Below are 108588 nucleotides of genomic sequence, written 5' to 3'. Positions count from 1 at the left end.
ACGTCGCCGAGACGATGGCCCGCTACGGGCGGCTCACCCTGTCCAAGCACCCCACCCACGGGCTGGTGCTCACCAGCACCGACCGGCCCGTGCTGGAGGAGATCCTCCGGTCCAAGCGGATCATCCCGCTCGTCGGTGCCCGGATCGACGCGGACAGCGTCGTGGTGCACCCCTCCGAGCGCGGGCAGATCAAGCAGACCCTGCTCAAGCTCGGCTGGCCGGCGGAGGACCTCGCCGGGTACGTCGACGGCGAGGCGCACCCCATCGAGCTCGCCGAGGACGGCTGGCAGCTGCGCCCGTACCAGCGGCAGGCCGTGGACGGCTTCTGGCACGGCGGCTCCGGCGTGGTCGTGCTGCCCTGCGGCGCCGGCAAGACCCTGGTCGGCGCGGGCGCCATGGCCGAGGCCAAGGCGACCACGCTGATCCTGGTGACGAACACCGTCTCGGCCCGCCAGTGGAAGCACGAGCTGGTCAAGCGGACCTCGCTGACCGAGGACGAGATCGGCGAGTACAGCGGCACCCGGAAGGAGATCCGTCCGGTCACCATCGCCACCTACCAGGTGCTGACCACGAAGCGGAAGGGCATCTACCCGCACCTGGAGCTGTTCGACTCCCGGGACTGGGGCCTGATCGTCTACGACGAGGTGCACCTGCTGCCCGCGCCGGTCTTCAAGTTCACCGCCGACCTCCAGGCCCGCCGGCGGCTCGGCCTGACCGCCACCCTGGTCCGTGAGGACGGCCGCGAGTCCGACGTGTTCTCCCTGATCGGGCCGAAGCGTTTCGACGCGCCCTGGAAGGAGATCGAGGCACAGGGCTACATCGCGCCCGCGGACTGCGTCGAGGTCCGGGTGAACCTCACCGAGAGCGAGCGCCTCGCCTACGCGACCGCCGAAACCGAGGAGAAGTACCGCTTCTGCGCCACCACCGCGACCAAGCGGAAGGTCACGGAAGCACTCGTCCGCAAGCACCGGGGCGAGCAGACGCTGGTCATCGGCCAGTACATCGACCAGCTCGACGAGCTGGGCGAGCACCTGGACGCGCCCGTGATCAAGGGCGAGACCTCCAACGCCCAGCGCGAGAAGCTCTTCGACGCCTTCCGCCAGGGCGAGATCAGCGTCCTGGTGGTGTCCAAGGTGGCGAACTTCTCCATCGACCTGCCGGAAGCGACCGTGGCCATCCAGGTCTCCGGAACCTTCGGCTCCCGCCAGGAGGAGGCCCAGCGTCTGGGCCGGGTCCTCCGTCCGAAGGCGGACGGCCACGAGGCGCGCTTCTACTCGGTGGTCGCCCGGGACACCATCGACCAGGACTTCGCCGCGCACCGCCAGCGCTTCCTGGCCGAACAGGGCTACGCCTACCGGATCATGGACGCGGACGAGGTCCTCAAGGGCGACTGACCGACGGACCCAGGGGCCGCCGGCGTCATCTGCGTATGACGCCGGCCTCCTCGCCGTATTCGCCCAGAAGGGCGACGCTGAACGCGCTCGCGGTGAAGACCTTCGCCGCGCGCAGCAGGCTGCCGAGACGGTGCTTGGGGTGGGATTCGGAAAGGGCGGTGGCGCCGCTCGGGCGGGCGCCCTGGTTCGGGGTGAGAGTTGCGGTGCTCATGAATCCATGGTGCGCCGCCGACCCGCGCCGCACATCGGTCCTCAGAGCCAATCTCCGCCCCCCTGTGTCCCTCCCAGGTCTGACGTCCTGCGGTACTACACCCGTACGGTCCCCTAGGGGTCGGCCGGGAAATCCGTTCGCGCCGCACCGCCCTCCTGACTAGAATCTCCGCTCTTGCCCGCCTCCTCCGCCGCCATCACCGGGGAGTGCTGCCGTCCGGTCGGAACCGGACGGCCGAACGACCGAACGCGCACGTCCAGGAGCAGGAGAGCAGGAGGCAGTCCGTGCCCGCGCACGTCCCCGACACCGTCACCGACGCCGAGACCGAAGCCGAGACCGGGGCCGAAACCGTCCCCGACGCCGGCCCCCGCCCCGACGCCGAAGCCGTCCCGGACGCCGGCCCCCACCCCGACGCCGAAGCCGTCCCGGACGCCGGCCCCCACCCCGACGCCGAAGCCGTCCCGGACGCCGGCCCCCTCGCCCGCGAACGCGCCCACCTCGCCGCCTCCCGCGCCGCGCTCCGCGCCATGCGCGAGGACGTCGAAGCCCTCGACATCCGCGACGTCACGGCGAACTGGGTCAACGCCATCGTCCTCCAGGCCCAGATCGACGACCGCATCAAGGCCCTGGCCGACCTCGCCCACACCCCCCTCTTCTTCGGCCGCCTGGACTACCTCCACGCCCCCGGCGCCGACCTCGCGGAGGGCGCCGAGGGGGAGCAGTTCTACATCGGCCGCCGCCACGTCCACGACGGCGACGGCGACCCCATGGTGATCGACTGGCGCGCCCCCGTCTCCCAGCCCTTCTACCGGGCCTCCAAGAAGGATCCGCAGGACGTCGCCCTCCGCCGCCGCTTCGGCTACACCGGCGGCGACCTCACCGCCTACGAGGACGAGCACCTCTCCGACCCCGCCGAGGCGGCCGCCGTCTCCAAGCTGCTCCAGCAGGAGATCGAACGCCCCCGCGTCGGCCCCATGCGCGACATCGTGGCCACCATCCAGCCCGAGCAGGACGAGATCGTCCGCTCCGGCCTGTCCGGCTCCGTCTGCGTGCAGGGCGGCCCCGGCACCGGGAAGACGGCCGTCGGCCTGCACCGGGTCGCCTACCTCCTCTACGCCCACCGCGAGCGCCTCGCCCGCACCGGCACCCTGGTCATCGGGCCGAACCGGTCCTTCCTCCACTACATCGAGCAGGTCCTCCCCGCCCTCGGCGAGCTGGAGGTCAAGCAGGCCACCGTGGACGACCTGGTGGCCCGCGAGGACGCCCCGGTCCGCGCCGCCGACCCCGCCGCGACCGCGGTCGTCAAGGGCGACGCCAAGATGGCCGAGGTGCTGCGTCGCGCCGTCCGCTCGCACGTCTCCGCGCCCGCCGAGGCCCTGATGGTGGTCCGCGGTTCGCGCCGCTGGCGCGTCCCGGCGTACGAGCTGGAGGAGATCGTCACCGAGCTGCGCGAACGCGACATCCGCTACGGCGCCGCCCGCGACGCCCTCCCGCAGCGCATCGCCCACGCCGTGCTCGTCCGGATGGAGCAGGCCGGCGAGGCCCCGGACGACCGGGTCCAGGACGCGGTGGCCCGCAACGCCGCCGTGAAGGCCGCCGTCAAGCAGATCTGGCCGGCCGTGGACCCGGCCAAGCTGGTGCTGCGGCTGCTCTCCGACCCCGGCTTCCTCGCCGAGCACGCCGAAGGGCTCCTCACGGCCGACGAGCAGCAGCTGCTGCTCTGGCCGAAGCCGTTCCGCAGCGTGAAGTCCGCCAAGTGGTCCCCGGCCGACCTGGTCCTCATCGACGAGGCGGCCGACCTGGTCGAACGCACCCCCTCCCTCGGTCACGTCGTGCTCGACGAGGCCCAGGACCTGTCCCCCATGCAGTACCGGGCGGTGGGCCGCCGCTGCACCACCGGCTCGGCGACCGTCCTCGGCGACCTCGCCCAGGGCACCACCCCCTGGGCCACCCGCAGCTGGACCGAGGCGCTCACCCACCTCGGCAAGCCGGAGGCGGTGCTGGAGGAGCTCACCGCGGGCTTCCGCGTGCCGCGCGAGGTGATCGCGTACGCCTCCCGCCTGCTCCCCGCGATCTCCCCGGGCCTGACCGCGGTCTCCTCGGTCCGCGAGACGCCCGGCTCGCTGGCGGTGACACCGGTGGCGGACCCGGAGGAGCTCACTCCGGCGGTGGTGGCGGCCTGCCGCGCGGCGCTCGCGCACGAGGGCTCGATCGGCCTGATCGCCGCCGACGCGCGCATCCCCGTGTTGGCCGGGGCACTGCTGGCGGCCGGCCTGCCGTACCTCTCGCCCGGCGAGGAGACCACCGCCGAGTCCCGGCTGACCCTGGTGCCGGCCTCGCTGGCCAAGGGCCTGGAGTACGACTACGTGGTCCTGGACGAGCCGGCCGCTGTGGTCGACGGCGAACCCGACGAACGGACCGGCCTGCGCCGCCTCTACGTCTGCCTGACCCGGGCCGTGTCCGGCCTGACGGCGGTGCACGCGACGCCGCTGCCCGCGGCACTGGCCGCCTGAGCGGAACCCCTCCCCGTACGCGGGCCCGGCCTGATCAGAAGGCCACGGCCGGGTGGCGGGTCCGGCGGCGGGCCGGGCGGTCCGCCGTGACCAGCCAGGACGTACTGAGCAGGCGGACCGTGCCGTCGGGCCCCGCGTGGCCGGCGAGGTGGTCGGTGAGCGCCTCGCGGGCCCGGGCCCGGGCGGTCCCTTCGGCCTGCCCCATGAGGTGCCGGCCGGGGCCGGTGGCCAGGAGGAAGTCCGCCGCGTCGGCGGCGTCCCGGCCCCAGGTGCCGTACGCCGTCACCTCGTCGACCGCGATGCCCGTGTAGCCGGCGGCGGTGAGTAGGGCGCGGACGCGGTCGGGGTCGGCCAGCGAGAACATGCCGGGCCCGTCGCCCGGGGAGGCGAAGCCGCCCACCGGCAGGATGCCGTCCAGGGAGGCCATGGCCGTCACCCAGCCGTTGTCCCCGGGGGCGGCGGGACAGACGAAGGCGAGGCGGCCGCCGGGACGGAGGGCGCGCCCGACGTTGCCGAACGCCGCCTCGGGGTCTCCGTAGAACATCACGCCGTAACGGCTGACGGCCGCGTCGAACGCCGCCGCCCCGAAGGCGTGCACCTGGGCGTCGGCCCGGAGGAAGGACACGTTCGCCGGTCCTCCGGCGGCCGCACGGGCCCGCGCCTCGGCGAGCATGGGGCCCGAGAGGTCCACGCCCAGGGCGTGGCCGCCGGGGGCGCGGCGGGCGGCGAGGCGCGTGGTGTGGCCGGCGCCGCAGCCGAGGTCGAGGGTGCGGCGGTCGCCGGTGACGGCGGCGGCGGTCAGCAGGGGCTCGTCGAAGCCCCCGTTGACGGCGTTCCAGCGGTCCTGGTTGCGGGCCCAGTGGGTGCCTTCGGGGCCGTTCCACGCGGTCGCCTGCTCGGTGTTGACGATCTCCGGCACAGAAGCCTCCTCGACGGACTGACTGACGGACGGACGGACGGATGAGCGGACGAGAGAATGGGCATGCGCCCAAACCTCTGCGCACCACAGTATGGGCAAGCGCCCATACTGTGAAGGCCGATTACCATCCAGGCCGTAGGGCAGCGGAGTACGACGAAGCAGTACGCGGCGCAGTACGGCAACGCAGTACGGCAACGCAGTACGGCGGCGGAGAGGACGGCAGGACATGTCACCGCGTGGAGTGGCGACCCCCGACGTGCGGGAGCGCCTGTTCGCGGCCGCGGAGCGCGTGGTCGAGAGGGACGGGCCGGGCGCGCTGACCAGCCGCGCCGTCACCACCGAGGCGGGCTGCGCCAAGGGCCTGCTGCACACGCACTTCGCGGGCTTCGACGAATTCGTGGCCGAGCTCGTCCTCGACCGGTTCGCGCGCACCGCACGGCGGGCCGGCGCCCTGTCCGGGCTCGCCGGACGGGGGACGGTCGCCGGGAACCTGGACGCCGTCGTCCTCGCCCTGTTCGACTCCGGCGGTCCCGCCCTGTCGGGCCTCGCCATGGCCCGCCCGGCCGCCTCCCTCCGCGTCCGCGAGGCGTTCCGGGCCGGTGCGCCCGGCTTCGCGGCGATCGAGGAGGCCGTCGCCGACTACCTCCGCGCCGAACGCGAGACCGGCCGGGTGCCGCGCCGCGTCGACCCCGGGACGGCCGCCCTCGCCCTCGTCGGCACCTGCCACCACCTGCTGATGACCTCATGGCCGGGCACGCCCGACCCCCGGCCCGCCGTACGCCGGCTCGTCGCCCAGCTCGTGGACGAGCAGGACGGCACGCAGGACGCCGAGCAAGGCGGCGAGCAGGACGCCGCGCAAGACGACGCGCAGGACGGCGTACGCGGCAGCTAGCCGGCCCGCACGCCCTCGGCGGCCACCGCCCCGCGCGAGCCGGTGACGACCCGGGAGACACCGCCCCGGTCCAGCCGCATCGCGGCGACCACGAGGCCGATGGCCGTCAGGGTCATGGCCGCGCCCGCCCAGGCCGTCGCGGCGAAGCCCAGGTCCGCGTCGATCACCGTGCCGCCCAGCCACGGCCCGCCCGTGTTGCCCAGGTTGAAGGCGGCCGTGGTGGTCGCTCCGGCCAGCGTCGGCGCCGCACCGGCCACGTTGAACATCCGGGCGTTCAGCGCCGGAGCGGTGAAGAAGGCGGAGACCCCGAGCAGGAAGGACAGGCCGACCGCGGCCACCGCGGCCGAGGCGAACAGGGCCAGTGCCGTCAGGAAGACGGTGGAGGCCACGATGCCCCAGATCATCACGCCGAACAGATGGGCGTCGGCGACCCGCCCGCCGACGGTGGTGCCGATCAGCGCGCCCACCCCGAACAGCGCCAGGACCCACGGCACCCATCCGGACCCCAGTCCCGCCACGTCCGTGAGCAGCGGCGCCAGGTAGCTGAAGGCGCAGAACACGCCGCCGGCCGCCAGCGCGGTGACGCCGATGGCCAGCCAGACCTGCTTGTCGCGGTAGATGCCCAGCTCACGGCCGAGGCTCGGCCGGGTCTCGGGCAGCGGGATCCTCGGGACCCGGAGCAGGATGCCGACCAGGGCGACCGCGGAGGCCGCCCCGACCGCCCAGAACGCCGAACGCCAGCCCAGGTGCTCGCCGAGGAAGGCTCCGGCCGGGACGCCCAGCACGTTGGCGATGGACAGGCCGCCGATCATCACGGCCATGGCGCGCGCCCGGGAGTCGACCGGGACCATGGCGATGGCCACGGCCGCGCCGACCGCCCAGAACCCGGCGCAGGCCAGGGCCGCGACCACCCGCGAGGCGAAGAGCAGCTCGTACGAGGGCGCCAGGGCGCCCGCGACCTGGCCCAGCCCGAAGAGGGTGATCAGGGCGATGAGGGTGGTCCGGCGGGGCAGCCGGAGGGTGGCCACGGCCAGCAGCGGCGCGCCGACGACCATGCCGATGGCGAACGCGGATATGAGCAGGCCCGCCTGCGGGATGGTGACGCCCATGTCCTCGGCGATGGGCGGCAGCAGCCCCGAGAGCATGAATTCGCTCGTGCCGAGCGCGAAGACGGACAGGCCGAGGACGTAGACGGCCACGGGCATTCGGGTGCGTTCGGCGTTTGTGGGCATGAAGGGGATCAACCCCGCCGAAGCCCGCCGCATTCCCGCAGGGGATCAGGGCTCGGTCGCCACGGGATCAGGGCTCGATCAGCGTGGCCAGCTCCGCCGCCAGGTTGCGGCGTGCCGCCGCCTCCCAGCGGGCGGTCCCGTACGGCGTACGGAACAGCCGGGGCAGGTCCAGCAGCTGCCGCAGCACGGCCGCCCGGCCCGCCCGGAAGGCGTCCTCCGGCACGAAGGAGTACTCGTCGCGCACGGCGGCCACGTACGCCGCGTACGCGTCCGGGCCCCCGGCCAGCACCGCCAGGTCGGCGTCGCACAGCACCTCGCCGTTGGTGTCGCCGGGCGCCGGGTGATGGGTGACGGTGAGCCGGACCAGCCGGGCCACCTCGGCGGTCCGCTCCGCGTCGACGCCGAGCTCGGACAGGGCCCGCTCGGCGAGGACGGCGCTGCGCTCCTCGTTCTCGGACCGGTCCGGCCGGTACACCGCGTCGTGGAACCAGGCGGCGAGGCGTACGGCGTGCACGTCGGCGGCGTGCCCGGCCAGCACGTCGACGTGCGCGAGCACCGCGGCGAGGTGGACGGTGGTGTGGTACCGCCGCTGCGGCTCCGCCCAGGCGGCGAGCAGGCGGCTGGCGTAGGGCGCGGGGTCGCGCAGGGCGCCGGCCGCGGTGGCGGTGTCGTTCCAGGCGGCTGCCAGCTCCCGCTCCAGCTGCGCGATGTCGGTGTGCATGCGGTCATTGTGCTGTGCCGGTGTGGTCTCCCTGTGGGGGTGGCGTGATTGTGCTGGTGAAGCGTGGCGGGAGCCCCGTACCCTGGAGATTGGACTAGACCTGTTGTCCCTACTTCGAAGGACGGGATCAGATGAGCAACCGAGCAGTCCTGGAGGTGATCGCCCTCGACGTGGAGGACGCGGTCGCGGCCCGGGCCGGTGGAGCCGACCGGCTGGAACTGGTCACGGACATGGCTGCGGACGGGCTCACTCCGTCACGTGCGACCTTCGCGGCGATCCGCGCCGCCGTCGACATCCCGCTGCGCGTGATGCTCCGCCTGTCCGACGGATTCGCCGCAGGTGACGAGGCCGCCGTGGCCGCGCTCGCCGCCGAGGCGCGGGCCCTGCGCGCGGAGGGCGCCGACCAGTTCGTGCTCGGCTTCCTCGACCCGGACGGCGCCCCGGACCTGGCCGCCGTCGAGGAGCTCCTCGCGGAACTGCACGGCTGCCGCTGGACCTTCCACCGGGCCATCGACCGGTGCGCCGACCGCGGCCGGCTCCGCAAGGCCCTCGCCGACCTGCCCGGCCTGGACACCTACCTGACCGCGGGCTCCGCGAAGGGCGTGACCGAGGGCCTGCCCGTCCTGCTCGCGGAAGCGGCACGCACCGGCGAACCCGGCTACCAGGCGCAGATCATGGTCGGCGGCGGCCTCACCCTGGAACACCTCCCGGTGCTCCTGGACGCCGGCATCGACGCCTTCCACATCGGCGGCGCGGCCCGCCCGCACGGCTGGTCCGGCCCGGTCTCCGCGTCCGCGGTCGAGGAGTGGCGCAAGGCCCTGGCGTAGCGGCGGCGGCCGTCGCCGTTACGGGGTCAGCGTGGACAGCTCCAGCTCGACGCCGAAGGGGACCGGCCGCTTCAGCACGTCACGGAAGATCCCGGCGGCACCGTACGCACCGGCCGGTGCATCCAGCTCGTAGACGTGAACCACGGGGGAGCCCTGCTCCTCCCGCACCCACCAGTAGTGCGGGATGCCGGCCTCCGCGTACTTGCGCAGCTTGACCGTGGTGTCCCGGTGGGCGGAGTCGGGAGAGGCGACCTCCACCACGAGCAGGACTTCTTCCGGGGCGAACCAGGTGCGGTCGGGGTCGTACGCGGCGGTCGTCGCCAGCACGTCCGGCTCAAGGCGGTTGCGCCGGTCGAGCGTCACCGTCATCTCCCGCGCGATCTCGACACCCGGAAGCTCCTGCGCCCCGAGCCCGAGGGTGAGCGCGGTGACGACGTGGCTGTGCCACCACCTCTGGGGAGTCCTGAAGACGAAAGAGCCGTCGATCAGCTCGGTATGCCGTGGAGCTTCCGGGAGGTGGTCCAGGTCCTCGGCGTACCAACCCTCCGCGCGCGGTGGGTACATCCAGTCGGGCAGGGAAGCCATGGCGCCCACCGTAGCGCCGTGGCGGCGGAATGCGGGCCGTACGCTCAGGGAGCCGGGCGGCCCTTCGGGCGCCGCAGGCCCGCCTCCGTCAGGCGCCGGACGAGCTCCTTGCTTCCGATCTCGACCGCCCCCGCCGCCACCGCGTCCGCGTAGCGGTGCGACGGCACGTCGTAGTGGTCCCGCTCGAACGCCTTCGGCGGGCAGCCGATGCCCGCCGCGAAGGCGTGCAGCTCCTCGTACGAGACGTCGCTGACCAGGTGCGACCACATGCGGCCGTGGCCCGGCCAGGTCGGCGGGTCGATGTAGACCGTCACTCGGAGAACCGCCCGAAGCCGCCCATCACCGGGCCCAGCGCGCCCACCGACGCCACCTTCACGCCCGCCTTCCCGCACACCCAGTGCGGATCCGGACCCAACTCCGGCTCCACGTCGAGCGCGTGCGGATCCCCGTGGGAGCAGACCGGGCAGAGCGGCCAGCGGCCGTACTTCTCCAGCAGGGCGTCCTGCACGTCCTGGGCGACCAGCCCGGGAAGGTAGTCGACGCCCTCGGGCCACTGCTCCACCCACCACCGGCGGTGCACCACCGAGTCCTCGACCAGGGAGACGACGTCGGCCTCGGCGACCTCGCCCGCGACGAGATCGGCGAGCACGAGAGCGCGGGCGGCATGAAGCGCCTGTTCCAGGGGGGTCGCGTGGTCCATGTGGCCATTTTGACCCCTACCTCCTCCCAATGGGGGATTCCCGGCGCACAAACCCCGCCCGCACGACAACCGCCCGGCAGGCCCACCCGCCGCCGTGGCCCCGCGCTGTCACCATGACCGGACAGTACGTCCACGACCGGACGGTACGTCGCCGGCCGCGTCCACGACCGTGTCCGAGGTATCCCGAGCCGAGCCACGAGGAGCCAACCCCGATGAACGGCACCCCCGGCGCCCCCGGCGCCCCCGCGTACGCCGAACTCCGCGCCCGGCTCGACACCCTCACCACCGAGGCGTTCCGCCCCGAACTCGCCGGGATCGACCGCCTCCCCACCCTCGACATCGCGCGCGCCATGAACACCGAGGACGCCGCCGTCCCCGCCGCCGTGGCCGCCGAACTCCCGAAGATCGCCGCCGCCGTCGACGCCGTCGCCGCCCGCATGGCCCGCGGCGGCCGCCTCGTCTACGCGGGCGCCGGTACGGCCGGACGCCTCGGCGTGCTCGACGCCAGCGAATGCCCGCCCACCTTCAACACCGACCCGGCCGACGTGGTCGGGCTGATCGCGGGCGGCCCGGCCGCCATGTCCACCGCCGTCGAGGGCGCCGAGGACTCCGCGGAGCTCGCCGCCGCCGACCTCACCGCACTCGGGCTCACCGCCGAGGACACCGTGGTCGGCATCTCCGCCTCCGGCCGCACCCCGTACGCGGTCGGCGCCGTCGAGTTCGCCCGTACGCGCGGTGCGCTGACGGTCGGCCTGTCCTGCAACGCCGGCTCCGCGCTCGCCGCGGCCGCCGAGCACGGCATCGAGGTGGTCACCGGACCGGAACTCCTCACCGGCTCCACCCGGTTGAAGGCCGGCACCGCTCAGAAGCTGGTGCTCAACATGCTGTCGACGATCACGATGATCCGGCTGGGCAAGACCTACGGGAACCTGATGGTCGACGTCCGGGCCACCAACGACAAGCTGCGCGCCCGCTCCCGCCGCATCGTCGCCCTCGCGACGGACGCCCCGGACGAGGAGATCGAGGCCGCCCTGACCGCCACCGGCGGCGAGGTCAAGCCCGCCATCCTCGTCGTCCTCGGCGGCGTCGACGCGCAGACCGCCGCCGACCTCCTCACCACCACCGCCGGCCACCTCCGCCCCGCCCTCACCCTGGCCCTGTCCGCAACCCGCTGACTGCCCCCGGTGTGGGCAGGCGTTCCGCCCCCGGTGTGGGCAGGCGCTCCGCCCCCGGTGTGGGCAGGCGTTCCGCAGGGCGGAACGGGTGGGCACACCGGAACACCCCGCTCAACAGCCTTACCCCGCCCGGCGGAGCCCCGCTCCGCACCACCCCCGCCCACAGCAAGGCACGCCCATGGCCGACACCCCCCACCGCGCCACAGCCGAAGCCCTCCTCCCCCTCCTCGGCGGCGCAGCCAACATCACCGCCGTCGCCCACTGCATGACCCGCCTCCGCATCACCCTCCACGACCGCTCCCTCGTCCGGGACGAAGCCCTCAGGGCCCTCCCCGCCGTCCTGGGCGTCGTGGAGGACGACACGTACCAGGTCGTCCTCGGCCCCGGCACCGTCGCCCGCGTGACCCCCGAGTTCGAAGCCCTCGTCGCCGAAGCCCGTGCCGCCGACGACACCCCCCACCAGGCGACCGCAGAGCAACTCGCCGACCGCGGCGCCGCGCTGAAGGCGGCCCGGAAGGCCCGCAACGCCACCCCCCTCAAACTCCTCCTCCGCCGCATCGCCAACGTCTTCGTCCCCCTGATCCCCGCCCTCATCGGCTGCGGCATCATCGCCGGCCTGAACGGCGTACTCGCCAACTCCGGCCTGCTCCCCGACGTCGTCCCCGCCCTCGCCGCGATCGCCTCCGGCTTCATGTCCCTGATCGCCGTCTTCGTCGGCTACAACACGGCGAAGGAGTTCGGCGGCACCCCGGTCCTCGGCGGCGCCGTCGCCGCCGTGATCGTCTTCCCGGGCGTCGCCAAGATCACCGCCTTCGGCCTCTCCCTCTCCCCCGGCCAGGGCGGGGTCCTCGGCGCACTCGCGGCCGCCCTGCTCGCCGTCCGCGTCGAGAAGTGGTGCCGACGACGGGTCCCCGAAGCCCTGGACGTCCTCCTCACCCCCACCCTCACCGTGCTGGTCTCCGGCCTGGTCACCCTCTTCGGCCTGATGTACGTCGCCGGCGAGGTCTCCACCGCCATCGGCACCGCCGCCGACCGGCTCCTCTCCACCGGCGGCGCCCTCGCCGGCCTGGTCCTCGGCGGCCTCTTCCTCCCCCTGGTGATGCTCGGGCTCCACCAGGCCCTGATCCCCATCCACACCACCCTGATCGAGCAGCAGGGCCACACCGTCCTGCTGCCGATCCTCGCCATGGCGGGCGCCGGCCAGGTGGGCGCGGCCGTGGCCATCTGGTTCCGCCTCCCCCACCACGGCTCCATCCGCAGCACGATCAAGTCCGCCCTCCCGGCGGGCTTCCTCGGCATCGGCGAACCGCTCATCTACGGCGTCTCGCTCCCCCTCGGCCGCCCCTTCGTCACGGCCTGCGCGGGCGGCGCGGCGGGCGGCGCGTTCATCGGCCTCTTCCACCAGCTCGGCGCGCCCTTCGGCGCCACCGCCATCGGCCCGTCCGGCTGGGCCCTGTTCCCCCTGCTGGACGGCACCGCGGGCCCGGTGACCACCGTCGCGATCTACGCGGGCGGCCTCCTGACCGGCTACCTGGTGGGCTTCCTCGCCACGTACTTCTTCGGTTTCACGAACGAGGCACTCACCGAACTCAACACACTCGACACACTCGACACGCCCGACTCGCCGGACACGCCCGACACGGCCGAGGCGCCCGCCGTCCCCTCCGCCGAGGGAACGGCGAGCCCCGCCGCGAACCGCGTCGACGCCTAGGGAACGGTGCAGACGGCGTAGGCGTACGCCGAGGCCTCGGCGGTGGAGGTGTTCTTCACCCCGATCACCCAGCCCGTGTTGTCCGGGGCCGAGTCGGTGATGAAGGTGAGCGTGCTGCTGGTCCGCCCGCCTCCCCCGGTGGGCACCCAGCCCGACGGGCAGTCCGTCCTGACGTACGCGAAGCCACCGGCCGGGATGGCCACGGTGGGACCCCAGTAATAGGGGTGCGGGCTCAGCGTCGCCGCGTTGCCCGAACCCCCGGGCCAGGCCGGCTTGGGCGGGTCGTCCAGCGCGGTCGCGGTGGTCGCACCGGTGAGGAGGAGTACGGCGGCGGCCGTGGCGGCCAGGGCGAGGGGGCGGATGGGCTTCATGCCTGCCTTCCTTGGAGCGGACGGTGTCCGGGACAGCCGTGGACTTCCCCGCCCCCGCACGCTGACCCGCCCGCTCACTCGTCCGGCTCAGGAAGAAACGTCTGTGCGCCTCTCGAATGGGTGACCCCACGCCCTCACAGGGCCGGGTGCGGACTTGGCTGCGTCCTCTCGTGCAGTACGGCGGCCAGCCTGAGCGCCGTGTCCAGATTGCAGCGCCCCAATTCGACCAGCGGCAGCCCGTACGAGCCCGCCGCCGAGACCGGCTCCACCCCCAGCGACGGGAACACCACACCCACCCCGTCCAGCGCACCCTTCAGCTGCGCCACGGCCTCCTCGGCCGCCTGGACCCGCTCCCTCGGCGTGAGTACCACGACCTACCACCTCTCGACTCTGCGTATCCGGCTTCCGCACACAGCGTGGCGATCCGCTCGCTAGCCTTTCAAGGACGGCCACTCAACAACCGCAGATGTTGGCCCGGGAGTTGCCATGGCAAGCAAGAACCTGGATCCTTCCTCCTCACCACGCGCCCTGCTCGGCTCCGAGCTGCGCGTCGCCCGCGAACGCGCCGGGAAGAGCCAGGCCGAACTCGGTGAACCGCTCTTCGTCAGCGGCTCGTTCATCGGCCAGCTCGAAGCCGGGACCCGCCGGATGCACCTCGAACTCGCCCGCCAGATCGACGACATCCTCGACACGGGCGGCTTCTTCGCCCGCAACTGCGGCGCCGCCGCGAAGTCCAAGTACCCGGACCACTTCGCCGCTGCCGCTGAGGCGGAAGCCTTGGCGAAGGCGATCCGCGAGTACGCGCCGCTGATCATCCCGGGGCTGCTCCAGACGGAGGCGTACGCGCGGGAGGTGTTCCGGGCGTACCAGCCGACGGCTCCGGAACAGGTGATCGACGAACTGGTCGAGCACCGTCTGGCACGATCTGCGCTGCTCGCCGATCCAACAACACCCCTGTTTTGGTGCGTGTTCGGAGAGTCGGTGCTTCGCTGTCAGGTAGGCGGTCCCACAGTCATGACCGAGGCACTGGGGCATATTGCCGACCTGGGCAGGTCGCACCGGATCATCGTGCAGGTGCTTCCGTTCGGTGCGGGCGCCCATGCCGCCATGGGCGGTTCACTCCAGCTGATGTCCTTCGACGATGCTCCCCCGCTCGCCTACGTCCAAGGCAACGGAACGGGCCAGCTGTTCGATGATCCGACCACCGTATCCCGCCACTCCCTGACCTACGATCTCCTCACGGCCGGTGCGCTGCCCCCCGCGCAATCGCTGGCCTTGATCGAGTCCGTGGTGGAGGGGTACGAGCATGACGCACAAGCCTGAGTACGACCTGTCGACTGCCACGTGGCACAAGTCCAGCTACAGCGACGGCAGCGGAGGAAGCTGCGTCGAGATGGCGACTTGGCGTAAGTCAACGCACAGCGGCGGCGACGGCGGCGACTGCCTCGAAGTCGCCGACGGTCACCCCGGCATCGTCCCCGTCCGCGACTCCAAGCAGCCCGACGGTCCGCACCTGACCTTCCGCACGGCCGCCTGGTCCGCCTTCGTCACCAGCCTCTGACCGGACGTACCGAAGGCCGGCGACCCCTCGCCGTCGGCCTTGGTCGGCAGCGCCCGTCAGTGCGGGAAGTGCCGCGTGTCGAGCTTCAGCCCGAACGGCTTGGGGAGTACCAACTCGTCGCCGAACGCCACCCGGTCGGCATGCCTGTAGGCGCCGTTCTGCGGTTCGGTGAACAGCGTGGCCGTGGGGCCGTGTGCGTCGAACCGGTCGATGAGCAGGTACACGGGGACGGGTGCGCGGGCATGGGCCCAGAGCTTCTTCTTGCGGTCGTCCTCGGCATTTCCCTTGGAGGTGATCTCGACGACGAGCAAAGCCTCGGCTGCATCGACGGGATCGCTGACCTCCGCCTCCACCTCTTCGACCACCTCCGAGGAGACGACCACCAGGTCCGGCATGTACAGCTTGTCGAGGGCGGCGATGTGGATGCCCAGCGTCTGGTAGATCTCCCAGTGCGGGGGCAGCACGCCGTACAAGGCACGCTGAACACGTGCGGCGATCCCGTTGTGGTGGCGGTGGGGCGGCGGTACCAAGTGGATCTGTCCTCTGTCGATCTCGGCGCGCCAGCCCTCCGGCACGTCCAGCTCGCGCCAGCTCTGCAGCAGGTACTCCCACGTACGGCCGCCGGATTCACGGCCGGGCTCGACCATGGCAGCGGTCATCGCGGGTCCCCTCTCCTGTGGCCCATGGGGCGAGCGTGGATCGACGGTCTGGCGGCGCGGGGCCGCCCGCTTCAGCGTCCCACGATCGGGGGGCGCGTGCAGCCGACCCGGCCGAGCGCGGCGAGGGAGGAGGCGTACGCCTCGGCCTCGGCGTTGCCGCGCAGCCAGCCGGCGTTGACGTCGGTGTCGACGGTGCCGGGGGCGACGGAGTTGACGGTGATCCCGCGCGGGCCGAGGGCCTTGGCGAGGTTGAGGGTGAGGGTGTCGAGGGCGCCCTTGGTGGGGCCGTACGCGATCGCATCCGGCATGGCGATACGGGACGCGCCGCTGGAGACGTTGACGATGCGACCGCCGTCGCGGAGACGCTCCAGCCCTTCCTGCACGACGAAGAACGGAGCCCGGACGTTGATTCTCTAAGGATCTCTACAGAAATAAGTACCACGGGTCCCCTTCCCTATCGATCACTACAGAGTCCGCGGCAGGTACGCCAAAGCGGCCCGACCAGAGGCCGGGCCGGTGAGCGCGCAGGCTCAGGCGAGGGCGGTGGCCAGCAGGGCGAAGGCGGCGATGATGACGGCGACGCGGACGTAGTGGAGGCGCTCCCAGCGGGCCAGCTGCTGCTTCCAGTCGGCGGGCCGGTTCTCGGGGGTCCACGTCTTGTTCCGGTTGTTGATCGGGACGAGCAGCAGAACCGACATGACCACACTGAGGAGCAGGAGCGCGCCGGCGGTGACGACGAGGCCCGCGCCACGGTGATGCCACCCGGCGACGGCCCAGATGCCGACGAGGACGAGCGAGCCGATGTACCAGACCGGCATCACGGCGCCGAGCATCCGGCCCCCGTGGGCGTGACCGAGCTGACGGCTGTCCTCCGGGAGCGCGTTGAGGATCCGGTTCATGACGAAGGCGACGGCGAACTCCACCCCCACCATCACGCCGACGACCACGGTGGTGACGACCTCAAGTGCGTTGAGCATGACGATCCCCTCGACATCTAGTGGCGCTAGCTGATGAGGCAACGCTAGCTCTACTGCCGCTCTCTTGTCTAGCAGTGCTAGGATCGGATCATGTCGGTACAGGAACGCAAGCAACGGGAACGGGCTGAGCGTGAGCGCCTCATCGTGGCGACGGCCCGTGAACTCGCCGAGCAGCAGGGCTGGGACGCGGTCACCACCCGCCGACTCGCCGAACGCATCGAATACAGCCAGCCCGTCCTCTACAGCCACTTCCGCGGCAAGCGCGAGATCATCGGCGCCGTCGCACTCCAGGGCTCCACGGAGATGGCCGCGGCGGTGCGGGCCGCGACCGCCGCGGCGGACGGCCCGCGCGAGCGGGTCGCCGCCCTCGCGCGCGCCTACCTCGATTTCGCCGAACGCAACCCGGCGGTCTACGACGCCATCTTCCAGCTCGACGGAGGTCTGGCGTACGCACGGGAAGACACCCCGGAGCCGCTCAAGGACGCTTTCGCCGCGCTGCTGGAATGCCTCGGCGAGGTCGCCGGGGACGGCGTCGAACCGGGGCTGTTCACCGAGACGTTCTGGGCGTCCCTGCACGGGGTGGCGACCCTGACCCGTTCGGGACGGCTGCCGGCGGAGCACACTGAGCGGAGGGTGGAGCTGCTGGTGGACCGGCTCCCCCTGGCCTGACGCACCATCCCCGCCGGGCGGTCGAGGCCGGCGTGCTTCGGCGGGGAGACCCGGTCAGCGGCCGCGGGCCGCCGTGATGAAGGCGCGGATCAGGGCGGGGGACTTCACGCCGCGCTCGCTCTCCACTCCGCTGGAGACGTCCACGCCCCAGGCGCCGGTGGTCTCGACGGCCTCGCGGACGTTGCCGGGGTTGAGGCCGCCGGCCAGGACCCAGTGGCCCTCGGGGGCGGTGAAGTCGGACGCGCCCCAGTTCCACGGCTTGCCGGAGCCCGGGTCGGGGGCGTCGATCAGCAGCAGGTCCTCGCCGTACTCGCCGGCCTTGCCGACGCGCTCGGCGGTGGCGCGGAGCAGGGTCCGGCCCTCGGCGCGCAGCACCTCGTAGTACTCGGGGCCCTCGTCGCCGTGCAGCTGGACGGCGCGGACGCCGCTCTCCTCGGTGAGCCGGCGGACCTCCTCGACGGGCTGCTTGCGGAAGACCCCGACGGTCAGCACCCGCTCCGGGACCCGCTCGACCAGCCGGCGCACGGTCGCGGTGTCGATCGTCCGGGGGCCGCCCGGCGCGAAGACGAACCCGACGGCGTCGGCCCCGGCCTCGACGGCGGTGTCGACGTCCAGCTCGGTCTTCAGCCCGCAGATCTTGACGAAGAGGGGGGTGCGCTCGCTCATACCCCGAGTCAACCAGGCCCCACCCCGCCCCTGCACCCCCCGTCTCACAATGCGCCAGGTCCACCCGGCTCCCCCGCCCGTCAGCTACGGCACGGACCCGGGTGGGGCGACCCATTCCACGCGCTGCCCGGTAACGGCCGCGATGGTGTCGTAGTCGGCGTCGTAATGCAGCACGGTCGCGCCGTGGCGTTCCGCCGTGGCCGCGATCAGCAGATCTGCCACAGAGGCGGCACGATGGTGGCCCCTCTGTGCCAGCAATGCCTGGACCTCGACAGAGCGGGATCCGATCTCGTCGGTGAGCGGCAGCCACTCGAAGCCCAGCCGGGCGGAACGGGCACGCGCATGGTCCTCGGCGTTCCGCGCGCTGTAGAGGACCTCCAAGTCGACTACGGCACAGGTGGCAATCAGTCCGCGCTCGATCAGTGGAAGCAGCCGTGACCGCACTTCAGGGTGCTTGAAGCGCGCCCAGGCGCTCTTGTCGACCAGGTAACGGGTCACCGCCAGGCCTCCCCCATCACCGCGGGGTTCCCCAGGTCGTCGAGCGCGCCTTCCTCCAGCATCTCCACGAAGCGGCGCCGGCGGGCAGCCGCAACGAACTCCGCCAGCGCGCCGTTGATCGTGGCCCGTTTCGTCGTGGTGCCCAGAATCTCGGCGGCCTCCGCGAGCAGTGCATCATCCAGATCGACCATGGTGCGCGACATCGGGACCTCCAGGCATACGAATCGAGCGATTCCTTATGCCCAAAATAGAGGAAGGCGCCCGCCCGGACACCCGGAAATGCCCGGGAACGCCCGAGGGCGGTATCCCCGGATTGGGGATACCGCCCTCGGTCAGGAACGGCTGATCGGGCCCGGAGGCGTCGATCAGAAGTCCATGTCACCGCCCGGCATGCCGCCCGGAGCGGCGGCGGCCTTCTCCGGCTTGTCGGCGATGACGGCCTCGGTGGTCAGGAACAGGGCCGCGATGGAGGCCGCGTTCTGCAGCGCGGAACGGGTCACCTTGGCCGGGTCGATGATGCCCTCGGCGATCAGGTCGACGTACTCGCCGGTGGCGGCGTTCAGGCCGTGGCCCGGGGTCAGGTTGCGGACCTTCTCCACCACGACGCCGCCCTCGAGGCCGGCGTTCTCGGCGATCTGCTTCAGCGGGGCCTGCAGGGCCAGCTTGACGGCAGCGGCACCGGTGGCCTCGTCACCGTCGAGCTCCAGCTTCTCGAAGACCGAGGAGGCCTGCAGCAGGGCCACGCCACCACCGGCGACGATGCCCTCCTCGACGGCCGCCTTCGCGTTGCGAACGGCGTCCTCGATGCGGTGCTTGCGCTCCTTGAGCTCGACCTCGGTCGCGGCACCGGCCTTGATGACGGCGACGCCACCGGCGAGCTTCGCCAGGCGCTCCTGCAGCTTCTCGCGGTCGTAGTCCGAGTCGGAGTTCTCGATCTCGGCGCGGATCTGGTTGACGCGACCGGCAACCTGGTCGCTGTCACCGGCACCGTCGACGATCGTGGTCTCGTCCTTGGTGATGACGACCTTGCGGGCGCGGCCGAGCAGGTCCAGGCCCGCGTTCTCCAGCTTGAGGCCGACCTCCTCGGAGATGACCGTGCCGCCGGTGAGGATGGCGATGTCGCCGAGCATGGCCTTGCGGCGGTCACCGAAGCCCGGGGCCTTGACCGCGACGGAGCGGAAGGTGCCGCGGATCTTGTTGACGACCAGGGTCGACAGGGCCTCGCCCTCGACGTCCTCGGCGATGATCAGCAGCGGCTTGCCGGACTGCATGACCTTCTCCAGCAGCGGAAGGAGGTCCTTCACATTGCTGACCTTGGAGTTGACGATGAGGATGTAGGGGTCCTCCAGCGCCGCCTCCATGCGCTCCATGTCGGTCGCGAAGTACGCCGAGATGTAGCCCTTGTCGAAGCGCATGCCCTCGGTGAGCTCGAGCTCCAGACCGAAGGTGTTGGACTCCTCGACGGTGATGACGCCTTCCTTGCCGACCTTGTCCATGGCCTCGGCGATGAGCTCGCCGATCTGGGTGTCGGCGGCGGAGATGGAGGCCGTGGAAGCGATCTGCTCCTTGGTCTCGACATCCTTCGCCTGCTCCAGCAGGGCGCCGGAGACGGCCTCGACGGCCTTCTCGATGCCGCGCTTGAGGGCCATCGGGTTGGCGCCGGCGGCCACGTTGCGCAGGCCCTCGCGGACCAGGGCCTGGGCCAGAACGGTCGCGGTGGTCGTACCGTCGCCGGCGACGTCGTCCGTCTTCTTGGCGACTTCCTTGACCAGCTCGGCGCCGATCTTCTCGTACGGGTCCTCCAGCTCGATCTCCTTGGCGATGGACACACCATCGTTGGTGATCGTGGGAGCGCCCCACTTCTTCTCAAGGACGACGTTGCGGCCCTTGGGGCCAAGGGTGACCTTGACGGCGTCGGCGAGCTGGTTCATGCCACGCTCAAGACCGCGCCGGGCCTCCTCGTCGAACGCGATGATCTTGGCCATGTGAAGTGGTCCTCCCGGACTGGGGTGGATTGCCTTCGGACCGTGTGGCGCCCGCGACGGACGGCCTGCCTGCCCGGCGGTTCCTTCCCGCCGGCCCTGCGGGCCTCACCGACCCGGTCCTCGTCTTTATCACTCTCACCCGGAGAGTGCTAACGCCAATGATTAGCACTCGACCCCCACGAGTGCAAGCGAGTCCGGCGACCTCCGGACAACGCGGCGACAACCCGGCGAGAAGGTGCAGGTGAGCGGGCCGGCGAGGACCGGGAGGGGCCGGCGGACACGCGAGGGGCCCGCATCCCTGTCCGGGATGCGGGCCCCTCGGGGTACGCCTTCGGTGGTCGAACGCCGTTGGATCAGACCTGCGCGAGCTTGACCATGTCGGCCTGCGGGCCCTTCTGGCCCTGCGAGATCTCGAATTCGACCCGCTGACCCTCTTCAAGGGTGCGGTACCCGTCCATCTGGATGGCGCTGTAGTGGACGAACACATCCGCACCACCGTCGACCGCGATGAAGCCGTAGCCCTTCTCCGCGTTGAACCACTTGACGGTGCCCTGAGCCATGTCTAACTCCCCTATTACTGGCCCTTGCGCAGGAACGCACTTCGCGGTCCCGGGTCAGAACTTGCGTTGGAACGCGTCGACCGCGGCTGAATGTATCTGCACCGGAGCTGTCTGCAACAGGTCATTCCGACGAGAAATCCGGACATGATGAAAGGTCGAAATAGCCGGAAAATTTGGCATTCTCTCGGGCAACACGGACCGGACAGAACGCGCCAAAGCCCCATATCGCACACGCACATTGGCCCGATGTCGACCATGGAGGCGCCCGTTCATATGCAGCGGGCAAGAACAGCGGAGGGGGCTTCCCCAACTCTACCGCGCCCAACCAAGCAGAATTGCCCCCTCCGCTTTTGCGGAAGGGGCAATTCAGGGTTGCGCGTGTCAGCTACCGAAGAGTCGGCGAAAGGCAATGCCGAAGCCCGTGCGGAAGGCCGTACGGAAGGTCAGCAACCGCCCGCGACGGCCGGAATGATGGAGACGCCGGCACCGTCGGGCGTCGCCGTCTGCAGCCCGCCCTCGAAGCGCACGTCGTCGTCGTTGACGTAGACGTTCACGAAACGGCGCAGCTTGCCCTGGTCGTCCAGGACGCGCGCGGCGATACCCGGGTGGCTCTGCTCCAGGGAGTCGATGACCTCGGCGAGGGTCGCGCCCTCGGCGGGAACCTCGGCCCGGCCGCCGGTGTAGGTGCGCAGGATGGTGGGGATGCGGACGTTGACGCTCATGGCGACACTGCCTTTCCGGTAGTGCGTAGGGGGTGGTCAGGCCAGGCCGGCGGTGCGGAACGCGTCCAGGCTGGGGCGGATGACGGCGGTCTGGCCGGTGTCCCCGGCGACCGCGTCGAGAGTCTTGAGGCCGTCACCGGTGTTGAGGATGACGGTGGTCAGCGTGGGGTCGATCTGCCCGTTCTCGATGAGCTTCTTCGTCACGCCGACGGTCACGCCGCCCGCGGTCTCGGCGAAGATGCCCTCGGTCTGCGCGAGCAGCTTGATGGCCTCGACGACCTGGTCGTCGTTGACGTCCTCCACGTAGCCGCCGGTGCGGCGGGCGATGTCGAGCACGTACGGGCCGTCGGCCGGGTTGCCGATCGCCAGGGACTTGGCGATGGTCTTCGGCTTCTGCGGGCGGACCACGTCGTGACCGGCCTTGAAGGCGGTGGAGACGGGCGAGCAGCCCTCGGCCTGGGCACCGAAGATCTTGTACGGCCTGTCCTCGACCAGACCCAGCTTGATGAGCTCCTGCAGACCCTTGTCGATCTTGGTGAGCTGCGAGCCGGAGGCGATCGGGATCACGATCTGGTCGGGCAGCTGCCAGCCGAGCTGCTCGCAGATCTCGTACGCCAGGGTCTTCGAACCCTCGCCGTAGTACGGGCGCAGGTTGACGTTGACGAAGCCCCAGCCCTCGCCCAGCGGGTCGCCGATGAGCTCGGAGCAGAAGCGGTTGACGTCGTCGTAGTTGCCCTCGATGCCGACCAGGTCGCCGCCGTACACCGCGGCCATGACGACCTTGCCCTGCTCCAGGTCGTGCGGGATGAACACGCAGGACCGGAAGCCGGAACGGGCGGCCGCGGCGCCGACGGCGCCGGCCAGGTTGCCGGTGGAGGAGCAGGACAGGGTGGTGAACCCGAAGGCGCGGGCGGCCTCGACGGCGATCGCCACGACGCGGTCCTTGAAGGAGTGCGTCGGGTTGCCGGAGTCGTCCTTGACGTAGAGCTTGCCGGTGACGCCCAGCTCCTTGGCCAGGTTCTCGGCGTCCACGAGCTTGGTGAAGCCCGGGTTCAGGTTCGGCTTCTCCGCCACATCGGCCGGGACCGGCAGCAGCGGGGCGTAGCGCCAGATGTTGTTGGGGCCGGCCTCGATCGCGGCACGCAGGGCCTCGGGGTCACCGGCGGGCAGGTCGTAGGCAACCTCGAGCGGGCCGAAGCACTCGACGCACGCGAAGATGGGACCGAGCTCGAAGCGGGTGCCGCACTCACGACAGGAAAGCGCGGCGGCGGGTCCGAGATCGACAGAGGTGGCAACAGTCTGTGCAGCCATGATGGCGAGGCCCTTTCTCCTCATCTTCCTCGTGGCGCACTTCGCCACGAGACGGATTTGGCACCTTCCCTAGCCGGGGACCTCGCTGCGTGACGCAGTCGCGAGAACCGACTGGAGGGTTGCCGGGGCTTCAACGGGCCGTTTCCCTCTGCCCCTCTGGATGAGCGGTATGGCTCCGGGCCGCGCGCTCTATGGCGCACCCGGGCGTTTGTCTGCGCGGCACCCCCGGCATGCGAGGGTCCGACGCGTTGTTCAAGACTGTAACCGAAGGTGCGGGTGGCTGAGACAGCTGTCCGAACCGCGAGATGGATCACGTTTGGGGAGTACCGGAGTGCTGCAAGAGGTGGAGCGCTGGCTGGCAGACCGCTCCTGGTCCGCCGACGACAGGCCGCTCGACCAGCTGTTTTCCGCCAAGCGGGCAGCCGGGACGACGGTCAGCGTGGTGCTGCCCGCACTCGACGAGGAGGCGACCGTCGGGGAGATCGTCGAGGTGATCCGGCGCGACCTGATCGACGGACGGCCCGTCCCGCTGGTGGACGAACTGGTGGTGGTCGACTCGGGTTCGACCGACCGGACCGCCGAGGTCGCCGCCAAGGCCGGCGCCCGGGTGGTGCACCGGGACGAGGTCCTGCCCCGGATACCCGCGCTGCCCGGCAAGGGCGAGGTGCTGTGGCGCTCGCTGCTGGCCACCACCGGTGACGTCGTCTGCTTCGTCGACGCCGACCTGCGCGACTTCTCCTCCGTCTTCGTCTCCGGGATCGTCGGCCCGCTGCTGACCGACCCGGGCATCCAGTTCGTCAAGGCGATGTACGACCGCCCGCTCGGCACCGCCGGTCCCGGAGCGGGTGACGCCGGTCCCGGAGCGGGTGACGGCCGTCCCGGCGGGGCCGAGCAGGGCGGCCGGGTGACCGAGCTGGTGGCCCGCCCCCTGCTCAACCTGCACTGGCCGCAGCTGGCGGGATTCGTACAGCCGCTGGGCGGCGAGTACGCGGTCCGCCGGTCCCTGCTGGAACGCCTCCCCTTCCCGGTCGGCTACGGCGTGGAGCTCGGGCTCCTCGTCGACGCGCTGCACACGGCCGGCCTGGACGCCCTCGCCCAGGTCGACGTGGGCGTCCGGCTCCACCGCCACCAGGACGGCCGCGCGCTGGGCCGGATGGCCGCCGCGATCTACCGCACCGCCCAGGTGCGGCTCTCCCGCGGCCATCTGGTCCGGCCCGCCCTGACCCAGTTCGAACGCGGCCCGGACGGCTTCGTGCCGCACACCTACCCGGTGGACACCGAGGAGCGGCCCCCGATGGCGGAGATCGAGGAGTACGCGTCCCGCCGCGTCGCGTGACGGCGGCCACATCACCCGCAACCCGGCGCAACGGACGTTTGAGCGACCCCGGGCCGGGCTAGGTTCGCCGCATGTCTTCCCCGCTGCTCGTCGCCGCGAACCGCGGCCCGCTCTCGTACGACCTCTCCGCGGACGGCACCCTCGGCGCCCGGCGCGGCGGGGGCGGTCTGGTCTCCGGCCTGTCGGCCGCGCTCGACGGGCAGCCGGACGCGCTGTGGATCTGCGCGGCCCTGAGCGAGGGCGACCGCGAGGCGGTCCGCCGGGGCGTGTCCGAACCGGGCGTCCGCATGCTGGCCATCGACCCGGACGTCTACCACGACGCGTACAACGGCATCTCGAACTCGGTGCTGTGGTTCACCCACCACGGGCTGTACGACGTCCCGCACGAGCCGGTCTTCGACGCGGAGTTCCGGCGCCGCTGGGAGTCGTACCGGACGTACAACCGGGCGTTCGCGGAGGCGCTGGCGGCGGAGGCCGACGGGGGCGCGGCGGTGCTGGTGCAGGACTACCAGCTGTCGCTGGTCCCGGGCATGCTCCGGGAGCTCCGCCCCGACCTGCGGATCTCCCACTTCACGCACACGCCGTGGGCGACCTCCGACGAGATGCGGATGCTCCCCGAGGACATCCGCGAGGAACTGCTGTGGGGCCTGCTCGGCGCCGACGAGCTGGGATTCCACACCGGCGTGTGGGTGTCCGCGTTCGTCAACAGCGCGCAGATCGACAGCGCGACCGGGGTGGCGTGGGGGCTTTCGCCCACCGGGGACCCCTGGCGCGGGGTCGACCACCGCCGGTACCCGGGCCCGCGGCGCAGCACCCGGGCGGCCGCGTACCCGCTGGGGGTGGACGGCGAGGAGCTGCGGCAGCTGGCCCACCGGCCGGAGGTGGACGACAGGCTGGCCGCACTGCGCGCGGAGGTCGGCGACCGGAAGACCATCGTCCGGGTGGACCGCACCGAGCTGTCCAAGAACATCCTCCGCGGCCTGCTCGCCTACCGGGAACTGCTGGCCACGCACCCGGAGTGGCACGACCGGGTGGTGCACCTGGCCTCGGCCTACCCCTCCCGGCAGGACCTGGCGGTCTACCGGGACTACACGGCGGCGGTGTCCCGGCTGGCCGGGGAGATCAACGCGGAGTTCGGCACGGCGGACTGGCGGCCCGTCCTGGTCTCGGTGCAGGACGACTTCGCACGGTCGCTGGCGGCGTACCGGATGGCCGACGTCGCGCTGATCAACCCGCTCCGGGACGGCATGAACCTGGTCGCCAAGGAGATCCCGGTGGTCTCGGAGCAGGGGTGCGCGCTGGTGCTGTCCAAGGGTGCGGGCGCGTACATGGAGCTGCGCGAGGACGCGCTGGGGGTGAACCCGTTCGACGTCTCGGAGACGGCACGGGCCCTGCACGAGGCGCTGTCCATGCCGGCCGGCGAGCGCGCCGAGCGCACGAAGCGACTCGCCGCGGCGGCGACGGCGCTTCCTCCCGCGGCATGGTTCCGCGCCCAGCTGGACGCGTTGCGCGAGGCGCAGTCGTAGCCGGTCCCGGCCGGACGGCCGGACGGCCGTGCCGTCAGGCGATGGCGTGGGCGAGGGACGCGAGGAAGGCGGCGACCTCGGCGGGGCCGGACAGGACCAGGTCGGCGCGGGCGGCGAGTTCGGGGACTTCCGCCGAGCCGCTGCAGACGAGCAGGCCGGGGCGGCCGTCGGCGCGCCGCTTCTCCACCGCGGCGTACGCGGCGAGGTCGCCCAGGTCGTCGCCCGCGTAGACGACGGCCTCCGCGTCGACCTCGGCGAGGTATTCGGTCAGGGCGACGCCCTTGTCCGTACCCGGCGGCCGGAGCTCCAGGACGGCGCGGCCGGGCTCGACCATCAGGCCGTGCTTGCGCGCCAGCTCGTCGAGGGGTTCGCGGAGGGCCGCGAAGGCGGCGGACGGGTCCTCGGTGCGGCGGGTGTGGACGGCCAGGGCCCGGCCCTTCTCCTCGATCCAGGTGCCCTGCCAGGCGCCGATGGAGTCGAGGTAGCCGGGCAGCTCGGCGCGTACGGCGGCCACGCCGGGGTGCTCGGCGGGGGTCTGCACGTTGCCGCTGACCGCGTCCCAGCGCTCCGCCCCGTAGTGGCCGAGCACCACGAGGTGTTCCAGGCCGGGTGCCCCGGCGAAGCCGCCGTAGCGGACGGCGACCCCGGCCGGGCGGCCGGTGATCACCGCGACGGAGGCGACCTTCGGGGCCAGCTGCGACAGTGCCGGGAGGGCGCCGGGGTGGGCGCGGGCCTGGTCGGGGTCGGGAACGATGTCGGCGAGGGTGCCGTCGAAGTCGAGGGCGACGACTGATCTGCGGGGTGCGCGGAGGAGGGCGTCCAGGCCCTCGCGTCCGGCGGCGGTGACGGGCATCGGCAGGTCGTGCGGCGGCTGGCTGCGGCTCCCCATGCGGTCGACCCTACCGGGGGGCGATGGGCTCCGCCCGGGGTTCGCCGGGATGCGGTTCGCCTCCGCGCGGAGCGGGCCTCGGCTGGGCAGGGTCCGGGCTGGGGCCGGACCGGAGTGCGGGGAGGCTCGCGCGCCCGCGCGGGACCGGGGTCCCGGTGTGCCCACCTCCCCCAGACTCCGTCCGGGGGGACCCCCACCCCCACGTTCTCGACTTCGCTCGAACAGGGGGGACCCCCATCGCCCTGCGGGACGGCTGCCCACACCGGCCGGGACGGCTGCCCACACCGGGTGGGTTCAGCGGCGGGCTCGGCGGGCGTCGCGGATGCGGCGGAGGCGGTTGACGGTCGCCGGGGCGTGGGCGAGGGCACGCGGGTCGTCCATGAGGGCGTTCAGCAGCTGGTAGTACCGGACCGGGGTCATGCCGAGGCCCTCGCGTATCGCCCGCTCCTTCGCGCCCGGACCGGGCCAGCTGCGGCCCTCGTACGCGAGCACGGCGGCTTCGCGTTCCGAGAGGGGCTGCCGGTCGTCGGTGGTCATACCGTCCAACATATCGCCGGGCGCCGACACCCGGACGGCCCTGCCGGCGGGGCCGTCCGCAGGGCCGCCGGCAGCGCCGGCGGGCCCGTCAGCGGTCCCGTCAGCGGGTGCCGTCCGCCCCCCGGGCCTTGGCCGCGAGGTCCTCCAGGGTCTTGGCCGGGGAGTCGGGGGCGGGCCGCAGGGCGGAGCCGATGCTCTGCTTGACGTCCTCGCTCACCGCCGCCCAGGACTTCTTGTTCACCGGGTACAGGCGGGCGGTGGGCAGGGCGGGCAGGAAGGTGCGCAGCCGCCGGCTGTTGTCACCGGTGCCGCGTTCCATGGCGCGGTAGCCGCTGTTGGTGGCGGGCAGCAGACCGTAGGTCTCGGTGAAGCGGGTGACGTTCTCGGCCGTGAACAGGTGGTCCAGGAACTTGCCGGCCTCCTTGCGGTGGCCGTTGCGGAAGGCCATGACCCAGTCCGCGACGCCCATGGTGGAGTGCGGCTCGCCGTCCACGGTGGGCATCGGCACCATGCCGTAGTCCAGGCCCTTCGCCTCGGCCTGCTTCATCAGGGCGGGGTGCCCGTTGAGCATGCCGGCCTGGCCGTCGGTGAAGGCGTCGAAGGCGGCCTGCCGGTCCAGCTTGCCCGGCTCGACGGGCCCGGTCAGGCCCTGCCCGTAGAGCTCGTCGCGGAGCCATTCGAAGGTGCGGACGTTGGCCGTGGAGTCGATGGCGTACCGCTCCTCGGTGTCGGTGTAGCCGCCTCCGCCGGCGAGCAGCCACAGCATGGTCTCGGCCTGGGCCTCCTCGCGGCCGAGCGGCAGCGCGAAGGGGGTCTTCACGCCCTTCGCCTTGAGCTTCTTCGCGGCCGCCGCCAGGTCCGCCCAGGTCTTGGGCTGCCACCCGGCACCGCCGGCCTTGGCGGAGTCGGCCTTGGCGGTGATGCCGGCGTCGGCGAAGAGCTTCTTGTTGTAGAAGAGCAGCCGCGTGCTGGCCACGAACGGCAGGCCGTACTGGACCTTGTCGATCATGCCGGCCTCGGCGAGCGGGCCGAGGAAGTCCGCCTCGGTGCGGACGGAGAGCAGTTCGTCGGCGCGGTAGAGCTTGCCGTCGGCCGCGTAGTCGGCGTAGGCGCCGATCTGGGCGATGTCCGGGGCGTGGCCGGCCTTGACCATCTCGGCGACCTTGGCGTCCACCTGCGACCAGGAGTAGACGGAGACCTCGACCTTGACGTTCGGGTTGGCCTTCTCGAAGTCCGTGGCGAGGGTCTTCCAGTAGGCGGCGGAGGAATTCTGCGGACTGTCTCCGTAGTCGGCCGCCACGACCCGGAGGGTCACCTCGTTGTCCCCGCTGGAGCCGAGGGCTCCGCAGCCCGCCGTCAGCGTCATGGTCAGGATCAGCGCGGCAGCAGCCGCTGCCGCCTTTCGGTAACGGCCCTGCACAGCTCTCGTTCCACCCCGGGTTGTCCGTACGATGAACATAAGGTCTACACCACTTTGGCCGTTCAGCCACAACCGGAGCGTTCCTTTTGTATGGCCGCTCAACAAACCCCCTCAATGGACTAGACCTTTCCCCTTCCGGCACGCGAGACTGTCCAACGTGAAACCCGTGAAACACGTCATCGCCCTCGATGTGGGCGGCACCGGGATGAAGGCCGCCCTCGTCGCCGAGGACGGCTCCCTGCTCCACGAGGCGCGCCGCGCGACCGGCCGCGACCGGGGCCCCGACGCCGTCGTCGAGTCGATCCTCGGATTCGCCGCCGACCTGCGCACCGTGGGCGCCGAGCGGTTCGGCACGCCCGCCTCGGCGGCCGGCGTCGCCGTGCCCGGCATCGTCGACTCCGACCTCGGAATCGCCGTCTACGCCGCCAACCTCGGCTGGCGCGACGTCCCCCTGCGCGCCCTGCTGAGCGAGCGCCTCGGCGGAACGGCCGGCATCCCGGTCGCCCTCGGCCACGACGTGCGCACCGGGGGCCTCGCCGAAGGCCGCATCGGGGCCGGCCGGGACGCCGACCGCTTCCTCTTCGTGCCGCTCGGCACCGGCATCGCCGGCGCCATCGGCATCGACGGCCGCATCGAGTCCGGCGCCCACGGGTACGCCGGCGAGATCGGCCACATCGTGGTCCGCCCCGGCGGCCCCGAATGCGGCTGCGGCCAGCGCGGCTGCCTGGAGACCCTGGCCTCCGCCGCCGCCGTCTCCCGGGCCTGGGCGGCCGCCTCCGGCGCCCCCGGCGCGGACGCCGCCGACTGCGCGGAGGCCGTAGCCGCCGGCGACCCGGCGGCCGTACGGGTCTGGCAGACCGCCGTCGACGCCCTCGCCGACGGCCTGGTCACCGCCCTCACCCTGCTGGACCCGCGGACGCTGATCATCGGCGGCGGGCTCGCCGAGGCCGGCGAAACCTTGTTCACACCGCTACGGACGGCCGTCAAGGAACGCGTGACGTTCCAGCGGCTCCCCCACATCGTGCCGGCGGCCCTCGGGGACACCGCCGGATGCCTGGGCGCAGGGCTGCTCGCCTGGGACCTACTCGCCACGGAGGTACCTGCCTGATGTCCGGAAGCGCACACAGCACCGTTCTCTCCGGCGCCACGGTGGTACTGCCCACCGGGACCGTCGCGAACGGCCGGGTCATCGTCACCGGCGACCGGATCGCCGGCAGCGCACCCGAGGGCGCCGCGCTCGTCGACCTCTCCGGCCACTGGCTCGTCCCCGGCTTCGTGGACATGCACAACCACGGCGGCGGCGGCGCCTCCTTCACCTCCGGCACCGCCGAGGACGTCCTGCGGGGCGTCCGCACGCACCGCGAGCACGGCACCACCACCCTGGTCGCCTCCACCGTCACCGGCGACCTCGACGAACTCGCCCGCCGGGCCGGACTGCTGGCCGAGCTGACCCAGCAGGGCGACATCGCCGGCATCCACTTCGAGGGCCCGTTCATCAACCCCTGCCGCAAGGGCGCGCACAAGGAGTCCCTGCTCCGCGACCCCGACCCGGCCGAGGTCCGCAAACTGGTCGACGCCGCGCACGGAGCCGCCCGGATGGTCACCCTCGCCACCGAACTCCCCGGCGGCCTGGACTCCGTACGCCTCCTCGCCGAACACGGCGTGATCGCCGCGATCGGACACACCGACTCCACCTACGAGCAGACCCGGCAGGCCATCGACGCCGGCGCCACCGTCGCCACCCACCTCTACAACGCCATGCCGGGCCTCGCCCACCGCGAACCCGGACCGATCGCGGCGCTCCTGGAGGACGAGCGGGTCACCGTCGAGCTCATCAACGACGGCACCCACCTGCACCCGGCCGCCCTGGAACTGGCCTTCCACCACGCGGGCGCGCACCGCGTCGCGCTGATCACCGACGCGATGGACGCCGCCGGGTTCGGCGACGGCACCTACCACCTCGGACCGCTGGAGGTCGAGGTCAAGGACGGCGTGGCCCGCCTGGTCGAAGGCGGCTCCATCGCCGGCTCCACCCTCACCCTGGACACCGCCTTCCAACGGTCCGTCACCGTCGACCGGCTGCCCGTGGAATCGGTGGTCCAGGCGATCTCCGCGAACCCGGCCCGGCTCCTCGGCCTCTACGACCGGGTGGGCTCGCTGGAACCCGGCAAGTACGCCGACCTGGTCGTGCTGGACGCCGAATTCGCGCTGAAGGGCGTCATGCGGCGCGGCGAATGGATCGTCAGCCCCGTCGGCTGAGCGGGTAGTCGGCGAATCCGGCCGGGCCGGGGGGTGGGCGGACCGCACCCCGGTTTGGCATGATCCCGGCACCGGGCGAACCGAGCCGTGGCGCGAGCGCCGCCGCCGGCGCGCCCTGACGAGCCGACCGCCCGGGGGGTGCCGATGATCCTGACCGTCACGCTGAACACCGCACTGGACCTGACGTACCGGGTGCCGCGCCTGGCGCCGCACTCCTCGCACCGGGTCTCGGAGGTCCGCGAACGGCCCGGCGGCAAGGGCCTGAACGTGGCCCGGGTGCTGGCCGCCCTGGGACACGAGGTGACGGTCACCGGCTTCGCGGGCGGCCCCGTCGGCGAAGCGCTGCGCGCCGCGCTGGACGGCGGCCTCGACGGCCTCGTCCGGGACGCCCTGGTCCGCTGCGCCGGGAACACCCGGCGGACGGTGGCCGTGGTGGACTCCGCCTCCGGGGACACCACCCAGTTCAACGAACCCGGCCCGCTGATCTCGGCCGCCGAGTGGTCGGGCTTCCTCACCCGCTACGACGAGCTCCTCCGGGGCGCCGACGCGGTCGCGCTGTGCGGCAGCCTGCCGCCCGGCGTCCCCGTCGGCGCCTACGCGGTCCTGGTCCGGCAGGCCCGCGCGGCCGGGGTCCCGGTGCTGCTGGACACCAGCGGCGAGGCGCTGCGCCGGGGCGTCGCCGCCCGCCCGGACCTGATCAAGCCGAACACCGCCGAACTGGCGGAGCTGACGGGCGCCCGCGACCCCTACCCGGCCGCCCTGGCGGCCCGGCGCCGCGGCGCCCACGCGGTGGTCGCCTCGCTCGGCCCCGGCGGCCTCCTGGCGGCCACTCCGGAGGGCACCTGGCAGGCGGCCCCGCCGCGCGCCCTGGCGGGCAACCCCACGGGCGCGGGCGACTCGGCGGTCGCGGGGCTGCTGTCGGGGCTGGCGGAGCGCCTGGACTGGCCGGAGCGCCTGGCCCGGGCGGTGGCCCTGTCGGCGGCGACCGTCGCGGCCCCGGTGGCGGGAGAGTTCGACCCCCGCACCTACGAACGGGTGCGGGGGTCGGTGGAAGTGACCACGGGTCAGCCGGCCGGCCGCTGACGCCGGCCGGCGGTTGGCGCCGCCGGACCGTTGACGCCCGTCAACGGCCCGGCGCCGGTCAGCCGTTGGTGCCGGTCAGCCAGAACTGGTCGATGTTGGCGTTGCACTTGTTGCCGGCCTCGCAGGACAGCTTGATGGTGTTGCTGCCCTCCTTGAGCTCCACCTGGCCCCAGGTGGTCTGCCAGCCCTTCTCCCAGTCGCCCTGCGGCTGCTTGGAGAAGTTGTTCAGCCGGACCGGCGCCGAGTTGGGCGTGCCGTTGATCGTCAGCGTGCCGTTGGCGTCCTCGCCCGGGATGCCGTACCGGATGTAGAAGCGGTACTTGCCGGCCTTGGGCAGGTCCAGCGTCCAGGTCACGGCCGCGCCGACCTGGTTGAACCCGCCGACGTACTGCCCGCTCGCGGACTTCGCGCCCGGCACCGTGCCCTGCAGCCCGGCGCCGCCGGAGATGGCCATGCCGGGGCCGCCCGCGTCCCCCTTGGGCAGCTTGGCCGCGGGCTTCTCCGACGCACTGGCCTCGGGGCTCGGCGTGTTCGACTGCGGCGGGGCCGACGGGGTCTGGCCGCCGGTGCCCGCGGTGGTCTGCGGGCCGGACGTGTCGTCCTTCTTGTCGTCCAGGTTGCCGAAGGCCAGTGCCGCGCCGATGCCGATGACCACCGCACCGACCACCGCGATCGCGGCGATCAGCAGGCCGCGCCGGCTGGAACCGCCACCGCCGCCGTGCGTGGCGATCGTCTGCGTCTGGTGCTGCGGGGGCTGCTGCTGCGGGGGCACGCCGTAGCCGCCGGCGGCCATGGGCTCGGTCGCGCCGTAGTGCGGCTGGGGCTGCGGCGGGACGCCGCCGCGCTGGCCGCCGTACGTCCTCTCGCCGACCGTGCGCACCTGGTTGTACGAGGTGCGGGGCACTCCCGGCTGCGGGCCGGCCTGACCACCGGCCGACGGACCGGGGTAGCCGTACCCACCGCCCGGCGGCGGGGTGGCTCCGGCAGCCTGGCCGTCCGCGTAGAGGTAGCCGAACGGATCCTCGTCCTCGGGCTTGTTCGCGGGCGTGGTCATCGCGGGTCACTCCTTTCGACCCACGGGAGCCTACCCCGAACACGTGCACCCACGGGCTCCGGATGCACTCAGCCGGCCCGTCGATGTGCCTTGGAACGCGACCTTTTCTCGATGTACATGCGCTGGTCGGCAGAGCGCAGCACTTCCTCCGCGGACATTCCGCAGCTGGCCCAGCCGATGCCGAAACTCGCGCCCACCCGTACGGCGCGGCCGTCGACCCGGATCGGCGGGATGATCGCGTTGCGCAGCCGGACGGCGAGGTCGGCGGCGTCGGCGGCACCGAGGCCGTCGGCGAGGACGACGAATTCGTCACCACCCAGCCGGGCGACGGTGTCACCGTCCCTGACGCCCGTCGTGAGCCGCCGCGCCACCTCGATGAGGACCGCGTCCCCGGTGTGGTGGCCGAAGCGGTCGTTGATCGATTTGAAGCCGTCCAGGTCGCAGAAGAGCACGGCCAGGCCCTTGGTGCCGTCGTCCACGTCGGCGGAGGGTGCCACGGCGTGGACGTGGTGGTCGTACGGCCCGCCGCCGTGGCCGGGGGCCCCGGGCTCCCGGGGCTGCGCCTGGGCCTGTGCCTGGGCCGGGGTGAGGGTGGGTGGGAACTCGAAGGGGTCGGCGTAGCCGTCGCCCCGGTACCCCTCCCCCGGGTGCGTCTCCGTCCGGTACCCGTCCGCCGGGTACGCATCCGGTGGGTACGCGCCCGGTGGGTACGCATCCGTTGGGTAGGAGTCCGGCGGGTACGAGTCCGGCGGGGGGTACGGCTCCGTCTGGTACCCGCTCCCCTGGTAGCCGTTCGCCTGGTAGCCGTTCCCCTGGTACCCGTCGCCGGGGTGGCCGTCGGGCTGGAAGCCGTGCTCGCCGGTGTCGGGCCGGGGCGGGCGGCCCTCGAAGGCCGCGTCGAGCGCCTCCACGGCTCCGTTCCGCACGGATTGTGGCCGGCGACACAGCCGTGAGGCGAGCCGGGCGCGCAGTTCGGCGCTGTTGGGGAGGCCGGTCAGCGAGTCGTGGCTGGCCCGGTGGGCGAGCTGCAGCTCGTGCCGCTTGCGCTCCTCGATGTCCTCGACGTGCGTCAGCAGGAAACGCGGACCGTCGGCGGCGTCGGCGACCACCGAGTTGCGGAGCGAGACCCAGACGTAGGAGCCGTCGCGGCGGCCCAGCCGGAGCTCGGCGCGCCCGCCCTCGGCGGAGGTCCGCAGCAGGGTCCCGATGTCCTCGGGGTGGACCAGGTCGGAGAAGGAGTAGCGGCGCAGCACGGACGCGGGGCGGGCGAGCAGCCGGCACAGCGCGTCGTTGGTGCGCAGCAGCCGGCCGTGCTGGTCGCCGCCCATCTCGGCGATGGCCATGCCGCTGGGCGCGTACTCGAAGGCCTGCCGGAACGACTCTTCGCTGGCGCGGAGCGCCTGCTGTTCGCGCTCCAGCCGGACCAGGGCGCGCTGCATGTTCGCGCGGAGCCTGGCGTTGCTGATCGCGATGGCGGCCTGGAACGCGTACATCTGCAGGGCTTCGCGCCCCCATGCGCCGGGGCGGCGCCCGTTGCGCGGACGGTCGACCGAGATGACTCCCAGCAGCTCGCCGCCGGACGCGTACATGGGCGCGTAGAGCCGGTCCTCGGGGTGCCATTCGTCGTGGAAGCGCGGTTCGGGGCCCTCGGTGTGCCATTGCGGGACGTCGTCCTCGAACAGGACCCAGCCCTCGGTGTGCGGGATGAAGCGCAGGCCGTCCCAGCACTCGCCCATCGCGAGCCGGCGGTCCCAGGAGGCGCGGGAGCCGACGCGGCCGGTGATCAGGGCTTCGGCGGCGGGGTCCCCGGCGAACGCGGCGACGACCAGATCACCGTCGGGGCGGACGAGGTTGACACAGGCGAGTTCGTAGCCGAGGCCGACGACGATGCCGTCCACGACGGTCTGCAGGGTGTCCGCCAGGCTCCGAGCCGTGTTGAGCTCGGCCACCACCTGATGGAGCTGCCGCAGGGTCGCAAGGCGGACGTACGGCTCCGACTCGGTCTCCATTGCTCGCTCTCCCCGAGACCTCGACAGCAACTCCAGGTTCGTCATCGGCGTTTCGTTGCGGTGTCCCGTCCACTGAATCACAGTGAGCTGTGCGGCAGGTACACAGGGTCAACAAATCTTGCTCTCTGTGACTCAAGTCACATGGTATGAAAAGAAGGCCGCCTCATGGGCGGGTCACCACCGGAGCCCGGACCGTGTCCTTCGGCCTAGGTCTCGCACTCCGACCTTGGTCCCCCCACGGGTCCGCCCGGGGCCCGATGCGGGGCGCGGGAGCCCGAGACTAGCGTTCCGGACGTGCCGAACACGAGAGCTGAGACGCGAGCCGAAACCCTTCATGCTGAAGGCGTGAGCGAAGACGAGTTCCGCGCCGCCATGTCACGGCTGGCCGCGGGTGTGGTGCTGGTGACCGCACAGGAGCCGCCGTTCGGCGAGGACGTCGGCATGACCGCGACGGCCTTCATGTCCGTGTCCCTGGATCCGCCGCTGGTGCTGGTGAGCGTGCGCGAGGGATCCCGGATGGACGACCTGCTGGACGAACAGCCGCTGTGGGCGGTGTCGGTGCTGGCGGAGCACCAGCGGCAGGTGGCGGGCCGGTTCTCGATGAAGAACCGGATCAGCGACCGGCTGCTGTTCGCCGATCTCCCGTACGTGCGCGGGGAACTGAGCGGGGCTCCGCTGATCGGCGGCGCCCTGGCCACCCTGGAGTGCCGTACGGAGTCCAGGACCGCGGCCGGGGACCACACCCTGGTGGTGGGACGGGTGCTGAGCGCGTCCGTACCGCCGGGCGAGGCCGGGCCGCTGGCGTACTTCCGGGGGCGGTACCGGCAGCTGGGGGCGTAACGCACGGCACCGGGAGAGGAAACGGTCCGGCGGCCGGTGGCCGACGCTCCGGCTACCAGTCGCGGCCGGCTCGGCCCCGCTTGGTCTCGGCGCGCGCCTTCTTCTCGCGCAGGCGACGCTCGTTGATGCCCCGCGGGATCTTCGTGGCCCGGCGCGCCTTCGGCGGCGGCGCGGTGGCCTCGGCCAGCAGCGAGGCGAGACGGACCAGCGCCATCTCCCGGTTGCGCAGCTGTGAGCGGTGCTCCGAAGCGCGAACGGTGAGCACACCGTCCACCAGCCTCGGGGCCAGCCGCTCCAGCGCACGCTGCTTCCAGACCTCCGGCAGGGCGGAGGTGGCGGCGACGTCGAAGAGCAGCTCCGCCTTCGAGTCGGAGGTGTTCACGTGTTGCCCGCCGGGCCCCGAGGAACGCGAGAAGCGCCACCGGAGCTCGGCCTCGGGCACCACGACCGAACCGCGGATGACATAGGGACCAGGCATGCCCTCATGGTCGCGCCCGCGCACGGCCCCCGTCACCCCCATTTCGCCGGACGTTCCGACGGCCACTCGCCCGGCTGGAACCTTCACCTCCCCTCCCTGCGTTATGACAGTCAGCGATAGCTTGGCCACACCGGCCCCGAGGCCGGTCCCGAGGTCATGGTTCGAAGAAAGGGACATCCGATGGCGGTAAGCCTGTCCAAGGGCGGCAACGTCTCGCTCACGAAGGAGGCACCGGGCCTCAGCGCGGTCACGGTCGGCCTCGGCTGGGACGTCCGTACGACGACCGGTGTGGACTTCGACCTGGACGCGTCGGCCATCGCGGTGAACGCGATGGGCAAGGTCGTCTCCGACGGCCACTTCGTCTTCTTCAACAACAAGTCCACCCCGGACCAGACCATCGTCCACACCGGTGACAACCGGACCGGCGAGGGCTCCGGCGACGACGAGTCGATCAGCGTCAACCTGGCCGGCCTGTCCCCCGAGATCGACAAGATCGTCTTCCCGGTCTCCATCTACGACGCCGAATCCCGCAGCCAGAACTTCGGCCAGGTGCGCAACGCGTACATCCGCGTGGTCAACCAGGCCGGTGGCGCCGAGATCGCCCGCTACGACCTCTCGGAGGACGCGGCGACGGAGACCGCCATGGTCTTCGGCGAGCTCTACCGCAACGGCGCCGAGTGGAAGTTCCGCGCGGTCGGCCAGGGCTACGCCTCCGGCCTGACGGGCATCGCCCAGGACTTCGGCGTCAACGTCTGACAGGCGCCGACGGCCGACCCGGGCCGGTATGCGCCCCGGGTCGGCACCCGATCCACCAGCCGGGCACAGTGGCGGACTCCCCTTCTCAGCCGTCCGGGGAGGGGCCTCCGCCACCGAGTGCCCGGAGCGGGGCGCAAGGCGCGGGCTGCGGGCTGCGGGCTGCGGGGTCAAGGTGCGGGGCGCAAGGCCGGGCAACCGGAACCGCTCACCCCTTGGGCTTGTCCGCCCCGTACAGCCAGTTCTGCCACACCTGCTCGTCGAGGTCCTTGCCGGTCCGCTGCTCGGTGTAGGCGACGAAGTCCGCGGTGCTCGCGTTGCCGTGCCGGTGCTCCGCCGTCCAGCCGCGCACGAGGTCGAAGAACTTCCGGTCCCCGACCTCCTGCCGGATGCGGTGCAGCACCATCGCGCCCCGGTAGTACACGGGGTCGTCGGAAATCGCCTTCGCCGACGGAGGATTGGCGGGCGGGAAGGCACCCCAGTCCGCGTCCGCGGACGGATCGGCCTTCGTGTCGCCCTTCAGGAACGCCCGGAAGTGCTCCTCGGCGGTGAGCCCGCCGTGGTCCTCCGACCAGAGCCACTCCGCGTACGTCGCGAAGCCCTCGTTGAGCCACATGTCCTTCCAGGACTTCGGCGACACCGAGTTCCCGAACCACTGGTGCGCCATCTCGTGCACCACCAGGTCATCGGTCGGCGCGCCCGGATAGACCGGCCGAGTCTGCGTCTCCAGCGCGTACCCGAGGGTGTCCTCCGCCTCCACGACGGCACCCGCGGCGTCGAACGGATAGGCGCCGAACCGCCGGCTCCCCCAGTCCACGATCTCCGGGATCCTGCCCAGCGCCTCGGCGCTCGCCGCGGCCTCCTCCGGCGCGACGGCGTTGTACACCGGGATCCCGGACGCGGTCCTGCCGGTGGTGACGCGGTACTTCCCGATGGCGGCGATCGCCAGATAGCCGGCCATCGGCTGCGCGCTCCGCCAGCGGAACGCGGAGGTGCCGTTCTTCTCGGTCCGGGACTCCAGCCGCCCGTTGGACACCGCCTCGTACCCCTTGGGGACGGTCAGCGTGATGTCGTAGGTGGCCTTGTCGCTCGGGTGGTGGTTCCCGGGGAACCAGGCCATCGACCCGACCGGCTCGCCGACCGCCACGGCCCCGTCCCCGGTCGGGATCCAGCCCTCCGCGGACCCGTCCGGGTCGTTCACCGTCCTCGGCTTGCCCGAGTACGTGACGACCGTACGGAACTCCTGGCCCTTCTTCAGGTCCTCGGCCGGGCGGACGGTCAGCTCCTGGCCGGTCCGGTTGAACCGGGCGGACGCGTCCTGGACCTTCACGTCCTCCACGTCGAGCCCGGACAGGTCGAGGTTGAAGGAGCTCAGCCCCTGCGTGGCCCGGGCCGTGATGACGGCGGTGCCGGACAGCCGGCCGCTGTCGGGCCGGTAGTCGATCGCCAGGTCGTAGTGGCTGACGTCGTACCCGCCGTTCCCCGCCTTCGGGAAGAACGGGTCCCGGAGCCCGGCAGCACCGGGCCGCCCCTGCACCGTGCTCCCGGTACACCCCGTGGTGAGGGCGAGGAGAGCTGCGGTGACGGGGGCGGCGGCCCGGAAGAACGTGCGGTTGTCCACCACTTGATACTAGGACGTGCGGCGGCCCACGACGCTCAGTGATCCGGTCAGTCGTTGAGCGACTCCACACCGGCCTTCGCGTACTTCTCGTCCAGGTCGCCGCTCGGGGCGCCGGCGACACCGACGGCCGCGATCGGGGCGCCGTTCAGCTGCACCGGGGCGCCGCCGCCGAGGAAGAGCGTGCCGGGGATGTCCTTCAGGTTCGGGGTCTGGGCGAGCCGGCCCGCGAGCACGGAGGTCGGGGCGTTCCAGGACACGGCGGTGTACGCCTTGCGCTGGGCGGACTCGAACGACTGCGGGCCCGCGCCGTCACCGCGCAGGGTGACGATCGTGTTGCCGTTCCGGTCGACGACGGCGACGGTGACGCGCTGGTTCTCCTTCTGCGCGGCCTTCAGGGCGGCCTGCGCGGCCTTCGTCGCGGCATCGACGGTCAGGTGCGTGCTGGTGGTGAAGTTGTCGTTGTCGCTCTTCTTGGCCGCAGCGGCGGGCTTGGCGGCGGGAGCGGCGCTGGCACTGACGGCACCGAAGGTGCCGGCGCCGATCGCGACGGCGAGGGCGGCACCGGTGAGGACGCGGGTACGGGTGTTCATGCGGATGCTCCTTGGCGTGTGGGCGGGTCGCGCTGCGGGTACTCGCCGGCCGCGCTGCGGGGCCGGTGTCCTTCCGCACCACCCATGCTGGTCCCGCACCGGGCCCCACCCCGTCCCCGGACCGGCTCGGCCCACGACCCGAACCGGTTGACCCCGGGGTCAACCGATCGGCTGATGCGGGGGGCCGTCCAGGGGGAGTTTCCTGGTCAGAGGGTGCGCCCCGAAGCGTGCGCCGAGCACTGCGAGCGGGCGTACGGACGGGGCGCACCCTGCATCCGGGCTCTGGCTTGGCGCCGGGCGCGTGGCGCCGGGCGCCTGACGCAGGGCGCGTGACGCCAGGCGCCACGCGTCGCCCGGCGCCTTGCTGCCCGCCCACCGGTCGCGGGCGGGTCCGGTCCCGTCACGGTCGGCCGTAGGGCGGCCTCGCCCGAAGCCCGCTTCCCCGGAGCCCGACCTGGCCCGGAGGCCATCGCCGTGGCCCGGAGGCCATCGCCGTTCCGCGAAGTCGCGGCACGATGGACGTACCAGCTGACCCGAAAGGACCGCCGTGACCGCAGGTCGATCCAGCACAAGCGGCTCCGGCAGAAGCACCGGCCGGGTCCCCGGCCGCGGCCCGAGTGCCGCCACCCGCTCCCACACCCGCACCCGCGCCCTCGCCGCGGTCATGCACGCCGCCTTCTTCCTGCTGCTCACCGCGTCGGTGACCCGCTTCCTCCTGCGCCACCCCGGCGAACCCCGCACCCCCTGGGTCATCGCGCTGAGCATCACCCTGGCCCTGCTCTACGTCCTCGGCCCGGCCGTGGGCCGCACCGGCACCCCACCCGCCCCGGGCCCGGCCGGCACACCCGGCACGGCCCGGGGTACCGCCCGGGATGCGGCCCGGAGCCTCGGCCCCGCCCGCCGTCTGCTGTGGCTCGGCCTCGTCATCGCCGTCTGGGTCGTCCTCGTCCTCCTCGCCCCCAGCTTCGCCTGGTGCGCCGTCCCGCTCTTCTACACCGCCCTCCGCACCCTCCCGCCCCGCGCCGCCGTGGCCATCGTCGGCCTGCTCACCGCCCTGGTCGTGGCCGCGAACCTGCGCCTGGCCACCGGCCCCTTCGACCCCAACCTGCTGCTCGCCCCGCCCGCCGTCGCCGCCCTCGCGGCCGCGGTCTTCATCCACATGGAACGCCAGGCAGCCGATCAGCAGGCACTCATCGACGACCTGATCCGCACGCGCCGCGAACTGGCCGCCACCGAGCGCCGCGAGGGCACCCTCGCCGAACGGCAGCGGCTCTCCATGGAGATCCACGACACGCTGGCCCAGCACCTCTCCAGCCAGCAGATGCTGCTCCAGGCCGCCGACCGCACCTGGGACGCCGACCCGGGCACCGCCCGTGCCCACGTCCGCACCGCCAACGAGATCGCCGCCCGCGGCCTCGCCGCGGCCCGCCGGCTGGTCTCCGACCTCGCCCCGCCCGAACTGGACAACGGCGCGGGGCTCCCCGATGCCCTGCGCGGGCTCGACGCCGGTCCGGACATCACCGTCCGCTTCCATCTGGAGGGCACTCCGGTGCAGCTGCCCGACCGCACCCAGTCCGCCCTGCTGCGCATCGCCCAGGGCGCGCTGGCGAACGTACGGGAGCATTCCGGTGCCCGCACGGCCGCGCTGACGCTGAGCTTCCTGGGCGATCAGGTGGTCCTGGACGTCGCCGACGACGGCCGGGGGTTCACGGGGTCCCGTGCGGAGGGTCCCGGAGGTTCCGGGGACCTCGTCGGTCCCGACGGGAGGGACCGTACGGACCGCGGCCACGGCCTGCCCGCCATGCACGCCCGGGTGCGCGGGCTGGGTGGCACCCTCACCATCGAATCCGTCCCCGGCGAGGGAACGGTCCTCTCCGCCGCGCTGCCCCTGGAGCCCGCCCCATGAGCACCTCCCGTACGCCCCGTACGCCCACCACGATCCTGCTCTGCGACGACCACGTGGTCGTCCGGGCCGGGCTGCTCGCCCTCCTCGGCAGCGAACCCGACATCGAGGTGCTGGGCGAGGCCGGCAGCGGCGAGGAGGCGGTCGCACTGGCCGCCAAACTGCACCCCGACGTGGTCCTGATGGACCTCCAGCTCGGGGAGGGGATCGACGGGGTGGAGGCCACCCGCCGGCTCACCGCACTGCCCCGGCCGCCGCACGTACTGGTCCTGACGACGTACGACACGGACGCCGACATCACCCGCGCCATCGGGGCGGGGGCGACCGGGTACATGCTGAAGGCGGAACGCCCGGAAGAGCTCTTCGCGGCGATCCACTCCGCCGCCGAGGGCCGTACGACCCTCTCCCCGCCGGTCGCCAGCCGCGTGATGGCCCACATGCGGGGCTCGCGCCCCACCTTGACGGAACGTGAGCTGGACATCCTGGGCCAGCTCGCACACGGCCTCGGCAACCGCGAGATCGCCCGCGCCCTCTTCATCAGCGAGGCCACGGTCAAGACCCACCTGGGCCGCATCTACGACAAACTTGGCGTGGACACACGCGCGGGCGCGGTGGCGGTGGCCAAGGAGCGGAGGCTGCTGCCGTAGGCGCGGGGATACGGCGCCACTGCGGCGGCCCGCTACTCACCCCAGCCCCACCGGGCCCGGGCGGGGGTTGCCCACCCGCCACCCGGCACGGTGTCGCCGGGCTGCCGGACGACGCGGTGAGGCGGGTCGGGGCAGCGACCGGACTCCTGCCGGACGGAACCGGCCGGCGAGCGGGGTGGCGGCGCAGGCGTGACACCATCGGTCGCATGCTCGACATCGGCTACTCCCTCTCCCGCCGCTTCCCGGACCCGCCGCAGACCGACTACCGCACCGCGGACGTCCACACGCTGCGCCACGACCTGTTCTGCGGGGACGTCTACCTCGCCGACACCGAACAGGACCGGGAGCTGTCCACAGCCTGGGGATGGGTGCCGGTACTTGACTTCGCCTGGGCGCTCTGCGACATCGTCGAGCAGCTCGACCAGGACCCCCGGGGCAGCCGGTCGTCGAGCAGCCGGTACGCCGAGCTCGACTTCACCGAGTCCACGGACCGGATGCTGTTCGAGCGCCGGTTCGGGTGGGTGGACGTCGAGGCCGACTGGATGCCCGCCGAAGAGGCCCCGCTGACCTTCGGCCACAAGCTGCTGCGCCGCGAGGCCCGCGACTTCCTGCACGACCTGATCGCCGATCTCGTCGACATGCACGAAGGGCTCGCCGACAACCCGGCCATCTGGAGCCTGCAGTCCCGGTTCCCCCGCGTCCCTGCCTGACCGCCGCGGGCGCTAGCTCGTCGGTTCCACCCGGATGCCCAGCTCGGCGGCCAGCGCCGGTGCCAGGTCCAACAGCTGTGGCGGGCTGATCACCGCACCCGACAGGCGGTCCAGGCCGCGTACGACGTCCAGTTCGACCGCGCCCCGCAGGTCCACCTCGGCCAGCCGCGCCCCGGAGAAGTCCGCCCCGCGCAGCACGCAGTCCCGGAACTCCACCCGCTCCAGTTCCGCGCCCCCGAAGTCCGGTTCGGCCAGCACCACGCCCTCGAACACCACGTCCGTCAGCCGGGCTCCCCGCAGGTTCAGGTAGTCGATCTTGCCGCCGCGGACCAGGACGCGCTCCAGCACGGCACCGTGCGCCTGGATCCCGCCCAGCCGGGCCTCGATCAGCTCCACGTCCCGGAGACCGGCCCCCGCCAGGTCCGTGCCCACGCCGCGCACCCGTTCCAGAACGCAGTCCGTGAAGCGGGCGCTCCGCAGGTGCGTCTCGGCCAGGGCGCAGTCGGCCAGCCGGCAGTCCAGGAACCGGGCCCCCGTCCCGTCCTGCCCGTCCAGCTCCAGCCCCGCGAACTCCAGGCCGTCGTAGTCGCCCTCCGGCTCCAGACCGCCGCCCCCGTACGGCTCCAGTTCCGGCAGGTGGATGGTCGGCCGTGTCGCTGTGCGTCGTGCTGTCGGTCTTGCCTTTCGCGCCATTCCCCCATGCTGGACCACGCCTCTGACATCCGTCCGGCAGGTGCTTGCCGCTCAGGCCGTGCCCAGGGCCGTCAGTGGCGCGTCCGTCAGGCGGTAGACGGACCACTCGTCCTGCGGGCGCGCACCCAGTGATTCGTAGAAGTCGATCGCCGGGGCGTTCCAGTTCAGCACCGACCACTCCAGGCGCTGGTAGCCCCGCTCCACGCAGGTCCGGGCCAGCTCCGCCAACAGGGCCTTGCCGTGGCCGCCGCCCCGCGCCGAGGGGCGCACGTACAGGTCCTCCAGGTAGATGCCGTGCACCCCGCGCCAGGTCGAGAAGTTCAGGAACCAGATCGCGTACCCGACCACCTCGCCCGCGTCCGTCTCGGCGATGTGCGCGAACGCCGCGGGCCGCTCCCCGAACAGCGCCTCGCGCAGCTGCTCCTCGTCGGCGCGCACTTCGTGCAGGGCCTTCTCGTACTCCGCGAGCTCGCGGATCATGGCGTGGATGGCGGGAACGTCGGCTTCGGTCGCAGTCCTGATCATGTACGCAGCCTAGGACGGCCGGATGGTCAGACGGTCAGACGGCCCTTCCGTTCTTTCGTCTTCCCGTCCTCTTGTCCGCCGGTCCTCTTGTCCGCCGGTCCGGCTGCCCCCTGTCCCCTGCCCCCTGCCGCCCGCGGGCTCCCTCAGCGGCCCAGGAGACGTTCCGCCGCCGTGCGCTGTTGCGGGTCCAGGGAGCGTTCGCCGTCCTCCACGTCCCACAGCGCGTTCTGCACCAGCCGTCCCAGCGTCCAGCAGCGCGCGCGGTCCCGGTCCAGCCCCATGACCTCCGTCATCAGGTCGAAGCGCCACCGCACGTCGTCCGCGTCGAACAGGTTCCCCAGGGCCGGCCACAGCTCGAAGGCCGGGTCCCCGGCGAGCGGCTTCGGGTCGATCGCCAGCCACGGCTCGCGGGCGCCGGCCAGGACGTTGTCGAAGTGGAGGTCCCAGTGCAGGAGCCGGTCCCCGGGCTCCCCCGCGACCTCCGCCAGGGCGGCCGCGCAGTCCCGGAGCAGGTTCCGGTCCCGGTCATCCGCCAGGCGTGCGGCCGCCTCCGGTACGGCCGCCAGCAGGTCCGCGGCCATGTCGCCCAGGCGCCGCAGGCCCGGTGGCGCCGGTACGGACGTCAGGCGGGCCAGCAGCTCCGCGATCACCCGCACCGCCCGCCGGGGGTCCGCCCCCGCGACCGCCGAGAGCGGGCGGTTCTCGTCGAGGCGTTCCAGCAACAGCGTCCCGGTCTCCGGGTCGTGCCGCAGCAGCCGTACGCAGCCGTGCCCGTCCCAGGCGCGCAGCGCGACCGGCTCGCCCGCCGTCTCCTCGTCCACCGCCTGCAGCTTCAGCACGGCCGGCGTGCCGTCGGCACGGTCCACCGGGAGCACCAGCGCGGCCACGCCGTGCATCGCCGGACCCGACCGGCGCAGCCGCCAGCGGTCCAGGAACTCCGCCGTGCGGCGGGGCAGCGCCTCGATGAAGGCCCGGCCGGCCTCCCCGTTCCATTCCAGCTGTGATTCGACCAGAGCCGGAGGGATGTCCACCATTTCCACCATGCGCCGACGCTAGCCGTCGCGCGGGCGCCGTCCGTTTCCCGCGCCGTCCGGCTGCCGCGCAGCTGCCGGCCGGCTGCCGGGCGACTGCCGGGCGGCCACCGAACATTCGTCCCGGACCTGGACACGCATCCGGAACGCGGTGTAGCAACTCCCCCATGACCAGCGCGAGCGCGACGATCAACGGTGGAATCTCCTTCTGGTACGCGACCCACGGCACCCCGCCGCCCCGCGCACCCCTCACCTCCGACGCCACCGCCGACGTCGTCATCGTCGGCGGCGGATACACCGGTCTGTGGACGGCGTACTACCTCAAGCAGGCCGCCCCCTTCCTCCGGGTCACCGTGCTGGAACGGAAGTTCTGCGGCTACGGGGCCTCCGGCCGCAACGGCGGCTGGCTCTACAACGGCATCGCCGGCCGCGACCGCTACGCCGCACTCCACGGCCGGGACGCCGCCGTGCGGCTCCAGCAGGCCATGAACGACACCGTCACCGAGGTCATCGACGTCGCGGGGAAGGAGTCGATCGACGCCGACATCCACCGGGGCGGCGTCCTGGAGGTGGCCCGCACCCCCGCCCAGCTGGCCCGTCTCAAAGCCTTCCACGAGGCGGAGGCCGGGTTCGGCGAGACCGACCGGGTGCTGCTCGGCGCCACGGAGACCCGGGCCCGCATCGACATCGCCGACGCCGTCGGCTCCTCCTGGACCCCCCACGGCGCCCGGATCCACCCCGCCAAACTGGTCACCGGCCTCGCCGATGCCTGCGAACGGCTCGGCGTCACCATCCACGAGTCCACGCCGGTCACCGAGATCGCCCCGAAGCGCGCCGTCACCCCGTACGGAACCGTCCGCGCGCCCTACGTCCTGCGCTGCACCGAAGGCTTCACCGCCGGGCTGAAGGGCCAGAAGCGGTCGTGGCTCCCCATGAACTCCTCCATGATCGTCACCGCCCCGCTCCCCCCGGAGACCTGGGAACGGATCGGCTGGGACTGCCGCGCCACCCTCGGCGACATGGCCCACGCCTACATGTACGCCCAGCGCACCGCCGACGACCGCATCGCCATCGGCGGCCGGGGCGTCCCCTACCGCTTCGGCTCCCGCACCGACAACGACGGCCGTACGCAGCCGGAGACCATCACCGCGCTCACCCGGCTCCTCACCGGGTTCTTCCCCCTGCTGACCGGCGTGGAGATCACCCACGCCTGGTCCGGCGTACTCGGCGTCCCCCGCGACTGGTGCGCCACCGTCACCCTCGACCGCACCACCGGCCTCGGCTGGGCCGGCGGCTACGTCGGCTCCGGCGTCGCCACCGCCAACCTCGCCGCCCGCACCCTCCGCGACCTGGTCCAGCAGGACTCCGGCCAGGCCGGACCCACCGACCTGACCACCCTCCCCTGGGTCAACCACCGCGTCCGCCGCTGGGAACCCGAACCCCTGCGCTGGCTCGGCGTACACGCCCTCTACGCCGCCTACCGCGAGGCCGACCGCCGCGAAGGCATCCACCAGAGCGCGTCCACCGCACCCCTGGCACGGCTCGCCGACCGGATCTCCGGCCGCCACTAGGGCCCGTCAGCCCGTGGCCCGGCGGGCCGCGTTCGCCTGCCACTCCCGGCCGATCGAGCGCACCAGCGCCGGGTACACCCCCAGGTACCGGAAGGGCTTGATGCCGAGCATGTAGAGGGAGCCGAGGCGGCCGTTGGGCTTCACCAGGACGGCCATCTGGCCGCGGTGGCCGCCGTTCCCGTCGGGGACCCAGCCGATGTGCAGCACCCCGTGCATGGTCTTGTTGGCGCACTCGGCGGCCCACTCGTCGTGCGTCTCGAAGACCGAGGTGAAGGGCGCCGAGCCGAGGTCGGGCCCCCGCGGTCCCTCGCGCAGGTCGTCCGGCAGCCGGTCGCGCAGCGACGCCACGCGGCCGCCGATGCCCGAGCCGGGCTCGTCCCAGCCGAGCAGCGCTCCCAGCTTCCAGCGCACCGCGAAGAGGAAGCGGCCCACCGGGTTGCCGCCGTCCGGGCCGCCCTTGCCGTCGGCCATCTGCCGGACCAGGTGGTGCAGGTCGTCCGGACCTCCCGGCGTCGGCAGCGCCCACACGTCCTCCAGCCTGAAGTCGCCGGCGACCTCGTGGATCCGCCAGGGCCTGGACGTGTGGTCGGTTGGGGCAAGGCGCAGATCGCTCATCACGGACCCCTGTCTATACGGTGGCGTATAGATCGAGCATAGACCGATCCATACGGCGCCGTATACTTCGATTTCCGGGACAGGTGATCCGGGACAGGTGAGGGGAGACGCGGCATGGGCGCGATCCGTACGCCGCGGGCCACGTGGATCGAGCAGGGACTGCGGGCGCTCGCCGCCGGCGGACCCGAGGCCGTCCGCGTGGAGGTGCTCGCCCAGGAACTGGGAGTCAGCAAGGGCGGTTTCTACGGCTACTTCCGCAACCGGGCCGCCCTGCTGGAGGAGATGCTCGACACCTGGGAACGCGGGGTCACCGAGGACGTCATCGAGCAGATCGAGCGCGACGGGGGCGACGCCCGCGAGCGGCTCGGACGTCTCTTCGACTTCGTGGGGTCCGCCGACACCCCCGTGACCGGCCCCGGGGTCGAGCTCGCCATCCGCGACTGGGCCCGGCGCGACGAAGCGGTCGCACACCGCCTCCGGCGCGCCGACAACCGGCGCATGGACTATCTCCGGGAGCTCTACGGGGCCTTCTGCCCCGACGAGGGCGATGTCGAGGCCCGGTGCCTGATCACCTTCTCCCTCCGCATCGGCGACCACCTCATCGCGGCCGACAACGGCCCCCGCAGCCGTACGGAAGTCCTCGCCGCAGTCAGGAACCGGCTGTTCGACTAGCCGGGCCGGGACCGGTGGGACCGGCCTGGCAGCGCCCCCGCTCCTCCCCGAACTCCAGCCCCTCGATCACCCGCGCCGTCGCCACCGCCGGCAACACCAGCCGCCACATCCCCTCCACCCGCCGCGGCAGGTCCACCCGGCCCGACTCCACGTGCGAATGCATCTGCGCCCCCGCACACGCATCGACCACCAGCCGCGCCAGCGCCTCCACGTCCACCGAGCGCCGCAGCTCCCGCCGCCTCACCGCCAGCCGGAAATCCCCCGACAGGACCTCGGTCCACAGCCGGTGCACGTTCTCCCCCGGCTCGATGAACCGGTCCGCCTCCAGCACCAGCCGCGCCCCCGCGAACAGCAACGCGTCCGTCAACAGCCGGTACGCCCAAGTGAGCGTCAGGTCGACGGCGTGCTGCAGCCCCTCCGAGGGCAACGGCGGACTCACCAGCTCCGGCTGCGCACGCACGATCTCCCGGGCCAGGGCCTCCTTGGACGGGAAGTGGAAGTACATCGCCCCCAGCGTCATCCCCGCCCGGTCGGCGATCCGCGTCACGCTCGCCCCGGCGAACCCCTCCTCGCCGAAGACCTCGGCCCCCGCCTGGATGAGCGCCGCCCTCGTCCGCAGGGCGCGGTCCTGCTTCACGGTCCGCGGCACGGATCCCACCTCTCTCGGCACCTCGACGGAGAACAAAAGTACCGCTCGATTTTTTTCCGGCCGGTCCACCCGACACCACGTTCACGCACCGGCAACAGCAGCCCGGCCCCGCCACCACCCCACTCGACTCGCGCCCGGCCGCCACCCGGCGCGAGCCATGGCCGTGGGGCACACCCCCTGGCGGGTGCGCCCTTCCCGTCGAGCCGTTCGGCCGGGCCAGAGGAGGGCCGGTGAACCCGTGCCATCAAGCGCGGTCTCGACGGCTACACCCGTCGACGAAGGGCAGAGCTGCGAACCGGGGACAACGCCTGATCCGCAGCTCCGGCCGGATCGGCGCACAACCCGCAGGCCGGCTGCCGGACTCTGCCGACACCGACCTGACGGCCGGCCGGCCGGCCATGGTCATGCGAAAGGGCCGGCGCCGGGGAAACACGCCCCTGCGCCGGCCCTTCGCGTCGAGCCCCCTGTCGGGTTCGAACCGACGACCCCCGCTTTACAAGAGCGGTGCTCTGGCCAGCTGAGCTAAGGAGGCGTAACCGCCCTCACTCTACACAGCAGCCGATTCCCCGAGCCATCAGATTGACCACGGGTGCTGACAAGAAGCGAACCGCCGGGTAGCGTCACCGGGAAGTCCGTCATGGACTAGACCAACAACACTCCTTTACTCGGATCGTCCGGCACGTTCCTGCCGGTGAAGGGATGCATCACCATGGCTTCTGTCACCTTCGACAAGGCGACCCGGCTGTACCCCGGCGGCGACAAGCCCGCCGTCGACGCGCTCGACCTGCAGATCGAGGACGGCGAGTTCCTCGTCCTCGTCGGCCCCTCCGGCTGCGGCAAGTCCACCTCGCTCCGGATGCTCGCCGGCCTGGAGGACGTCAACGGCGGAGCGATCCGCATCGGCGACCGCGACGTCACCCACCTGCCGCCCAAGGACCGGGACATCGCGATGGTGTTCCAGAACTACGCGCTCTACCCGCACATGACCGTCGCCGACAACATGGGCTTCGCCCTGAAGATCGCCGGCGTGGACAAGGCCACCATCCGCCGGAAGGTGGAAGAGGCCGCGAAGATGCTGGACCTCACCCAGTACCTCGACCGGAAGCCGAAGGCGCTGTCCGGCGGCCAGCGCCAGCGCGTGGCGATGGGCCGCGCCATCGTCCGCAAGCCGCAGGTCTTCCTCATGGACGAGCCGCTGTCCAACCTGGACGCCAAGCTCCGCGTGTCCACCCGTACGCAGATCGCCGCCCTGCAGCGCGACCTGGCGATCACCACCGTCTACGTCACCCACGACCAGGTCGAGGCCATGACCATGGGCGACCGGGTGGCGGTCCTCAAGGACGGTCTGCTCCAGCAGGTCGACACCCCGCGGAACATGTACGACCGCCCGGCGAACCTGTTCGTCGCCGGCTTCATCGGCTCGCCCGCCATGAACCTGGTCGAGGTGCCCCTCACCGACGGCGGCGTGAAGTTCGGCGACTCCGTCATCCCCGTCTCCCGGGAAGCGCTCTCCACCGCCGCCGACGCGGGCGACCGCACGGTCACCGTCGGCGTGCGCCCCGAGCACTTCGACATCAGTGACGAGGGCGGCCTGACGATGACCGTGAACGTGGTCGAGGAGCTCGGCGCCGACGGCTACGTCTACGGCACGGCGCAGGTCGGCGGGAAGGCCCAGGACCTGGTGGTCCGCGTGGGCGGCCGGCAGGTGCCGGAGAAGGGCTCGAAGCTGCACGTGGTGCCGCGCGGCGGCGAGACCCACGTGTTCTCGACCTCCTCGGGCGAGCGCCTCTCCGACTGACGGGGGAACCCGTCGGGTACGTGGCGGAGGCGCTCGGATCCGTCCGGGCGCCTCCGGCCGTTCCGGGGGACAGGTCGTCGGAGTCCACTGCAGACCGGACCTTTTCGAGCGGTGTGCGTCAACACGGGATTCGAAAAACCACGTCGAACCGTCCCTCGACAGGGTGACTGAATGTCGCCAAATCCTCACCGAGCGCTACTCTCGCCCTCGTGACCCACACCGCCCGCCGTATCGGCCGTTCCCTCGCCCTCGTCCTGCCCGTCGTCCTGGTCCTGTCCGGGACCCTCGCGGTCACCATGGTTCCCTGGGCCGACAACTCCCCGTCCCAGATCCTCACCGCCTCCGCCGAGGACGTCTCCGTCCCCGCGAAGCCGCTCGCGGCGCAGGAGGTGCTGCGCGACAAGCTCCTCGGGGAGCTGCAGCAGGGTGCGCAGCCGGGCGAGGTCCTGACCCACCTCCAGCAGGCGGTCGACAAGCGGCCCTCACTGGCGGACCACTGCGTGGGCATCGCGCGCGCGCTGGGCCGGGCGGCCGTCGAGAAGTACGGGCCCACGAAGGCCCAGTCGTACTCCCGCCCCGTGTGCGACACCTCGTACGCGGCAGGTGTCGCGTCCTCCGTCCAGTAGTGACCGGCAGCGGCCTGCATAGGCTGCCGTCATGACGGAACCTTCCGACGCTCTTTCCGGCGCCGTCTCCGGCGCCTCCCGCTCCGCGGCCGCGCACCCGGCCACGCCCCGCCAGGCCGTCGTCCTGGCGGGCGGCCAGGGTTCGCGGCTGCGCCCGTATACGGACGACCGTCCCAAGCCGATGGTGGAGATCCCCGGCACGGGGATGCCGATCATCGGGCACCAGCTTGCCTGGCTGGCGTCCGAGGGCGTCACCGACGTGGTGATCTCCTGCGGTCATCTCGCGGAGGTGCTCCAGGAGTGGCTGGAGCGGGCGGACCTGCCGCTGCGGGTGGCCACGGTGGTGGAGAAGGAGCCGCTGGGCCGGGGCGGCGGGCTGAAGTTCGCCGCCGCCCGGCTGCCGCACCCGGGTGAGGCCTGGTACGCGACCAACGGGGACATCTGGACCCGGTTCTCGCTGCGGGAGATGGCGGAGTTCCACACCGAGCGGGCGGCGACCGCCACGCTGGCGCTGGCCCGGCCGCGCATCCCGTGGGGCGTGGTGGAGACCAACGAGTTCGGGCAGATCCTCGACTTCATCGAGGCCCCTCCCTCGCCGTACCTCATCAATGCCGGCGTGTACGTCTTTTCGGGTGAATTCGCTTCCCTGCTGCCGGATTTCGGGGATCACGAGCGGACGACGTTCCCGCACCTGGCGCGAGAGCGCCGGCTGGCCGGCTTTCCGCTGCCCCAGGGGGCGTACTGGCGGGCCATCGACACGGCGAAGGACCTGACCGAGGCGGCACGGGAACTGGCGGCGCAGGCGCGCCCCTGAGCCCGCGGGCCGCGCCCTGAGCCCGCGGGCAGTCGGGCGGACACGTAGATGCGCAGTCACGCAGATGCGCAGGCACACGGAAGAGGGGCCCGGCGCATGGTGCGCGCCGGGCCCCTCCTGTGTGCCGGGCCTGCCCTGCCCGCCGTCAGCCGAGGAGGCTGCCGACCAGGCCGGGCTTGCGGGTCGTGGGGGTGTCCGAGCCGCCGCCGCTGCCGCCCGTGCTGCCGCCGCCGCTGCCGCCGCTGCCGGAGGACGAGGAGGACGGCCGCTGCTGGGTGGTCGACTGGCGGGGGCTCTGCGAGCGGGGGGTCTGCTTGCCGGTGGCGCCCCGGGTGGCCGAGGGCGATCCGGACGAGGAGGTGCCGCCGGTGCCCGTGGTGGCCTTGGCGCCCGTTCCGGGGGTGGTGCGGCCGGACTTGGTGGGCTGTGAGGGCTTCACCGAGGGGTTGGTGTGGGAGGGGGCCTGCCGGGCGGGGGTGCGGGAGGTACCGGGTTCCTGCGGGAGCGGGGAGCCGGGGAGGTAGTTGCTCGGGGCGTCGCCGGGGCCCGGGACGGTGACGACGGTGCTGGAGCGGACGGCGCTGCCGAGCAGGGAGCCGACGAGCAGGGTGAGGCCGACGACCACGGAGGCCACGACGGTTCCGCGGCGGAGGACCCGGCGGCGGAGCTGCCAGACCTCGGAGCGCGGGCCGAGGGTCCGCCACGCCTCGCCGGAGATGCGGGCGTCGAGGGAGTAGACGGGAGCGCCGGCGATGACCAGGGGGCTCCAGGCGGCCAGGTAGATGATGTCGGGGGCGTCGTAGGCGGGAACGGTCTTCCAGCTGACGGTCATGAGCAGCGCGGCCGACAGCAGTGCGCCGAAGCAGGCGGCGAAGCGCTGCCACAGGCCGAAGACGGTGAGTACGCCGACGATGACCTGGAGGAAGGCGACGGTGAGGCCGGCGCCGACGGGGTGGGAGAGCGCGAAGTCGCGGAGCGGCTCGGCGAGGGCCCAGGGGTGCAGGGTGTGCAGCCAGGTCACCATGGAGCCGCGTTCGCCGCCGTCGAAGTAGACGGGGTCGCAGAGCTTGCCCATGCCGGCGTAGATGGAGATGAATCCGAGGAAGACGCGCAGCGGGAGCAGGACGACGCCGAGGTTCATCCGGCGGTCGGGGTAGTACGAGGCGTTGCCGGGGCGGCCTTCGCCCTGGGGGCGGCGGATGTCGGCGACGGGCTCGTCGGGGGTGCCGTAGCCGGTTCCGGCCCGGTGGGACGGGTCGCGTACGGCGGACAGCGGGCGGGTTTCGAAGGCGTCGGCGTCGCTGTCGGCGGTGCCGACGTAGCTGCGCTGGCCGATGACGGTCGGTGTGGGGAGGGTGTCCTCGGAGAGGTCCCGGTCGAGGTCGACTCGGGGGATCACCTGGGTGGCCCCGCCGTCGAACGCGTCGCGGCCGCGGCCGGCTTCGCGTACGGCCTGGAGCAGCCCGCCGGTGGCGGCCGCGGCGTCGCCGCCGGGGCCGGCCTTGCCGCTCCACACCACGGGGGCCCGGCGGGGGCGGCGGCCTGCGGCGGCTGCGGCGACGGCCGCGCCGAGTGCGGGGACGCGGGCCGGGCCGGCGGGCAGGGAGCCGGACTTGGGACGCGCGCTCGGGCTCGGTGCGAGCCGCACGCGGAAGCTGGCGTGGTTGACGATGACCTGTGCGGGGTCGCACGGCACCTTGACCATGCTCAGCGCGGGCTGGTCGTCGAACCTGGGCGTTCTTGTGTCCACACTCATCTAACCGAGTGATCAATGTTTAGGACACTGCCTTGACATCACGGATCTGTCCGAGACCCGTCAAGGCGCCACATTTCGGCCATCGGGGTGACCCGCCGCGGGACGGACGCACGGCGGGTGGATGCACGGCGGGTGGATGCACGGCGGGACGGGGCGGGGTGATCCCGCTCCGTCCCGCCGGGGTGCTCAGGCGCGGCGGCGGGCCGCTTCGTAGAGGACCACGCCGGCCGCGACACCGGCGTTGAGGGATTCGGCGCCGCCCGGCATCGGGATGCGCACGAGGAAGTCGCAGGTCTCGCCGACGAGCCGGCCGAGTCCCTTGCCCTCGGAGCCGACGACGATCACGACGGGGCCGCCGAGCGCCTCCAGGTCCTGGACCTCGTGCTCGCCTTCGGCGGCGAGGCCGACGACGGTGATGCCGGCCTTCTTGTAGTCCTGGAGGGCGCGGGTCAGGTTGGTGACGCGGGCGACCGGGGTGCGGGCGGCGGTGCCCGCCGAGGTCTTCCAGGCGCCGGCGGTCATGCCGGCCGCGCGGCGCTCGGGGATGACCACGCCGTGGCCGCCGAAGGCGGAGACGGAGCGGACGATGGCGCCGAGGTTGCGCGGGTCGGTGACGCCGTCCAGGGCGACGATGAGCGGGTCCTGGCCCTCGTCGTAGGCCTCGGCGGTGAGGTCCTCCGGGTGGGCGTACTCGTACGGCGGGACCTGCAGGACGAGGCCCTGGTGGTTGAGGCCGCCGGTCATGCGGTCCAGCTCGGGCCGCGGCGCCTCCATCAGGTTGATGTTGCCGCGGTCCTGGGCGAGCGCGAGGGCCTCGCGGACCCGCTCGTCGTTGTCGATGAACTGCTGGACGTAGAGGGTGGTGGCGGGCACGCCGTCGCGCAGGGCCTCGAAGACCGGGTTGCGGCCGACGACCATCTCGCTGGTGCCCTTGGGGCCGCCGCGGCGCGGGGCGGGGCGGCGCTTGGCCGCCTGCCGGGCCTTGGCGTTGGAGATGCGGAAGGCCTTGTGGCCCTTGCGGTCCTCGGCCTTGGGCGTGGGGCCCTTGCCCTCCAGGCCCTTGCGCCGCTGGCCACCGCTGCCGACCGTCGCGCCCTTCTTGTTGGACGTGCGGCGGTTCCTGCGCTGGCTGTTCCCGGCCATGACCTCTACCTGTTTCGTTGGCAATGCAATACGTACGTATGAAGAGTGTGCCGCCCGGAGCGCCGGGCGGCCACCAATCCCGGCTGCCCGGGGCTCACCGGCTGTCCGGGGCTCAGCGCGTGCCGAGGCTCCACCGCGGCCCGGTGGGGCCGTCCTCGATGGCCAGCCCGGACTGCTGCAGCTGGTCGCGGATGGCGTCGGCGGTGGCCCAGTCCTTGCGGGCCCGAGCGGACTCGCGCTGTTCCAGGACCATGCGGACCAGGCTGTCCACGACGCCGTGGAGGTCCTCGCCGCGGTCGGTCTCGCCGGCCCACTGCGGGTCCAGGGGGTCCAGGCCGAGGACACCGAGCATGGCCCGGACCTCGGAGAGCCGGGCGATGGCGCTGTCCTTGTCGTCGGCGGCCAGGGCGCTGTTGCCCTGCCGGACCGTGGTGTGGACGATGGCGAGCGCCTGGGGGACGCCGAGGTCGTCGTCCATGGCCTCGGCGAACGCGAGCGGCACCTCGGCGGCGGGCTCGACCGGCCCGCCCGCCTTCTCCACCACCCGCTGGACGAAGCCCTCGATGCGGGCGAAGGCCGATTCGGCCTCGCGCAGCGCCTCTTCGCTGTACTCGATCATCGACCGGTAGTGCGGGGTGCCCAGGTAGTACCGGAGGACGATGGGGCGCCAGTTCTTGACCATCTCGGAGACGAGCACCGAGTTGCCGAGGGACTTGGACATCTTCTCGCCGGACATGGTGACCCAGGCGTTGTGCACCCAGTACGAGGCGAAGTCGTCGCCGAAGGCCTTGGCCTGGGCGATCTCGTTCTCGTGGTGCGGGAAGATCAGGTCGAGGCCGCCGCCGTGGATGTCGAAGGCGGTGCCCAGGTACTTGTGCGCCATGGCGGAGCACTCCAGGTGCCAGCCGGGGCGGCCGCGGCCCCACGGGGTCTCCCAGGAGGGCTCGCCGGGCTTGGTGGCCTTCCACATGGCGAAGTCGCGGGGGTCTCGCTTGCCGGTCTCGCCCTCGCCGGACGGCTGGAGCAGGTTGTCCAGTTCCTGGTTGGAGAGCCCCAGGTAGCCCGGGAAGGAGCGCACGTCGAAGTAGACGTTGCCGTCGGCCTCGTAGGCGTGGCCGCGCTCGATCAGGCCGCGCATCATCTCGACCATCTCGGTGACGTGTCCGGTGGCGCGCGGCTCGTAGGTGGGCGGCTCGCAACCGAGGGCGGCGTAGCCGTCGTTGAAGGCGCGCTCGTTCTCGTAGCCGATGGACCACCAGGGGCGGCCCTGCTCGCCGGACTTGATGATGATCTTGTCGTCGATGTCCGTGACGTTCCGGACGAAGGTGACGTCGTAGCCGCGGTACTCGAACCAGCGGCGCATGATGTCGAAGTTCAGGCCGGAGCGGATGTGCCCGATGTGCGGGGCGGCCTGCACGGTCGCACCACAGAGGTAGATCGAGACGCAGCCCGGCACGAGCGGGGTGAAGTCGCGGATCTGCCGGGCGCTGGTGTCGTACAGGCGAATAGTCACGGCATCCAGGGTAGTGCCCGTGAGCCAGTGCCCCGCGACCCTGTGGAAAGGGGCGCGGGGCCGGTGTCGGCGGGTGCCGCGGCCCGGGCCGGGCCGGTGCGGGCCCTCAGCCCCGGTCGGTGCGGTACACCAGCGCGGTGGCGATGGCGGCCAGACCCTCGGCGCGGCCGGTGAGCCCGAGGCCGTCGGTGGTGGTGCCGGAGACCGAGACGGGCGCGCCGGCCGCGGCCCCGAGCGCCTTCTGGGCCTCGTCCCGCCGCTTGCCGACCTTCGGCCGTACGCCGATGACCTGCACGGCCACGTTCCCGATCTCGAATCCGGCGGCGCGGACGATACGGGCGGCCTCGGCGAGCAGGGTGACTCCGGAGGCGCCGGACCATTCGGGGCGGTCGGTGCCGAAGTGGGCGCCGAGGTCGCCGAGGCCGGCCGCGGAGAAGAGGGCGTCGCAGGCGGCGTGGGCGGCGACGTCTCCGTCGGAGTGGCCGGCCAGTCCGTACTCCTCGCCTTCCCAGAGGAGGCCGGCGCACCACAGCTCGCGGCCCCGTTCGAAGGCGTGCACGTCGGTTCCGATGCCGACGAGGGGCAGCGGCACGGCGGGGGCGGTGGGATCAGTAGGCATCGGTGGCCCTCCTGCGGGCGAGTACGGCTTCGGCGAGTACGAGGTCCAGCGGGCGGGTCACCTTGAAGGCTTCCTCGTGGCCGGGGACCAGGACCACGGGGACGCCGAGCTTTTCCACCATTCCGGCGTCGTCGGTGGCGCCCTCGCCGTTGACGGCGATGGTCTCGTGCGCCCGGACCAGGGTGGCCCGGTCGAAGCCCTGGGGGGTCTGGACGGCGCGCAGCCGGGACCGCTCGGGGGTGGCGACGACGGGCTCGGCCTCGCCGGGCCCGCCCGGCTCGACCTCCTTGACGGTGTCGGAGAGCGGCATCGCGGGGACGACGGCGGGCGCGCCGTCGCGGACGGCCTCGACGACGGTGTCCACGGTGTCGACGGGGACCAGCGGGCGGGCGGCGTCGTGGATGAGGACGGCGGTGATGTCGTCCGGGAGGGCGTCGAGGCCGGCCCGGACGGACTCCTGGCGGGTGTCGCCGCCGGGGACGACCAGGACATCGGTGCGCTCGGGCAGGGCGTGCTCGTCGAGCAGGTTCCTGACCTCGCCGGCGCCGTCGGGCGGGGCGACGACGACCACGAGGGAGACGGCCCGCGAGCGGGCCATCGCGCGGACGGCGTGGATCAGCATGGGCGTGCCGCCGAGCGTGCGCAGGGCTTTGGGTGCGCCGGGGCCCAGCCGGACGCCGCGGCCCGCGGCGGGGATGACGGCGGCGGTGCGGTGGGCGCGCGCGGGAGTCGCGGGGCGCGAATCGTCAGACATCGTTGCTCCGGGCAGAGACATCGGTCGGCGGCCAGGTTTGTGGCTTCGGCCGACATGGGTATGGCCTGAAGCGTGCCGGGTGCGATGCCCTCGCCCCTTCCGTGACGACCGGTCGAGCCGGCTGCCCGGACCCGGCACGCCAGAGGTGCAAGGTGTAGCCAGACGTACGTGTACGTGTGCGTATGAGTGTGTGCGTGGTGCGTGCGCGGGTGTTGCCGTGCGTTCGCGCGGTTGCGGTGCGTGTGCAGGCTGTGGTGCGTGTGCAGGCTGTGGTGCGTATGCCGGGCCTTCGCCTGCACAGGGCTTTGCGTGTGCAGGGCTTTGCGTGTGCAGGGCTTTTGCGTGTGCAGCCGGACATGCCGCAGCGCCCGGCAACGGGCCCTCTCGAAAATGAGAGGCGCCGTCATCGGGCACCGCGGCACACTGTGTCAAGCGGTCCGTGCTGTTCGCGTCAGGACGCGAGGACCTCGTCGAGGAGGGCCTCGGCCTTGTCCTCGTTGGTGTTCTCGGCGAGCGCGAGCTCGCTCACCAGGATCTGACGCGCCTTGGCGAGCATGCGCTTCTCGCCCGCGGACAGTCCGCGCTCGCGCTCACGACGCCACAGGTCGCGCACCACTTCGGCGACCTTGATGACATCGCCGGACGCGAGCTTCTCCAGATTTGCCTTGTAGCGACGGGACCAGTTCGTCGGCTCTTCGGCATACGGCGCGCGCAGCACCTCGAAGACCCGGTCCAGCCCGTCCTGGCCGACCACATCGCGAACGCCGACGAACTCCGCATTGTCCGCAGGCACACGAACCGTCAGGTCGCCCTGAGCGACCTTGAGCACCAAGTAGGTCTTGTCCACGCCTTTGATCTGGCGAGTTTCGATGGCCTCGATCAGCGCGGCCCCGTGATGGGGATAGACCACGGTGTCGCCAACCTTGAACGTCATGTGACAGGTACCCCTTCCGTGGCTATCCAGGGTAACACGAGAACGGACCGTTATGAATGGCGTTTTCGCAGGTCAGGGCCTATCTCGGGGCTTGACAACAGCGGCGGGGACGTGCTGCGGAAGGCTTCCGGAGGGGGGTATTCGCAGGTCGGAGGCGCTGTGGGGGCACGCAGAAACGACCACGTTACACCTGGCGGGGGACCCTCACCGTGTGATGTACGTCCCGTTTTGCCTGGTTCGAAGGCGCGAAACCGAACTACTCCGTTCGACTGGCGGACACCCCTGCGGAGCGGGTTCCGGCCCAATCCCGAATTGATCGGCAGCGGGTCCCGATGGAATCCGGAAATTGATCACCGGCGATTTCCGGGCGCGGCCGGAACGGCCCCCCGGAGAAGAGGACCGGAGAGCGGGCACGCCCCACTCCGAATGCAAGATCGTGCGCCCGGTCCGGCACCCCGGAGCCCGGCCCGGAGGGTCGGGTGCGGGGCCGGGGCGGGGGCTCGGTAACCTAAGCCCGCTGACACACCCTTAGGGCGGCTTTACCTCGCCGCTCACCGCCCCTCCGTCCGTACGTCCAAGGAGTTGCCGCCGCCGTGAGCCGCAGCCTTCGACGCGGCGCCCTCGCCGCCGCCGCCATCGTTCTCTCGATCGGATCGCTCGCCGCATGCGGTGCGGGCAACGACGCACAGACGCTCCAGGTCAAGCCGGACAACGCGTCGGTCACCAAGGGCGACATCGAGGTCCAGAACGCCCTGGTCATCACGGGTGCCGAGGAGAACCGGAAGGGCAAGGGCCCGGCCGTCGTCTCCGCCACGATCTTCAACTCCGGCACCGAGGACCAGACCCTCGACGGGATCACCCTTCCGGGTGGCGAGGGCAAGGTGGCGCTGAAGCCCGCCACGGGCAGCGGCAAGATCAGCGTGCCAGCCGGCGGCTCGGTCGTCCTCGGCGGCGAGGGCAACGCCTCCGCCGTGATCGAGGGCGGCGACGCGGCGGTGAAGGACGGCGACGCCCAGGCCGTCGTCTTCCAGCTGAGCAGCACCGGTGACGTCGGCCTGGAGGCCTTCGTCGTCCCGGCCACCGGCTACTACGCGAAGTTCGGCCCGAGCGAGGCCCCGGCCGCCGTGACCCCGTCCGGCACCCCTTCGGGCTCTCCCGGCGCCACCCCGTCGGGCTCCCCCTCGGGCACCCCCGGCGCCACCCCGGCCGCCAACACCTCGGGCGCGCCCTCGGGCAAGCCGTCCGGCAGCGCCTCCGGCTCCCCGGCCGCCGGCGCCACCCCGTCGGGCTCGGCCTCGCACGCCGCCGGCCACTGACGCACGTATGACGGAGGGCCCCACCCGGTACGTCCGGGTGGGGCCCTCCGTCATGTCCGCCGGCCTGCGGGCCGGACCGGGGCGGGCCGGCCGTTGCGGCTCGCCCGGGCGGGGCCGGCGCGCTGCCGCCCGCCTGCGGCTTACGGCTCGAACTTGTAGCCCAGGCCGCGCACCGTCACCAGGTAGCGGGGCGCACCCGGGTCGGGCTCGATCTTGGCGCGGAGGCGCTTGACGTGGACGTCGAGGGTCTTGGTGTCGCCGACGTAGTCCGCGCCCCAGACCCGGTCGATCAGCTGCATGCGGGTGAGCACCCGGCCCGCGTTGCGGAGCAGCATCTCCAGCAGGTCGAACTCCTTGAGCGGCAGGTCGACCTTCGCCCCGGCGACCGTCACCACGTGGCGGTCGACGTCCATCCGGACCGGGCCGGCCTCCAGCGCGGCCGGGGTGACCTCCTCCGGCTCACCGCGGCGGCGCAGGACCGCGCGGATGCGGGCGACCAGCTCCCGCGAGGAGAAGGGCTTGGTCACGTAGTCGTCGGCTCCTATCTCCAGCCCGACGACCTTGTCGATCTCGCTGTCCTTGGCGGTCACCATGATCACGGGCACGTTGGAGCGGCCGCGCAGCTGCCGGCAGACCTCGGTGCCGGGCAGGCCGGGGAGCATCAGGTCGAGGAGCACGAGATCGGCGCCGTTGCGCTCGAACTCGTCCAGGCCATCGGGTCCGGTCGCGGCGATCGCGACCTCGAAGCCCTCCTTGCGGAGCATGTAGGACAGGGCGTCGCTGAAGGATTCCTCATCCTCTACGACGAGCACTCGGGTCACGGAAGGACCTCCGGGGCAGGGGTGGTGGCTGGTTCACGGTCGGGCACGGAAGTCCGGGCGGTGGCGGCCTCCGGAAGTCTGAGGGTGAAGGTGGAGCCCTGGCCCTCGGAGCTCCACACGGTGACCTCCCCGCCGTGCGAGGCGGCCACGTGCTTGACGATCGCGAGGCCGAGGCCGGTTCCGCCGGTGGCCCGGGAGCGGGCCGGGTCGACGCGGTAGAACCGTTCGAAGATGCGCTCGCGGTCCTTCTCCGGGATGCCGATGCCCTGGTCGGTCACGGCGATCTCGATGAAGTCTCCGCCGGGCGCGGAGACGCGGCGCCCGGCTATGCCGACCCTGGTGCGGGCCGGGCTGTAGTTGACGGCGTTCTCCACCAGGTTGCCCAGGGCCGCGGCGAGCTGGCCGCGGTGTCCCCAGACGCGCAGGTCGGCGGTGCCGCCGGCGGCCATGGTGATCTGCTTGGCGGAAGCCGGGTGGCGGCAGCGGTCGATGGCTTCGGCCACCAGCGTGTCCACCCGGACGGGCTCGGCGTCCTCCAGGCGTTCGTCGTTCTGGACCCGGGAGAGGTCGATGAGCTCCTGCACCAGGTTGGTCAGCCGGGTGGCCTCGATCTGCATCCGGCCCGCGAAGCGCATGACCGCCTCGGGGTCGTCGGAGGCGTCCATGACGGCCTCCGAGAGCAGGGAGAGCGCTCCCACGGGCGTCTTCAGCTCGTGGGAGACGTTCGCGACGAAGTCCCGGCGGACCGCTTCGATGCGGCGGGCCTCGGTGAGGTCCTCGACGAGCAGCAGGACCAGCCGGGAGCCCAGCGGGGCGACCCGCGCGGAGACCGCGAGGGCCTCACCGCGTCCGGTGCCGCGCCGGGGCAGGTCCAGCTCGACCTGACGTATCTCGCCGTCCCTCCGGGTGTCGCGGGCCATGTGGAGCATCGGCTCCACGGCCAGCTTCCCGCCGCGGACCAGCCCGAGGGCGTAGGCGGCGGAACTCGCCTTGACGACGGCATCGCCCTCGTCGAGGACGACCGCCGAGGACCGGAGCACCGAGAGCACGGTGTCGACCCCGGGGGGCAGCACCGCGTTGATGTCCGGGCGCATGGCGCTCCGGGTGGGGCGGGCCTGGTCGCGCTCGCTCCAGCGGAACGCCAGCATGGCGATCACGCCGGTGCACAACCCGGCGATCGCAGCCACTGCGGCGACCGCCGCGTTCACGTCCATGCATCCAGGTTAAGCAGGCACGACGACAGTTCCACAGCCGTTCGGGTGGCGCCTCGAACAGTCGTCGCCCAGAGTTCACCGTGGCGATGGTGTTGATTCACTTGTGGTGCCGGAGTCCGACGCGTGGCGCGCGCACCGTGAGAGCGTGGGGGCCGGAACCGAACGGATCCCCCCGGCTCCCCTGTTGACGTAAGAGAGGGAACACCCATGCGGGACGCGTACCACGAGGAACTGGACTCGATCGGAGACGGCCTGGTCGAGATGGCCCGGCTGGTCGGTTCCGCGATCGGGCGGGCCACGACCGCCATGCTCGACGCCGACCTCAAGCTCGCCGAGAGCGTCATCGCGGCCGACCAGAAGGTCGACGACCTGCAGCACGACCTGGAGGCCCGGGCCATCGCGCTGCTGGCCCGCCAGCAGCCCGTCGCCACGGACCTCCGCATCGTGGTCACCTCGCTCCGGATGAGCGCCGACCTGGAGCGTTCCGGTGACCTGGCCCAGCACGTGGCGAAGCTGGCCCGGCTGCGCTTCCCGGAGACGGCGGTCCCGCGCGACCTGCACGCCACCATCCTGGAGATGGGGCAGCTGGCGCAGCGCCTGATGGCGAAGGCCGCCGAAGTGATCATCACCAAGGACGTCGACCTGGCCATGCAGCTGGAGACGGACGACGACGAGATGGACCAGCTGCACCGGACGCTGTTCCAGCACCTGATGGACGACCGCTGGAAGCACGGCATCGAGACCGCGGTGGACGTGACCCTGCTGGGCCGCTACTACGAGCGGTTCGCCGACCACGCCGTGTCGGTGGCCAAGCGCGTGGTCTACCTGGTGACCGGCGAGCACGCCGACGAGCTGCAGCCGCCGACGGTGGTCGAGGGCGTGTGAGCCGGGGCGGGTGAACCGGGGCGGGTGAGCTCGGGCGCGTGGACTCGGGCGCGTGGACTCGGGGCGTGTGGGCTCGGGGTTCTGCACCGGTGCGCCGTTGACGCGCCGCCCGTGCCGGGCATGAATGAGGCGAAAGGCAGTACGACCCAGTACGACCGAGTCCCGTACGACGTACGCCTGCGAGGAGGATCCATGACCGATTCCCCCGTCCCCATCACCCCCGAGCACGAGCAGCCGCCGAAGCAGCAGCCGGACGTGATCCGTCTGCCGCTGCTCGCGGCCTGCGGCTGCGGTTCGGGGTGCGGCTGCGGCTGCCAGTCCGGCGCCCCGTGCCAGTGCGGCGGCTGAACGCCGCGCCACCGCACGCACACGAGCCGGCAGGGCCCCGTCCGACCCCGGACGGGGCCCTGCCGTACGCGGGCGGCCGCGTCGGCACGTCTCCCGAGCACGTCTCCCGGGTGCGTCGCCCCGGTACGGCTCCCCCGTACGGCCCTCAGTACGTCTCCACGACGGGCGGGGGCGACCAGTGCGCGGGCAGTCGCTGCCCCTCCCCCTGCAGGCAGCGCGCCGGGAACCGGCGCTGCCACCAGGCGCCGCCCCGCTCGCCCATCCCGGCGTCGTCCACGGTCATGGGCAGGGTGGCGGCGAAGAACCGGTCGTCCCACCGGTCCAGCTCCGGCTGCCGCAGCGCCCGCACCCGCTCGGTGAGCAGCGGCCAGGCGGCGCGCAGCCAGTCCCGGCAGCGCAGCTCGTGGCCGTACTCCCAGGCGAACTCCAGGTCGAACCCGGCCTCGATGTCGACGACCACCAGCCGCCAGCGGGCCAGGGCCTCGTCCATGCCCGCGAACGCCGGCCCGGCCTCCGCGACGGCCGCGTGCACGGAGGCGTAGTCCTCGGCGCACAGCGCCCCGACGGCACCGGCGGCCCCGGCCGGTCCGGCGCCTCCGGCCGGTCCGGCTGCTCCGTCCTCAGTCATCGAGGTCGAGCACTCCGACGATCTGGCCGCCGCTGGTCTCGCCGGTGAGCCGGAAGCCGAGCTTCAGATAGAAGTCCCCGGTCCCGCCCTCGCCGGACTCCCAGGTCGTGAACAGCTGCCTCCCGCCGCGCCGGCGGATCTCCGCTGCCACTTCCCGCACTGCGTACCGCCCGTATCCGCGGCTCTGCGCGCCGGCGTCGATGTTCAGCCGCCACAGTCCGCTGCGCCGGTCCTCGGGGTCCTTCTCCGGATTCCACCGGATGTCGAGGAAGGCCATCAGGAAGCCGACCGTGTCGTCCCCGTCGACGATCAGCCGCGGCCAGGCCGTGTCCCCCCACGCGTACGCCTCGGCGAGCGAGTGCGCGACGGACTCGACGTTCTTCTCCTGCTCGGGCCGTATCCGGATGCCCAGGCCGGCTTCGACGTTGGCGGGCGTGATCTTTTCAAGGCGGAGACTCATCCGCGCACGTTAACAACGCACGGCGCCCCTGCCCACGGAATATCCGCACGGGCGGACGAGCGCACGCGCGTACGGGTGCACGGGCGTGCGCGTGCGCGCCCGCGGGCGCTCGCGCGCGGGGGCCCCGGCCCGCGCCGGCGGCCGGCGGGGCAGGGGCTTCGCGCGCGGGTCAGGCGCCCGGTATGCCGATGAGGTTCGGCCCGTTGTCGATCAGCGGGGCCTCCTGGCCGGCCTCCTTGGCCGTGGCGGCCTTGGCCTCGGCGCGCTGCGCCGGGGTGACGCAGAGCGTGTCGCCGTCGTAGCTCTCGCGCCAGACGTAGCCGGGCTTGCAGGTGTGCGGGCCGTACGCGCCGCCGCCGGGCTGCCGGTTGGGGTTGGCGGCGTGGGCCGCGTCGCGTTCGGCCGGGGTCACGCACTGGTTGTCGCCGTCGAAGGAGTCGCGCCAGACGTAGCCGGACTTGCAGTAGATGCTGCCGGGCTGGCGGAAGGGGTTGCTGTCGTCCGTGACGACGCCGGGCGAGCTCCGGGGCGTGGACGAGGTCGCCGCGGACGCCGGCAGCGCGATGGCTCCGGAGATGACGGCGGCCGAGCCGAGGAGCAGGGCGAGGCGGGAGATCCGCCCCCGGGAACGGGCGGGGGACGGGGTGTGCGGGGCGCGGGTCATGGGGACTCCTGGGGGTGTCGTCCGGCGGGCCGGTACCGCCGGTTCCGTACGGGGTGAGGAGTCCAGTAGGCGCGACGACCGCCGCCCCGGTCATGCCCCTGGAAGGCGTGGCTTGACACCCGCCCGTGACACCCGCCCGTCACGCACCGGCGCCCACGACGAAGCCCCCCGCCTGCGGAGGATCCGCGGGCGGGGGGCTTCTGCGAACCAGGGGGTTCAGGGCTGCGGGGTTACTTCTTGCCCTGGTTCTTGACGGCCTCGATGGCGGCCGCGGCGGCCTCCGGGTCGAGGTAGGTGCCGCCCGGGTTGAGGGGCTTGAAGTCGGCGTCCAGCTCGTAGGAGAGCGGGATGCCGGTGGGGATGTTCAGGCCCGCGATGTCGGCGTCGGAGATGCCGTCGAGGTGCTTGACCAGGGCGCGCAGCGAGTTGCCGTGGGCGGCGACCAGGACGGTGCGGCCGGCCAGCAGGTCCGGGACGATGCCGTCGTACCAGTACGGGAGCATGCGCAGGACAACGTCCTTCAGGCACTCCGTCTTCGGGCGCAGCTCCGGCGGGATGGCCGAGTAGCGCGCGTCCCCGGACTGCGAGAACTCCGAGCCGTCCTCAAGGACCGGCGGCGGGGTGTCGTAGGAGCGGCGCCACAGCATGAACTGCTCCTCGCCGAACTCGGCGAGGGTCTGGGCCTTGTCCTTGCCCTGGAGCGCACCGTAGTGGCGCTCGTTCAGACGCCAGGAGCGGTGGACCGGGATCCAGTGGCGGTCGGCGGCCTCCAGCGCGAGCTGGGCGGTGCGGATCGCGCGCTTCTGGAGGGACGTGTGGACCACGTCGGGCAGCAGGCCGGCGTCCTTGAGCAGCTCACCGCCGCGGACCGCCTCCTTCTCGCCCTTCTCGTTGAGGTTGACGTCCACCCAGCCGGTGAACAGGTTCTTCGCGTTCCACTCGCTCTCGCCGTGGCGGAGGAGGATCAGCTTGTACGGTGCGTCGGCCATGCGTACGAGCCTAATGGACGCCGGGTGGCGCGTCGCGCGCCTCCGGGGGAGCCGCCCGGGGCCCCCGGAGGGGCCTCCGGCGAACCCCGGCCGGGGTCCGGTCGATTGACACAGGGCGTCAATTCGATGGCGCCGGCGAACCCCGCAAACGTAATGTGCCCCACGGCCTGCCACCTCTTACACCACCTGTCGCGCCGCGTCGCGTACGGGCCATCTGCCGCCGGGGGATTCCTTATGTCCGTTGCCTCACTGAGACGAGCCGCGCGCGAAAGCGTGTCCGGGCTGCCGCGCGCCTTCTGGTGGCTCTGGACGAGCACCCTGGTGAACCGGCTCGGGGCCTTCGTCGCGACCTTCATGGCCCTGTACCTGACGCAGCAGCGGGGCTACTCGGCCTCCTTCGCGGGACTGGTCGCCGCCCTGCACGGCCTGGGCGGGGTGGTCTCCACCCTGGCCGCCGGGGTGCTGACCGACCGTCTGGGGCGTCGGCCGACGATGCTCGCGGCGCAGGCGTCGACGGCCTTCTCGGTGGCCCTGCTCGGGTTCATGGAACACCCGGCGGCGATCGCGGCGGTGGCGCTGCTGGTGGGCATGACCTCCAATGCCTCGCGCCCGGCGGTGCAGGCGATGATGGCCGACATCGTGCGGCCGGAGGACCGGGTCCGGGCCTTCGCGCTGAACTACTGGGCGATCAACCTGGGCTTCGCGGTCAGTGCCGTGGCGGCCGGCGTGATCGCGGAGTACAGCTATCTGGCCGGCTTCCTCGGCGAGGCGGCGCTCACCCTGGTCTGTGCGGTGCTCGTCTACGTCAAGCTGCCGGAGTCCCGGCCGGAGCGGACGGGTGCGGCGGCGGCCGGGGAGCCGGCGATCGGGCTGGGGACGGTCCTGCGGGACCGGCGGTTCATGGGCGTGGTCGGGCTGTCCTTCCTCATCTCGCTGATCTTCACCCAGGGGTCGGTGGGGCTGCCGGTGGCGATGGGCGCGGCGGGCTTCTCGCCGGGGGACTACGGGCTGGTCATCGCGGTGAACGGGGTGCTGATCGTGGCGCTCCAGATCCCGGTCACCCGCTTCATCGAGCACCGGGACCCGCAGCGGCTGCTGGTGGTCTCGGCGCTGCTGGCCGGCTACGGCTTCGCGCTGACTGCGTTCGCCGGGTCGATCGGGGTGTACGCGCTGACGGTGTGCGTGTGGACGCTGGCGGAGATCGTGAACTCGCCGACCCAGATGAGCCTGGTCGTCCGGCTCTCGCCGGTGCACGGGCGGGGGCGGTACCAGGGCATGTACTCGATGTCGTGGTCGGTGGCGGCGCTGGTCGCTCCGCTGATGGCCGGGTACGTGATCGACGCCTGGGGGGCGGCGTGGCTGTGGGGGTCCACGGGTGTTCTGGGCACGGGTGCGGCGCTGGGCTACTGGTTCCTCATGCGGAGCCTGCCCCGCGAAACCCCGCCCCTCGCGGGCTCGACCCCGGCAACCCCGACCCCGGCGAAGACCGCCGAGGTCCCGGCCCCGCCGAAGACCGCCGAGGCCCCGGCCCCCGCGCCGACGTCCTGACCTCGGCCGGGGTGCGGGCGCCGGCTCCGCCGAGGTGTCGGGCCGGCCTCAGGTGAGGTGGCCGAAGACGGCGGCCAGGAGGACGCCGGCGGCGAGGAAGAGGACCGTGAGGGTCGCCATGGCGGTCTTCTGTTCCACGGTGACCTCGCCCTCTCCCATCGCCATCCCCCCGTGGGCCGGCGACGGCGTCGGAGGGAGGGGCCCGCCGCCCTCGCCCAGGGCGCGTACCGTGCCCATGCCGTGCTTCAGGTGGTTCGCCACCAGCCATACGTTGACCGGGTACGCGCATGCCAGGCCCGCCAGCACCGCCAGCGAGAAGGTCGCCCAGAACCGCACGTCCGCGACGTCGCGCGCCCCCGGAACATGGCTGCGGACGATCACGTTGACCGCCACCATCGCGCCCATCACGCAGTTCATCGACAGCCACTCCGCGAACACCGTCGACCGGACGGCCCGGACGTAGCTGCCGCCGAGCATGTCCCGCATGAACAGTGCCTGGAAGACCAGCAGCCCGAAGCCGAAGCCGACGGCGTACTCCAGCAGCGCGTCGGCCCACGGGGCGAGGCCGATCAGCGAGGCGGCGACGGCCGCGACCATGATGCCGGTGGCGTCGCCGGCCACGCAGTGGATGGTGGAGCCGAACGCCTGCTTCCACAGCGGTGCCGTGAACCGCTCGTGGGTCCCGGGCCGCGGTTCCTTGCAGGAGAGGACGTAGAGCGCGGCGCCGATCGGGCCGGTGTAGAGGGTCACCAGCACCCAGCCCCACTTCATCACCGTGAGTTCGGGGTTCTTGGTGTACGCGTCGTACGCGACGTAGCCGGTGGACAGGAGCGCCAGGGCGAACCAGGCGTACATGAGTGCTTCGGCCGTCGTCCCGTACGGCCCGCCCGGCGCGCTCAGCCCACCCAGTGCGTTCGGCCCACCCGGCCCGTTCAGCCCGTTCATGCCGCCACGGTGCTCGGCCGCGCGCCGTGTGGCGGGGCGACATGCCCGTTCGGGCCGGCGCGTCAGTCGGTCGGCGGCGTCGTCGTCGTGGGGGCGGGCCGTGGGCGGGTCAGGTGGCGGAAGGCGTCCAGGTTGTGGGTGGGCTCGCCGCGGGAGACCCGCCACTCGTACTCGCGGCGGATCGCGCCGGCGAAGCCGAGCTCCAGGAGGGTGTTGAAGGCGCCGTCGGCCGCTTCCAGGACCGAGCCGAGGAGCCGGTCCAGCTCCTCGGGGGTGATCACCGACAGCGGGAGCCGTCCCGAGAGGTAGACGTCGCCGAGGCCGTCCACGGCGTAGGCGAGGCCGCCGTACAGCTTCAGGTTGCGTTCCAGCAGCCAGCGGTGGACGGCGGCGTCGTTCTCGTCGGGGTGGCGGATGACGAACGCGTTGACCGACAGCGAGTGCCGGCCGACCAGCAGCGAGCAGGTGGTGGACAGCTTGCGGGTGCCGGGCAGCTTGACGGCGTAGGAACCGGGTTCGGGGGATTCCCACTCCAGTTCCGCGTCGTTCAGGGTGCTCTCGATGATCGCCGCGTGATCAGCCATGGTGGGAGCGTACGCGACGGCGGTGATCATGCATGGCGGCCGTGTAGACGTCGGCCGTGCCGCTCGCGGCCGTGTCCCAGCCGAAGAACTGGGCGTGCCGGGCCGCCTCGCGGCCCATGCGCTCCGTCAGCGCCGGGTCGTCCACGAAGCGCCGCAGTTCGGCGGCGTAGGCGGCCGGTTCGTGGCCGGGTACGAGGATGCCCGTCACCCCGTCGTTGACGGCGACGGGGAGGCCGCCGACCTCGGCGGCGAGCACCGGCGTGCCGGTGGCCTGGGCCTCGATCGCGACGAGGCCGAAGGACTCGCTGTACGAGGGCATGACCAGCACCGATGCCGCCCTGAACCAGTCGGCCAGCCGGTCCTGGGCGACCGGCGGGTGGAAGTGCACCAGGTCGGCGATGCCCAGCCGGGCGGCGAGCTTCTGCAGTCCTTCGGGCTTGGCCAGGCCGCTGCCGCTGGGGCCCCCGACGACGGGGACGAACAGCCGGGACCGCAAGGCGGGGTCGCGGTCCACGAGCACGGCGATCGCGCGGAGCAGGACGTCGGGGGCCTTGAGCGGCTGGATGCGACCGGCGAACAGCGGGATCAGCGCGTCCTGCGGCAGCCCGAGGCGGGCGCGGGCGGCGGCCCGGCCGTCGCCGACGGTGAAGCGTTCGAGGTTCACGCCGGGGTGGACCACCGCGACCTTGCCGGGGTCGGCTTCGTAGTGGCGGACGAGTTCCTCGGCCTCTTCGGAGGTGTTGGCGATGAGCCGGTCGGCGGCGGACACGATCTGCGTCTCGCCGATGACCCGGGCGGCCGGCTCGGGGGTGTCGCCCTCGGCCAGCGCCGCGTTCTTGACCTTGGCCATGGTGTGCATGGCGTGCACCAGGGGGACGCCCCAGCGCTCGGCGGCGAGCCAGCCGACGTGGCCGGAGAGCCAGTAGTGGGAGTGCACGAGGTCGTAGTGGCCGGGGCGGTGGCCGGCCCATGCCTGCATCACGCCGTGCGTGAAGGCGCAGAGCTGGGCGGGCAGCTCCTCCTTGGCCAGTCCCTCGTACGGGCCCGCGTCCACGTGCCGGACCAGGACGCCCGGGGCGAGCTCCACGGCGGGCGGGAGGCCGCCCTCGGTGGCCCGGGTGAAGATCTCGACCTCGATGTCGATGGCGGCGAGCCGCTTGGCCAGCTCGACGATGTACACGTTCATGCCGCCGGCGTCGCCGGTGCCCGGCTGGTGCAGCGGGGAGGTGTGCACGCTGAGCATGGCCACCCTGCGCGGCTTGCGGGACTGGTGGCCGAACTCGGGCAGCCGGAACCGGGGCACGTCGTGGCGGGTCAGGCGGCCGGCGGCGCGCCTGCCGCCTCGCCGGGACACGTACTGGCTCAAGGAGCAGTCCTCTCTCGGTCGGGCGGGGGCGTACTGCGGCGGGCCGGGCGGGGCCGGGCCCGCCCGTCGGAGCGCGGGCTGCGCCCTTCAAGGGATGCAAACCACGCACCCCTGCCCGGCATTCCGTGGCGGCCCGGCCCGTCCAGCGGGTTTGCCGGATTTTTAGCCGTGCGGGCCGTTCCGCTTACTCTCGGTGCATGACCCCGCGCACGCCCCCGCCGAGCCGCCCCGTGGGCACGGTGACCCGCGGGACCACCAATCCGAACCGGCTGCGCCGGATGGACCGCTGGATCGCGGCGGTGCACGGGCCCGCGCTGCGCCGTGCGGACGGGGTGCCGGTCGCCGTCGACCTGGGGTACGGGGCGGCGCCGTGGACAGCGGTGGAGCTGCTGGAGCGGCTGCGGACGGCCGACCCGCGGGTGCGGGTGGTGGGCATCGAGATCGAGCCGGCCCGGGTGGCGGGCGCCAGGCCGTACGAGCGGGAGGGGCTGAGCTTCCGGCACGGCGGGTTCGAGGTGCCGCTGGAGCGTGGGGAGCGGCCGGCGCTGATCCGGGCGGCGAACGTGCTGCGGCAGTACGACGAGGAGCAGGTCGCCGAGGTGTGGGCGCGGCTGTGCGGGCGGCTGGCGCCGGGCGGGCTGCTGGTGGAGGGGACCTGCGACGAGATCGGGCGGCGTCACGTGTGGGTGGCGCTGGGGCCCGAGGGGGCGCGCACGGTGACGTTCGCGACCCGGCTGGGCTCCCTGGAGCGCCCCTCCGATCTGGCGGAGCGGCTGCCGAAGGCGCTGATCCACCGCAATGTGCCGGGTGAGCCGGTGCACGCCTTCCTGCGGGACTTCGACCGGGCGTGGGCGGCGGCCGCGCCGTACGCCTCCTACGGTGCCCGGCAGCGGTGGATCCGTACGGCGCGGGCGCTGGCCGGGGACTGGCCGGTGGTGGACGGGCCGCGGCGGTGGCGGCAGGGGGAACTGACCGTGCGGTGGGACGCGTTGCGTCCGGCGGGGTGAAATCGGGCCGCCGGTCGGCCGGTTGTGGCCAAGGGGGAACCCCCCGCCGGTGTGTCCGCGGGGGCATGTGTGCATGATCGGAGCGCTCGTGCACAGGGGTGTCGGATTTCCCCGAGCCGTGCCACCATCCGGTGGAAAGTGCAAAGTTACTGATGAATAGTCAGATCTGATGCGCCCGTGCGCGCGACGGATCTGCCGGTGTTCGGGGGGACGCGACCATGAACCGACGACGCGGCGGAATGACGCTCGGGCTGCTGTGCGCCATGGCCGTACTCGGCGCCCCGGGGCTCGCCGGCACCGCCTACGCCGCGCCGGAGCCACCGGCCGCCCGGACCGCGCCGGGGAAGTCCCTGGAGCAGGTCCGCAAGGAGATCGAGGACCTGTACCGCCAGGCCGGGACGGCGACGGACGCGTACAACCAGGCGGTCGCCGACACCAAACGGCAGTCCGACCAGATCGTGGCGCTCGCCAAGCAGATCGCCGCCGGCCAGGACCGGATCACCGTCCTGAAGAACCGGGCGGGCGCGGCGGCCCGCGCCCAGTACCGGTCGGGCGGCCTGCCGCCGGCGGCGCAGCTGGCGATGAGCGAGGACCCGACCCGTTTCCTGGACGGCGCCGACCGGCTGCGCCAGGGCGAGAAGGCCACGGCCGACACCCTCTCCGAACTGAACAAGACGCAGGCCGACTTGGAGCAGTACTCCAAGGACGCGACGGCGCACTGGCAGGAGCTGGAGGCCAACCGCGTCAAGCAGGAGACCGCGAAGAACGAGATCGAGAAGAAGATCAAGGCCGCGGAGGAGCTGGAGAACAAGCTGGAGGCCGAGGAGAAGGCCCGGCTGCTGCAGCTCGAACAGGAGGCCCAGTACCAGGCACAGAAGGCGTGGCTGAACACGGGCGCGCTCAAGGACGTCAAGGGCGCGGCCACGGACGCGGGCCGGAAGGCCGTGCAGTACGCCACCGCGCAGATCGGCAAGCCGTACGTGTGGGGGGCCGAGGGCCCGGACGGGTTCGACTGCTCGGGGCTGACCTCCCAGGCGTGGCTGGCCGCCGGCAAGGGCATCCCTCGGACCTCTCAGGAGCAGCTGCGACTGCTGAAGAAGGTGCCGCTGAAGGAGATGCGGCCGGGCGATCTGATCATCTACTTCGACGACGCGAGCCATGTGGCGATGTACGTGGGGGACGGCGCGATGGTGCACGCCCCCCGGCCGGGCCGGAAGGTCACCATGGCGGGCGCGGGCTCGATGCCGATCAAGGCGGTGGTCCGGCCGGACGCGTAGCCGGACGCCCGGTGGTGACGCAGTGGTGTCCGGGCGGACACCCAGCGCTCGGGACCGGAGGCGCCGGACGTTCCGAGGGCCGAGACGACGGGACCGGACCGGGTGAGGTATCTCATCCCCTGACCTGGCACTTCGCACACGATGAGGGCATATGCCGGGGGCGCGCGCCGCCGTCGGCATTCCGTCCGTGCGCCCCCTGCCGCTAGGGTCGGCAGGCAGCCAGCACAGCCTCGGGGGACGGAAGGACCGAGAAGAATGACCGTACCCGTCCCGCGGCAGAGGGACATCCCGGCCGCGGAGGCCGGTCAGCCCGGCCCGCCGCAGCAGATCCCGACGCCGCCCCAGACGCCCGTCCGGACCCAGGCGCCGTTCCAGACGCCCCTCCAGACCCAGGCGCCGTTCCAGACCCAGGCACCGTTCCAGAGCCAGGCACCGGTCCAGGCGCCGGTCCAGACACAGGCCCAGATCCAGCCGCAGTCGCAGACGATGACGCTCCTGGTGATCCAGGACGACCCGTCGGACGGACTCACCGTCCCGGAGATCCTCGACACCGACGGCCAGCGCATACGGATCCGCACCGCCCGCAACCTCACCGAGGCGGCCCGGCTGCTCACGCACGACGTCCACTGCATCCTGCTCGACCTCAGCCTGCCCGGCAGCGGCCGCGCCGTCCACGGCGGCCCGGCCGGCCATGCGGCGGGCCCCGGCGCGGGAAGCGGAGCGGGCAACGGGCCCGGCACCGGCGGCACCTCCGGGACCGCCGTCGGAGCCGACACCGACGAGCTCGCCGCACTCCGCGAGGTGCTCCGCCTGGCCCCGCGGCACGCCGTGCTCGTGCTGACCGCCGAGGCGGACGCCGAGCGGGCCGCCGAGGCGGTCCGGGTCGGCGCCCAGGACTTCCTCTTCCGGGACGAGCTGGACGGCCGCCTGCTGAGCCGCGCCATCCGCTACGCCGTCGAACGCAAGCGGGCCGACATAGCCCAGTACAAGCTCGCCGAGTCCCGGCTGCGCGCCCAGGAGAACGCCCGCCTGGAACGCGGCCTGCTGCCCACCCCGCTGCTGGACGGCTCCGCCCTGCGGTTCGCCGCCCGGTACCGGCCGGGCCGCAGCCGGGCCCTGCTGGGCGGGGACTTCTACGACGCCGTACGCACCCCGGACGGCACGGTCCACGCGATGATCGGCGACGTCTGCGGCCACGGCCCGGACGAGGCCGCCCTCGGCGTCGAGCTGCGCATCGCCTGGCGGGCGCTGACCCTGGCCGGTCTGTGCGGGGACGACCTGCTCTCCACCCTCCAGGAGGTGCTGGAGGTCGAGCGGCCGTGCGAGGAGATCTTCGCGACCCTGTGCACCGTCGACATCTCCCCCGACGGCCGCCGCGCCGGCCTCTGCCTGGCCGGCCACCCCGCACCCCTGCTGATCACCGGGCAGGGCCGGCCCGCGCGGCTGCTGCCGTACGAGAACAGCGGCCCGGCCCTGGGCCTGCTGCCGGGCGCCCGCTGGCCCCGCCGGCAGGTGGAGCTCGGCGGCGCCTGGAGCCTGATGCTCTACACCGACGGGCTGATCGAGGGCCGGATCGGTGAGGGCCGGGAACGGCTCGGACAGGACGGCATGGTCTCGATGATCAACCGGCACCTGGAGCGCGGCCTGCACGGCGAGGGGCTGCTGGAGGCGGCCGTCACCGAGGCCCGCCGCCTGAACGGCGGCGAGCTGACCGACGACGTCGCGGTGGTCATGCTGGGCCGCACGGGCGGCTGAGCCGACCCACCGACTGCCCGTCCTGACGGCTGAGCCGACCCACCGGCCGCCCAGCCTGACCGGCTGTCCGACCCACGGCCGCCCGGCCTGAAGGCTGCCCGGCCTGAAGGCTGCCCGGCCTGAAGGTTGTCCGGCCTACCGGCCGCCCGCCCTACCGATTGCCGTTGTAGGGCCCGTACGGCCCGTCGCTGCTGCTGCCGCGCTTGCCCCCGCCGGACACCTGCCTGAGCGCAGGCCGGACGTCGACCATGAACACGATCGAGGCGATGAGCCCCGCGATCTGCAGGAACAGCATCCCCAGGAACAGGTCCACCAGGACCGTGATGCCGAGGATCACCAGCCAGAAGGTCTTCGTCTGCTTGTCGGCCGCGCGGTAGGCGTCCTCCCTCGCCACCAGCGCGAAGACGAAGGCGACGACGGCCAGCACCAACATGGCGAGCCCGAGCAGCCCGACGAAGGATTCGAACCCCTTGATCAACATGCCCCTCTACCGCCTCACCACATCGGACGATCCCGGACGATCCCGGCTCTGACCTCTTCCCCCTCCACGCTACAGACGGAACGGGCGGGCCACCGGAAAGGTGCCCCGCCCGTCGCGCGCCGAACGTCCCGGGGGAAACCCCGGCCGCTCAGGCCTCGGCGCCCTCGGCGGCCGCGGCCGTCTTCCTGGCGGCGGGCTTGCGCGCCGCGCCCCGCTTGGCGGCCTTCTCCTCCGCCGCGCCCTCCGCGGGCTCGGCAGCGGCTTCGGCCGGCTCGGCCGCCGGCTCGGCGACCGGCGCCGCCGACTCCGCCTCGACGGCCGCGGCGACCTCGACGATCTCCTCGGCCACCTCGCCGCGCCAGGTGCGGACGGCCTGCTCACCGTGCTCGGCCACCCGGTCGTACGTCTCCTTGGCCCGGACCGCGTACTCGGCGGCCACGCCGACCCCGCGCAGCGCCAGGTCCTGGGCGGTCTCGCCGAGCTTCTTCGCGTCGATCTTCGTCCGGTCGATCGAGCCGATCACGCCGACCACCTCGACGACCTTGGCGGCGACCGCCTCCAGGTCCTCCTTGGCCCGCTCCTGCACGGCCTTGGGGTCGGTGTTCCGCACCGCGTCGATACGGGCCGGGGCCTCGGCCCGCAGCTGTTCGATCAGCCCCGGCACCTTCCTGGCCTGCTGCACGGCCAGGTCGGCCGTACCGGCGGCGAAGTAGAGCGGGGTCGGGTCGGTCAGGGTCTTCTTGAGGTCGTCGACGATGGCCATGCTTCTGATCCTCCGGGATCGCGATTCAGTTCATGGGCGGCATCTCGTCGTGCCGCTCGCTCGCGTCGGCCGCGTTCTCCTTGCGGAACGACTCGTAGATCTGCAGCAGTACCTGCTTCTGCCGCTCGTTGATGGACGGATCTGCCAGGATCACGGCACGCGTCTCGACCTCGTCCCGGTCCCGCTCGTCGAGGATCCCGGCCTGTACGTACAGCGTCTCGGCCGAGATCCGAAGGGCCTTGGCCAGCTGCTGCAGGATCTCCGCGCTCGGCTTCCGCAGTCCGCGCTCGATCTGGCTGAGGTACGGATTCGACACCCCCGCGGCGTCGGCGAGCTGACGCAGCGAAAGCTGCGCCTGCCTGCGCTGCTCGCGCAGGTATTCGCCGAGATTGCCGACATTGAGGGATGCCATGTCCCGAATCCTCCCCCACCCCGCTAACTTTTGCAAGCGCACCGCTTGCACCATCTCCCACGCGGCCTGTCGTACGCATTTGCTAGCGTCGGGGCGGCGATCATCCGAAGATGGCCTGCTCCGGGGGAGGAACACCATGAACGCCGGTCCTGAGGCGGCGAGTTCAGGCGGTACGAATGCGAACGGTGCGGCCGCGGCGGACCTCACCGTCGACGGCGACAAGCTCAAGACGCTCGCCGGCGACCTGGACACCATGCAGGGAGAGCTGAAGAAGCAGCTCCTGCGGATGGACGAGATCGTCGACCTCATCGAGGCGCGGTGGCGGGGCCCGGCCTCGGATGCCTACCGGGCCAGGCACCGCGCGGCGGCGGAGGACGCCGTCCACATCCGGGAGACGATGAAGCTGCTGGCCAAGGCGGTCCGGCTGAGCAGGGACGGGTTCTCGGCGCAGGATCTGGAAACCCTGGAGCAGTTCCGGCGCGTGCAGTCCTACACGGACGTACAGGCCGAGACCGACGCCCTGTCCACGCCGAACACCGGGTCCGCACCGGAGACCGGCCCGCGCAGCCGCATCGCCGACCTGTAAACGGATCAACAAGGGGGACACATGCCGTCCGGAGACGACCACATATCCGTCGACTTCGCCACGCTGCAGGGCTTGGCGGGGGACCTGGAGGACATCCTCAAGACGCTCAACGAGCAGCTGGACCTGCTCTACCGGCGCGTCGAGAAGGTCGTCCTCACCTGGGACGGCGAGGCCCGCCAGACCTTCGTCGACCAGCTCGACAAGTGGGACCGGTCCGCCGAGGACCTGCAGGCCACCCAGGCGTGGCTGCACGAGATCGTGGTCACCGGCCACGCCGGCTACGCCTCGGTCCACCAGGCCGTGCTGCGCGGATGGGGGGCGGCCTGATGGCAGGCACACCCCCGCCCTCCCCCTCGGCCAACGGTGGGTTCGACGTCCAGCCGGTGCACGTCCACCACGCGGCCGACCTGGTGAAGGAAGCACAGTTCGCCCACGCCGAACGGGCGTTCGTGCTGGTCGACGTACTGAACAAGTACAGCCAGTCCGCGGGCACGGGCTGGGGTGCGGACGCGTTCGCGAGCAAGTACGCCGAGGTCGTCGAGAAGTTCCTGGATGCGTGGGGCCGCAGCGTGGTCAGCGCCGGCGGCGCCTCCGTCGGCCTGAACCACACGGCCAACAGCTACGTCCTCGCCGACTGGGAGGCCAGCGGCCGCAAGGGCCCGCAGCCGGCGCAGCAGCCGGAGCCGGTGGTCATCAACAAGCCCCCGCGCTACGGGCCGGTCAACGCCGTCAAGTGGTCGGGCACCGGCGAGGACGCCGACTCCTGGTGGATCTCCGGCGTGATCGGCGAGTTCCCCGACTTCCTGGCCGACGTCATCCGGCCCGCCATCGAGCACGGCCTCCGCCTGGGCAAGGTCCACGAGATCACCCCGGGCATCAAGGAGGACGAGACCCGGGACATGGCCAAGGCCTGGAGGAAGCTCGGCTCCGAGGCCGTGAAGGCATCGGACGACTTCAACGCCGCCATCGCGGGCCTCACGAACCCCAAGGACAAGGGCGAGTGGCAGGCCGCGATGCGGACCTTCGGCCAGAGCATCTGGGGCGCCACGGCGTGGGGCCGGCAGCTGGACGACAGCGGCAACCGGGTCGAGAAGGACGGCCGCCAGTGGCGGTTCAGCAAGGACGTCACCCCCGACCGCCGCCGCCCCCTGATCGACGTGCTGAAGGAGTCGGCGGACAAGATCGCGGACGTCCTGGACCACGTCTCCGACGTCGGCGAGAAGACCACCAAGTTCACCGAGCAGGCCGGCATCAACGCGGCGAAGGCCACGGCCGCGGAGCTCACCGACCTGAGCCTGTCGAAGCTGACCAAGCTGGCGGTCGGCGGCGTCGTGGGCCGGATCGTCCTGATCTTCCGGTCCCACATGGACAAGTCGGGCGTGGACCGGGTGGTCGAGAACTACCACAAGGAGTTCGTCGACGCCGCGAACAAGCTCAACGCCCTCGTCTGGGAGCTGGAATTCGCCGCCCAGAGCGCCCCGACCTACCAGGCGGAGATCGCCCGCGCCCAGGGCTTCGGCGCGCGCTCGCTCAACGAGTTCAAGAAGGAACACCGCTGGCAGATCGGCGGGGAGAGCCCCTTCCCGTACATGTACTCGCTGGACCTGGCGACGAACGAGGGGATGAACGGCGCGCACACCCTCGACAAGCACGTCGGCAAGACCGACGAACAGCTCCTCCAGCGGATCAAGGACGAACAGCGCGCGAACGGAAAGTTCGACATCCTGACGTCCTCGTCCTTCTCGGACATCAATTCCGCCCAGAAATACACTCAGTACAACATCCGCGAGAACACCGCGAAGATCCAGGACTGGCTCAAGAACCCGCCACCGGCGAAGAAGGACCTGGTCGTCGACGTTCCCTCGGTCCAGGGCGAGGGCCCGCTCACCTCTCCAGCCGTCACCGGACGGTCGGTGCGGGTCGACGGCACCGACATCCTGCCCGCCGAGAACACCCACGGCGTCCGCACCAAGCTGAAGTACGACCCGGGCCTCAACCCACCGTTCGTGGTCCTGACCTCACAGCCCGAATAGGGGAACACGATGGAAACCGTGACTGCGGAGACCTGGCGGGAAGCGCTCGGGCTGTACGAGTGGCTGAGCACGTTCGTCGCCGTCGCTCCCCGCGAGCACGAGGAGTGGTGGCTCGACGTCGGGGCGGTGATGCGGCTGGAGACGCGGGACCCGCGGGGCTGGGAGTCCGTCGACCCCTTCGAGGGCGAGGAGGAGCGCCGGGAGGATCCGCTGTTCCCGTGGCTGGAGACGCCCTCCACGCCTGCGGACGCGGAACGCTTCCGGGGGCGGGTGCAGGAAGTGCCCCGGCACGCGGTGCGGTCGCTGATCGTGCGGCTCGGCTCGGCACCGGTCTCGGACCTGAGCCGGTGGCCGGGCTGGGAGGAGGGCCTGCCGGAGAGCGAACGCCGGGCCGACGTGATCCTGTCGCGCTTCCCGGACGGCACCCGCTTCCACACCAACCTCGACCCGAAGGGCGACCTTCCGGACTTCTACCGGTGGTCCGCCGTGGCCTACGACGCGTTCAGCCGGTACGACTGGGACGCCGGGCTGATCGCCGTGAACGACGAGGAAGTCGCCGTCCTCTGGAACTTCCAGAACACCTGACCCGACCCGCACGACCTGCACGACCCGACCAGCACGACCCGCCGACGTGCACGACCCGCCGACCGAGGAACGCCACGTGCTCACCAGATCCGCCACCTACCCCGACCGGGAAACCGCCCAGTGGGCCGCCCAGCAGGTCGTCACCCGCAACGAGCAGGCCGTCCACCGCTGGCTCGCCCAGGGCACCCGTCCCCGGCTCACCATCGAGGCCTCCTGGCCCTCCCGCGAGGAGCCCGTCGGGCGGGTGCTGATCCAGGCCATGGCGCTCGCCGGGCGCGGGGCCGTGGACGTACGGGCGGCCCGGGTGGTGCTGCGGCGCGAGCCGTCCAGCCCGCTCGGGTTCGTCGTGCACAGCACCTTCCCGATCTACGTCTAGAGGGACCGGCACATGTCCATGAAGCCAATGGAGTTCGACCGGCGCTACGGCGAACTGGACCAGGTCATCAGCGCGTACGTCGGCCAGCCCGCGGACGACACTCCCGAGGCCCCCGGCACCGCCCTGACCGCCTACCTCCGCCACACCTGGCACACCCGTCCCTGGGCGCTGGCCGTCGCCGAGCAGCAGCTCCGCACGTACGCGCAGAACCCGCCCGGCCGGCTGCGACAGCGCCTCGGCGAGTACTACCCGGTGCCGGACATCGGCCTGCCCGAGGACGGGATCCGGGACTGGCTCCTCCTGCTCGCCGACCACATCCGGCGGAGCATCGAGGAGGGGCGGGTCCCGCCGCCCGCCGCCGTGCCGGCGACGCACTGGGAGTGGCACGCCCGCTTCCCCGAGCTCGGCCAGCTCCTCGGGGGCTGGTTCTCCCAGGACATGCCCGACGAGTTCGAGGACCACGAGGCCGCCGTCGGCGACTACGCGGAGACGGTCCACCCGGCACTCGTCGCCCGGGTCGTCGGCGAGCTGGGCGAGCTGCTGGCCCTGGGCCTGGAGGAGGTCGACCACGCGCTCGGCGTGGCCGAGCTGGGCATGGAGGTCGATCCGCCGGCTCCCTACACGGCGGGCGCCTGGCTCACCGAGGTCGCCCGGCAGCTGGCCGGCCCCCGCGCCGAGTACGCGTAGGGGACGGCCCGGCACGGGTCCCGCTCAGCGCGGGGCGGTGCCGACCACCACCGTCGCCGACCACTCCTCCGAGGACGCCGCCCGCACCGCCAGGCCCGCCCCGGTCATCGCCGACGCGGTGTCCGGGGACTGGCGGGCGCTGGTCTCGATCAGCAGGTGGCCGCCGGGGGCCAGCCACCCCGCCGCCTCCGCGCAGACCCGGCGCTGGACCGACAGGCCGTCCGGGCCGCCGTCCAGCGCGGTCACCGGCTCGTGCTCACGGGCCTCCACCGGGAGCAGCGGGATGGAACCCGTCGGCACGTACGGGGCGTTGACCACCAGCAGCCCGATCCGCCCGCGCAGTTCCGCCGGGAGGGCCGCGTACAGGTCGCCCTGGTGGACGTGGCCGCCGTACGGGGCGACATTGCGGCGCGCGTAGCCGAGCGCGACCGGGTCGATGTCCGCCGCGTGCAGCTCCACGCCCGGTACGGCGTCCGCCACCGCCGCGCCCAGCGCGCCGACCCCGCAGCACAGGTCGACCACCACCATGCCCGGCCGGGCCAGTACGGCGGCCTCCTCGACCAGGAACTCGGTGCGCCGGCGCGGCACGAACGCGCCCTCGCCCACGGCCATCCGCAGTCCGCGGAACTCCGCCCAGCCCACCACGTGTTCGAGCGGTTCGCCGCCGGCCCGGCGGGCCACCAGCACCCGCAGGTCGCCGCCATCGGCGGCCGCCGCCCGCAGGAGTCCTGCCTCCTCCTCCGCGAACACGCAGCCCGCCGCCCGCAGGGCGTCCACCACCCAGACGTCGTCCATGCCGTCGCTCCCCGTTCCGCCCGTACCCATCGCGCCCGTACCCATCGCGCCCGTACCCATCGCGCCCGTCCCCATTCCGCCCGTCCTCCGCACTCTCTCCGTCCCCCGTCCCCCGTTCAGAAGATGTCCGGGCACCACGGGCGGCGGGCCGTACGGAACACCGGGTCGGCCAGGGCCGCGGCGCCCGCCCGGTGCTCCCGCACCCCGCCCAGCGCCACCAGCCGCGTCACCGACGCGTCGCCCAGGCAGAGGCTGCCCAGCTCGGACACGCCCAGGGTCAGGTCGGGCGCGTCGTCCGTGCGGACGCAGTGGCGCGCGCCCGCGTCCAGCCGGTAGCGTCCGCCGGCCGGGCCGTCCGGGTCCTCGACCTCCAGCACGAGCTCGCCGGGCACGTCGTACGTCCGCGCCCGGAGGACCCGTACGACGTCCAGCACGCGCACCCACAGCTGGTCGGCGGCGGTCACCGTACGGGCGGCCCGCGGGTCGGGCAGCAGCTCCGGGAGGAGGTCGTCGGGGGCCCGGTAGCCGGTGCGGACCTTCATCACCCAGTCGATCGAGCACAGGTAGTGCCACAGCGCCCGCTCGGCGGCCGGGGTGACCGCGAGGAGTTCGTTCACCTGCACCGTGTTCAGCGGGACCTTGGCGTCCGTCCAGTGGTCGTCCGACCGGTACGCGACGATGCCCTGGACCTCGCCGTCGGCCGACCGGTACACGGCGAAGTACTGCTCCCTGTACGGCCGGAAGTCCATGCGCTCCAGGCCGAGGGCCAGGTTCCAGAAGCGTTCGTTGCGGCTGACCATGCCGGCGCCGCCGGCGGAGCGCCGGAGCCGCTCGTGCAGCTCCGGTGCGAACCGCCCGGCCTCGGCCGTGTCCACCAGCTCGATCCGGCCGCCGTCGCCGGGCCCCGACCAGCGCGGGTCCAGCCCGGTGCGCGGGACGTCGATCTCCCACTCCACCAGGCCGGCGGCGGGACCGAACCCGTAGCGGCCGTAGATCGGGTACTCGGCGGCGATCAGGGTCGCGAAGGCGTCCCCGCGCTCCTCGGCCTCCGCCAGCCCGGCCGCCATCATCCGGGTCAGCAGGCCCTGGCGGCGGTGCGTGGGCAGCACGGTCACATTGGTGACGGCGGACGACGGGAGGACCGCGCCGCCCGGCACCGTCAGCTCCTGCGCGAAGGTCCGGAAGGTGCCGACGCAGCGGCCGCTGTCCGCGTCGTAGGCGCCGGTGGTGCGGGAGAGGTCGGTGTACTTGAGGCGCTGGGCGAGGTCCCCGTCCGTCACGACGGGCGAGTTGAGGAAGGCGGTCTGGACGGTGCGCAGCCAGGCGGCGAATTCGGCTTCGGCGACAGGACGGATCTCAGCGGTCATTCGGCCCACGCTAGACGCCGACCGGCCGGCCGGTCGCGCCAATTATGCGGAGCCGGTGCGCGCCGTCCGGCGGGGGCTTTCGGGCACCCGCCGGCCGGGCCCGCCGGCCCGCGGCCTCACACCGTCAGGCGGTCACGCCATCACGCCGTCACGCCATCACGCCGTCACGCCGTCACGTCAGCAGGTCGTCGACCTGGGCCTCGCCCTCCCGGTAGCGCCGGGTGATCTCCGCGCTGCAGTCGTCCGCCGTGCGCTGCAGCTGCTGCCGGCGCCGCGAGACCTGCTGCTCGTACCCGACGAGCCGGCCCATCGCGTCGTGCAGTTCACCGTCGGTCCGCGCCGCCAGGTCGGACAGCTCCACGTCGGCCAGCATCTCCGCCGCCAGCAGCCTGAACTCCTCGCTGTGCGGTGTGCCCAGGGTGACGTGGCGGGCGGAGGCACTGCGGCTGGAGGGCGCGTCGGCGAGGATCTCGGAGAGCCGGTCGACGACCACCACCGGGGCCTCCGGGTCGGTGCGCCGGGCCAGTTCGGCCCGGAGGATGTCGATGCGGCCCTGCAGGAGTCTGCGGATGTAGCTGAGGTCGGCCTCGTCGCGCTGGGAGTCCCGGCGCAGCGCCCGCAGCTCGGGCAGGCCGAGCCCGTGCACACCGGGCGCCCGCTGGGGCACCTGGCCGGGCGCCTGGGCGTCCGTGTTGCGCTGCGCGGGCGGCCGTACCGCCGACACGGAGCCTGCGCCTGCAGAGGTACCAGAAGTATTCATACGAACGTGTCCGTCCCCTCGACCGGTGCATGGGGCACCGCCTCCCGTGCATCGTCCCACTGAGGGCGGTGCCGGACGGGCGCACTCCACCCGATCGGCCCCGGACGGGTGCACGCCTGATACACAGGTGGTATGCGAGCAGTGGTGCAGAGGGTGGACGGCGCGAGCGTCGTGGTCGCCGGTGAGACCGTGGGCGAGATCGTCGGCGAGGGCTTGTGCGTGCTGGTCGGGGTGACCCACGAGGACACCCCGGAGCAGGCCGCGCAGCTGGCGCGCAAATTGTGGTCGCTGCGGATCCTGGAGGGCGAGAAGTCCTGCAGTGACACCGGGGCGCCGCTGCTGGTGATCTCCCAGTTCACGCTCTACGGGGACGCCCGCAAGGGCCGGCGGCCCACCTGGAACGCGGCCGCCCCCGGCGGGGTGGCGGAGCCGCTGGTCGACGAGGTGGTCGCGCGGCTGCGGGAGCTGGGCGCGACGGTGGAGACGGGCCGGTTCGGCGCGGACATGCGGGTCTCGCTGACGAACCACGGCCCGTTCACCGTGCTCCTGGACATGTGACGGCGGGGCCTGCGACGCCCCGCGGGACGCCGGGCGCCACGACGACCCGCGGGACGCCGGCGACCACGGCGGCCCGCGGGACTCGGTGCGCTACGGCGCGACCACGACCTCCTGCGCGGCCGCCGTGGTCCCGGCGATCAGCGCCGCGTCCACCGGTACGTTCCGCTTGACCAGCGCGAGCGCGATCGGCCCGAGCTCGTGGTGCCGCACCGCGGTGGTGACGAAGCCCAGCTGACGCCCTTCGGGGCCGTCCGCGGCCAGCCGTACGGGCGCCCCGTGCGGCGGCAGCAGCACCTCCGAGCCGTCCAGGTGCAGGAAGACCAGCCGGCGCGGCGGCTTCCCCAGGTTGTGGACGCGGGCGACCGTCTCCTGACCCCGGTAGCAGCCCTTCTGCAGGTGCACGGCGGTACCGATCCAGCCGAGCTCGTGCGGGATGGTCCGGTGGTCGGTCTCCAGGCCGAGCCGCGGCCGGTGCGCCTCCACGCGCAGCGCCTCGTAGGCGAGCAGTCCGGCGGCGGGTCCGTGCGCGGCGGCGAACTCGCGCAGCCGCTCGCGCGGCAGGAAGACGTCCCGGCCGCCCGGGGTCTCCCGTACGACGAGCTCCTTGTCGAGCTCGTCGATGGACCCGGCGGGCAGGTGCACGACGGCGAAGTCGGCGGTGCGGTCGGCGACGTCCACGCGGTAGAAGAACTTCATCGACTCCAGGTAGCCGATCAGCGCCTCCTGGGTGCCGGGCTCCACGTGCGCCCAGACCGTCTCTCCGTCGTCGACGAGGTACAGAGCGTGCTCGATGTGCCCGTTCGCGGAGAGGATCAGTGCCTCGGTGGCCTGTCCGGGGGGCAGTTCGGTGAGGTGCTGGGTGAGCAGCAGGTGCAGCCAGCTCAGCCGTTCCGGTCCGGTGACGGTGACGACACCGCGGTGCGAGAGGTCGACGAAGCCGCGGCCGTCGGCGAGGGCGCGCTGCTCGCCGTACAGCTCGCCGTAGTGGGCGGCGACTCCTTCGTCACGGCCTTCGGCCGCCACGGCGCCGGGCAGATCAAGCAAAGGGCTGGTCATGTGCCAAGCCTACGACTGGTCCTCGCCGTGCTTGGCGGCGTCCTTCCGGCAACGGCCGAAGATCGCGAAGTGCTTCATGTCGGTCTCGAAGCCGAAGGTGGTGCGGAGCTTGGCGATGAACTCGTCGGCGACGTGCTGGTCGGCCTCGATGATGTCGCCGCAGTCGCGGCACACCAGGTGGATGTGGTGGTGCCGGTCGGCGAGGTGGTACGTGGGCGCGCCGTGGCCCAGATGGGCGTGCGAGACCAGCTTGAGCTCCTCCAGGAGCTCCAGGGTCCGGTAGACGGTGGAGATGTTCACGCCGGACGCCGTCTTGCGCACCTCGACGAGGATCTCGTCGGGGGTGGCGTGCTCCAGCGTGTCGACGGCCTCCAGCACGAGCTGGCGCTGAGGGGTCAGCCGGTAGCCACGCTGCCGCAGGTCACTCTTCCAGTCGGTGGTCGCCACCCGGCCAGTGTAAGGGCGGGAAGGGGATCACGGAGGGCCCGCGATCCCCTTCTTCGGCCGTACGGGCCGTGCTTCCCGCTCGCGCGGATCAGCGGAAGAAGGCGATGCCGTCGTCCGGCATGTCGGGGAGGTTGCGCGCCATCTCGGCGACCTCCTCGGGGGTGACGACCTTCTTCAGCTGGGCCGACATGTAGGGGCGCAGCTCGACCTCGGGCGTGGCCTTCTCGCCGACCCACATCAGGTCGCTCTTGACGTAGCCGTAGAGGCGCTTGCCGCCGCTGTACGGGCCGGAGGCCGCGGTACGGGCGACCGCGTCGGTGATGACGTCGATCTGCGGCTTGCCCTCGGCGAGCTCGCCGTACCAGACCTCGACGACACCGGCGTCGCGGACCATGACGATCTCGACCTTGCGGTCCTTGTCGATGCGCCAGTAACCGGACTCCGACTCCAGCGGGCGCACCTTGTTGCCCTCGGCGTCGAGCACCCAGGTGTGCGAGGTGTACTCCAGGAAGTCCCGGCCGTCGTGGCCGAAGACGACCTCCTGGCCGAAGTTGCACTTCTCCTCACCGGGGAAGTCGAAGACGCCCGCGCCCTCCCAGGTACCGAGGAGGAAGGCGAGGGGGACGAGGCCCGGGTTCAGGTCGGACGGGATCTGGATCATGGGTGGCAGCTCAGCTCAGGCGATCTGTGGGAGGGGTGGTGGGTGGACCGAGGGTCAGCGCTGGCCCTGGTAGAGCTTCGACACGGCCAGCACGGTGAAGGCGAGGACGCCGACGCAGACCAGGACCAGCAGGGAGGTGAAGACTGCCTCAAGCACGGGGTGCTCCTCGATGAGGGGTTCGGTTCGGTTGGCGCGGTGGGCCGGTCCACAAGCCTACTGTCCCGGGGACCGGCGCACTCCGTGAGGTAGGCCGTACGCCGACCGACGCCGGCCGAGCAGCCGGTCCTGGAGGATCACCGTCCGGTGGAAGGGGACGGCGGCGGGCTCGGCCCCGTACGCCCGTCCGCGACCGCCGCGGCGTCACGGTTCGGCATCCCCGCGGTGGCGGGGCTTGCCGTCCAGCTCGTCCCACCACTCGTCGGACTTCGGGTCGCCCGTGGGGTCGTCCCACCAGCGGTCGTCGGGACCGCGGCGGTTCGCGAGGATCGCCGCGACCGGCGGGATGACCATCGCCACGACGCACAGGGCCACGGCCGCCTCCACCGACCAGAGCCGTACGAAGGCCCAGGCGGAGACGAAGAGGACCAGGCATCCGCCCATGAGCAGGAAGTACACGCGTCGGCGTCGGGCGTACATGCTTCCAGGGTAGAGCGGTGGGCAGGCCCCATGAAGGCGGCGCGGGGAGGGCGCGGAGGCGGCACGGAGAGGGCGCGGAGCCTGTGCGGGGGTGTGCGGAGACGGCGCGAAGGGCCGCACCCCGATCCAGTGGCGTCCAACCCCCTGGGGTGCGGCCCTCCGGCCGTTCTGCGTGCCGCCGGGCGGACGGCAGGTGCCGTGCGCCCGGCGGCGGGTGCCGTTCGTCAGACGGCGATGGCGACGTCCGTCACTCCGCCGGCCTCGGCGACGACGACGGCGCGGTCCGCCTGGCCGCCCGGGACCAGCGCCCGGAGCGTCCAGCTGCCGGTCGCGGCGTAGAAGCGGAACTGGCCGGTGGCCGAGGTCGGGACCTCGGCGGTGAACTCACCGGTCGAGTCCAGCAGTCGGACGTAGCCGGTCACCGGCTCGCCGTTCTTGGTGACCTGGCCCTGGATGGCCGTCTCGCCCGGCTTGAGCGTCGAGAGGTCGGGGCCGCCGATCTGAGCTCCACACATGTTCTCTGTCCTGTCCTGGAGAAGTCTTGCTTCGGGTCGCGCTTACCCGGGGGATTACTTGCCGGTGCCGAGCTCGATCGGCACGCCGACGAGGGAGCCGTACTCGGTCCACGAGCCGTCGTAGTTCTTGACGTTCTCCTGGCCGAGCAGCTCGTGCAGCACGAACCAGGTCAGCGCGGAGCGCTCGCCGATGCGGCAGTAGGCGATGGTGTCCTTCGCCAGGTCCACCTGCTCGGACTCGTAGAGGGCGGTGAGCTCCTCGTCGGACTTGAAGGTGCCGTCGTCGTTGGCGTTCTTCGACCACGGGATGTTGCGGGCGCTCGGCACGTGGCCGGGGCGCTGCGACTGCTCCTGCGGGAGGTGCGCCGGGGCGAGCAGCTTGCCGCTGAACTCGTCGGGCGAACGGACGTCGACCAGGTTCCGGGCGCCGATGGCCGCCACGACGTCGTCGCGGAAGGCGCGGATCGAGGTGTCCTGGGCCTTGGCCTTGTACTCGGTGGCCGCGCGCTGCGGGACGTCCTTGCCGTCGACCAGGTCGCGGGAGTCCAGCTCCCACTTCTTGCGGCCGCCGTCGAGGAGCTTGACGTCCTGGTGGCCGTAGAGCTTGAAGTACCAGTACGCGTAGGAGGCGAACCAGTTGTTGTTGCCGCCGTAGAGGACGACGGTGTCGTCGTTGCCGATGCCCTTGGCGGAGAGGAGCTTCTCGAAGCCCTCCTGGTCCACGAAGTCGCGGCGCACCGGGTCCTGGAGGTCCTGCTTCCAGTCGATCCGGACGGCGTTGCGGATGTGGTTCTTGTCGTAGGCGGACGTGTCCTCGTCCACCTCCACGATGACGACCTTCGGGTCGTCCAGGTGGGCCTCGACCCAGTCGGCGTCGACGAGGACGTCGCTGCGGCTCATGGTGTTCTCCTCCGGGGCAGTGTTCGGCGGGGCTGTGCAGTGTGCTGCGGGTACTGCGGGTGCTGCGTGTGGTGCGTGGCTCCGGGGCGCTCGGGTGCTCCTGCGCGGGGAGGCGTAGGGAAGGCGGCGGCTGCGGGCACGCGGGGAAGGGGCCGGTGTGGCCGTCGTGTCGTACGGCCGGCCGTGCGGCACCGGGAGCGACGGTGTGCGTCGCGCTCGGTCAGCGACAGAGCATGGCGGCGACGCGACACAGGTCTACTGCCCGCCGCTTCGTGAGGTCCGCCTGCATTCGCTTCATGGGCATGGATCGTAGGGACGAACCGCCCGCGCTGTCACCGGTGTGTCATATATCGAGACAGGATTGTCCGCATTGCGGGATGCGGGCCGCCGTGCGACGGGGCCGGAAGGGCCGTGGGCTGCACCGGAGGGCCGTTGCTTCTACAGATCGGACCGGGGCGTCTCAGCATTCGGCCACGGCCCTGTAGCGGCACGAAAAAACGGGGCTCCGCCGAAGCGGGGCCCCGTCCCGGGTGTGACCCACCCGCCCGGAGGGATCAGCGCGAGGTGAGGGAGACCGCCGCGCCGGTCAGGGTGAGGGCGAGGCCGTCCTTGTCCGAGGTCAGGGACGAGAGCGTCAGCCCGGCCGGGAGGCCCTCCAGATCGCGGTCGAAGTCCGTCTTCTCCCGCACCAGCTCCTCGACGCCCGGGATCCCCTCCCCCGGCACCGCATCGGCCCGCACCCGCACCGTGTCGCCGTCGACCAGGGTGATGGTCGAGATCACGCTGCGCGTGATCGTCCGGCCCAGCAGGCTCACCCCGGCGGTCACCTTCAGCTTGCCCGGCGACCCTCCGTACGCGACCGTGGCCCCGCTCTGCGAGGCCCGGTCCAGGTCCCCGTACGTCACGCGGGCCGTGCCGTCGGCGCGGCTCGCGGTGCCGCCGGAGTAGTCGTCGGACAGCTTCACGTCGTGGAAACGGGTCTCCAGCTGCGAGATGCTCATCCGGTGGCCGTCGGAGGTGGTGGTCCGCACGCCCTTGAGCCGGACGTCCACCCGCTCCAGCCGGTGGTCCAGGGCCTGCGTCAGGAACGGGAAGCCGGAGATCTCCACCTCCGTGCCGTCGGCCCCGCCGTGGCCGGAGGAATCGATCCGGTCGGCGATCCGGTCCTCCGCGTACCCGACGGCCAGCCGGTCGGCGGCCACGAACAGGCCGCCGAGCACCACCCCGGCGATCACCAGGGCCCTTACGACGCGCAGCCCCCGCCGCGGCCGGCCCGGCCGGCCCGAGGGCCCCGCGTCGCTGCCGGTCCCGGCCCCGGCCCCGGGCGCGGGCCCGAAGCCGGACCCGAAGCCGGAGCCGTTCCCGGGCCCGGACCCGTTCCCGGACCCGTTCCCGGGCCCTGGAACGCCGGTTCCTGCCGGGACGGGGCCGGATATCGGTCCCGGGGCAGCGCCCGAGCCCGAGCCCCCGCCCGGTCCCGGGACCTTGCCTGCCGGTGTCGCCGTGTCCATCCGTTCCCCCTCGTGATCATTTACGTACGGGTGGCTAGTTGACCACGCGTCCCATCAGGTAAACCGCAGGGGCGGCGGCGGCCAGCGGGAGCGCGACCCCCGCTGTCATGTGGACGAACTTCGAGGGGTAGTCGTATGCAGCCACGCGCAAACCGATCAGCGCGCACACCCCCGCGGCCAGGCCGACCAGGGCGCCGCCGGCACCGATCGAGGTCAGTCCGCCCACGGCCAGGCCCGCGCCGGCCGCTGCGGCGAGCGAGAGCCCCACGGACGCGACGGGCGGCAGCGGCAGCGCACGGGTGAACACGGCCACCGCGACGGCGGCCGCACCGGTGGTCACCGCCGCCGGGTCCGCGGCCAGGAAGCCGGCGCAGATGATCGCCAGGGCTGCGGAGGTCACCGAGGCCATCAGGCCGTACATGCGCTCGTCCGGGTCGGCGTGGCTGCGCAGCTGGAGCACCAGCGTGAGCAGCACCCACGCGCCCAGGGTGCCGATGACGGCGCCCGGGCCGTGGGACCCGTCCACGGCGAACACCGCGACATCGGCGACGAGCGCCCCGGCGAAGGCCAGCGCGATGCCCTGCCGGGCGGGCCACATGCCGTTGAGGCGGAACCAGCCGGCCGCGGTGAGGCCCTGGAGCAGCACCAGCGGCACCGCCAGTGCCAGGTCCCCTATCGCGGCGGCACCGGCGAGCAGCAGCCCCAGCACGGCGGTGAGCAGGGCGGACTGCGGGCCGGGGTCGATGATCGGCGACCGGCCCTCGGCCCGGGCCTGGCGCGGGTCCCGGATGGGGCGCGTGGTGCCGGCGAGGGTGGGCGTGGAGTACGCCTCGGCCGGGGCGGCGGGCGCGGAGCCGGCGGCTGCTGCCTGCCCGGCCACGGCTCCCGCTCCGGCTGCCGCTGCCGCTCCGGCTGCCGTGCCGGTGGCGGGCGGGACCGGGTCGGCGACCGGCTCGGGGGCGTCGTAGGTCGGGAAGGGCGGCAGGTACGCCGTCCGCTCGCCCGCGGTCTCTGCACCCGCACCCGGGTCCGTACCCGGGTCCTCGCCCGTGCCCGGGTACGGCGGGAGGTACGCCGTCTCGGCGGCGGCGTGGGCCGCGTGACCGGGGGCCTCCTGCCGGGACTCGGCCTGCGGCTCCCGGTACGGCGGCAGATAGGCGGTCTCCGCAGCGGCCGCAGCCGGTGCGGGGGCCTGCGGCGGCACGGCGGCGGCGTCCGCCGCCTGCACGGGCGGCAGGTACGCGGTCCGGGCGGCGGCGGGATCGGCAGCCGGTACGGCGCCGGGCGCCGGGTCCCGGAACCAGTCGTCCGGAGCCGCGGGGGCCGGGGCCCCGGGGGCCGCGGACTGCTGCGCCGGACCGGCCTGGGGCTCCTGGTAGGGCGGGAGGTAGGCGGTCTCCGCGGCCGCGCCGTGTGGTCCGCCGTGGGTCCCGCCCGGCACCGCGTACGGCTCCCCGTACGACGCCCCGTACTGCGCCGGGTCCGGGGCGGGCACCGTACCGGCGCCCTGGTACGGGTCGGCGTACGCGGGCTGCGCCCCGTCGGGCGCCCGGTGCTGCGGCGGCACCGGGGCCGGGTCCCGGAACCAGTCGTCCGGGGCCACGGGGGCCGCGGACTGCTGCGGGCCCGGCTGCGCCGGGGTCCCGCCGTGTCCCACGGCCTCCGGCCGGTACGGCCGGGCGGACCACGGGTCGGGCTGCGGAACGGGCTGCGGGGCCGGCTGCACGCCGTGCTGCGGGACCGGCGGTCCGGCGGGCTGCCCGGTCGCGTGCCCGGCCGCCGGCTCCTCGCGGAACCAGCTGTCCGGCGCGGCCAGCAGCCGGTCCTCGGCGCCGGGAACCGGCTCCTGGCCCTGGCCGGGCAGGGCGTCGAGCGCCGGCTGGTAGGTGGTGTCCCAGGTCTGGCTCTGCCAGGTCTGGGTGGCGTACGGGTCCTGCGGCAGCGGGTACTGCTGCGGCATCGGCTGCTGCTGCGGCATCGGCTGGTGCCCCGGCTGCCGAGGCGACTGGGGCTGCTCCGGGTACTGGGGCTGCTCCGGGTACTGAGGCTGCTCCGCGTGCTGAGGCTGCTGCGGGTGGCCGTACTGCTCGGGGTGCTGCTGGTCGGGACTGCTCATGGCCGGCCGGTCACCCGCCCGCGAACGGCGGGAGCACCTCGACGGTGCCGCCCTCGGTCAGCAGGACCTCGTCATGGCCGCGCTTGCCCACCTGGTGCCCGTCCACCAGGAAGGAGCAGCGCCGGAGCACCTGGGCCAGTTCCCCGGGGTGCGCGACGCGCACGGCGTCGAGTGCCTCCGCCAGTGTCCGTGCCGCGTACGGCTCCTCCGCCGTCCCGGCCGCGGCCTTCGCCGCCGCCCAGTAGCGGATGGTTCCCGCTGCCACTGCGACTCCTCTCGTCGGCCCCGTGCCGTCGGGCTCCATCATGACGCCTCGCGCCCCCGGCCCGGGCGTGCCTCCGCGCGCCCCCCGTGCGCCGACGCGCTCCGGCGTTCCCGGGCGGGGGGCCGCCGAACCGGTGAAACCGGTCGCGAGCAGGGCCGGAACCCTCCGGAACGGCCTCGGGGGGTGGCGCGAACCACAGAACTGGTGGTCCGAACGCCCTCGGCCGGACCAGGCCCGGCGGGCTATTCTGGGCGGGAAGAGGATCCGGGCAACGTAGCCCCCCGGGTCCTTTTGTGCTTTCTGCACGTTGAACACGGGGCGAACAGTGGAACCCATGCGGGCCTCAGGGCGCGGGGCCCGCAGCCGTAGAGAGTCAAGAGCAAGAACAAGAGCACGTCCTCGACGGGACCGAGGAGGAACCGACGTGATGGGCCAGCCATTCCTGCACGACGAACGTGGGATCACCCCGGTTGGGGGGTCGGCGCGATGAGCTCCCTTCTGCTGCTGACGAACGCGCTGCAGCCGTCCACCGAGGTGCTGCCCGCCCTCGGGCTGCTGCTGCACAGCGTCCGGGTGGCGCCCGCCGAGGGGCCGGCCCTGGTGGACACCCCGGGTGCCGACGTGATCCTCGTCGACGGCCGGCGCGACCTGCCGCAGGTCCGCTCCCTCTGCCAGCTGCTCCGCTCCACCGGGCCCGGGTGCCCGCTGATCCTGGTCGTCACCGAGGGCGGCCTGGCGGCCGTCACCGCCGACTGGGGGATCGACGACGTGCTCCTCGACACCGCCGGCCCGGCCGAGGTGGAGGCGCGGCTGAGGCTGGCCACCGGCCGGCAGCAGCTCGGCTCGGACGACTCCCCCATGGAGATCCGCAACGGCGACCTGTCGGTCGACGAGGCGACGTACTCGGCGAAGCTAAAGGGCCGGGTGCTGGACCTGACCTTCAAGGAGTTCGAGCTGCTGAAGTACCTCGCGCAGCACCCCGGCCGGGTGTTCACCAGGGCGCAGCTGCTGCAGGAGGTCTGGGGCTACGACTACTTCGGCGGCACCCGGACGGTGGACGTCCACGTACGGCGGCTGCGCGCGAAGCTCGGCCCCGAGCACGAGTCCCTGATCGGCACCGTGCGGAACGTCGGATACCGTTTCGTCTCGTCGCCCGAGAAGGTCGAACGCGCTGCCGAGGACGCGCGGAAGGCCGCCGCGGCCGGTGCCCCGAAGGCCGTCCCCCGGATGGCGGACGAGGACCTCGACGCCCCGGTGGGGGTCCAGTCGGCAGGACGGCCTGCCCAGAGGTAGGTCACCCCGCGTAGACTTCGCGCGTGGCCAAGGTGACGCGGGATGACGTAGCGCGACTGGCGGGTACTTCCACCGCCGTCGTTTCGTACGTCATCAACAACGGACCCAGGCCGGTTGCCCCGGCCACGCGCGAGCGTGTCCTCGCCGCGATCAAGGACCTGGGCTACCGCCCGGACCGGGTCGCCCAGGCGATGGCCTCGCGGCGCACCGACCTCATAGGCATGATCGTCCCCGACGCCCGCCAGCCGTTCTTCGCGGAGATGGCGCACGCGGTCGAGCAGGCCGCGGCCGAGCGCGGAAAGATGGTGCTGGTCGGCAACTCCGACTACCGCACCGAGCGCGAGGTCCACTACCTGCGGGCCTTCCTCGGGATGCGGGTCTCCGGCCTGATCCTGGTCAGCCAGGGCATGAGCGAGCAGGCGGCCAGCGAGATCGAGGCCTGGGACGCCCGTGTGGTGCTGCTGCACGAGCGCCCGGAGGCGATCGACGACGTCGCGGTCGTCACGGACGACATCGGCGGCGCCCAGCTCGCCACCCGCCACCTGCTGGAACACGGGCACGAGTACGTGGCCTGCATAGGCGGCATCGAGAACACCCCGTCGGTCGGCGACCCGGTCGCCGACCACGTCGAGGGCTGGCGGCGGGCCATGGTGGAGTCCGGGCGGTCGGTCGAGGGCCGGCTGATCGAGGCCCCGTACAACCGGTACGACGCCTACCGGGTCGCCCTGGAGGTACTGGCCCGGCCGGACCGCCCCACGGCGGTCTTCTGCGCCACGGACGACCAGGCCATCGGTGTGCTGCGGGCCGCACGCGAGCTGCGGATCGACGTGCCGGGGGAGCTGGCGGTGGCCGGCTTCGACGACGTGAAGGAGGCGGCGCTCACCGATCCGCCGCTGACCACGATCGCCTCGGACCGGCCGGCGATGGCCCGCGCGGCGGTGGACCTGGTGCTGGACGACGCCATCCGGGTGACCGGCTCCCGCCGCGAGCGCCTGAAGCAGTTCCCGTCGGCGCTGGTGGTCCGCCGCAGCTGCGGCTGCGCGTAGACGTCACCCCCTGCGGGCTCCGTCCGGCTTCTGCGGGCTCCGCCCCCCGGAGTCCACAACGGGTACCGCCCCGGGCCCGGCCCGGGGTCGGCCGGGCTTGCCCCTGCCCCGTCCCGCCCCACCCCGTCCCAGGCCCCTTACCGGGCCGTCGGGTCTGGACATGCGGCCCCTGTCGTAACAGAATCAGTTGCGACACAGGAAACGCGCGACACCCTGAACGCACGGCGCGGAACGGCCGGCGTGGATCGGCCGGCGCGGAACGGGCGGCGCGGAACGGGGAGCGGAGGCGCCATGGGCGCGAGCAGTCGCATGACGGTGGCCACGCACACGCTGACGTGGATGACCCGGGTCTGCCCCAAGCGCCCCGACGGGATCGTGACCTCCGACGAGATCGCCGCCAGCGTCAACACCAACCCCGTCGTCATCCGCCGCATCCTCGGCAGCCTGCGCGATGCGGGCCTGGTGGAGTCGCGGCGCGGCCAGGGTGCGGGCTGGCAGCTGGCCCGCACCCCGGAGTCGATCACCCTGAGGGACGTCTACCTCGCCGTCGAGCCCGACCCGCTCATCGCACTGCACTCCTCGCCCCCCAACCAGGCGTGCCCCGTCGCCAGGGGCATCCCGCCCGTACTCCGGGAGGTGTACGGCCGCGCGGAGGAGTCGATGAAGGCCGAACTCGCGGCCGTGACCGTCGCCGACGTGGCGAGGGAGACCGTTCCCGAGTTCTGAGTCCGGGCCCTCGACCCGTGGCGCAGGCCGGTCCTGGTGGACCGGCCCCTCTTCGGACCTGAGTCGTAACCATTTCTGTTACAGCAAAATCCTGGAGGCCCCCGCACCGTGTACCGATCACTCGTCGTCCTCGCCGCCGGAATGTTCGCCATCGGCACCGACAGCTTCGTCATCGCCGGCATCCTGCCGGACGCGGCGGACTCCCTCGGCGTACCCGTCGGCACCGCAGGCGGGCTGCTGACCGCCTACGCCCTCACCTATGCGGTCCTCGGACCCGTCATGGCGGCGCTCACCACCCGCTGGCCGCGCCGCTCGCTCTTCCTCACCGGGTTCGCCGTCTTCACCGCGGGCAACCTCGTCACCGCCTTCGTTCCCCTCTTCGGCGTCGCCCTGGCCGCGCGGGCCCTCGCCGGAATCGGCGGGGCCATGGTCACCCCCGCCGCCGTCGCCGCGGCCGCCGCGCTCGCTCCGCCGGAGCAGCGCGGCCGCGCCATCGCCACCGTGATGACCGGCCTCAGCGCCGCGACCGCGCTGGGCGCGCCCATCGGCACGGCCCTCGGCAGCCTCACCGGCAACTGGCGCGCCACGATGCTGTTCGTCTCCGCACTCGGGATCGCGGCGGCCGCGGGCATCGCCCTGCTCCTGCCCCCGGTCCCCACGCCCCCGGCCGTCCCGCTGCGCGCCCGCGTCGCCCCTCTCGCCGACCGCCGCATCGGCCTGACCCTGCTGACCACCCTCCTCGTCTACACCGGCCTGTACACCGTGTACTCCTTCATCGGCGAGGGCCTCGACCGCGCCACCGGCGGCAGCGGCACCACCCTCGCCGCCCTCCTGTGCGTGTGGGGTCTGGCCGCCACCGCCGGAACCCTCGGCTCGGGCGCCCTGATCGACCGCTTCGGCAGCCGGCGCATCATCAACACCGCGATCACCGTCGCCGCGATCGACTTCGCACTGCTGCCCTGGTCGAGTGCACATCTGCCCTCCACCGTCGCGGCACTGATCATCTGGGGCGTGTGCGGATGGGGGCTCCTGGCCCCGCAGACCCACCGCCTGATCAGCGCCCTGCCGACGGCAGCGCCCCTGCTCACCGGCCTGGCCTCGGCCACGGTCTACGTCGGCGTCTCGGTGGCACCCCTGGTCGGGCAGGCGGGGATGGCACGGTTCGGCGCCCACTGGCTCGGTGCCGTGGGCGCGGCGTTCATCGTGCTCGGCCTCGGCGCGGCAGAAGCGGCGCACGTCGTCATCCGGCGACACCCGACCCGGAACACACCCCCGGGACGGCCCCGGCCCGCCCCGGCGCAGACCCCCGCCTCTCCCTCGGCGCCCTGATTCGTGCCTCACGGATCAGGCCCCGGCAGCCCCGGCGGCCCCGCCGCCACCCCCGACACCTCCGACACCCCCGACACCTCCGACACCTCCGACACCCCCGACCGCCCACAGACAGCAAGGACCGCACAGCAGTGATCACCACACAACGCCTCCGACTGCGCCCGCTCACCGAAGCCGACGCCGACTGGTGGGTGCACCTGCACGCAGACGACGAGGTCAACCGCTTCGTCGGGGGCTACACCCCCGAGCAGGCCTCGGCACGCCTGCGCGACATCCGGCAGCAGTGGACGCAACGCGGCCACGGACTGTGCGCCGTGGAACTGCGCGACACCGGCGAGGCCGTCGGACGCTGCGGCCTGAACTGGTGGGAGCAGTTCGAGGAGACGGAGATCGGCTGGACCTTCGCCCGTACCCACTGGGGGAGGGGCTACGCCACGGAAGCGGCCCGAGCCGTTCTCGCGTGGGGCTTCGACACCCTGGGACTCCGGCAGATCACCGCCATGATCCACCACGGCAACACCGCGTCATCCGCCGTCGCCGGGCGCCTCGGGTTCACGCCCCTGCGCGAGGATTCGGTCCTCGGCCGCCCCTGCACCGTCTACGCCCTGGCCCGGGAGGACTTCCTCTCCCCCTCGCCCTCCCTCTCCCCCTCCGCCTCCTCCGACGAGCGCTGACCGCGGTCGTCGGCCGGCGCGCCGTACAGGGCCGTGAGCTCCGCCGCCAGGCCGGCCAGGTGGGCCCGGGCCGACGGCGGAGCCAGGACCTCGACCCGTGCTCCCAACCCGGCCAGCCGGGCCGCCACCACCTCCGGTGACGGGCCGTCCACCTCGGCGGACAGCCCGTCCGGGCCCGTCGCCGCGATGCGCAGGCGGTTCCCGAACAGCCGCCGCAGCAGACCCTCCGCGTCCGGATCCGCCCGCACCCGGACCGTCGCCGCGGCCAGCCGCTCCTCCATCCGGCCGGCCAGCTCCCGCCAGGCCGCGGCGAGGTCGAAGCCTTCGGGGCGGTCCACCGGTTCGCCGGTGGGCTCGGCCGAGGTGACCCGGTCCAGCCGGTACATCCGCAGCTCCGGACCGGCGGGCCCCTCCGCCACCCGTGCCACCAGGTAGCGGGCGCCCGCCTTGGTGACCAGGCCCAGCGGGTGCACCGTACGGACGCGGACCGGCCGGCCGGGACCCGCGTAACCGAGCCGGACCCCTACGCCGTCCACCACCGCGCGCTCCAGCGCCTCCGCCGCAGCCGGAGCCGGCCCTGCCGGAGCCGGACCGGCCGCGTCCGGCACCGCCCCGGTATCGGCCCCCGACCAGTCCCTGCTGTCACCGGCCCGGACCCGGGACGCCGCCTCCGCGCCCGACCGCAGCGGTGCCGGCAGCGCCCGGACCAGCTTCCGCAAGGCCGTACGCAGCTCCGGCGAGTCCGACCACGGTCCGGTGACCAGGAACAACGCCCGGATCTCGGGCTCGGTCAGGCCGGTGAGGTCGGTGCGGGCGCCCCCGACGAGAGCCCAGCCACCACCCCGCCCCCTGGTCGCGTAGACGGGCACGCCCGCCACGGCCAGGGCCTCCAGGTCACGCCGCGCGGTCCGCTCGGAGACCTCCAGTTCCGCCGCCACCTCGGCCACCGTCACGCGCCCGCGCGTCTGCAGGAACAGCAGCGCCGCCATCAGCCGATCCGCTCGCATGCGAACGATCCTCCCCCGAATCCCCCGGAAAAGTGGCCAGAAGACGGCCACTTCACCACCCAGTCTTGATCACGTCGAACGAACCGCACGAATCGAATGGAGACGAGCATGATCGTGATCACCGGAGCCACGGGCAACGTCGGACGCCCGCTCGTGGAGGCGCTCACCGCCGGCGGCGAAGAGGTCACCGCAGTGTCCCGCCACGCCACCGCCGACGTACGCCACCGCGCCGCCGACCTCACCGCCCCCGACAGCCTGCGGCCCGTACTGGAGGGCGCCGACGCCCTCTACCTGCTGATCGCCGGCGGCGGTGAGGGACTCGATCCGCGGGCCCTCCTCGGTACCGCCAGGGCGGCCGGCGTACGGCACGTGGTACTGCAGTCCTCCCAGGCCACCGGCACCCGCCCCACAGCCCCTTCGCACGCCGGCCTGCGCGGCTTCGAGGCCGCCGTACGGGAATCCGGGCTCGACTGGACCGTGCTGCGCCCCGGGGGCTTCGCGTCCAACGCCCACGCGTGGGCGGAACCGGTCCGGACGGGACGTACGGTCGCCGCGCCCTTCGGCGACACCGGACTGCCGGTCGTCGACCCGCAGGACATCGCCGAGGTCGCCGCCGCGGTACTGCGCGACCGGGCGCACCATGCCGGCCGTACGTACGAGCTCACCGGCCCGGAAACGATCACTCCGCGGGAGCAGGCCCGGGCCATCGGCGCGGCGATCGGCGAGGAGGTGCGCTTCACCGAGCTGAGCCGCGAACAGGCCCGGGAACAGCTGCTGGCGTTCATGCCGGCGCCGGTGGCCGACGGCACGCTCGACATCCTGGGCGGGCCCTCGGCGGAGGAGCAGCGGGTGAGCGGCGATGTGGAGCGGGTGCTGGGGCGTCCGGCCCGGCCGTTCGGCCTGTGGGCGGCGCGGAACGCCGCCGTCTTCCGCTGAGCCGCTCCCTTATATCGGGCATACAACCTTCTGTCGGGCTTCTCAGGCCGTCCTCAGGAACCTCTCATCTATGGCGGACAGAGTCATCACCATGACCGAGAGCCACCGCCGCGAAGGCGGGTATCCGCAGGAGAACAGCCCGTCCCAGGCCGCGCCGTTCGGCGGCGGCACGTACTTCGCCGACGCGGCGGGGGCACCGGCCGCCGGGGCGTACGCGTACCCGCCCCGGCCCGCGCACGCTCCGTACGACCCGCCGGCCGCCCCCGGCTGGTACGAGGCGCACCAGTCGCCCGCCCCCCAGCAGGAGCCGGCCGCCGCCGACCCCGCGTACGCCGGCCCCGGGCACGCCGCGCGCGCCAGGCGGCCGGTGGGGCTGCTCGTCGCGGTGGCGCTGGCCGCCGCGATGGTGGGCGGCGGCACCGCCACCGCCGTACAGCACCTGCTGGACCGCTCGTCCGCCTCCGGCGGCGGTTTCGCCGGCAGCCCGATCTCCCAGTCCTCGTTCGGCACGGTCGCAGGGGTGGCCGAGGCGGTCAGCCCCTCCGTCGTACGGATCGACACCCGCAGCGGCAGCGGCCAGGGCACCGGCTCCGGCGTGGTCATCACGGCGGACGGCGAGATCGTCACCAACAACCACGTGATCAGCGGCGCGAGCCGGATACAGGTCACGATGAGCGACGGGAAGCAGTACGACGCGAAGGTGGTCGGCACCGACCCGGACAAGGACCTGGCCCTGATCAAGGTGCAGGGAGCGAAGGGCCTGAGGCCGGCGAAGCTCGGGAACTCGGACGGCCTGAAGGTCGGCGAGTCGGTCGTCGCGATCGGCTCGCCGGACCGGCTGACCGGCACTGTGACCAGCGGGATCGTCTCGGCGCTGAACCGCGAGGTGAACGTGCCGAAGTCGGAGACCCCGCAGCAGCGGCCGCAGGGGGACGGCTGGCCGTTCTCCTTCGAGGGCCGGCAGTTCAACGGCGGCACCGGCGCGAACACGACCTCCTACAAGGCGATCCAGACGGATGCGTCCCTCAACCCGGGCAACTCGGGCGGCGCGCTGGTCAACATGAACGGGGAGATCGTGGGCATGCCGTCGGCGATCTACTCGCCGTCGAGCGACAGCTCCACCGCCGGCAGCGTCGGCCTCGGCTTCGCGATCCCGGTCAACACGATCAAGGCCGACCTCTCCTCCCTCCGCAACGGCGGCCCCGGCAACACCGGCGGCTCCGGGGATTCCGGCGACACCGGGAACTCCCCCGACGACAACGCCTACGGCACCGCTTTCTGACCCTCCCGCCCGGTGTGGGCAGGCGTCCCGCAGGGCGGGACGGGTGGGCACACCGGGACACCCCCGCCCAGCGGCGCACCCCCGCCCACCCGGAGCCCGCTCCTCCCCCCGGAGCGGGCTCCGCCCCGCCGGCCCCGCCCGGGGCGCAGCCCCGCGCCACCCGCCCAGCCCGCCCAGCCCGCCCGGCAGGGCAAAGCACCGGCCCCACCCATGGCACGCTGGAACGTGGCGGCCGCACCGACCCGCCACAGCCACAGCCACAGCCACAGCCACAGCCACAGCCACAGCCACACGAGACCCGATCCACACCCCAGGGGGGCCCAGTCATGACCACCGCAGGCGACCGCGTCCTCATCGTCGACGACGAGCCCGCCGTCCGCGAGGCCCTCCGCCGCAGCCTCGCCTTCGAGGGCTACGGCACCGAGACCGCCGTCGACGGCCTCGACGCCCTCGACAAGGTCACCGCGTACGAGCCCGGCCTGATCGTGCTCGACATCCAGATGCCCCGCATGGACGGCCTGACCGCCGCCCGCCGCCTGCGCGCCTCCGGCTCCCTCACCCCGATCCTGATGCTCACCGCCCGCGACACCGTCGGCGACCGCGTCACCGGCCTCGACGCCGGCGCCGACGACTACCTGGTCAAGCCGTTCGAGCTGGACGAGCTGTTCGCCCGGGTGCGCGCCCTGCTGCGCCGCAGCGCCTACGCCGCGGCGGTCGCCGGACCGGACCGGGCCCCCGAGGACGTCCTCTCCTTCGGCGACCTCCGGATGGACCTGACGACCCGCGAGGTCACCCGGTCCGGCCGCCCGGTGGAGCTGACCCGGACCGAGTTCACCCTGCTGGAGATGTTCCTCGCGCACCCCCGCCAGGTCCTCACCCGCGAGCAGATCCTCAAGACCGTCTGGGGCTTCGACTTCGAGCCCAGCTCCAACTCCCTGGACGTGTACGTGATGTACCTGCGCCGGAAGACCGAGGCCTCCGGGGAGCCCCGCCTGGTGCACACGGTGCGCGGGGTGGGCTACGTACTGCGCGCGGGCGAGAACGGCGGTCCCGAGTGACCGCGCCGCCCCCACCGGTGAACCCCCCGGCGCCCGGCTCGGCGCGCCCCTCCGCACGCCCCGGCGCCCGGCTCCGCGCCCTCCCGCTCCGTTCCCGGCTCGCCCTGCTGGTGGCCGTGGCCGTCGCCGCGGCCGTCGCCACGGTGGCCGCCGTCTGCTGGGTCATGGTCCGGGCCCAGCTGCGCGACCAGCTGGACACCTCCCTCCAGGCGACCAATCCCGACTTCCAGGTGGCCCGCCGGCTGAACGACGGCTGTACGAGCCCGCCCCGGCCGCAGCCCAACCAGCAGCTCGCGGGCAGGCTGAACGCGACGGTGCAGATCGTCACCGCCGACGGCGACAACTGCTGGGTGGCCGGCCTGACCACCCTCCCCGTCACCACCGCCGACCGGGTGGTCGCGGCCGGCGGGGCCGCCGTCCTGCACGACGCGACCACCACCGACGGCACCGCCATGCGGGTGTACACCATCCCGTCGGGCACCAATCCGCACTTCGCGATCTCCATCGCCAAACCGCTGGCCGACATAGACAAGCCGCTCTCCACCCTGGCCTGGGTGCTGCTGCTGGTCGGCGGGATCGGTGTGGTCGGGGCGGGCGCGGCCGGTCTGGTCGTCGCCCGCACCGGCCTGGCGCCCGTGGACCGGCTGGCCGAGGCCGTCGAGCACGTCGCCCGCACCGAGGACCTGACCGTCCGCATCCCCGACGAGGGCGAGGACGAGATCGCCCGGCTGTCCCGCTCCTTCAACGCGATGACCGCCGCACTCGCCTCCTCCCGGGACCGGCAGGCGCAGCTCATCGCGGACGCCGGGCACGAGCTGCGCACCCCGCTGACCTCGCTCCGTACGAACATCGAGCTGCTGGTGCGGAGCGAGCGGACCGGCCGGGCCATTCCGGCCGAGGACCGCAGGGAGCTGCTGGAGTCGGTCAAGGCCCAGATGACCGAGCTGGCCTCGCTGATCGGCGATCTGCAGGAGCTGTCCCGGCCGGATGCGGCGATGCCGGGCCCGCTGCAGGTGGTGCCGCTGCACGAGATCACCGAGACGGCGCTGTCCCGGGCCCGGCTGCGCGGCCCGGAGCTGTCCTTCGGCTCCGAGATCCGGCCCTGGTACGTACGCGGCGAGGCGGCGGCGCTGGAGCGGGCGGTGATGAACGTCCTGGACAACGCGGTGAAGTTCAGCCCGGCCGGCGGCACGGTCGAGGTGGCGCTGCGGTCCGGCGAGCTGACCGTACGGGACCACGGGCCGGGCGTTCCGGCCGAGGAACTCCCGCACGTGTTCGACCGGTTCTGGCGGTCGCCGACGGCCCGCGCGCTGCCGGGCAGCGGTCTGGGCCTGTCGATCGTGGCCCGTACGGTGCAGCGCGCGGGCGGTACGGCGGAACTGCGGGCCCCGGCCGACGGCGGCTCCGGCACGGAGGCGGTGCTCCGGGTGCCGGGCGCACCGACCCCGCCGCCGGGGAAGCCGGCGGGCCCGGGCGGTCCGGGGAGTCCGGGCGGCCCCAAGAACCCGGGCGGCCCGTCAGTTGTGGGCGATCAGTGACTCGATGAAGCCGCCGCGGGTGTTGGGGAAGTCCATGGGAACCACCCCGAGGCCCGTACGTCCGGCCGGCTCGGCGCCCGTGACGAAGGAGTGGATCTGCGGGTTGAGGCGGTCGGCGTTCCACCGCGGGGGCATGTAGGCGGCCGTGGAGACGTAGTTGACGAACAGCTTTCCCGGCTGGGCCAGCGCCTTGCGGAAGTGGTTCTCGATCTTGCCCCGCTTGGCGAAGGGCTCGGCGTTCCAGTCGTCCTGGATGTCGAAGTGGGTGCCGTCGCCGTAGCGGATGCCGGGCAGACCGCCGTTGTCCGCGAGCAGGACCACCTTGCCGCGGGCCTGCCCGAGGGAGGGCAGCGCGGAGCCGATGTGGAAGAGCGGCCGCCAGCCGCGGTTGTCCAGGTAGTCGTCGAAGACGGCGCGGAAGGTGGCGTCGCTCTCGCCCGAGTACTCCTGCTTGACCCGCATGAGGACGGTCTCGGAGGGGTGTGCGGCCAGGAAGTTCCAGCAGGCGACGAGCACGTCGCCGAACATCAGGTTCTGGTAGAACGCCGCGTGGTGGATGGCGAAGGATCCGCCGGTGACCCGGCAGCGTACGTCCAGGAAGCGGATCCCTGCGTCCAGCTGCTGGGCGACCGTGATGTTCTGGCAGGCGACGTAGAGGCCGCCGTAGCGGGCGCCCGAGTCGTGCGTCCCGGGAATGGTCATCCCCTGGAGGGCCGTGGAGTCACCGAGACCGGCCATCCAGTCCGCGGTGCCGAGGGTCCTCGCGCCGGCGGGGGCGGCCGCGGCGGCCCCGAGCCCCGCAGCGGCTCCCGCCGCCATCGCGCCGACCAGAAACGTTCGCCTGTCCAGTGCCATGCCCCTGCCCGCCCCTTCGCCGGCTGCCGCGCGCCACGGCGCGGCGCGTGCGCCGCAGCGCACGCGCCGCATCGCATGCGGCGCGTCGCACCGCGCGCAGCACGACGCATCGCGCGCATCGCAGCGCATCACGTGACCGGATTATGACGTGTACAGAACAGATCTGACTACCCGTCGGTAGTCACCGGTCCGGACCCTCCAGCAGGTCCGCCAGCGCGCGCAGTCCGGCCACGATGTCCCGCCCGTCCGGCGCCTGCCCGGGATCGGTCAGCCACTGGGTCATCACCCCGGTCATGACCGCCATCTGCACCGACGCCAGGCCGCGCACGTCCTCCTCGGCCACCTCCGCCTCCGGCACCTTCCGCAGCTGCGCCGCGATCTGCCGGCGGCTGGCCCGCTGCCCGGCGGCGAGGACGGCCAGCAGGTCCGGCGAGGTCTGCGCGTGCACGAACGCCTCCACCGAAGCCGCCCACAGCCACCGCTGCTCCGAGAAGGAGCGGACCTTCCGGGTCCAGACGTCGACGTACCGCTCCTCGGCCGTCGCCCCGGCACCGGCCAGACTGCCGATCTCGGCACCCCACTCGTCGAGCGCCGCGAACAGGGCCTGGTTGAGCAACGCCTCGCGGGACCCGAAGTGGTAGCCGATGGCCGCGCTGCTCACCCCGGCCGCGGCGGCGATGTCGCGCACGGTGGTGCGCAGGTAGCCCTTCTCCTCCAGGCAGCGGCGCGCGCCGGAGAGGAGGTCCTCACGATTTCCCATGCCCGGATCGTATGCCGAAGCACCCCTCCCGCATACATTCGTATAGATCGTTCGCGCTATACGAAGGTCTTGTGCAAGTGAGCAATACGCGCCTACGGTGATCACGAACGCCCCGGACGGGACGCACCGCCCGCCGGGACAACGAGGGGAGACCACCATGACCAGCACCGAGTCGTCCGTCGCCGACGCCGCCGTCGCCGCGGCCATGGACCGGGACCTCCGCCACTCGCTCACCATCGGCGACCGGACCCTCTCCTACCTGGACTTCGGCGGGCCCGGACGCCCGCTGCTCGCCGTCCACGGCGGCCTCTCCGAAGCCCTGATCTGGGCCGACCTGGCCGCCCGCCTGGGCAGCGAGTGGCGGGTCATCGCCCCCGACCAGCGCGGCCACGGCGAGTCCGACCGCGCCGCCTCGTACGAGCGCGCGGACTACGTCGCCGACCTCGTGGCCCTGCTCGACCACCTCGGCCTCGGCCCGGTCCCGGTGATCGGCCACTCCCTGGGCGGCCTCAACGCCCTGTACCTGGCCGCCGAGCACCCCGAGCTGGTGAGCGCGCTGGTGAACGTCGACGCCGGCGTGGTGTTCCCGCACGGGGCGCCGAACCCGTTCGCCTTCATCGGCGCGTTCCCCTACACCGCCCCCACCCGCGAGGAACTCATCGCCGCCTGCGGCCCGATGGGCCCGATGGTCGCGCCGGCGCTCCGCCCGCTGCCCGGCGGAGCCGGGTGGCGGCTGCCGTTCCACCCGCAGGACACCATCGCCACCGTGGAGGCCGCGCGCGGCGACAGCCTCCCGGTGTGGTTCGCGAGCACCTGCCCCGCCCTGCTCGTCCACGGCCGCACCAGCGAGGCGCTGCCGCAGGAGCTCGCCGACGCGATGGTCGCCGCGCGCCCCGGCACCTCGTACGCCGGCCTGGACACCGGCCACGTCGTACCGGTCGAGGACCCGGCGGGCCTGGCCACCGCGGTGTCGGGCTTCCTCGGCGGCCTCTGACCGCCCCTCCGACCGGCGCCTCTGAGCGTCCGCGGACCGGAGACAACGGGGGACGGCCCGCGGACATACGAGTGGGGGCGGCGGACCGTCGAAACGACCCGCCGCCCCCACCGGGAACTGCCGGAACTACCGGAACTGCCGGAACTGCCGGACCATCGGCACTGCCGGAACCACCGGAACTACTTGATGACCGTGATCCGGTCGGCCGCCGGCGGCGCGATCGGGTTCGCCGGCGAGGAGTTCTTGCTCAGGTAGGCGTTGAAGACGTCCAGGTCGGACACGCCCACCAGCTTGTTCTTGTGCTCCTTCAGGACGGTGAAGCCGTCACCGCCGCCCGCGAGGAACTCGTTCATCGCGACGCGGTAGGTCTTCGCCGGGTCGATCGCCTGGCCGTTCAGCTTGACGGAGCCCACGACGATGCGGTCCGCACCGGTCTTGGTCATGTCCAGGGTGTAGGTGAAGCCCTTGGAGACCTGCAGGATCTTCGGGTTCAGGCCGTTGACCGGGCCGGTCACCTGCTGCTGCAGCGCCGTGACCAGCTGGGCGCCGGTCAGGTCCACCACGTTCATCATGTTGGTGAACGGCTGCACGGTGAACGCCTCGCCGTAGGTCACCACGCCGTCGCCCTCACCGCCGGCGGCCTTGTAGGCCAGGTCGGAGCGGATGCCACCCGGGTTCATGATGGCCAGCTGCGCGCCGCCCTTGTCGGCCGGGGACAGGGCCTCCAGCTGCGCGTCGGCGATCAGGTCGCCGAGCGGCTTCTCGTACGCCTCGGAACCCCGGCCGGGGATGTCCGCCGAGATGTGGCCCTGCGGGGCGCCGGCTATCGGAGCGGCCAGCGCGTTCCAGCGGCCGATCAGCTCGGTCATGTCCGGGGCCTTGGGCACGTCGCGGCGCACCACGTGGTTGGCGGCCACCGGCGACTTCACCGCGGTCCGGACGATGTCCTTGGTCGCGCGGTCGTAGGTCAGCGTGGTCTCGGTGAACAGCCGGCCGATGGAGGCCGCCGAGGTGACCGTGCGCGGGTTGCCGGCCGGGTCCGGGATGCTGCAGGCGTAGGCCTGGTGCGTGTGGCCGGTCACCAGGGCGTCGACCTTCGGGTCGACGTTCTTCGCGATGTCGACGATGGCACCGGAGATGCCCGCGCCGGCACCCGGCACGTTGCAGTCGTAGTTGTAGGCGCCGGAGGCGGGCAGGCCGCCCTCGTGGATGAGCGCGACGATCGACTTCACGCCCTGCTTGTTCAGCTCGGCGGCGTACTTGTTGATCGTCTCGACCTCGTCGCCGAACTTCAGGCCCTTGACGCCCGCGGCGGTGACGACGTCCGGAGTGCCCTCCAGGGTCACGCCGATGAAGCCGATCTTGATCCCGTCCTTCTTCCACACGAAGGTGGGCGAAAGCATCGGGCGCTTGGTCTTCTCGTCCGTCACGTTGGCGGCGAGGTACGGGAACTTCGCACCCTCGAAGGTCTTGCCGTACTCGAAGCAGCCCTCGGTGGGGTGGCAGCCGCCGTACTGCATGCGGCGGAGCTCCTGACGGCCCTCGTCGAACTCGTGGTTGCCGACGCTGGTCACGTCGAGACCCATCTTGTTGAGGGCCTCGACGGTGGGCTCGTCGTGGAACAGACCGGACAGCATCGGGCTGCCGCCGATCATGTCACCGGCCGCGGCGGTGACGCTGTACTGCTTGCCCTTGCGCGCTTCGCGCAGGCTGGTGGCCAGGTACTCGGCACCGCCGGCGGGGACCGCCTTGGTGGTGCCGTCGGCCTGGAGCTCGGTCACGGTGCCGGAGGAGCCCTGCGGCGGCTCCAGGGTGCCGTGGAGGTCGTTGAAGGACAGCAGCTGCACGTCGACGGTGCGGCCGCTGCTGTCCTGACCGCCACCACTGGCGGCCCCCGCCGGCAGAGCGGCGGCGACCAGCGCGCCGGCACCCGCCGTGACGGCGATTGCGGCGAGGGTCAACCGGCGGGCTCGGCGGTGCCGTTGTGGTGTCGCTGACATCAGTTCCCCTTTGCGGACAGCGAACGGTATGGGAGGTGCCCGCAGACTATGGTCAACGCGCGTAGCGCGACAGGGGGTAGCGGGTTGCGAGGTGGTTACGCACGAGTAGATCCCGCCTCACAGTCACCTCAATCCGGGGCATTCACCGGCTTTTCGACGGCCCGAAGGGCCTCGTCCGGGCCCCCGCCGACGCGCCTCCGGGGCGCGACGGCGGGGCGGGAGCAGGGCGGGTGGACGGAGGACGGGCGTGGAGAGGACCTGAGACGGCCCGGGGACGCGCTGGGGACGGGCCGGGGACGGGCCTGGGACGGGCCTGGGTGGACACATCGGGCGACCCGCCTACGCCGCCTCGGCACGATGACGAGCAACCCCGGCCGGTGAGGGCACCGCGGCACGAGGTCCCGGCCGTAGGCTCGTCGCATGACTGACGCAGCAGCGGCCGTGGAGCCGGGACGGCAGATTCTGACGTGCGAGGAACTGACGGAAGAGCAGGTCGAAGCCGTACTCGGCCTGCTGGACGAGGCGGCCCGGGCGGACGGCACGTCCGCGGTCTCGGAACAGGGCCGGCTCCAGCTCCGCGGTGGGCCCCGCCCCGGCATCAAGCACTTCCTGTTGACCGAGGGCGGGCGCCTGGCCGGTTACGCCCAACTCGAGGACACCGACCCGGTGGAGGCGCCTGCGGCGGAACTCGTCGTCCACCCCGCGCTGCGCGGCCGCGGGCACGGCCGGGCCCTCGGCTCGGCCCTGCTGGCCGAGACCGGCAAGCGGATCCGGGTGTGGGCGCACGGCGGCAAGTCCGCGGCCCGCCACCTCGCCCAGGTGCTCGGACTGACCCTCTTCCGCGAACTCCGCCAGCTGCGCCGCCCGCTCGGCCCGGAGGCGCCCGAGCTCCCCTCCCCTGCACTGCCGGCGGGCGTGACGATCCGTACGTTCGTCCCCGGAGCGGACGACGCGGCCTGGCTCACCGCCAACGCGGCGGCCTTCGCCCACCACCCCGAGCAGGGCTCACTGACCCAGCGCGACCTGGACGACCGCATGGCGCAGCCGTGGTTCGACCCGAAGGGCTTCTTCCTGGCGGAGCGCGACGGAGCGCTGGTCGGCTTCCACTGGACGAAGATCCATGACGCGGAGCAGCTGGGCGAGGTCTACGTGGTCGGCGTCCTCCCCGGCGCCCAGGGCGGCGGCCTCGGCAAGGCCCTGACCGCCGTCGGCCTCCGCCACCTCGCGGCCGCGGGCCTCCCGACGGCGATGCTCTACGTGGACGCCGACAACCCGGCCGCCCTGGCGGTCTACGAGGGCCTGGGCTTCTCCACGCACGAGGTGGACCTGATGTACCGAACGGAAAGCTGACACAAGGCTGCGGCGGGTGGGGCGGGTCTACGGCGCTACGGCCGCGGCCCGCTCCACCCCCCGAGCCCAGCCGGGCCCGGTCGGGGGTTGCCCACCCACCCTCCCGGCACCGTGCCGCCGGGCCGGACGACGCGGTGGGGCGGGTCGGGGGCAGCGAGCGGACTCCGCCGGAGGCCGATCGGATGGCGGGCGGGGC

115 protein-coding genes, 1 tRNA gene, 1 pseudogene and 1 riboswitch (1 of these 118 only partly in view) are annotated in these 108588 nt (G+C 72.7%); of the genes and pseudogenes, 49 read left to right on the top strand and 68 right to left on the bottom strand.

Translation table 11 applies throughout. From position 1 onward, the window contains the following. Positions 1-1394, top strand: the 3' portion of a protein-coding gene (locus AB0O36_RS23150; protein ID WP_365113525.1) for a DNA repair helicase XPB. The gene continues 250 nt to the left of window position 1, outside the view; only the last 1394 of its 1644 coding nucleotides appear in the window; its start codon lies beyond the left edge, outside the window; the stop codon is at positions 1392-1394. 25 nt (positions 1395-1419) lie between these two features. On the opposite strand, the gene AB0O36_RS23145 is transcribed toward AB0O36_RS23150, so the two are convergent. Then, on the bottom strand, positions 1420-1605 hold the full coding sequence (locus tag AB0O36_RS23145) for a hypothetical protein (RefSeq protein ID WP_365113523.1): 186 nt from the start codon (positions 1603-1605) through the stop codon (positions 1420-1422). Positions 1606-2132: 527 nt separating this feature from the next. On the opposite strand from AB0O36_RS23145, the gene AB0O36_RS23140 reads away from it, so the two are divergent. Beyond that, complete coding sequence (locus tag AB0O36_RS23140; protein WP_365113614.1) at positions 2133-4118, top strand: AAA family ATPase; 1986 nt, start codon at positions 2133-2135, stop codon at positions 4116-4118. Positions 4119-4152: 34 nt separating this feature from the next. On the opposite strand, the gene AB0O36_RS23135 is transcribed toward AB0O36_RS23140, so the two are convergent. Next, positions 4153-5037, bottom strand: coding sequence for a class I SAM-dependent methyltransferase (locus AB0O36_RS23135; protein ID WP_365113521.1), 885 nt, complete (start codon positions 5035-5037; stop codon positions 4153-4155). Positions 5038-5263: 226 nt separating this feature from the next. Between AB0O36_RS23135 and AB0O36_RS23130 the strand changes: the two genes are divergently transcribed. After that, on the top strand, positions 5264-5929 hold the full coding sequence (locus tag AB0O36_RS23130) for a TetR/AcrR family transcriptional regulator (RefSeq protein ID WP_365113519.1): 666 nt from the start codon (positions 5264-5266) through the stop codon (positions 5927-5929). Here AB0O36_RS23130 and AB0O36_RS23125 read toward each other — a convergent pair. After that, complete coding sequence (locus AB0O36_RS23125) at positions 5926-7134, bottom strand: Cmx/CmrA family chloramphenicol efflux MFS transporter (RefSeq protein WP_365113612.1); 1209 nt, start codon at positions 7132-7134, stop codon at positions 5926-5928. The two genes, AB0O36_RS23130 and AB0O36_RS23125, sit on opposite strands and share 4 nt — an antisense overlap. A gap of 94 nt (positions 7135-7228) precedes the next feature. Then, positions 7229-7882, bottom strand: a complete 654-nt coding sequence (locus AB0O36_RS23120; protein ID WP_365113517.1) for a hypothetical protein — start codon at positions 7880-7882, stop codon at positions 7229-7231. 131 nt (positions 7883-8013) lie between these two features. Between AB0O36_RS23120 and AB0O36_RS23115 the strand changes: the two genes are divergently transcribed. Next, positions 8014-8709: a copper homeostasis protein CutC gene (locus tag AB0O36_RS23115; protein WP_365113515.1), complete on the top strand. Its 696-nt coding sequence runs from the start codon at positions 8014-8016 to the stop codon at positions 8707-8709. Between the two features lie 18 nt (positions 8710-8727). Here the strand turns inward: AB0O36_RS23115 and AB0O36_RS23110 are convergent, their stop codons facing one another. The 3 genes from AB0O36_RS23110 to AB0O36_RS23100 are packed head-to-tail and all read right to left on the bottom strand — an operon-like array spanning position 8728 to position 9994. After that, the gene (locus AB0O36_RS23110) at positions 8728-9294 is read right to left on the bottom strand and encodes a Uma2 family endonuclease (protein WP_365113513.1); all 567 of its coding nucleotides are present in this window, start codon (positions 9292-9294) and stop codon (positions 8728-8730) included. Positions 9295-9338: 44 nt separating this feature from the next. Beyond that, positions 9339-9608 (bottom strand): DUF4031 domain-containing protein, encoded by a 270-nt coding sequence (locus AB0O36_RS23105; protein WP_365113511.1) that lies wholly within the window; start codon positions 9606-9608, stop codon positions 9339-9341. Then, positions 9605-9994: a hypothetical protein gene (locus AB0O36_RS23100; RefSeq protein WP_365113509.1), complete on the bottom strand. Its 390-nt coding sequence runs from the start codon at positions 9992-9994 to the stop codon at positions 9605-9607. Before AB0O36_RS23100 ends, AB0O36_RS23105 begins: the two co-directional genes overlap by 4 nt. A gap of 212 nt (positions 9995-10206) precedes the next feature. Between AB0O36_RS23100 and murQ the strand changes: the two genes are divergently transcribed. Both murQ and AB0O36_RS23090 read left to right on the top strand, forming a co-directional pair. After that, positions 10207-11169 (top strand): N-acetylmuramic acid 6-phosphate etherase, encoded by a 963-nt coding sequence (gene murQ / locus AB0O36_RS23095; protein ID WP_365113507.1) that lies wholly within the window; start codon positions 10207-10209, stop codon positions 11167-11169. A 178-nt stretch (positions 11170-11347) separates the two neighbouring features. After that, positions 11348-12880, top strand: coding sequence for a PTS transporter subunit EIIC (locus AB0O36_RS23090; protein WP_365113505.1), 1533 nt, complete (start codon positions 11348-11350; stop codon positions 12878-12880). On the opposite strand, the gene AB0O36_RS23085 is transcribed toward AB0O36_RS23090, so the two are convergent. Both AB0O36_RS23085 and AB0O36_RS23080 read right to left on the bottom strand, forming a co-directional pair. Next, positions 12877-13251: a hypothetical protein gene (locus AB0O36_RS23085; protein WP_365113503.1), complete on the bottom strand. Its 375-nt coding sequence runs from the start codon at positions 13249-13251 to the stop codon at positions 12877-12879. The genes AB0O36_RS23090 and AB0O36_RS23085 overlap by 4 nt on opposite strands. A gap of 134 nt (positions 13252-13385) precedes the next feature. Continuing rightward, on the bottom strand, positions 13386-13622 hold the full coding sequence (locus tag AB0O36_RS23080) for a hypothetical protein (RefSeq protein ID WP_365113502.1): 237 nt from the start codon (positions 13620-13622) through the stop codon (positions 13386-13388). Positions 13623-13737: 115 nt separating this feature from the next. On the opposite strand from AB0O36_RS23080, the gene AB0O36_RS23075 reads away from it, so the two are divergent. Continuing rightward, positions 13738-14574, top strand: a complete 837-nt coding sequence (locus tag AB0O36_RS23075; protein ID WP_365113500.1) for a helix-turn-helix transcriptional regulator — start codon at positions 13738-13740, stop codon at positions 14572-14574. Further along, positions 14558-14812, top strand: a complete 255-nt coding sequence (locus AB0O36_RS23070) for a DUF397 domain-containing protein (protein ID WP_365113498.1) — start codon at positions 14558-14560, stop codon at positions 14810-14812. Before AB0O36_RS23075 ends, AB0O36_RS23070 begins: the two co-directional genes overlap by 17 nt. A gap of 56 nt (positions 14813-14868) precedes the next feature. Here the strand turns inward: AB0O36_RS23070 and AB0O36_RS23065 are convergent, their stop codons facing one another. The 3 genes and pseudogenes from AB0O36_RS23065 to AB0O36_RS23055 form a co-directional block, all read right to left on the bottom strand. Then, positions 14869-15471: a Uma2 family endonuclease gene (locus AB0O36_RS23065; protein WP_365113496.1), complete on the bottom strand. Its 603-nt coding sequence runs from the start codon at positions 15469-15471 to the stop codon at positions 14869-14871. A 101-nt stretch (positions 15472-15572) separates the two neighbouring features. Then, a pseudogene (locus tag AB0O36_RS23060) lies at positions 15573-15881 on the bottom strand (SDR family oxidoreductase); the annotation flags it as partial. A gap of 120 nt (positions 15882-16001) precedes the next feature. Next, entirely contained in the window at positions 16002-16448 is a 447-nt protein-coding gene (locus tag AB0O36_RS23055) for a DUF1772 domain-containing protein (RefSeq protein ID WP_365113494.1), read from the bottom strand. Positions 16449-16538: 90 nt separating this feature from the next. Between AB0O36_RS23055 and AB0O36_RS23050 the strand changes: the two genes are divergently transcribed. After that, complete coding sequence (locus AB0O36_RS23050; protein WP_365113492.1) at positions 16539-17117, top strand: TetR/AcrR family transcriptional regulator; 579 nt, start codon at positions 16539-16541, stop codon at positions 17115-17117. A gap of 54 nt (positions 17118-17171) precedes the next feature. Here AB0O36_RS23050 and AB0O36_RS23045 read toward each other — a convergent pair whose 3' ends face one another. The 7 genes from AB0O36_RS23045 to thrC all read right to left on the bottom strand — a co-directional run bounded on the left by AB0O36_RS23045 (position 17172) and on the right by thrC (position 22859). Continuing rightward, positions 17172-17783 (bottom strand): phosphoribosylanthranilate isomerase, encoded by a 612-nt coding sequence (locus tag AB0O36_RS23045; protein ID WP_365113490.1) that lies wholly within the window; start codon positions 17781-17783, stop codon positions 17172-17174. A gap of 84 nt (positions 17784-17867) precedes the next feature. Beyond that, entirely contained in the window at positions 17868-18287 is a 420-nt protein-coding gene (locus AB0O36_RS23040; RefSeq protein ID WP_365113610.1) for a PIN domain nuclease, read from the bottom strand. Continuing rightward, on the bottom strand, positions 18278-18484 hold the full coding sequence (locus tag AB0O36_RS23035; protein WP_365113488.1) for a type II toxin-antitoxin system VapB family antitoxin: 207 nt from the start codon (positions 18482-18484) through the stop codon (positions 18278-18280). Before AB0O36_RS23035 ends, AB0O36_RS23040 begins: the two co-directional genes overlap by 10 nt. A 162-nt stretch (positions 18485-18646) precedes the next feature. Continuing rightward, complete coding sequence (gene groL / locus AB0O36_RS23030) at positions 18647-20266, bottom strand: chaperonin GroEL (RefSeq protein WP_365113486.1); 1620 nt, start codon at positions 20264-20266, stop codon at positions 18647-18649. 353 nt (positions 20267-20619) lie between these two features. Then, positions 20620-20826 (bottom strand): cold-shock protein, encoded by a 207-nt coding sequence (locus AB0O36_RS23025; protein WP_365113484.1) that lies wholly within the window; start codon positions 20824-20826, stop codon positions 20620-20622. Positions 20827-21269: 443 nt separating this feature from the next. After that, entirely contained in the window at positions 21270-21548 is a 279-nt protein-coding gene (locus AB0O36_RS23020) for a ubiquitin-like small modifier protein 1 (RefSeq protein ID WP_365113482.1), read from the bottom strand. Positions 21549-21584: 36 nt separating this feature from the next. Beyond that, positions 21585-22859 (bottom strand): threonine synthase, encoded by a 1275-nt coding sequence (gene thrC / locus AB0O36_RS23015; protein WP_365113481.1) that lies wholly within the window; start codon positions 22857-22859, stop codon positions 21585-21587. Between the two features lie 17 nt (positions 22860-22876). Further along, positions 22877-23026, bottom strand: a riboswitch (SAM riboswitch). 164 nt (positions 23027-23190) lie between these two features. Between thrC and AB0O36_RS23010 the strand changes: the two genes are divergently transcribed. Both AB0O36_RS23010 and AB0O36_RS23005 read left to right on the top strand, forming a co-directional pair. Beyond that, positions 23191-24195, top strand: a complete 1005-nt coding sequence (locus AB0O36_RS23010) for a glucosyl-3-phosphoglycerate synthase (RefSeq protein ID WP_365113479.1) — start codon at positions 23191-23193, stop codon at positions 24193-24195. A 71-nt stretch (positions 24196-24266) separates the two neighbouring features. Beyond that, positions 24267-25721, top strand: a complete 1455-nt coding sequence (locus AB0O36_RS23005; protein WP_365113477.1) for a trehalose-6-phosphate synthase — start codon at positions 24267-24269, stop codon at positions 25719-25721. 34 nt (positions 25722-25755) lie between these two features. On the opposite strand, the gene otsB is transcribed toward AB0O36_RS23005, so the two are convergent. From otsB to AB0O36_RS22990, 3 genes are all read right to left on the bottom strand, one after another. Beyond that, positions 25756-26610: a trehalose-phosphatase gene (otsB, locus tag AB0O36_RS23000; RefSeq protein ID WP_365113475.1), complete on the bottom strand. Its 855-nt coding sequence runs from the start codon at positions 26608-26610 to the stop codon at positions 25756-25758. Between the two features lie 294 nt (positions 26611-26904). Continuing rightward, entirely contained in the window at positions 26905-27147 is a 243-nt protein-coding gene (locus AB0O36_RS22995) for a DUF3263 domain-containing protein (RefSeq protein WP_365113473.1), read from the bottom strand. A gap of 100 nt (positions 27148-27247) precedes the next feature. After that, a complete protein-coding gene (locus AB0O36_RS22990; RefSeq protein WP_365113471.1) occupies positions 27248-28513 on the bottom strand; it encodes an extracellular solute-binding protein in 1266 nt (421 codons plus the stop codon). A 220-nt stretch (positions 28514-28733) separates the two neighbouring features. Here AB0O36_RS22990 and AB0O36_RS22985 point away from each other — a divergent pair, with 220 nt between their 5' ends. The 3 genes from AB0O36_RS22985 to AB0O36_RS22975 all read left to right on the top strand — a co-directional run bounded on the left by AB0O36_RS22985 (position 28734) and on the right by AB0O36_RS22975 (position 31909). Then, entirely contained in the window at positions 28734-29675 is a 942-nt protein-coding gene (locus tag AB0O36_RS22985) for an ROK family protein (protein ID WP_365113608.1), read from the top strand. Further along, positions 29675-30826 carry an N-acetylglucosamine-6-phosphate deacetylase gene (gene nagA / locus AB0O36_RS22980; RefSeq protein ID WP_365113469.1) on the top strand — a complete coding sequence of 384 codons (1152 nt, stop codon included), beginning with the start codon at positions 29675-29677 and terminating at the stop codon, positions 30824-30826. Before AB0O36_RS22985 ends, nagA begins: the two co-directional genes overlap by 1 nt. Before the next feature lie 144 nt (positions 30827-30970). Next, positions 30971-31909 (top strand): 1-phosphofructokinase family hexose kinase, encoded by a 939-nt coding sequence (locus AB0O36_RS22975; RefSeq protein ID WP_365113467.1) that lies wholly within the window; start codon positions 30971-30973, stop codon positions 31907-31909. Positions 31910-31967: 58 nt separating this feature from the next. Here the strand turns inward: AB0O36_RS22975 and AB0O36_RS22970 are convergent, their stop codons facing one another. Continuing rightward, positions 31968-32963 (bottom strand): CBM35 domain-containing protein, encoded by a 996-nt coding sequence (locus AB0O36_RS22970; RefSeq protein WP_365113465.1) that lies wholly within the window; start codon positions 32961-32963, stop codon positions 31968-31970. Between the two features lie 68 nt (positions 32964-33031). Further along, positions 33032-34972 (bottom strand): diguanylate cyclase CdgB, encoded by a 1941-nt coding sequence (gene cdgB, locus AB0O36_RS22965; protein WP_365113463.1) that lies wholly within the window; start codon positions 34970-34972, stop codon positions 33032-33034. A gap of 294 nt (positions 34973-35266) precedes the next feature. Here cdgB and AB0O36_RS22960 point away from each other — a divergent pair, with 294 nt between their 5' ends. After that, positions 35267-35812, top strand: coding sequence for a flavin reductase family protein (locus tag AB0O36_RS22960; RefSeq protein ID WP_365113461.1), 546 nt, complete (start codon positions 35267-35269; stop codon positions 35810-35812). Positions 35813-35864: 52 nt separating this feature from the next. Here the strand turns inward: AB0O36_RS22960 and arfB are convergent, their stop codons facing one another. After that, positions 35865-36290: an alternative ribosome rescue aminoacyl-tRNA hydrolase ArfB gene (gene arfB / locus AB0O36_RS22955; RefSeq protein WP_365113459.1), complete on the bottom strand. Its 426-nt coding sequence runs from the start codon at positions 36288-36290 to the stop codon at positions 35865-35867. Positions 36291-36470: 180 nt separating this feature from the next. Here arfB and AB0O36_RS22950 point away from each other — a divergent pair, with 180 nt between their 5' ends. Further along, entirely contained in the window at positions 36471-37046 is a 576-nt protein-coding gene (locus AB0O36_RS22950; protein ID WP_365113457.1) for a TerD family protein, read from the top strand. A 205-nt stretch (positions 37047-37251) separates the two neighbouring features. On the opposite strand, the gene AB0O36_RS22945 is transcribed toward AB0O36_RS22950, so the two are convergent. Both AB0O36_RS22945 and AB0O36_RS22940 read right to left on the bottom strand, forming a co-directional pair. After that, on the bottom strand, positions 37252-38664 hold the full coding sequence (locus tag AB0O36_RS22945; protein WP_365113455.1) for a M1 family metallopeptidase: 1413 nt from the start codon (positions 38662-38664) through the stop codon (positions 37252-37254). Positions 38665-38711: 47 nt separating this feature from the next. Further along, entirely contained in the window at positions 38712-39254 is a 543-nt protein-coding gene (locus AB0O36_RS22940; RefSeq protein ID WP_365113453.1) for a heme-binding protein, read from the bottom strand. Between the two features lie 664 nt (positions 39255-39918). Here AB0O36_RS22940 and AB0O36_RS22935 point away from each other — a divergent pair. From AB0O36_RS22935 to AB0O36_RS22925, 3 genes are all read left to right on the top strand, one after another. Further along, the gene (locus AB0O36_RS22935; protein ID WP_365113606.1) at positions 39919-41160 is read left to right on the top strand and encodes a sensor histidine kinase; all 1242 of its coding nucleotides are present in this window, start codon (positions 39919-39921) and stop codon (positions 41158-41160) included. Continuing rightward, positions 41157-41804: a response regulator transcription factor gene (locus tag AB0O36_RS22930; protein WP_365113451.1), complete on the top strand. Its 648-nt coding sequence runs from the start codon at positions 41157-41159 to the stop codon at positions 41802-41804. Before AB0O36_RS22935 ends, AB0O36_RS22930 begins: the two co-directional genes overlap by 4 nt. 206 nt (positions 41805-42010) lie before the next feature. Beyond that, complete coding sequence (locus AB0O36_RS22925; protein ID WP_365113449.1) at positions 42011-42514, top strand: hypothetical protein; 504 nt, start codon at positions 42011-42013, stop codon at positions 42512-42514. A 12-nt stretch (positions 42515-42526) separates the two neighbouring features. Here AB0O36_RS22925 and AB0O36_RS22920 read toward each other — a convergent pair whose 3' ends face one another. The 3 genes from AB0O36_RS22920 to AB0O36_RS22910 all read right to left on the bottom strand — a co-directional run bounded on the left by AB0O36_RS22920 (position 42527) and on the right by AB0O36_RS22910 (position 44766). Further along, a complete protein-coding gene (locus tag AB0O36_RS22920) occupies positions 42527-43207 on the bottom strand; it encodes a pentapeptide repeat-containing protein (RefSeq protein ID WP_365113447.1) in 681 nt (226 codons plus the stop codon). Between the two features lie 51 nt (positions 43208-43258). Beyond that, positions 43259-43732, bottom strand: a complete 474-nt coding sequence (locus AB0O36_RS22915) for a GNAT family N-acetyltransferase (RefSeq protein ID WP_365113445.1) — start codon at positions 43730-43732, stop codon at positions 43259-43261. A 143-nt stretch (positions 43733-43875) separates the two neighbouring features. Beyond that, positions 43876-44766, bottom strand: coding sequence for an aminoglycoside phosphotransferase family protein (locus tag AB0O36_RS22910; protein ID WP_365113604.1), 891 nt, complete (start codon positions 44764-44766; stop codon positions 43876-43878). 164 nt (positions 44767-44930) lie between these two features. Between AB0O36_RS22910 and AB0O36_RS22905 the strand changes: the two genes are divergently transcribed. Further along, on the top strand, positions 44931-46334 hold the full coding sequence (locus AB0O36_RS22905) for an FAD-dependent oxidoreductase (RefSeq protein WP_365113443.1): 1404 nt from the start codon (positions 44931-44933) through the stop codon (positions 46332-46334). A 6-nt stretch (positions 46335-46340) separates the two neighbouring features. On the opposite strand, the gene AB0O36_RS22900 is transcribed toward AB0O36_RS22905, so the two are convergent. Then, on the bottom strand, positions 46341-46949 hold the full coding sequence (locus tag AB0O36_RS22900) for a DUF2867 domain-containing protein (protein ID WP_365113441.1): 609 nt from the start codon (positions 46947-46949) through the stop codon (positions 46341-46343). A 114-nt stretch (positions 46950-47063) separates the two neighbouring features. Here AB0O36_RS22900 and AB0O36_RS22895 point away from each other — a divergent pair, with 114 nt between their 5' ends. Then, positions 47064-47621, top strand: coding sequence for a TetR/AcrR family transcriptional regulator (locus AB0O36_RS22895; RefSeq protein ID WP_365113439.1), 558 nt, complete (start codon positions 47064-47066; stop codon positions 47619-47621). On the opposite strand, the gene AB0O36_RS22890 is transcribed toward AB0O36_RS22895, so the two are convergent. Beyond that, positions 47599-48270: a ScbR family autoregulator-binding transcription factor gene (locus AB0O36_RS22890; protein WP_365113438.1), complete on the bottom strand. Its 672-nt coding sequence runs from the start codon at positions 48268-48270 to the stop codon at positions 47599-47601. The genes AB0O36_RS22895 and AB0O36_RS22890 overlap by 23 nt on opposite strands. A gap of 458 nt (positions 48271-48728) precedes the next feature. After that, positions 48729-48802: transfer RNA gene (locus AB0O36_RS22885), tRNA-Thr, on the bottom strand. A 177-nt stretch (positions 48803-48979) separates the two neighbouring features. Here AB0O36_RS22885 and ugpC point away from each other — a divergent pair. From ugpC to AB0O36_RS22870, 3 genes are all read left to right on the top strand, one after another. Then, complete coding sequence (ugpC, locus tag AB0O36_RS22880; RefSeq protein ID WP_365113436.1) at positions 48980-50068, top strand: sn-glycerol-3-phosphate ABC transporter ATP-binding protein UgpC; 1089 nt, start codon at positions 48980-48982, stop codon at positions 50066-50068. Positions 50069-50277: 209 nt separating this feature from the next. After that, entirely contained in the window at positions 50278-50694 is a 417-nt protein-coding gene (locus AB0O36_RS22875; RefSeq protein ID WP_365113434.1) for a hypothetical protein, read from the top strand. 31 nt (positions 50695-50725) lie between these two features. Then, positions 50726-51508 (top strand): nucleotidyltransferase family protein, encoded by a 783-nt coding sequence (locus AB0O36_RS22870; RefSeq protein ID WP_365113432.1) that lies wholly within the window; start codon positions 50726-50728, stop codon positions 51506-51508. Positions 51509-51653: 145 nt separating this feature from the next. Here the strand turns inward: AB0O36_RS22870 and AB0O36_RS22865 are convergent, their stop codons facing one another. The 6 genes from AB0O36_RS22865 to AB0O36_RS22840 form a co-directional block, all read right to left on the bottom strand. After that, on the bottom strand, positions 51654-53264 hold the full coding sequence (locus AB0O36_RS22865) for a DoxX family protein (protein ID WP_365113430.1): 1611 nt from the start codon (positions 53262-53264) through the stop codon (positions 51654-51656). 186 nt (positions 53265-53450) lie between these two features. Then, entirely contained in the window at positions 53451-54407 is a 957-nt protein-coding gene (gene rlmB / locus AB0O36_RS22860) for a 23S rRNA (guanosine(2251)-2'-O)-methyltransferase RlmB (RefSeq protein WP_365113428.1), read from the bottom strand. Between the two features lie 112 nt (positions 54408-54519). Continuing rightward, positions 54520-55920 carry a cysteine--tRNA ligase gene (gene cysS / locus AB0O36_RS22855; RefSeq protein WP_365113426.1) on the bottom strand — a complete coding sequence of 467 codons (1401 nt, stop codon included), beginning with the start codon at positions 55918-55920 and terminating at the stop codon, positions 54520-54522. Between the two features lie 106 nt (positions 55921-56026). Continuing rightward, entirely contained in the window at positions 56027-56539 is a 513-nt protein-coding gene (gene ispF, locus AB0O36_RS22850; RefSeq protein ID WP_365113424.1) for a 2-C-methyl-D-erythritol 2,4-cyclodiphosphate synthase, read from the bottom strand. Beyond that, on the bottom strand, positions 56529-57293 hold the full coding sequence (gene ispD, locus AB0O36_RS22845; RefSeq protein WP_365113422.1) for a 2-C-methyl-D-erythritol 4-phosphate cytidylyltransferase: 765 nt from the start codon (positions 57291-57293) through the stop codon (positions 56529-56531). The genes ispF and ispD overlap by 11 nt, the downstream gene beginning before the upstream one ends. A 451-nt stretch (positions 57294-57744) precedes the next feature. Next, positions 57745-58227, bottom strand: a complete 483-nt coding sequence (locus AB0O36_RS22840) for a CarD family transcriptional regulator (protein ID WP_003953493.1) — start codon at positions 58225-58227, stop codon at positions 57745-57747. Between the two features lie 593 nt (positions 58228-58820). On the opposite strand from AB0O36_RS22840, the gene AB0O36_RS22835 reads away from it, so the two are divergent. Continuing rightward, positions 58821-59543 carry a DUF461 domain-containing protein gene (locus AB0O36_RS22835; protein WP_365113420.1) on the top strand — a complete coding sequence of 241 codons (723 nt, stop codon included), beginning with the start codon at positions 58821-58823 and terminating at the stop codon, positions 59541-59543. 140 nt (positions 59544-59683) lie between these two features. Here the strand turns inward: AB0O36_RS22835 and AB0O36_RS22830 are convergent, their stop codons facing one another. Continuing rightward, positions 59684-60364, bottom strand: coding sequence for a response regulator transcription factor (locus AB0O36_RS22830; RefSeq protein ID WP_007265514.1), 681 nt, complete (start codon positions 60362-60364; stop codon positions 59684-59686). Further along, complete coding sequence (locus tag AB0O36_RS22825; RefSeq protein ID WP_365113418.1) at positions 60361-61578, bottom strand: ATP-binding protein; 1218 nt, start codon at positions 61576-61578, stop codon at positions 60361-60363. Before AB0O36_RS22825 ends, AB0O36_RS22830 begins: the two co-directional genes overlap by 4 nt. Before the next feature lie 207 nt (positions 61579-61785). On the opposite strand from AB0O36_RS22825, the gene phoU reads away from it, so the two are divergent. Together phoU and AB0O36_RS22815 are read left to right on the top strand one after the other, a co-directional pair. Beyond that, the gene (phoU, locus tag AB0O36_RS22820; protein WP_365113416.1) at positions 61786-62463 is read left to right on the top strand and encodes a phosphate signaling complex protein PhoU; all 678 of its coding nucleotides are present in this window, start codon (positions 61786-61788) and stop codon (positions 62461-62463) included. A gap of 192 nt (positions 62464-62655) precedes the next feature. After that, on the top strand, positions 62656-62811 hold the full coding sequence (locus AB0O36_RS22815) for a hypothetical protein (protein ID WP_365113414.1): 156 nt from the start codon (positions 62656-62658) through the stop codon (positions 62809-62811). A gap of 145 nt (positions 62812-62956) precedes the next feature. Here AB0O36_RS22815 and AB0O36_RS22810 read toward each other — a convergent pair whose 3' ends face one another. From AB0O36_RS22810 to AB0O36_RS22795, 4 genes are all read right to left on the bottom strand, one after another. Beyond that, entirely contained in the window at positions 62957-63439 is a 483-nt protein-coding gene (locus AB0O36_RS22810; protein WP_365113412.1) for a hypothetical protein, read from the bottom strand. Further along, positions 63432-63899, bottom strand: coding sequence for a GNAT family N-acetyltransferase (locus tag AB0O36_RS22805; RefSeq protein WP_365113410.1), 468 nt, complete (start codon positions 63897-63899; stop codon positions 63432-63434). Before AB0O36_RS22805 ends, AB0O36_RS22810 begins: the two co-directional genes overlap by 8 nt. 169 nt (positions 63900-64068) lie before the next feature. Further along, positions 64069-64563, bottom strand: coding sequence for a hypothetical protein (locus AB0O36_RS22800; protein WP_365113408.1), 495 nt, complete (start codon positions 64561-64563; stop codon positions 64069-64071). Positions 64564-64793: 230 nt separating this feature from the next. After that, entirely contained in the window at positions 64794-65552 is a 759-nt protein-coding gene (locus AB0O36_RS22795; RefSeq protein WP_365113406.1) for a phosphoglyceromutase, read from the bottom strand. Between the two features lie 234 nt (positions 65553-65786). Here AB0O36_RS22795 and AB0O36_RS22790 point away from each other — a divergent pair, with 234 nt between their 5' ends. Continuing rightward, the gene (locus tag AB0O36_RS22790) at positions 65787-67100 is read left to right on the top strand and encodes an MFS transporter (protein ID WP_365113404.1); all 1314 of its coding nucleotides are present in this window, start codon (positions 65787-65789) and stop codon (positions 67098-67100) included. A 48-nt stretch (positions 67101-67148) separates the two neighbouring features. Here AB0O36_RS22790 and AB0O36_RS22785 read toward each other — a convergent pair whose 3' ends face one another. The 3 genes from AB0O36_RS22785 to mshA all read right to left on the bottom strand — a co-directional run bounded on the left by AB0O36_RS22785 (position 67149) and on the right by mshA (position 69995). After that, positions 67149-68045 carry a DUF4396 domain-containing protein gene (locus AB0O36_RS22785; protein WP_365113402.1) on the bottom strand — a complete coding sequence of 299 codons (897 nt, stop codon included), beginning with the start codon at positions 68043-68045 and terminating at the stop codon, positions 67149-67151. Positions 68046-68107: 62 nt separating this feature from the next. Continuing rightward, positions 68108-68629, bottom strand: a complete 522-nt coding sequence (locus AB0O36_RS22780) for a YbjN domain-containing protein (RefSeq protein WP_365113400.1) — start codon at positions 68627-68629, stop codon at positions 68108-68110. Continuing rightward, positions 68622-69995, bottom strand: coding sequence for a D-inositol-3-phosphate glycosyltransferase (gene mshA / locus AB0O36_RS22775; RefSeq protein ID WP_365113398.1), 1374 nt, complete (start codon positions 69993-69995; stop codon positions 68622-68624). The genes AB0O36_RS22780 and mshA overlap by 8 nt, the downstream gene beginning before the upstream one ends. A gap of 197 nt (positions 69996-70192) precedes the next feature. Here mshA and AB0O36_RS22770 point away from each other — a divergent pair, with 197 nt between their 5' ends. From AB0O36_RS22770 to AB0O36_RS22760, 3 genes are all read left to right on the top strand, one after another. Beyond that, complete coding sequence (locus AB0O36_RS22770; protein WP_365113396.1) at positions 70193-71002, top strand: class I SAM-dependent methyltransferase; 810 nt, start codon at positions 70193-70195, stop codon at positions 71000-71002. A 218-nt stretch (positions 71003-71220) separates the two neighbouring features. Beyond that, positions 71221-72279: an NlpC/P60 family protein gene (locus tag AB0O36_RS22765; protein WP_365113394.1), complete on the top strand. Its 1059-nt coding sequence runs from the start codon at positions 71221-71223 to the stop codon at positions 72277-72279. Positions 72280-72534: 255 nt separating this feature from the next. After that, complete coding sequence (locus AB0O36_RS22760) at positions 72535-74034, top strand: SpoIIE family protein phosphatase (protein WP_365113392.1); 1500 nt, start codon at positions 72535-72537, stop codon at positions 74032-74034. A gap of 151 nt (positions 74035-74185) precedes the next feature. On the opposite strand, the gene AB0O36_RS22755 is transcribed toward AB0O36_RS22760, so the two are convergent. From AB0O36_RS22755 to AB0O36_RS22745, 3 genes are all read right to left on the bottom strand, one after another. After that, positions 74186-74515 (bottom strand): DUF2516 family protein, encoded by a 330-nt coding sequence (locus tag AB0O36_RS22755; protein ID WP_365113390.1) that lies wholly within the window; start codon positions 74513-74515, stop codon positions 74186-74188. A 148-nt stretch (positions 74516-74663) separates the two neighbouring features. Continuing rightward, entirely contained in the window at positions 74664-75278 is a 615-nt protein-coding gene (locus tag AB0O36_RS22750) for a hypothetical protein (protein ID WP_365113389.1), read from the bottom strand. Between the two features lie 25 nt (positions 75279-75303). Continuing rightward, complete coding sequence (locus tag AB0O36_RS22745) at positions 75304-75690, bottom strand: helix-turn-helix transcriptional regulator (RefSeq protein ID WP_365113387.1); 387 nt, start codon at positions 75688-75690, stop codon at positions 75304-75306. A 136-nt stretch (positions 75691-75826) separates the two neighbouring features. Between AB0O36_RS22745 and AB0O36_RS22740 the strand changes: the two genes are divergently transcribed. The 6 genes from AB0O36_RS22740 (at position 75827) to AB0O36_RS22715 (ending at position 79957) form a co-directional block, all read left to right on the top strand. After that, positions 75827-76276 carry a WXG100 family type VII secretion target gene (locus AB0O36_RS22740; RefSeq protein ID WP_365113385.1) on the top strand — a complete coding sequence of 150 codons (450 nt, stop codon included), beginning with the start codon at positions 75827-75829 and terminating at the stop codon, positions 76274-76276. Positions 76277-76297: 21 nt separating this feature from the next. Then, entirely contained in the window at positions 76298-76603 is a 306-nt protein-coding gene (locus AB0O36_RS22735) for a WXG100 family type VII secretion target (RefSeq protein ID WP_365113383.1), read from the top strand. Beyond that, on the top strand, positions 76603-78309 hold the full coding sequence (locus tag AB0O36_RS22730) for an RNase A-like domain-containing protein (protein WP_365113381.1): 1707 nt from the start codon (positions 76603-76605) through the stop codon (positions 78307-78309). Before AB0O36_RS22735 ends, AB0O36_RS22730 begins: the two co-directional genes overlap by 1 nt. Before the next feature lie 18 nt (positions 78310-78327). Continuing rightward, positions 78328-78894 carry a hypothetical protein gene (locus AB0O36_RS22725; RefSeq protein WP_365113379.1) on the top strand — a complete coding sequence of 189 codons (567 nt, stop codon included), beginning with the start codon at positions 78328-78330 and terminating at the stop codon, positions 78892-78894. A gap of 76 nt (positions 78895-78970) precedes the next feature. Further along, a complete protein-coding gene (locus AB0O36_RS22720) occupies positions 78971-79270 on the top strand; it encodes an RNase A-like domain-containing protein (protein ID WP_365113377.1) in 300 nt (99 codons plus the stop codon). 12 nt (positions 79271-79282) lie between these two features. Then, on the top strand, positions 79283-79957 hold the full coding sequence (locus AB0O36_RS22715; RefSeq protein ID WP_365113375.1) for a contact-dependent growth inhibition system immunity protein: 675 nt from the start codon (positions 79283-79285) through the stop codon (positions 79955-79957). Positions 79958-79981: 24 nt separating this feature from the next. On the opposite strand, the gene AB0O36_RS22710 is transcribed toward AB0O36_RS22715, so the two are convergent. The 3 genes from AB0O36_RS22710 to AB0O36_RS22700 all read right to left on the bottom strand — a co-directional run bounded on the left by AB0O36_RS22710 (position 79982) and on the right by AB0O36_RS22700 (position 82879). After that, positions 79982-80752: a putative protein N(5)-glutamine methyltransferase gene (locus tag AB0O36_RS22710; RefSeq protein WP_365113602.1), complete on the bottom strand. Its 771-nt coding sequence runs from the start codon at positions 80750-80752 to the stop codon at positions 79982-79984. A gap of 116 nt (positions 80753-80868) precedes the next feature. Next, positions 80869-82119 carry a GNAT family N-acetyltransferase gene (locus AB0O36_RS22705; protein WP_365113373.1) on the bottom strand — a complete coding sequence of 417 codons (1251 nt, stop codon included), beginning with the start codon at positions 82117-82119 and terminating at the stop codon, positions 80869-80871. A gap of 172 nt (positions 82120-82291) precedes the next feature. Then, complete coding sequence (locus AB0O36_RS22700) at positions 82292-82879, bottom strand: AmfC protein (protein ID WP_365113371.1); 588 nt, start codon at positions 82877-82879, stop codon at positions 82292-82294. A 132-nt stretch (positions 82880-83011) separates the two neighbouring features. On the opposite strand from AB0O36_RS22700, the gene dtd reads away from it, so the two are divergent. Further along, positions 83012-83437, top strand: a complete 426-nt coding sequence (gene dtd, locus AB0O36_RS22695) for a D-aminoacyl-tRNA deacylase (protein ID WP_365113369.1) — start codon at positions 83012-83014, stop codon at positions 83435-83437. A 90-nt stretch (positions 83438-83527) separates the two neighbouring features. On the opposite strand, the gene AB0O36_RS22690 is transcribed toward dtd, so the two are convergent. From AB0O36_RS22690 to AB0O36_RS22645, 10 genes are all read right to left on the bottom strand, one after another. Continuing rightward, positions 83528-84493 (bottom strand): folate-binding protein, encoded by a 966-nt coding sequence (locus tag AB0O36_RS22690; protein WP_365113367.1) that lies wholly within the window; start codon positions 84491-84493, stop codon positions 83528-83530. Between the two features lie 9 nt (positions 84494-84502). Further along, positions 84503-84940, bottom strand: a complete 438-nt coding sequence (locus AB0O36_RS22685; protein ID WP_365113365.1) for a Fur family transcriptional regulator — start codon at positions 84938-84940, stop codon at positions 84503-84505. 88 nt (positions 84941-85028) lie between these two features. Continuing rightward, on the bottom strand, positions 85029-85601 hold the full coding sequence (locus tag AB0O36_RS22680; RefSeq protein WP_365113363.1) for an FABP family protein: 573 nt from the start codon (positions 85599-85601) through the stop codon (positions 85029-85031). A gap of 360 nt (positions 85602-85961) precedes the next feature. Continuing rightward, positions 85962-86237, bottom strand: a complete 276-nt coding sequence (locus AB0O36_RS22675; protein ID WP_365113361.1) for a DUF3099 domain-containing protein — start codon at positions 86235-86237, stop codon at positions 85962-85964. Between the two features lie 224 nt (positions 86238-86461). Continuing rightward, positions 86462-86752, bottom strand: coding sequence for a DUF1416 domain-containing protein (locus tag AB0O36_RS22670; RefSeq protein ID WP_365113359.1), 291 nt, complete (start codon positions 86750-86752; stop codon positions 86462-86464). Positions 86753-86806: 54 nt separating this feature from the next. Further along, positions 86807-87652, bottom strand: a complete 846-nt coding sequence (locus tag AB0O36_RS22665; RefSeq protein WP_365113357.1) for a sulfurtransferase — start codon at positions 87650-87652, stop codon at positions 86807-86809. A gap of 220 nt (positions 87653-87872) precedes the next feature. Further along, complete coding sequence (locus AB0O36_RS22660; RefSeq protein ID WP_351319324.1) at positions 87873-87941, bottom strand: putative leader peptide; 69 nt, start codon at positions 87939-87941, stop codon at positions 87873-87875. 265 nt (positions 87942-88206) lie between these two features. Continuing rightward, entirely contained in the window at positions 88207-88908 is a 702-nt protein-coding gene (locus tag AB0O36_RS22655) for a DUF2993 domain-containing protein (RefSeq protein WP_365113600.1), read from the bottom strand. 289 nt (positions 88909-89197) lie between these two features. Then, the gene (locus AB0O36_RS22650) at positions 89198-90604 is read right to left on the bottom strand and encodes a hypothetical protein (protein WP_365113598.1); all 1407 of its coding nucleotides are present in this window, start codon (positions 90602-90604) and stop codon (positions 89198-89200) included. Positions 90605-91289: 685 nt separating this feature from the next. Next, positions 91290-91544, bottom strand: a complete 255-nt coding sequence (locus AB0O36_RS22645) for a MoaD/ThiS family protein (protein WP_365113355.1) — start codon at positions 91542-91544, stop codon at positions 91290-91292. A 486-nt stretch (positions 91545-92030) separates the two neighbouring features. Here AB0O36_RS22645 and AB0O36_RS22640 point away from each other — a divergent pair, with 486 nt between their 5' ends. The 5 genes from AB0O36_RS22640 to AB0O36_RS22620 all read left to right on the top strand — a co-directional run bounded on the left by AB0O36_RS22640 (position 92031) and on the right by AB0O36_RS22620 (position 96612). Beyond that, positions 92031-92837: a response regulator transcription factor gene (locus AB0O36_RS22640; RefSeq protein ID WP_365113353.1), complete on the top strand. Its 807-nt coding sequence runs from the start codon at positions 92031-92033 to the stop codon at positions 92835-92837. Between the two features lie 23 nt (positions 92838-92860). Beyond that, complete coding sequence (locus AB0O36_RS22635) at positions 92861-93883, top strand: LacI family DNA-binding transcriptional regulator (RefSeq protein ID WP_365113351.1); 1023 nt, start codon at positions 92861-92863, stop codon at positions 93881-93883. Between the two features lie 291 nt (positions 93884-94174). Then, positions 94175-94609 (top strand): Rrf2 family transcriptional regulator, encoded by a 435-nt coding sequence (locus AB0O36_RS22630; protein WP_365113349.1) that lies wholly within the window; start codon positions 94175-94177, stop codon positions 94607-94609. Between the two features lie 108 nt (positions 94610-94717). Next, positions 94718-95938, top strand: coding sequence for an MFS transporter (locus AB0O36_RS22625; RefSeq protein ID WP_365113347.1), 1221 nt, complete (start codon positions 94718-94720; stop codon positions 95936-95938). Positions 95939-96069: 131 nt separating this feature from the next. Then, positions 96070-96612 carry a GNAT family N-acetyltransferase gene (locus AB0O36_RS22620; RefSeq protein ID WP_365113345.1) on the top strand — a complete coding sequence of 181 codons (543 nt, stop codon included), beginning with the start codon at positions 96070-96072 and terminating at the stop codon, positions 96610-96612. Here AB0O36_RS22620 and AB0O36_RS22615 read toward each other — a convergent pair. Further along, the gene (locus tag AB0O36_RS22615) at positions 96537-97619 is read right to left on the bottom strand and encodes a transcriptional regulator (protein ID WP_365113343.1); all 1083 of its coding nucleotides are present in this window, start codon (positions 97617-97619) and stop codon (positions 96537-96539) included. The genes AB0O36_RS22620 and AB0O36_RS22615 overlap by 76 nt on opposite strands. 108 nt (positions 97620-97727) lie before the next feature. On the opposite strand from AB0O36_RS22615, the gene AB0O36_RS22610 reads away from it, so the two are divergent. From AB0O36_RS22610 to AB0O36_RS22595, 4 genes are all read left to right on the top strand, one after another. After that, positions 97728-98555 (top strand): NAD(P)H-binding protein, encoded by an 828-nt coding sequence (locus AB0O36_RS22610; protein ID WP_365113341.1) that lies wholly within the window; start codon positions 97728-97730, stop codon positions 98553-98555. A 91-nt stretch (positions 98556-98646) separates the two neighbouring features. Further along, complete coding sequence (locus tag AB0O36_RS22605; RefSeq protein WP_365113339.1) at positions 98647-99837, top strand: trypsin-like peptidase domain-containing protein; 1191 nt, start codon at positions 98647-98649, stop codon at positions 99835-99837. Positions 99838-100163: 326 nt separating this feature from the next. Next, a complete protein-coding gene (locus AB0O36_RS22600) occupies positions 100164-100895 on the top strand; it encodes a response regulator transcription factor (protein WP_365113337.1) in 732 nt (243 codons plus the stop codon). Between the two features lie 17 nt (positions 100896-100912). After that, positions 100913-102433 (top strand): HAMP domain-containing sensor histidine kinase, encoded by a 1521-nt coding sequence (locus tag AB0O36_RS22595; protein WP_365113596.1) that lies wholly within the window; start codon positions 100913-100915, stop codon positions 102431-102433. Here the strand turns inward: AB0O36_RS22595 and AB0O36_RS22590 are convergent. Together AB0O36_RS22590 and AB0O36_RS22585 are read right to left on the bottom strand one after the other, a co-directional pair. Further along, positions 102413-103288 (bottom strand): phosphatidylinositol-specific phospholipase C, encoded by an 876-nt coding sequence (locus AB0O36_RS22590; RefSeq protein ID WP_365113335.1) that lies wholly within the window; start codon positions 103286-103288, stop codon positions 102413-102415. The two genes, AB0O36_RS22595 and AB0O36_RS22590, sit on opposite strands and share 21 nt — an antisense overlap. 181 nt (positions 103289-103469) lie before the next feature. Further along, positions 103470-104048, bottom strand: a complete 579-nt coding sequence (locus tag AB0O36_RS22585) for a TetR/AcrR family transcriptional regulator (protein ID WP_365113333.1) — start codon at positions 104046-104048, stop codon at positions 103470-103472. A gap of 157 nt (positions 104049-104205) precedes the next feature. Between AB0O36_RS22585 and AB0O36_RS22580 the strand changes: the two genes are divergently transcribed. Beyond that, positions 104206-105042, top strand: a complete 837-nt coding sequence (locus tag AB0O36_RS22580; protein ID WP_365113332.1) for an alpha/beta hydrolase — start codon at positions 104206-104208, stop codon at positions 105040-105042. Positions 105043-105221: 179 nt separating this feature from the next. On the opposite strand, the gene AB0O36_RS22575 is transcribed toward AB0O36_RS22580, so the two are convergent. Then, entirely contained in the window at positions 105222-107042 is a 1821-nt protein-coding gene (locus AB0O36_RS22575; RefSeq protein WP_365113330.1) for a bifunctional metallophosphatase/5'-nucleotidase, read from the bottom strand. Positions 107043-107462: 420 nt separating this feature from the next. On the opposite strand from AB0O36_RS22575, the gene mshD reads away from it, so the two are divergent. Then, complete coding sequence (gene mshD, locus AB0O36_RS22570; protein ID WP_365113328.1) at positions 107463-108392, top strand: mycothiol synthase; 930 nt, start codon at positions 107463-107465, stop codon at positions 108390-108392. Positions 108393-108588 lie beyond the last annotated feature (196 nt).

Source organism: Streptomyces sp. NPDC089799, assembly GCF_040684755.1.
Taxonomy (GTDB): domain Bacteria; phylum Actinomycetota; class Actinomycetes; order Streptomycetales; family Streptomycetaceae; genus Streptomyces.
This window is presented reverse-complemented; position numbering and strand designations above follow the sequence as displayed.

Coding starts and splice junctions, on each gene's coding strand:
- AB0O36_RS23045 (WP_365113490.1), bottom strand. CDS start 17,783: ATGAGCGAGCGCACCCCCCTCTTCGTCAAGATCTGCGGGCTGAAGACC.
- AB0O36_RS22755 (WP_365113390.1), bottom strand. CDS start 74,515: ATGTTGATCAAGGGGTTCGAATCCTTCGTCGGGCTGCTCGGGCTCGCC.
- AB0O36_RS22760 (WP_365113392.1), top strand. CDS start 72,535: ATGACCGTACCCGTCCCGCGGCAGAGGGACATCCCGGCCGCGGAGGCC.
- AB0O36_RS22605 (WP_365113339.1), top strand. CDS start 98,647: ATGACCGAGAGCCACCGCCGCGAAGGCGGGTATCCGCAGGAGAACAGC.
- AB0O36_RS22790 (WP_365113404.1), top strand. CDS start 65,787: ATGTCCGTTGCCTCACTGAGACGAGCCGCGCGCGAAAGCGTGTCCGGG.
- otsB (WP_365113475.1), bottom strand. CDS start 26,610: ATGGGGAGCCGCAGCCAGCCGCCGCACGACCTGCCGATGCCCGTCACC.
- AB0O36_RS23050 (WP_365113492.1), top strand. CDS start 16,539: ATGTCGGTACAGGAACGCAAGCAACGGGAACGGGCTGAGCGTGAGCGC.
- AB0O36_RS23070 (WP_365113498.1), top strand. CDS start 14,558: ATGACGCACAAGCCTGAGTACGACCTGTCGACTGCCACGTGGCACAAG.
- AB0O36_RS22675 (WP_365113361.1), bottom strand. CDS start 86,237: ATGTACGCCCGACGCCGACGCGTGTACTTCCTGCTCATGGGCGGATGC.
- AB0O36_RS22735 (WP_365113383.1), top strand. CDS start 76,298: ATGCCGTCCGGAGACGACCACATATCCGTCGACTTCGCCACGCTGCAG.
- AB0O36_RS22600 (WP_365113337.1), top strand. CDS start 100,164: ATGACCACCGCAGGCGACCGCGTCCTCATCGTCGACGACGAGCCCGCC.
- AB0O36_RS23020 (WP_365113482.1), bottom strand. CDS start 21,548: ATGAGCGTCAACGTCCGCATCCCCACCATCCTGCGCACCTACACCGGC.
- AB0O36_RS22900 (WP_365113441.1), bottom strand. CDS start 46,949: ATGAGCGATCTGCGCCTTGCCCCAACCGACCACACGTCCAGGCCCTGG.
- AB0O36_RS23065 (WP_365113496.1), bottom strand. CDS start 15,471: ATGACCGCTGCCATGGTCGAGCCCGGCCGTGAATCCGGCGGCCGTACG.
- AB0O36_RS22615 (WP_365113343.1), bottom strand. CDS start 97,619: ATGCGAGCGGATCGGCTGATGGCGGCGCTGCTGTTCCTGCAGACGCGC.
- AB0O36_RS22690 (WP_365113367.1), bottom strand. CDS start 84,493: ATGACCAGCCCTTTGCTTGATCTGCCCGGCGCCGTGGCGGCCGAAGGC.
- AB0O36_RS22915 (WP_365113445.1), bottom strand. CDS start 43,732: ATGATCAGGACTGCGACCGAAGCCGACGTTCCCGCCATCCACGCCATG.
- AB0O36_RS22930 (WP_365113451.1), top strand. CDS start 41,157: ATGAGCACCTCCCGTACGCCCCGTACGCCCACCACGATCCTGCTCTGC.
- AB0O36_RS23005 (WP_365113477.1), top strand. CDS start 24,267: ATGTCTTCCCCGCTGCTCGTCGCCGCGAACCGCGGCCCGCTCTCGTAC.
- AB0O36_RS22950 (WP_365113457.1), top strand. CDS start 36,471: ATGGCGGTAAGCCTGTCCAAGGGCGGCAACGTCTCGCTCACGAAGGAG.
- AB0O36_RS22630 (WP_365113349.1), top strand. CDS start 94,175: ATGGGCGCGAGCAGTCGCATGACGGTGGCCACGCACACGCTGACGTGG.
- AB0O36_RS23085 (WP_365113503.1), bottom strand. CDS start 13,251: ATGAAGCCCATCCGCCCCCTCGCCCTGGCCGCCACGGCCGCCGCCGTA.
- AB0O36_RS22670 (WP_365113359.1), bottom strand. CDS start 86,752: ATGTGTGGAGCTCAGATCGGCGGCCCCGACCTCTCGACGCTCAAGCCG.
- dtd (WP_365113369.1), top strand. CDS start 83,012: ATGCGAGCAGTGGTGCAGAGGGTGGACGGCGCGAGCGTCGTGGTCGCC.
- AB0O36_RS22715 (WP_365113375.1), top strand. CDS start 79,283: ATGTCCATGAAGCCAATGGAGTTCGACCGGCGCTACGGCGAACTGGAC.
- AB0O36_RS22665 (WP_365113357.1), bottom strand. CDS start 87,652: ATGAGCCGCAGCGACGTCCTCGTCGACGCCGACTGGGTCGAGGCCCAC.
- AB0O36_RS22840 (WP_003953493.1), bottom strand. CDS start 58,227: ATGACGTTCAAGGTTGGCGACACCGTGGTCTATCCCCATCACGGGGCC.
- AB0O36_RS22935 (WP_365113606.1), top strand. CDS start 39,919: ATGCACGCCGCCTTCTTCCTGCTGCTCACCGCGTCGGTGACCCGCTTC.
- AB0O36_RS22640 (WP_365113353.1), top strand. CDS start 92,031: ATGAGCTCCCTTCTGCTGCTGACGAACGCGCTGCAGCCGTCCACCGAG.
- ispD (WP_365113422.1), bottom strand. CDS start 57,293: ATGTCTGACGATTCGCGCCCCGCGACTCCCGCGCGCGCCCACCGCACC.
- AB0O36_RS22745 (WP_365113387.1), bottom strand. CDS start 75,690: ATGGCATCCCTCAATGTCGGCAATCTCGGCGAATACCTGCGCGAGCAG.
- AB0O36_RS22740 (WP_365113385.1), top strand. CDS start 75,827: ATGAACGCCGGTCCTGAGGCGGCGAGTTCAGGCGGTACGAATGCGAAC.
- AB0O36_RS22750 (WP_365113389.1), bottom strand. CDS start 75,278: ATGGCCATCGTCGACGACCTCAAGAAGACCCTGACCGACCCGACCCCG.
- AB0O36_RS22710 (WP_365113602.1), bottom strand. CDS start 80,752: ATGGACGACGTCTGGGTGGTGGACGCCCTGCGGGCGGCGGGCTGCGTG.
- AB0O36_RS23025 (WP_365113484.1), bottom strand. CDS start 20,826: ATGGCTCAGGGCACCGTCAAGTGGTTCAACGCGGAGAAGGGCTACGGC.
- AB0O36_RS23120 (WP_365113517.1), bottom strand. CDS start 7,882: ATGCACACCGACATCGCGCAGCTGGAGCGGGAGCTGGCAGCCGCCTGG.
- AB0O36_RS22805 (WP_365113410.1), bottom strand. CDS start 63,899: ATGAGTCTCCGCCTTGAAAAGATCACGCCCGCCAACGTCGAAGCCGGC.
- AB0O36_RS22910 (WP_365113604.1), bottom strand. CDS start 44,766: ATGGTGGACATCCCTCCGGCTCTGGTCGAATCACAGCTGGAATGGAAC.
- AB0O36_RS22870 (WP_365113432.1), top strand. CDS start 50,726: ATGACGGAACCTTCCGACGCTCTTTCCGGCGCCGTCTCCGGCGCCTCC.
- rlmB (WP_365113428.1), bottom strand. CDS start 54,407: ATGGCCGGGAACAGCCAGCGCAGGAACCGCCGCACGTCCAACAAGAAG.
- AB0O36_RS22990 (WP_365113471.1), bottom strand. CDS start 28,513: ATGACGCTGACGGCGGGCTGCGGAGCCCTCGGCTCCAGCGGGGACAAC.
- arfB (WP_365113459.1), bottom strand. CDS start 36,290: ATGCCTGGTCCCTATGTCATCCGCGGTTCGGTCGTGGTGCCCGAGGCC.
- phoU (WP_365113416.1), top strand. CDS start 61,786: ATGCGGGACGCGTACCACGAGGAACTGGACTCGATCGGAGACGGCCTG.
- mshD (WP_365113328.1), top strand. CDS start 107,463: ATGACTGACGCAGCAGCGGCCGTGGAGCCGGGACGGCAGATTCTGACG.
- AB0O36_RS22920 (WP_365113447.1), bottom strand. CDS start 43,207: ATGGCGCGAAAGGCAAGACCGACAGCACGACGCACAGCGACACGGCCG.
- nagA (WP_365113469.1), top strand. CDS start 29,675: ATGTCCGGAAGCGCACACAGCACCGTTCTCTCCGGCGCCACGGTGGTA.
- AB0O36_RS23125 (WP_365113612.1), bottom strand. CDS start 7,134: ATGCCCGTGGCCGTCTACGTCCTCGGCCTGTCCGTCTTCGCGCTCGGC.
- AB0O36_RS22905 (WP_365113443.1), top strand. CDS start 44,931: ATGACCAGCGCGAGCGCGACGATCAACGGTGGAATCTCCTTCTGGTAC.
- groL (WP_365113486.1), bottom strand. CDS start 20,266: ATGGCCAAGATCATCGCGTTCGACGAGGAGGCCCGGCGCGGTCTTGAG.
- AB0O36_RS22975 (WP_365113467.1), top strand. CDS start 30,971: ATGATCCTGACCGTCACGCTGAACACCGCACTGGACCTGACGTACCGG.
- murQ (WP_365113507.1), top strand. CDS start 10,207: ATGAACGGCACCCCCGGCGCCCCCGGCGCCCCCGCGTACGCCGAACTC.
- AB0O36_RS23055 (WP_365113494.1), bottom strand. CDS start 16,448: ATGCTCAACGCACTTGAGGTCGTCACCACCGTGGTCGTCGGCGTGATG.
- AB0O36_RS22575 (WP_365113330.1), bottom strand. CDS start 107,042: ATGTCAGCGACACCACAACGGCACCGCCGAGCCCGCCGGTTGACCCTC.
- AB0O36_RS23145 (WP_365113523.1), bottom strand. CDS start 1,605: ATGAGCACCGCAACTCTCACCCCGAACCAGGGCGCCCGCCCGAGCGGC.
- AB0O36_RS22970 (WP_365113465.1), bottom strand. CDS start 32,963: ATGACCACGCCCGCGAACAAGCCCGAGGACGAGGATCCGTTCGGCTAC.
- AB0O36_RS22825 (WP_365113418.1), bottom strand. CDS start 61,578: ATGGACGTGAACGCGGCGGTCGCCGCAGTGGCTGCGATCGCCGGGTTG.
- AB0O36_RS23130 (WP_365113519.1), top strand. CDS start 5,264: ATGTCACCGCGTGGAGTGGCGACCCCCGACGTGCGGGAGCGCCTGTTC.
- AB0O36_RS23035 (WP_365113488.1), bottom strand. CDS start 18,484: ATGTCGCGCACCATGGTCGATCTGGATGATGCACTGCTCGCGGAGGCC.
- AB0O36_RS23100 (WP_365113509.1), bottom strand. CDS start 9,994: ATGGACCACGCGACCCCCCTGGAACAGGCGCTTCATGCCGCCCGCGCT.
- AB0O36_RS23090 (WP_365113505.1), top strand. CDS start 11,348: ATGGCCGACACCCCCCACCGCGCCACAGCCGAAGCCCTCCTCCCCCTC.
- AB0O36_RS23140 (WP_365113614.1), top strand. CDS start 2,133: ATGCGCGAGGACGTCGAAGCCCTCGACATCCGCGACGTCACGGCGAAC.
- AB0O36_RS22770 (WP_365113396.1), top strand. CDS start 70,193: ATGACCCCGCGCACGCCCCCGCCGAGCCGCCCCGTGGGCACGGTGACC.
- cdgB (WP_365113463.1), bottom strand. CDS start 34,972: ATGGAGACCGAGTCGGAGCCGTACGTCCGCCTTGCGACCCTGCGGCAG.
- AB0O36_RS22705 (WP_365113373.1), bottom strand. CDS start 82,119: ATGACCGCTGAGATCCGTCCTGTCGCCGAAGCCGAATTCGCCGCCTGG.
- AB0O36_RS22680 (WP_365113363.1), bottom strand. CDS start 85,601: ATGATCCAGATCCCGTCCGACCTGAACCCGGGCCTCGTCCCCCTCGCC.
- thrC (WP_365113481.1), bottom strand. CDS start 22,859: ATGGCTGCACAGACTGTTGCCACCTCTGTCGATCTCGGACCCGCCGCC.
- ugpC (WP_365113436.1), top strand. CDS start 48,980: ATGGCTTCTGTCACCTTCGACAAGGCGACCCGGCTGTACCCCGGCGGC.
- AB0O36_RS22895 (WP_365113439.1), top strand. CDS start 47,064: ATGGGCGCGATCCGTACGCCGCGGGCCACGTGGATCGAGCAGGGACTG.
- AB0O36_RS23110 (WP_365113513.1), bottom strand. CDS start 9,294: ATGGCTTCCCTGCCCGACTGGATGTACCCACCGCGCGCGGAGGGTTGG.
- AB0O36_RS22865 (WP_365113430.1), bottom strand. CDS start 53,264: ATGAGTGTGGACACAAGAACGCCCAGGTTCGACGACCAGCCCGCGCTG.
- AB0O36_RS22795 (WP_365113406.1), bottom strand. CDS start 65,552: ATGGCCGACGCACCGTACAAGCTGATCCTCCTCCGCCACGGCGAGAGC.
- AB0O36_RS22730 (WP_365113381.1), top strand. CDS start 76,603: ATGGCAGGCACACCCCCGCCCTCCCCCTCGGCCAACGGTGGGTTCGAC.
- AB0O36_RS22765 (WP_365113394.1), top strand. CDS start 71,221: ATGAACCGACGACGCGGCGGAATGACGCTCGGGCTGCTGTGCGCCATG.
- AB0O36_RS22810 (WP_365113412.1), bottom strand. CDS start 63,439: ATGACTGAGGACGGAGCAGCCGGACCGGCCGGAGGCGCCGGACCGGCC.
- AB0O36_RS22585 (WP_365113333.1), bottom strand. CDS start 104,048: ATGGGAAATCGTGAGGACCTCCTCTCCGGCGCGCGCCGCTGCCTGGAG.
- AB0O36_RS22800 (WP_365113408.1), bottom strand. CDS start 64,563: ATGACCCGCGCCCCGCACACCCCGTCCCCCGCCCGTTCCCGGGGGCGG.
- AB0O36_RS23075 (WP_365113500.1), top strand. CDS start 13,738: ATGGCAAGCAAGAACCTGGATCCTTCCTCCTCACCACGCGCCCTGCTC.
- AB0O36_RS22590 (WP_365113335.1), bottom strand. CDS start 103,288: ATGGCACTGGACAGGCGAACGTTTCTGGTCGGCGCGATGGCGGCGGGA.
- AB0O36_RS23115 (WP_365113515.1), top strand. CDS start 8,014: ATGAGCAACCGAGCAGTCCTGGAGGTGATCGCCCTCGACGTGGAGGAC.
- AB0O36_RS22700 (WP_365113371.1), bottom strand. CDS start 82,879: ATGAATACTTCTGGTACCTCTGCAGGCGCAGGCTCCGTGTCGGCGGTA.
- AB0O36_RS22610 (WP_365113341.1), top strand. CDS start 97,728: ATGATCGTGATCACCGGAGCCACGGGCAACGTCGGACGCCCGCTCGTG.
- AB0O36_RS22580 (WP_365113332.1), top strand. CDS start 104,206: ATGACCAGCACCGAGTCGTCCGTCGCCGACGCCGCCGTCGCCGCGGCC.
- ispF (WP_365113424.1), bottom strand. CDS start 56,539: ATGCCTACTGATCCCACCGCCCCCGCCGTGCCGCTGCCCCTCGTCGGC.
- AB0O36_RS22995 (WP_365113473.1), bottom strand. CDS start 27,147: ATGACCACCGACGACCGGCAGCCCCTCTCGGAACGCGAAGCCGCCGTG.
- AB0O36_RS22815 (WP_365113414.1), top strand. CDS start 62,656: ATGACCGATTCCCCCGTCCCCATCACCCCCGAGCACGAGCAGCCGCCG.
- AB0O36_RS22780 (WP_365113400.1), bottom strand. CDS start 68,629: ATGGCTGATCACGCGGCGATCATCGAGAGCACCCTGAACGACGCGGAA.
- AB0O36_RS22925 (WP_365113449.1), top strand. CDS start 42,011: ATGCTCGACATCGGCTACTCCCTCTCCCGCCGCTTCCCGGACCCGCCG.
- AB0O36_RS22940 (WP_365113453.1), bottom strand. CDS start 39,254: ATGAACACCCGTACCCGCGTCCTCACCGGTGCCGCCCTCGCCGTCGCG.
- AB0O36_RS22785 (WP_365113402.1), bottom strand. CDS start 68,045: ATGAACGGGCTGAACGGGCCGGGTGGGCCGAACGCACTGGGTGGGCTG.